Origin of the sequence: Streptomyces sp. NPDC059355 (assembly GCF_042752335.1) — a bacterium.
Lineage (GTDB): Bacteria > Actinomycetota > Actinomycetes > Streptomycetales > Streptomycetaceae > Streptomyces.
Map to the genome: position 1 here is coordinate 113795 of NZ_JBHYXN010000012.1, position 97681 is coordinate 211475.

Here is a 97681-nt window from a genome sequence, read left to right on the forward strand (position 1 = left end):
CCATCTCCACGCCGATGTAGCCGGCGCCGACGACGACCGCCCGGCGGCCCTCGGTACCCTCCGTCCGCTTCAGGGTGTCCATGAGGCGCTGGCCGTCGTCCAGGGTCTGGACGCCGTGCACCCCGTGCGCGCCGATCCCGGGCAGCCGGGGCCGGACGGGCCGGGCGCCCGTGGCCAGGACGAGCTTGTCGTAGCCCGTCCAGGCCTCGGAACCGGAATCCAGATCCCGGGTGCGGACCCGGCCCCCGGGGAGGTCGAGCTCCACCACCTCCGTGCGCATGCGCAGGTCGATGTCCCGGGCGCGGTGCTCCTCGGGCGTACGGGCGATCAGGTCGTCCCGGCCGGGGACCTGGCCGCCGATCCAGTACGGGATCCCGCACGCGGAGTACGAGGTGAAGTGCCCGCGCTCGAAGGCCGTGATCTCCAGCTCCGCCGGGCCCTTGAGCCGCCGGGCCTGTGACGCGGCGGACATTCCCGCCGCGTCACCACCGACCACCACCAGTCGTTCCGTCGCCATCGTCCGCCCCGTTCCGCGCACCGCACCTGCCACCGTCTCGTGGAGAACACGCTACGGGCGGAGGGGGCGTTCAGTCGGAGACCCCCGCCGTTTCCGTCGGGTCGGCGGGCCGGGCCGCCGGTACGGACGGTACGGACGGCACCTTCTTCGGCGTCAGGCCCGCCTTCGGCTTCGCCGGGCGCAGCCGCCGGTAGAGGCGCAGGACCAGCAGGACGACGGCGGCCGTCACCGCGAACGGCAGCACCGCGGCGACCGCCAGGGCCAGGTAGCGCACGATCGTCGTCAAGACGTTCCAACCGCCCTTCAGGGCGGCCGTGAAGGAGGGCTCCTCGTCCTTCTTCTCCGCCGGCTTCGGGGCCGGTTCCGAGACCTCCATCGTGATCGTGCCCATCGAGGTCTGGTCCTTCAGCGCCGTCTGCTGCGCGAGCAGCGACTCCAGGTCCGACTGGCGCTTGCTCAGCTCGCTCTCGAGCATCACCACGTCACCGAGCGCCGTGGCCTTGTCCATCATGTCCCGCACCCGGGCCACGCTCGCCTGCTGCGATCTGACCCGGCTGTCGACGTCCGCGACCTTCTGTGTCACGTCCTGCGCCTCGACCTTGCGGCTGAGCAGCCTGCCGCTGCCCTCCATGGCGCCGAGCACCGCGTCGAAGCGCTCGCCGGGCACGCGCAGGGTCAGCGTGGAGGTCATCCGCCCGTCCTCGCCGCGTTTGGTCGACTCGCTGCCCACGTACCCGCCGGCGCCCTCCGCCGCCGTACGGGCCGCGGCCAGCGCCTTCTGCGCGTCCGCCGCCTCCAGGGCGAGCGTGGCGGTACGGATGACGCTCGGGCGTACGGCGGCCGGCTGCTGCCCGTTCTTGGCCGCGTCGGACCCGGCGGATCCGGCCGCCGCCGGGGGAGCGTCCGCCGCCCCCGGCTTGCCCTGGGCCGCGCCCTCCGGGGCGCGGACCGCGGCCTTGTCGGCCGAGGCCGGGCCCGCCGTGTCCTGGCCGGCCGCGCACCCGGTGAGTGCGAGCGCCCCGGCCAGGGACAGGCCGGCCAGAGCGGCCGCGCCGCGGTGCCGTACAGCGGTGCCTCTGCTGCTGCTGATGGTGCGCATCGGTGGAACCCCCCGAGGATCGGCTGTTGTCGCCGGTGTGACGTACAGGGTCCCGTCGCGGGTTTCGCTCCGGCGGTCCCGGGCCGATCCCGATGCGGTCACGGTCCGGCCTCGGTGATCGTCCGGCGAACGGTCTGAGACGATGTGTCCATGCACGAAGCGGACATGCATACGGACGGCCCTGCCGGCGCCACCGGCGAAGGCGCCCCGGCCCGCCACGCCGTCGTCATCGGCGGCGGCATCGCCGGCCTCGCCGCGGCCCACCGGCTGCTCGCCGACGGCCTGCGCGTCACGCTCCTGGAGGCCGGCCCGCGCCTCGGCGGCAAGCTGCTCGCCGGCGAACTCGCCGGCGCCCCCGTCGACCTCGGCGCCGAATCCGTGCTCGCCCGCCGCCCCGAAGCCCTGGAGCTGGCGCGGGCCGTGGGCCTCGGCGAGGCCCTCCAGCCGCCCGCCACCGCCACCGCCCACCTGTGGACCCGCGGTGCCCTGCGGCCCATGCCGCGGGGCCACGTCATGGGAGTCCCCGGCGACCTGGCACCGCTCGCCGCCTCCGGAGTGCTCTCCGCCGAGGGCCTGGCCCGCATCGAGGCCGAACGGGAACTGCCGCCCGCCGAGATCGGCGAGGACGTCGCCGTCGGCGCGTACGTGGCCGCCCGGCTCGGACACGAGGTCGTCGACCGCCTGGTGGAGCCGCTCCTCGGCGGGGTCTACGCCGGCAACGCCTACCGCATCTCCATGCGCGCCGCCGTCCCGCAGCTCTTCGAGGCCGCCCGTACGCACGCCTCGCTGGGCGAGGGCGTACGCGAACTCCAGCGCCGGGCGGCCGCGCAGCAGCCCCAGCACGCCGGGCGGCCCGTCTTCGCCGGGATCGACGGCGGCATCGGCCGGCTCCCGCAGGCCGTGGCCGAGGCCTGCCGGGCCGCCGGGGCGCGGATCGTCACCGGCGCCCCGGTGCGCGAACTCGTGCGTACGGCCAAAGGATGGAAGGTCGTCACCGGCGACGAGGCCATCGACGCCGACGCCGTGGTCCTGGCCGTCCCGGCCGGTCCCGCCGCCCGGCTGCTGGACGGGCTCGCGCCGGCTGCGGCCGCCGAGCTGCGGACCGTCGAGTACGCCTCCATGGCCCTGGTGACGATGGCCTTCCGGCGCTCCGAGCTGCCCGCCGCGATCACCGAGGGCGATGCCAGCGGCTTCCTCGTACCGCCCGTCGACGGGCGGACCATCAAGGCCTCCACCTTCTCCAGCAACAAGTGGGCCTGGGCCGGCGCCGACCCGGAGCTGTTCCTGCTGCGCACCTCGGTCGGCCGGTTCGGCGACGAGGGCGACCTGGGGCGCGAGGACTCCGAGCTGGTCGACATCTCGCTGCGCGACCTCGGCGAGGCCGTGGGCCTCGCGGCCCGGCCGCTCGCCTCCACCGTGACCCGATGGGACGGCGGGCTGCCGCAGTACCCGGTCGGCCACCTCGCCCGCGTGGACCGTATCCGCGGCGCCGTCGCGGCCCTGCCCGGCCTGGCCGTGTGCGGCGCGCTCTACGAGGGCGTGGGCATCCCGGCGTGCATCGCGAGCGCCGCGAGGGCCGCCGACGTGGTGAAGGCCACGTTTGCCGAGGTTTCCGCGTAAGGCACCCCTGGCACCGACCACTGATCAGCACACGGGACAATGGACACATGACCGCACCAGAGAAGATTCCCAACGCGGGGAAGAAGGCGAAGGACCTCAACGAGGTCATCCGCTACACCCTGTGGTCCGTCTTCAAGCTGAAGGACGTCCTGCCCGAAGACCGCAGCGGCTACGCCGACGAGGTCCAGGAGCTGTTCGACCAGCTGGCCGCCAAGGACATCACCGTCCGCGGCACCTATGACGTCTCCGGCCTGCGCGCCGACGCGGACGTCATGATCTGGTGGCACGCCGAGACCTCGGACGAGCTGCAGACCGCGTACAACCTGTTCCGCCGCACCAGGCTCGGCCGCGCGCTGGAGCCGGTGTGGTCGAACATGGCCCTGCACCGCCCGGCCGAGTTCAACAAGTCGCACATCCCGGCCTTCCTGGCCGACGAGGTCGCGCGCGACTACGTCAGCGTCTACCCCTTCGTGCGCTCGTACGACTGGTACCTGCTGCCCGACGAGGACCGCCGCCGCATGCTCGCGGACCACGGCAAGATGGCCCGCGGCTACCCGGACGTCCGGGCCAACACGGTCGCGTCCTTCTCGCTGGGCGACTACGAGTGGATGCTGGCCTTCGAGGCCGACGAGCTGTACCGCATCGTCGACCTCATGCGTCACCTGCGCGCCTCCGAGGCCCGTATGCACGTCCGTGAAGAAGTGCCCTTCTACACCGGACGCCGCAAGTCCGTCGCCGATCTGGTGGCCGGACTCGCCTGATACCTCCCCTGGGGGGAAGGAACCGGAAGACTGCTCTCTTGACTGGGGAGCGGCCTCCGGTGGATCGGGAGGCTGGTCCGGATGACGGCCTGACCCCCGAAACGACGCAGCCGGAGACCCCGCCCGGAAGTTCAGACGACTGGCGGCAGCAGAGCCCCGGGTACCTTCCCGGGGCCTCTTGCTGCCCGGTCGTCCAGCGACACCGGTGCGGGCTCCGGATGCGGCGCACACGTGACACGCCACCCTGAGGTGTCACCCGTGAGCAAGTACCGCTCCACGTGACGGTCCACGCAGTCATTGCGCCCGCCGACCACTCCGTGGGCCCCCGCCCCCTTCTCCGTGACCAGCGCGGCCTCGGCGCCGAGCCGCCTCTGCAGCTCCAGCGCACCCGGGTACGGGGTGGCCCCGTCCCGCTGCGCCGCGACGATCAGGGTGCGGGGGAGCGGCCCCGGCCGCCCGCCCACCGCCACCGGCTGCTGCCGCTCACCCACCGGCCAGTACGCGCACGGCAGGTTCAGGAAGGCATTGGCCCAGGTCTCGAAGGGCGCCCGCCGGGCCAGTTCCGTGTTGTCGCGGTCCCAGGTCTCCCATTGGACGGGCCAGGCCGCGTCGTTGCACAGCACCGCGGTGTACACCGCCCGCGCGTTCTCGCGCGCGGCCGCCGACTCCGGTTCCTGGCGGGCCTGTTCGACCAGCGGGCCGGGATCGCCGGCCAGGAACGCGCCGAGCGCGGCCGCCCGCTGCGGCCACACGTCGTCGTAGTACGCCGCCTGGAGGAAGGCGGCCTGGAGCTCGCCGGTCCCCACCGTCCCGCCCGCCGGGGTGCGCGCCACCGCCTCCCGTACGCGCTCGTAGCTCGCCTGCACCGCCTCCGGGGTGGCGCCGAGCCGGTACGCGGCGTGGTGGCGGGCGACCCAGGCGCGGAAGTCGTACCAGCGCCGCTCGAACCCCGGTGACTGGTCGAGATTGTTGACGTACCAGATGCGGCGCGGGTCGGGGTCGACCGCGGAGTCGAGGACCATCCGGCGGACGTGGCCGGGGTGGAGGGTGGCGTAGACGGCGCCCAGATAGGTGCCGTACGAGGCGCCGAAGAAGGTCAGCTTCTCCTCGCCGAGCGCGGCGCGCAGCACGTGCAGGTCCCGGACGTTGTCGAGGGTCGTGTAGTACGGCAGGGCCGTGCCGGCCCGCTGCGCGCAGCCGCGGGCGTAGGCCCGGGCGGCGGCGACGCGCTGCCGCTTGTACGCGGCGGAGGGCTCCGCCGGGACCTGCGTCGGGCCCTTCGCCCGGACGGCGGGGTCCTCGCAGGACAGCGGGGCGGAGCGGCCGACTCCGCGCGGGGCGTAGCCGATGAGGTCGTACGCGGCGCCGATGCGCTCCCACTCGGGGAGATCGGCGACGAGCGGGAAGAACATCCCGGAGGCGCCGGGGCCGCCGGGGTTGTAGACGAGCGAGCCCTGGCGCGCCGCCCCGCCGTGCCGGGTCGCGGGGACCCGGCTGACGGTGAGCGGGATCTGCGGCCCGTCGGGCCGCGCGTAGTCGAGCGGCACCCGCAGGGTCGCGCAGCGTACGGGGGAGGGCAGCTCCTCCACCGCGGGGCAGGTCCGGAAGTCCAGCGCTCCGGTCCCCGCGCCGGTCCCGGCCGCCTCCGCGGCGCGGCCCGCCACGAGTTCGGCGCCCGCGTTCGCGGCGGCCGTCCGACGCACCGCCTCCGCGGCGCGGACGGCCGCGTGCGCGGCGGGGCCGGCGGCCGCTCCCGCGGCGTCCGGGCCCGGGTCGGTGGCGTGGGCGTGGGGGGTCGGGATGCACAGGGTGAGGGAGAGGACCGCCACGGCGACTGCGCAGCGGGCGAGCGGAGTCCGCATCATGAGCCGCCTTCATCTCTTCGGATGAAGCGATCAGACGCTCTGGGCGGGGCCCTTGTACAGGACCACCGCCCGGTGTCGGGCGCAATCCCCCCGTTGCCCAGGCCGGCGCCGCCCGTAGGGCCGGATCCGCCGGCACCCGGACCCCGCGCAGCGCCACCGCCGTCAGGCAGTCGCCCTCGCCGCGCTCCCGGTCCAGCGCGGCGGGCAGCCGCTGCCCGGCCGGGGAGGCCCAGACGGAGTACGGGTAGGTCTCGAAGCGGGCGATGGCCAGGCATCCCAGCGTGAGCAGCAGCGGCAGCGCGAACCAGCACAGGATCACCGTCCCGGCGGTCCCGTCCGCCGACACGCACAGCGCCGCCGCCAGCGCGGCCACCAGGGCCGCGGCCCGCCGCAGGCCCCGGACCCCGCCCGCCACCCCGCTGCGGGCGGCGGCCGGCAGCGCCAGGCCCGCCGCGTCGAGCCGGTCCGCAAGGGCCCGCACCGCTTCGTCCCGGGCCGCCGCGCTCCGTACGACGGCCACCGGAGCCTGCCCCCGCGGCCCGAACGCGCCGAGCACGGACCGCTCGTGCGGATCCCGCCCCACCGGGTCGACGACGGTCGCCCAACCGGTGTGGGCCGGCAGCGGCCGGCGCCCGCGCTGCATGGAGAGCAGGGTCAGCTCGGCGACCCGCCGGGGGCCGCCACGGGCGCGGGCACCGAGGCCACGGCGGCGGCTCTCAGCAGGAGGGCGCACGACGCCAGCACCCCTGCCCAGGCGATCAGGAGGAGCAGGACCCGGAACACGGCTGACTCCCACGAGGTGGGGAAGTGCCCGGTCAGGAACTGCTGCTGCCGCAACTCGAACTGCTGCTGGAGCAGCTGGAACTGGAACTGCTGGAGCAACTCGAACTGCTGGAGCAACTGGAACCGCTGGAGCAACTGGAACCGCTGGAACAGCTCGAACCACCGGAGCAACCGGAACCGCCACCGGAGCAACCGGAACCGCTGCTCCCGCAGCTGCTGGAGGAGGAGCCGCCGTCACTGCCCGCGCACCATACGACGGGCAGGACCTCGGCGGAAGACCCGCAGGAGACACCCGAGGACGAGGACGAAGAGGTGGACGACGGCGCACCGTGTCGGGTGCCCCGGGCCTGGGCCGCCGCCAGCCGGGTGCCGCGGACGGCCGGTACCAACTGCGCGCGCAGGTACGGATCCCGCAGCCCCCGCAGCCCGTAGAGGGCCGTCTGCACGTGCGGGGTCTGGTCGTTCATGTAGTGCGTACGGATCTCGCGCAGCGCGGCCCGCCCCGCCGGGGTGAGCCGCTGCCGGGCCCGGGCGGCGAGGACGCATCCCATGACGATCCCGCCCAGCAGCGCCGGGAGCACCTTGAAGACGAACGGCACCTGCGAGCCGGAGCCGGACTCGAGCGCCAGCGCGACGAACGTGAGGGGCAGCGAGGCCACCACCCACACCGCGCACACCACGACCTGGGCCAGCCCCCAGCGCCGCCACCGCCGCCCGGAGCCGGGCGCGGCGAGCAGCCCGCGGGCGGCGAGCGCGTCGCCGGTCTCCTGGACGGCGGGGTCGAGCATGGCGGCGTACCGCACCTGGTAGAGCCAGCCGGACGGCGCCTGCCGCAGGGCCTCGAACACGGCCCGCTCGGCTATGTCGCCGGCTCGCGCCCCGGACCGCAGCGCCACGATGCCGGGACCGCCGACCACGAGTCGGCCGTCCCCGAGCAGCGAGACGAGGGCGCAGTCCGCGACCGCGCCGGGGCCGCCGGCCATGAACGCGGCCTCGGACAGGTCGTGCAGGCGCGGCGCCGGGCGGACCGGGCGCGGCCGCGAGCGCCGTACGCCGAGGAACAGCAGGAGGGTGGAGACGACGACGGCGATCCAGATCGCGACAGCGAGAGCGTTCATGCCGCACGCCCCACGAGCGTCCGGGCCCAGCGCACGATCCGGCGCGGCGGCCGCGCCCCGACCCGGTCCTGCCACCAGGTGGTGAGCCGGCGCCGCGCGGCGGGGTCGGCGGGCAGGTCCCGGATCAGCAGGTGCTCGGCGAAGTCGAGGGCGTCGCGCCGGTATCCGGCGGATATCGGCCGGCTGCGGGCGTACCCGAGGAAGGCCTCGCGGTACGGGTCCTCACCGCCCAGGATCCCGGGCAGCTCGGGCGCCAGCCTGGCGACGACCCCGGCCCGCTTGGCGGCCAGCGCCCGCGCCTGCACCCGTACGCGGCGCCGGTCGAACCCCTCGGGCACGGGCGTCCCGGCGACGAGCGCCGACAGCAGCGCGGCCTGCTCCACCCCGACCCGCACCCGGGCCCGCTCCAGCTCGGCCGCCTCTTCGCCCTCCGGCGCCCGAGGGGCCGGGGCGGAGCTCCGGGGAGAGGGGGCAGGGCGGGCGCGGGCGCACGACGGTCCCGCGGGGCCCACCACCTCCCGGATCGCGGCCAGTTCCCCGGCCAGCTCCGCCTCGGCAGGAAAGTCGTCGTCCCGCTCCAGCAGCACTCCCGTCGGCTCCACCCGCTTGCGCAGCTCCGCCAGGATGTCCAGCACCACCTCCGGGACGGGATGCGCATGCGTGTCGTGCCAGACCCCGCCCCGCTCCACGCCCCCGGCGACGTGCACGTACGCCAGTGCCTCCAGCGGGATCGCGTCGAGCACGGCGAACGGGTCCTCGCCCCGGTTCACCCGGTTCGTGTGCAGGTTGGCGACGTCGATCAGCAGCCGGACCCCCGTCCGCTCCACCAGCTCCGTCAGGAACTGCCCCTCCGTCAGCTCTTCCCCGGGCCACGAGATCAGCGCGGCGATGTTCTCCAGGGCCAGCGGCACCGGCAGCGCGTCCTGCGCGATCCGGACGTTCTCGCACAGCACGTCCAGCGCGTCCTGCGTCCGCCGCACCGGCAGCAGGTGCCCCGCCTCCAGCGCGGGCGAGGAGGTCCGTACGAAGGCGATGTGCTCGGTGACGAGCGGCGCCCCCAGCGCCACCGCCCGCTCCCCGAGCGCGGCCAGCTTCCCGGCGTCGGGCCGGTCGGCGCCGCCGAGGCCCAGCGAGACCCCGTGCGGGACGACGCGCACCCCGCGCTCGCGCAGCCGCAGCAGCGAGGCGGGCAGGTGGCCGGAGCAGATGTTCTCGGCCACCACCTCGACCCAGTCCAGACCCGGCAGCCGCTCCACCGCTTCAGCGATCTCCGGCCGCCAGCCGATGCCCACCCCCAGGTGTGCCATGGTCTTCATGTCCCCTCGCCCCCTCTCATCGGTCCGTCTGCCGATGTGATGGCCCCCACGGAGTCGGGCCAATCGCGGAGAGGGACGTTCAGAGCAACATTTGAGGTTCCAGCGAAGGCCGGCGCCACAGGAGCTTTCTCACCGCGGGTCGCCCATGGAAACGGGTCGGCACGCCGGGTCCCTGATGTGGTGGGCGTAGGCGTTCGGTCGCGCGCCTGATGCCGAGTGCTGCACGACGGTGTGGCCGCCGGCTCGGATGATGCGGTCGCAGCGGCAGCAGATCTGCCCCTCCGCGCTCACGCCGGCTCCCCGGTCTCCGGCGTGCAGCTCGGCGTACACGGCACGATGGGCCAGACCTTCTCGAGGCCACGGACCGTGGCCTCGCCGCCGGGGACAAGACAGGAGTCCACGGCGCCGCAGTCCCGGCAGGCCTCGCCGTGAAGACGGGCGGTGCTCACATCGCCAGGGGATACATACGGTTGGGTGCTCACGAGCGTTCCCATCTGTCGTTTGGCCGATGTGCTCGCGGCCGAGACTCACAGCGACGGCAACCTTGTGGATTCGGACGCTCGACGGCCCGAACGCGGTCCCCGAACAGACGACTTCCTCCAGCCCGTCGGCCAGACGGCCCGCCTCTCCAAGGTGCGCATACGAGGTGGCGGCGTCACCCGCCCGAGCTGCAACGACGGCGGACCGCATGGACAGAGCACCACGGACAGCGGCGGCCTGCCTGGAGCCCGGGCCGGCGGCCGCGTCGAGCGCTTCCTCAAGGGCAGTCTGCCCGGCCCGGCGAGAGTGCGCCGCGAGGAACGTCTCCGCGCGGACGTATGCGGCCGTGGCGATGACATCCGGGTCGCCGGTCTGGCCGGCGGCCCAGCGCATCACGTCGATCAGCCGGGCCGACAAGTCATGCGCGCCGTACTTGTAGCCACGTCGTCGACAGCGCGCGCGGCGTCGGCCACGAGGCGCGCCGCCTCGGCGCGGCCCCGTCCGGCCGCGGCATGCAGGTGTCCGAGGGCGTCAGCCAGAAGCCCGGGTGCCGCTTCGGCGATGTGCCCGTATTGAGCGGCCAGTCTCCAGCGGATTGCTCTGCCCACGGTTTCCCGAAGCTCCGCTGGCCGGCGCGCGGGCGGGTCGAGGGGGACGTCGTAGCCGGCGATGGCGGCAGAGATCCGGGGAAGCGCTGCGTGCACGCGGTGATGGGTGCCGGCGTATGCCGGGTCGAGCCGGGAGGCATCCACGCTCAGGGCCGACGCCAACGCCTCCAGCAGGACCGGCGACGGCTTCCGCGCGCCGCGCTCGATGCTCTTTCACCATGACGAGGGAGACGTACGACTCCCGGGCAAGGTCCTGCTGTGTCATGCGGCGGGCCCGGCGCCGCGCGGCGATGCGCTGTCCGATGTGGTCGGCCATGGGCGCACCGTACCGCCCCCGGAAGTACCCAGAGGCTATTCCCTGAGGATGTCGACGAGGTCGTGCAAGGAGGCGACCGACCAGTCGGCGGCGGCCCGCACGCGAGGGTCGTCGGCCCACCAGAAGCCCCAGGGTCCCCGGCGCAGGTGGGCGGTGCGCAGGCCCGCAGCAGCGGCCGGGTAGATGTCGTTCTGCGGGTGGTCGCCGACGTACAGGGTCTCCTCCGAGGCCGCACCGGATACCCTCAGCACCTGGTCGAAGAACTCGGAGGAGGGCTTGGCCACATCCCACTCTCCGGACGTGGCCACCAAGTCGACGGGCAGCTCCAGAGCCCGCAACAGGTCACCCGCCAACCTGGACTGGTTGCCCGCGACGATGACGCGCGCCCCGGCCGCCCGGAGAGCTGCCAACGCCGGCCGCACGTCCTCGTAGAGGTCTTCCTCTTCGAGCCGCTCCCCTCGCCCTGCAGCGTGCCTCGCCTCGTACTCCGCGGAGATGTCGATGCCCGGGCGCAGGAGCCGCAGAGCATCCGCGTTGTCCCGCCCGTCGACGACCACAGCGCCGACGAGCGCGGACAGCGTGTGTCGGGGCACGCCGAGCCAGTCGGCCCAGGACGCCCAGTAGCGGTCATCGCGTGTCAGGGTCTCGCCCACGTCCAGCACCACGGTACGGATCACTCGGCCAGCCTACGGGCCGGCATGACGGCCATGTGCGGGCGCCGTCGGGCCGGCCGCGTCAGTGGGAGACGCCGCCTGCGAGCCGGGCCCGCAGGGCCGGGTGGTCCGCGACCACCGTCGCCGAGCCGGGCGCGATCTCCGTGAATCCGGCGTCCCGCACCACCGGCAGCCCGCTCGCGCCCAGTTCCGCCCACCGCTCGCGCGGGGCCGTCCGTACGGCGAGCCGGAAACCGGAGTCCTGCCAGGCGGTGCGCTCGGCGCCGGTCAGCTCCCACCACGCCAGCTGCGCCGCGTGCCCGGCCTGGGCCATCGCCTTGCCGGCGGACATCTCCAGCTCCGGGTTGAGCCACAGTACCGCGATCCCGGGCGCGGCCGGAGCGGCCGGCTCCGGGTCGTCCAGGTCGGTCCCCGAGACCTGGAGCTTCGCGAGCTCCTTGGGCCAGCCGTCCAGGGGCACCGGCGGGAAGACCCGTACCTCCGCCATGTCACCGTGCACCGTGACACCGGGCAGAGTCCCGGCCTTGCGCCACTCCGCCCCGCGCGCCCGCCGCACCACCTTCCGGATCCGCGCGTCCTGCCAGTCCCGGACCGCCTCGGCCCACTCGCCCTCGCCGCGCGCCCGCTCGTCCGTCAGCAGGACCAGCACGGCTCGGGCCGCCGTCTCCAGCGCGTCCGTCCGGGCGGGCGGTTCGGCCTTCTCGATCCGCACCACCAGGGGCAGGACGAACTGGGGAGCCTCGTCGCGGGCGGCGTGCTCCTGCCGGAAGGGGCTGTCCGCCCCGACCGCCGGTACCTCTGAAGTGTGGTTCTGGTGCTGGCTGCTCATCCCGCCAAGGATGCCAGGCTCCCCCTTCAGGATGATGCCGCGGGGTGCTCGGGCGGGTGAGGATCGAGCCCATGAAGAGCGACCTTTTTGCATCCGAGAACCTGGCCCGGCCGGCCGCTGCTCCGGGCATGACCCTGCAGAACGCCAAGTCCGTGAAGTACACCGTCAACGGTGAAATGCTGGCCCGCCAGGGCTCGATGGTCGCGTTCCGGGGGAACCTCCAGTTCGAGCGCAAGGGCCAGGGCATAGGCGGCATGCTCAAGCGCGCCGTCACCGGCGAGGGCCTCGCGCTGATGTCCGTACGCGGTCAGGGCGAGGCCTGGTTCGCACACCAGGCCGGACAGTGCTTCATCATCGACTTCGAGCCCGGTGACTCGCTGACCATCAACGGCCGCAACGTGCTCTGCTTCGACCCCACGCTCTCCTACGAGATAAAGATGGTGAAGGGCGCCGGCATGACCGGCGGCGGCCTCTTCAACAGCCTCTTCACCGGCACCGGCAAGCTCGCCGTGGTTTGCGACGGCCACCCGATCATCATCCCGGTCACGGCGCAGAACCCCGTGTACGTGGACACCGACGCGGTGGTCGGCTGGAGCGCCCACCTGGAGACGGGCCTGCACCGCTCCCAGTCGGTCGGCTCGATGATCCGCGGCGGCTCCGGCGAGGCCGTGCAGCTGATGCTGCGCGGCGAGGGCTTCGTCATCGTCCGCCCCAGCGAGGTGACCGAGACCGCGGCGGCCCACTGAAGCTGACGGGCGCTGTTGCCGGCCTGCGGGGCGGGCGCCGGGGCCTGCCTCGTCAGCGCGCGGCGGGGCTGAGTACGCTCGCGGGCATGGACGAAGTGGACGCGCCGGCCGGAGCCGAGTCGTACTGCGCCGCCCCGGCGGCGCCCGCCGGGAAGGTGCCCGGGCCGCCGTACGCGGACTGCGTGGAGTGCGGCGAGCCCACCGAGTACGGGGTCGCGACACCGGGCCGGGTGCTGTGCCCGGTGTGCGAATGGCAGGACGCACAGCGCACCGCCTGCTCCGGCTGAGGCGCGGCCCGGTCTACTTCCCGATGAGTTCGGAGACCTTCACGAAGCGGTAGCCGCGCTTGCGCAGCTCCGGGACGATCTTCCGGACGGCCTCCTCGGTGACGGGGGCGGCGCTGCGCGTGCAGTGCATGACCACCACCGAGCCGGGCTTCACGCCGGTGAGGACCTGCTCGGCCACCGCGTCCGGGTCCTTGGCGAAGGCGTCCCCGCTGACCACGTCCCACTGGACGGCCGTGACCTTGGCCGTGGAGATGGCCCGCAGCGCCTGGTCGTTGTAGCAGCCGCCGGGGAAGCGGAAGTAAGGGACGGTGTTGACCGCGCCGGCCGTGCGGAACGCCGCGAAGGCCCGGTCCACATCGGCCCGGGCGGCGGCCGCGTCGAGCGAGGGGAGCCCGTAGCAGGGCGAGGTGAAGGCGTGGTGGCTGTACGAGTGGTTCGCGATCTCGAAGTTCGGGTCGGTGCCGATGGCCTTGGCCTGGTCCGGGTACTCCTCGGCCCAGCGGCCGGTCATGAAGATCGTCGAGGGCACCTTCAGCGTGCGCAGGCTCGCGATGAGCTGCGGGTTGTCGAAGTGCTCCCCATCCGCGGCGCGGGGCCCCTGGTCGGAGGTCATGTCGGCGTCGAAGGTCAGTGCGACCGTCTTGTCGGTCTGCTGCTTCGCCCGCTCGAAGACCGGGGTCAGGCCGTTCGGACCGGGCGCCAGGGTCGGTGCCTTGGCGGGCGGCGGGGCGGCGGCCGGAGAGGAGCCGGCCGCCTGCGGGGCGCCGGGCGAGGAGGCGGAGGACGGCGCCGTCGAGGTCCCGGGGGTGCCCATACGGGCGGCCTGGTGGCCGGAACCGGAGCCGGACGCGGAGTTGCCGCCGCCTCCGCATCCGGCGAGGGCGGTGCAGAGAGCGGCACCGAGGGCGGCCGCGACCGCCACATTGCGCACAGAAAGGGTCACGGACGCAAAATATATGACCATCTGCCAAGCGGACCGCAGCGGCGCGGGCGCAGGCATACGAATCGCCCGACCGCGTGACGGGCATCAGGTCTCCAGCAGCCGCCTGCGGCTCTCCTCCACGTCGAAACCGGCCGCGGGGTAGCGCGGATCCAGCTCCTCCAGATGCTCCAGCAGCAGCTTGGTGATCGCCCAGTTGCGATACCACTTCCGGTCCGCCGGGACCACGTACCAGGGTGCGGCATCGGTGGAGCAGCGCTGCAGGGCCAGCTCGTACGCGTGCCGGTACTCGGGCCACAGGGCGCGCTCGTCGATGTCGCCCGTATTGAACTTCCAGTGCTTGTCCGGGTTGTCGAGACGCTCCAGCAGCCGCTCGCGCTGCTCCTCGCAGCCGATGTGGAGGAAGACCTTCACCAGGGTGACGCCGTCGTCCGCGAGGGACTGCTCGAACCGGTTGATCTGGGCGTAGCGGCGGTTCAGCTGACTGCGCGACACCAGCTCGCGGACGCGGGCGATGAGGACGTCCTCGTAGTGCGAGCGGTCGAAGATGCCGATCTCGCCCGGCACGGGGAGGGCCTTTCGGATGCGCCAGAGGAAGGGGTGCGCGTGCTCCTCCGGCGTGGGGGCCTTGAAGGACCTGATCCGGCAGCCGGAGGGGTTGAACAGGCCGATCACGTGCTTCACCGTGCCGCCCTTGCCGCTGGTGTCCATGCCCTGGAGGACGAGCAGGACGCGGCGGCGGTCGCCGGCGGTGCTCGCCGCGTACAGCCGTTCCTGGAGGGCGGCGAGCGGCCCGGCCAGCTGCGCGGTGGCGGCGAGGCCGGCGGCCTTGCCGGCCGGACCGCCGGGGGTCGAGGCGGGATCGAAGGCGTCGAGGTCGAGCCGCTCGCCGGCGGGGGCGCGGAGCAGCGGGCGCAGGGGTGTGTCCGGCCGTTCCCGCGCGGGCCGGGACTTCGGGGCCTCGCGGCCCTTGGTCCGCCCGTCCTTCCGCCCGTCCTTCCTGTCCTTCTTGCCGTCCTTGCCGTCCTTGCCGTTCTTCTTGCTCTTGCCGTCCTTCTTGCGCTCCTTGGCCACAGCCACCTACCCCGATCCGGTCGATTCCTCCGATAGTCCATCAGAAGGGGCGCGGTCGCGAGAGCGGGGCCGGCGGGCCGCAGGTCAGTGCCAGGGGCCCGTCACGGCGAAGGTGGTCCCCGGGGTGTAGGCGTTGACGTACATGGTCCGCCCGTCGGGGGCGAAGGTGACCCCGGCGAACTCGCCCCACTCCGGGGCCCCGGGCCGGCCGACGTCGTCGGCGTTGCGGGCCATCGGGTAGACCTCGCCGCCGGGCGTGACGCCGAAGACGTACTGGGCCCCGCCGCCGTCCTCGCACACCATCAGGCCGCCGTCGGGGGCCAGGCAGATGTTGTCGGGGGAGTCCCCGGGCAGCCGGATGTCGGTGGCCGGGCCGAAGAGCACGTCCAGGCGGATGGTGGAGCGCCGCGGGTCGTGGAACCAGACCTGGCCGTGGTGGTCGGCGGGCGCGCCTTCGAGGCGGCGGGCGTAGCTGGAGACGAAGTGGACGCCGCCGTCGCCCCAGTAGCAGCCCTCCAGTTTCTGCGCGTGGGTGATCCCGCCCGGCCCGAAGTCCTGGAAGCGGACGGGGGTCCGTGCCGCCGAGGGGTCCGGTACGGGGACCCACTCGACCGGGAACTCGGCGCCGGTCTCGTCCACGACGGAGAGGTCGGCCAGTCCCGGGACGCGCATGGCGTGGAGGGTGCCTCCGGCGCGCAGGGAGCCGGGGCCGGCGAGGGGCCGTGCGGGCCGGAAGCGGTAGAAGAGCCCGAAGGGCTCGATGAAGGCGTCCTCGGTCTCGTAGACGGTCCCGCGGTACGGGTCGACGGCGACGGCCTCGTGCGCGAAGCGGCCCATGGCGGTGAGCGGGACGGCTCCGGAGCGGTGCGGGTCGGCGGGATCGACCTCGAAGACGTAGCCGTGGTCCTTGGTGTAGCCGGAGGTCCCGGCGCGGTCCTCGGTCTCCTCGCAGCTGAGCCAGGTGTTCCAGGGGGTGCGGCCGCCCGCGCAGTTGACGGCGGTGCCGGCGAGGGCGACGCGCTCGGCGGTGACCGCGCCGCCTGGGTCGAGGTCGAGGAGGGTGCAGCCGCCGAGCGCCTGGGGGTCGTACGTGAGGCCATCGACGGCGGGGACGCGGAGGGCGGCGGTGGTGCGGTTCTCGTGGTTGCGGACGAGGCGGACACGGCCGGAGCCCGCGTCGAAGGCGGCCATGCCGTCGCAGTTGGCCGGCACGGGGCCTTCGCCGGAACGCAGCGGGTCGCCGGCGCGCGAGAGGACGCGGTAGCGGAAGCCGGCGGGGAGGTCGAGGAGCTTGCCGGGGTCGGGGACCAGCGGTCCGTACCCCCGGCGGGGCGGCGCGCCGGCGCGGGAGCTGCCGGCGGAGAGGGAGCCGAGCGCTCCGCTGAACGCGATCCCGGCGAGCAGGGTTCGGCGGCTGACGGACATCGGCGGCTCCCGGGGCGAGGGGATGACGGCCCCGTGTTACCACGCGCCCGCGTCCCCCCGCCCCGGACGCGCCGAGGCCGCCGGACCCTTAGACCAGCTCCGCGCTCAGGGTGATCGTCGTGCCCGTCAGGGCCTGGCTGACCGGGCAGTTCTTCTTGGCGTCCTCGGCCGCGGCGGCGAAGCCCTCCGCGTCCAGTCCGGGGACCTCCGCGCGGACCGTCAGGTGGATGCCCGTGATGCCCTCGCCCGGCTGGAAGGTCACATCGGCCTTGGTCTCCACCCGGGTGGGCGGGGTGCCGGCGCCGTCCAGGCCGTGCGAGAGGGCCATCGAGTAGCAGCTGGAGTGCGCGGCGGCGATCAGCTCTTCCGGGCTGGTCTTGCCGTTCGCGGCCTCGGCGCGCGAGGGCCAGGAGACGTCGAACGAACCCTGACCCGAGGAGTCGAGGGTGACGACACCGGCGCCCTTGAGCAGGTTGCCTTCCCAGTCGGTGTGCGCGGTACGCGTGGTGGCCATGGTGGATCCCTTCGGAAGATGTTGGGAACTGCCGGACCGTCCCGGTGAGGGGTCGGTCCGGCGCCCCCAAACCTACTGGGACACCAGGGGTTTCGCGTCGCGTGCCAGTGCGGTGAGCCTTGAGATGGCCCGGAAGTACTTCTTGCGGTAGCCGCCGTTCAGCATTTCTTCACTGAAGAGCTTGTCGAAGGGGACGCCCGACGCCAGGACCGGTATCTCCCGGTCGTACAGCCGGTCGGCGAGGACCACGAGCCGCAGCGCGGTCGACTGGTCCGGGACTGGGCCGACGCCGGTCAGGCAGACCGCCGCTATGCCGTCCGTGAGGGCGCCGTACCGGCTGGGGTGGACCCGGGCCAGGTGCTCCAGCAGCCCGGGGAAGTCGTCCAGGCTCGCGCCCTCGGTCGCGTACGCGGCCTTCGTCACCTGCTCGTCCGAGAACGGCGCCGGAGCCGCCGGCAGGCCGCGGTGGCGGTAGTCCTGGCCGTCGATGCGCAGCGGGCGGAAGTGCGCCGAGAGCCCCTGGATCTCGCGCAGGAAGTCCGCGGAGGCGAACCGGCCCTCGCCGAGCTTGCCGGGCAGGGTGTTGGACGTGGCGGCCAGCGCCACGCCCTGCTCGACCAGCCGGCTCAGCAGCGAGGAGACGAGGACGGTGTCGCCCGGGTCGTCCAGTTCGAACTCGTCGATGCACAGGAGGCGGTGGCCGCCCAGGGTCTGGACCGTCTGCTGGAAGCCGAGCGCGCCCACCAGGTTCGTCAGCTCCACGAAGGTGCCGAAGGCCTTGAGCGCGGGCTCGGCCGGAGTGGCGTGCCAGAGGGAGGCCAGCAGGTGCGTCTTGCCGACGCCGTAGCCGCCGTCGAGGTAGACCCCGCGCGGGGCGGTCGGGACGGGTGCCTTCTTCGCGAACCAGCGGCGCTTGCCGCCGCCGCTCGCGTGGGACCCGCCCAGCCCGGCGGCGAAGCCGCTGAGCACGGTGACGGCCTCGGACTGACTGGGCTGACCGGGGTCCGGCTCGTAGGTGTCGAAGCGCACCGAGTCGAAACGCGGCGGCGGCACCATCTCGGCCACCAGCCGCTCGGCGGGTACCCGGGGCTCGCGGGCGCACAGGGCCTGCGGGCCGGTCTCGGCCGGGCCGGCTATCGGGGGTCGCCCGTAGGTGGATCCGGAGGTGGAGAGTGATGTTGACACAGCTCTTAACTCTACGGGGCGTGGCACACTGCACCGATGCGACGCCTGTTCCCTGTGACCGATCAGACATCGGCCGACCCGGCCCCGGTTTCCGCGGACCGCGGTGACCGCGGTGACCGCGAGTGGTCGCTGGACGAGCTGGCGGAGGCGTACGCCTACCCCGAGCTCGGCCCGGAGGGCCACTGGCTGCGGGCCAACATGGTCTCCACGCTGGACGGCGCGGCCCAGCACGACGGCCGCTCGCAGCCGATCTCCAGCGAGACCGACATGCGGATCTTCGGCACCCTGCGGGCGCTGGCCGATGTGGTGGTCGTCGGCGCCGAAACGGTTCGCCAGGAGGGGTACCGCCCGGCCCGGGCCCGGGAGGCCTTCGCGGCCCGCCGGGCGGCCGCCGGGCAGGGTCCCGCCCCCGCGATCGCGGTGGTCACGGCCAGTCTGGACCTGGACTTCTCGCTGCCCCTGTTCACCTCCCCCCTCGTGCCGACCCTCGTGGTGACCGGCGCGGCCGCACCCGCCGAACGGGTGGCGGCGGCCGCCGCGGCCGGGGCCGAGGTGGTGCTGGCGGGCGATGGCGCGGGCGCGGATCCGGCCCGCGCGGTACGGGAGCTCGCGGACCGGGGGCTGCGCCGCCAGCTCACCGAGGGCGGGCCCCGGCTGCTGGGGCAGTTCGTGGCCGCCGACGCGCTGGACGAGCTGTGCCTGACGATCTCGCCGATGCTGGCCGCGGGCGGGGCCCAGCGCATCTCCGGAGGGCCTTCGGTGGCGGTGCCGCACCGGCTGGCGCCCGCCTCCGTACTGGAGGAGGCCGGGTTCCTCTACACGAGTTACCGTCGGATCTGAGAAGGGGCGGAATTTGTTGTTCCGCTTAGCTTCCGGTGGGCACATACCTGGGCAGATGTATCCACGCACGCAGGGCCCCGTGTGAGAGCGGGGCAGGATGGTTTCCGCAGGGGTCGGCCGACCGGCCCTGGCCCATGAAGGAGAGGGCGTCCGTGTTCACGAGCGTTTTGATGATCGAGCAGCCGCTGACCAGCGTCGACGTGGACTTCGTCACCAGCCTGCACGGGGACGACCCGGTCTCCTTCCTCGTCCTCATGCAGCCCCGGGGCGACCAGGACCGGCTGCTGCGCGCCATCGACGACGTGGCACTCGGCGAGCTCCCCGAGGCGCTCCGCGAGGCCGACGTACCCGAGGGCCACGCGGCCCGCGGCCCGGCCGAGCAGGCTCTCGTCCTCTCCCTGGAGGCCCTGCGCAAGAAGGGGGCCAAGGCCAGCGGGCAGATCATCGAGGACCACCCGCTCGACAAACTCAAGGCCGTCGTCGAGGAGTCGAACGCCGACGAGGTGATCGTCCTGACCGCCCCGCACTTCGTCGAGGAGTTCTTCCACCGGGACTGGGCATCCCGCGCGCGCCACAAGGTCGGGGTTCCGGTGCTCAAGCTCTTCGCCCACAACGAATAGGCTGGCGTCCGACACACACGCCGGGGCGACGGCGGGACGGCCGTCCGCACCGCCCCCACCCCCGGCGCGACCGACCCGTACCGCTCCGTACCGACCCGCACTCTGGGGAGATCCCGTATGACGCCGCCCGGCCTGCCGAACGCCATGGAACGCCCGCACTTCATCGGCATCGGCGGCGCCGGCATGTCCGGCATCGCGAAGATCCTCGCCCAGCGCGGCGCGCAGGTCGCGGGCAGCGACGCCAAGGACTCCGAGACCGCCGGGGCGCTGCGCGCCCACGGCGCCACGGTCCACATCGGGCACGCGGCCGAGCACCTCGCCTCCGACGCCACCTGCGTCGTCGTCTCCAGCGCGATCCGCGCCGACAACCCGGAGCTGGCGCGCGCCGCCGAGCTCGGCGTCCCCGTCGTGCACCGCTCCGACGCCCTGGCCGGCCTGATGGACGGCCTGCGGCCGATCGCGGTCGCCGGTACGCACGGCAAGACCACCACGACCTCGATGCTGGCGGTGTCCCTGTCGGCCCTGGGCCTGGACCCCTCGTACGCCATCGGCGGGGACCTGGACGCCCCCGGCTCCAACGCCCACCACGGCGAGGGCGACATCTTCGTGGCGGAGGCGGACGAGAGCGACCGCAGCTTCCACAAGTACACCCCGCAGGTCGCGATCATCCTGAACGCGGAGCTCGACCACCACGCGAACTACGCGTCGATGGACGAGATCCACGAGTCCTTCGAGACGTTCGTCGGCAAGATCGTGCCCGGCGGCACCCTGGTCATCGCCCACAGCCAGCAGGGCGCCGCGGAGATCGCCGCCCGGGTCCGCGGCACGGAGGGTCTGTCCGTCGTCACGTACGGCGAGGACGAGGGCGCCGACGTCCGGATCACCAAGATCACCCCGCGCGGTCTGACCAGCGAGGTCACGGTGCTCATCGACGGCCGGATGCTCACCTTCACCGTCTCCGTGCCCGGCCGCCACTACGCGCACAACGCCGTCGCCGCCCTCGCCGCCGGTGTGGCCCTCGGCATCCCGGTGCACAACCTGGCCTCCGCCCTCGGCAAGTACACCGGCGTCAAGCGCCGCCTCCAGCTCAAGGGCGAGGCCTCGGGCGTGCAGGTCATCGACTCCTACGCGCACCACCCGACCGAGATGACCGCCGACCTGGAGGCCATCCGCGGCGCCGCCGGGGACTCCCGGATCCTGGTCGTCTTCCAGCCCCACCTCTTCTCCCGCACCCAGGAGCTGGGCAAGGAGATGGGCCAGGCCCTCGCCCTCGCGGACTCCGCCGTGGTCCTCGACATCTACCCGGCCCGCGAGGACCCCATCCCCGGCATCACCAGCGAGATCATCATCGCGGCCGCCCGCAGCGCAGGCGCCGACGTCACCGCCGAGCACGACAAGGCCGAGGTCGCCGACGTCATCGCGGGAATGGCGAAGCCCGGTGATCTCGTTCTCACGATGGGCGCGGGCGACGTCACGGACCTCGGTCCGGCGATCCTCGCCCGCCTGTCGGACTGAGAACGAGGGAGCGGGAGAGTCATGTCGTACGAGGTCGAGAAGACGGACGAGCAGTGGCAGGCGGAGCTGACGCCGGCCGAGTACCAGGTGCTGCGCCTGGCCGGCACCGAGCCGGCGTTCCGCGGTGAGTACACCGACACCAAGAAGGCCGGCGTCTATTCCTGCCGCGCCTGCGGCTCCGAGCTCTTCCGCTCCACCGAGAAGTTCGAGTCGCACTGCGGCTGGCCGTCCTTCTTCGACCCGAAGGACTCCGACGCCGTCGAGCTCAAGGCGGACGTCTCGCACGGGATGGTCCGCACCGAGGTCCTCTGCGCGAAGTGCGGCTCCCACCTCGGGCACGTGTTCGAGGGTGAGGGGTACCCCACCCCCACCGACCAGCGCTACTGCATCAACTCCATCTCGCTGCGCCTCACGCCCGACGAGGGCTGACGGGGATCACACCGCGAGGCGGTCCACGGCGGGCAGGAACTGGTCGTAGAAGCGGGTCTTGAGGGCCAGGGCCCGCTCCTCCAGCTCCCGGAAGCGATCGGTGGACTCCTCCTGGGCGAGGAGTTCGGTCACCCGCGCGGCCAGACGGTCGGAGTGGGAGCCGGACAGCAGGGACACCGTCGCCAGCGAGTGCGTCTTCGCGTCGTGGACATGGTGCGGGAAGTAGAAACGGGAGCGGTTCCTGCCCTCCTCGGTCAGCAGGGGGGCCATCCGCTCCCACAGCCGCCCGTACTCGACGGAGACCAGCACCTCGCCCCAGAACCGCAGGATCGTCAGCAGCCGCAGGTCGGCGTCGGCGTGGCCGCCCGCGTCCGCGATCAGCTCCAGCGTGTCCGAGATGACCTCCTGCGTGTCTGGCGTGGGCCGGGAGGCGACCAGGGCCGAGCGGGAGATCCCCAGCCGCCGCATGTCGTGCGTCATGTCCTCCCGGTGCGAGGGCGTGTGGCCGTGGCCGTCCGGATACTCCTCCCGCAGGATGACCCGGGCGATCCGCAGCCCCGCCTCGTCGCGCAGCAGGTCGATCGCGAGGTCGTAGGAGGGGGTGAAGGCGAGCGAGACGTAGCGCCGCTGGAGCAGGAGCGCGGCGAAGTCCTCCTCCGGGAGCCCGGTGACGTTCGCCAGGACCGGATGCGCCCGGAACCGCTCGATCAGAGCGTCTTCGAACCCGTCCAGGGCGTGCAGATCGTGCATGGCCGTACCTCTCCGTGGATCACAGGCTGATGCTTGCCACCGACGTGCGCCAGTCGAGGAGGTCCACGTCCTTGCCGATGCTCCACAGCGTGCGCAGCTCCTGCTGGACCTCTTCGCCCATGACGGTGTCCGCGCCGTCGATCTCGATCTGGGTGGAATCGATGGCGAGCTGGCCGTGCAGGAACGAACTGACCAGAAAATGCTGATCGGCCTTGAACACGGCGATCGAGGGCAGGGAGTTGTAGAGCCTCACCTGGAGGCGCGCCCGGCTGCCGGCCGGGAGTTCCGCGTTCAGCTGGGCGAGCCCGGCGAGGCAGTATTCCACGCTGGCGCGCACGTTCACCGCGAGTGCCGGATCCCGCACCGCCCTGAGTGCCTCGTCCCGCAGTCCCGCCACCGGCGACGAGGGGTGCAGGAGCAGGATGCGTACGCGGACCTGCTGGTCGACGAGTGCCTTGTGCATCGCGGCCTTGAGGTGGTGCAGGTTGGGGATCCACGTCTGCAGGATCACCAGCTCGTCCGCGGCGTTGTCGAGGAACCCGTTGAACACGTCTTCGGGGAAGCGGCTGTGCACCGCGACCACGCCGCCGTAGTGCTGCCGCTTGAGGCGCCGGGCGATGGCGTCGATGTCCAGCTTGGACAGGTGCGCCTCGACGTTGGCGTTCAAGGTGTCGATCTTCGTCTGGACGCTGGTGTCCAGGGCCTTGACGTCGTCGTGGACCTCGTCGAGCCGTTTCAGGCGGTCGAGTTCGAGCAACAGGAAGACCGTCACCGTGCTCAGGATGAGCAGCGTGATCTTGGGGAGCGCACCTCCGGGGGCGAGCGCGTCGAGCCATCCGAACAGGTCGGCCAGCAGGACCACCACACCCGACGCGGCCATCAGGCCGAGCGCTATCTGCTCCACCCTCCGCCGGACGTCCGCACTCCTACGGCGCATTGCGTCGCTCATGTTCCCCCGACCCCCGGCCCGAGCCTCCCGCCTGAGCGATGAACGTACACCCGTGGATCGACGGGCAAGGACGACTTTCCGGCCAACGCGTCAGATGAGGCTGTGGCGGACGGCACAGGCCACCGCGTGGGCACGGTTGCGGGCCTGGAGGCGGGACATGAGCTCGTAGATCACGTTCTTGATCGTGTGCTCCGAGCAGGACAGGGTGCGGGCGATCACCGCGTTGCCGTGGCCCTCCGCCATCAGCGTGAGGACCGCGGTCTGGCGGGCCGTGAGCCGGGGGGCGTCCGGCGGGGCCGCCGCGGACCGGGCGGCCGGGGTGCTCGCGCAGGTGGCTCCGGCCGAGCCGGCTCCGGCCGAAGTGGCCGCGCCGAGCAGGCGGATCAGGGCCGGGTAGGGCATCCGGCCGTCACCGGCCTGGCGCAGCAGGCTGAGCCGGTCCGGGGCCGCGGGGATCCGTACGGGCGCGATCTCACGCGTCCCGTAGGTCTCGTAGGTCTCGTACGTTTCGTACGTCTTGCGCGTCAGTTCGGCTACGGCGGCGCTCACAGCAGGCCCACCCTCATCGCGTAGGCGACCGCGTGCGCGCGGTTGCGCAGCCGGAACCGCTGGGTGATGTCGTGGACGACACTGGTCACGGTCCGCGGCGAGTAGCACAGCTGCTTGGCTATCTCGTTCGTCTCGTGGCCGTCGGCGACCAGCCGCAGCACGCTGCGCTCCCGGTCGCTCAGGCCGGCCGCCGCCCACGGGTCCGTGCCCCCGGCGGAGCCGCTGCCCGCCCGGCCGCCCGCACCGGAGCGCTCCAGCAGCCGGTCCAGCAGGTCCGGCGGCAGCGTGCAGTCGCCGCGGGAGGCGGCCAGGACGGCGCGCGAGAGGCGGGTGACGTCCGCCTCGCGGCGGCGCAGCAGACCTCGGGCGCCGGCCGCGATGGCGTGCAGGGCGCCGTCGGGCGCCAACTCGCCGGCCACCAGCACCACATCGGGGCGGGCCGGGGTGTCGCGGACGGTGCGCAGGACGTCGAGCTCGGGCCGGCCGACCTGGTCCACGGTCATGACCACGACCCGCGGGGCCTCGCCGGGGGCGGTCAGCGACACCTCCGGGCAGGCGAACAGGGTGCTCTTGGTTCCGGCTTCCAGCACGGGGTCGAATGCGACGACGTCGACAGGGACGGGTACTCCCACCAGGTCCTCCGATGATCATCCGCCGGCCGGGGTGCCGGACAGGGCGGAAGGGGCACTGCACACAGGCTGCCGGTCGGGGACCGGGTGCGGCATCGGGCGCCGGCCCCCACATTTGCGCAGGGGCGCCCGCACCGGCCCGGATCCTGCGCGGGCAGGCCTCGAAGCCGCCCGCGACCTGCCGGAACCCGTACGCCGCGGCCCCGGCCGGGAGCCCGCGCACCACCCCGTACGCCGCTCCCGCGACCCCCATGGGGGCGCGTCCACGGAATATGGGGGATCGGCCCCCATGTGCGCGCCCCCGCACTCTGCGAGTTTTCTCCTGTGACTGACACCGCCACCACCGCCGAAGAATCCCAGGTCGGCGGCCTGGCCCCCTCCTGGTGGGCCCGGGCCCTGAACCTGCGGGAGCGGCTCGCCGCCCCGGGTGCCCCGGTACCCGCACCGGCCGACGCCCCCCACAGCCGACCGGCATCCTGGTCCCTGGGGGACGCGGACGGCTTCGCGGCCCGGCTGGCGAGCATGGGAACCACCGAGGACGTGGCGTACGCCCTCGCGGCGGAGACCCCCGGCCGGCTGGCCGCCCGTACGGCCGAGCCCGAGTGGGCCCGCTCCATCGAACGGACGGTGGCCGCGGCCCCCGTCGAAGCCACCGCCGCGTTCCCCACGGCGGAAGAGGACGGCGCCGCGGTGTTCCTGCCCGCGCTGCGCCCCCTGATCGACTCCGCCTGGGCCGGGGCGGCCGTACACCTCGACCTCGCCGACGGCGAACTCGCCGCGGTGCGGGCCGCCTTCGAGGAGCGCCTCGGCGACCGGCTGATCCGGCAGTCGGCGCGCACCCTGGTCCGCGAGCTCCACCGGGCCCGTACGGAGGGCCTGTTGGCGGGGGACACCCCGCGGGAGCGGTTCGCCGACTTCCTCGCCCGGCTCGGCACCCGACAGGGCCTGGCCCAGCTGTTCACCCGCTACCCGGTGCTGGCGCGGATGCTCGGCCAGGCCTGCGGCCAGGCGGCCTCGGCCACGGCGGAGCTGTTCGAGCGCTTCACCGCCGACCGGCCGGAGATCGTCGCGGGCCTGCTGCACGGCACCGACCCGGGCGCCCTCGTACGGGTGGACCTCGGCCGGGGCGACGTCCACCAGGGCAACCGGTCCGTGGCCCTGCTGCGCTTCGCCGACGGCGCGACCGTCGTCTACAAGCCCCGGCCGATCGACCAGCACGTGCTGCTGGACCAGGCGGTCGGCTGGGCCAACGCCAAGGTGGCGGGCCTGGGCCTGCGGACCCCGCGCTCGGTGCGCGGCGAGGGCTACGGCTGGCTGGAGTTCATCGAGCACGGCTGGTGCACCTCGCCCACCGAACTGGACCGGTTCTACCGGCGCCAGGGCGCGCTGCTCGCCCTGCTCTACGCGGTCGACGGCGTGGACATGCACTACGAGAACGTCATCGCCTGCGGCGACCAGCCGGTCCTGGTGGATGCCGAGACCCTGCTGCACGCCGGGCTGCCGGCGGCCGTGACCTGTGGTTCCGACCCGGCGGCGGACTCCCTGGCCGCCTCGGTGTACCGCACCTGCCTGCTGCCGAGCCTGCTGATCGGCGAGAACGGCGCCATGGACATCTCGGCCCTCGGCGGCGGGGGCGGCGGCTCGTACCCCAGTGACGGGCTGCGCTGGGAGGCGGCCGGCACGGACGAGATGCGGCTGCTGCGGGCCCCGGTGGCCACGGAGGCCGGGCAGAACCGGCCGGGGCCGCAGGGCAGGACGCCCGGCCACGCCGACCACCGCGCGGCGCTGCTGGAGGGATTCCGGGCAGGGTACGACGCGATCACCGAGCACCGGGCCGAACTGCTCGGCAACGGTGCGGCCGCGGCCGGGGGAGAAGCCGGGGGAGAGGGTGACGGCGGGCTGCTGGCCCGCTGGGCGACCAGCCCGGGGCGCCTGATCGCCCGCTCGACCCGCCTCTACACGACCCTGCTGGACGAGTCCACCCACCCCGACCTGCTGCGCGACGCGCTCACCCGGGACACCGTACTCGCCGTGCTCTGGACGGAATCCGAGCACGACCCGGCCCGGCAGCGGCTGATCGAGGACGAGATCGCCGACCTGTGGTCCGGGGACGTGCCCCTCTTCCACCACCACCCCTCGGACACCGCGCTGCGGACCTCCCGGGGCACGCGCCTCGACGGGGTGCTGCCGGCCCCGAGCCTGCACGCGGCCCGCGCCAAGATCGCCGCCATGGGCGAGGTGGACCGCCACGACCAGGAGTGGATCATCTCGGCGACGCTGGCCGTCACCGGGGCCAACCTCAGCGTCGGCGGCCCCCGTTCGACCCTGGCCGGCCCCGCCGCGCCGGTCGCCGTACCCGAGCCCTCCCGGTTGCTGGCCGCGGCCTGCGGGATCGCCGACGAGATCGCGGCCCGGGCCGTGCACGGCGGCGACCGCGTCAACTGGCTCGGCCTGGAGCAGGTGTCCGGGGACCACTGGGCCGTCCTGCCGATGGGCGGCGGGCTCGCCCAGGGCTACTGCGGGGTCGCGCTCTTCCTGGCCCAGCTCGGCGCCCTGACCGGGGCGGAGCGGTACACCGCGCTGGCCCGGCGGGCCTTACGGCCGCTGCCCGCGCTGCTCGCCACGCTCGCCGCCGACCCCGAGCTGGGGGCGGCGGTGGGACCCGGCGCCCTGCACGGGATCGGCGGCATCGTCTACACGGTGGCCCGGCTGGCCCCGCTGCTCGGCGAGGACCTGGGCGACTGCCTGCCCGACGCGCTCGCCGCCCTGGAACGCGCCGCCCTGGCCGACGCGGGGGAAGGCGCCGGGGAAGGCGCCGAGGGGCCGGCCGATCTGGCCGACGGCCTCGCCGGGGCCCTGGCCGCCGCCGTTGCCGCGCAGCGTACGTACGGGACGGTGGCGCAGGGCGTGGCCCGGCGCCTCGCCGACCGGCTGCTGGTCCGGGCCGAGAAGGGCCTCGCCGAACAGCGCCCCGCGGCCCCCGGCTTCGCCCACGGCGACGCCGGCATCGGCTGGGCCCTGCTGCGCTACGCCGCCGTCCTGGAGGAGGCGGGGGAGCCGGGGGCCGCGTACGCCCGGACCGGCGCGGCCCTGCTGCGCCCGGCGCTGGACGAGGCCCTGCTCCGCCCCGCCGACCTCGACTGGCACGCGGGCCTCGCGGGCACCGCGGTGGCCGCCGCCGACGTACTCGCTGTCGGCGCCCTCGGAGCCGACGCCCTCGGCGGCGGCGAAGGGCAGCGGATCCTCGGGGCGGAACTCGACCGGTGCGCCGCCCTGTTGGGCGCGCCCAACGCCTCGCCCGACCTCAGCCTGCACCGCGGCGCTCTCGGATCCCTGGAACTGCTGGGCGTGCTCGCCGGGCAGGGCCACGACGGGGCCAAGGCCGCCCTCGGCCACCGTGCCGGGGAGATTCTCGGCCGACTCGAGGACCACGGCCACCGCTGCGGCACCCCCGACCACGTACCGTCCCCCGGTTTCCTCACCGGGCTCTCCGGCATCGGATACGCCCTGCTCAGGCTGGGCTTTCCGGCGAGCGTCCCGTCCGTCCTGCTCCTCGAGACCGCATAGCGCACCCCGTACTCCGGCACTTCAGCACTGAGCACCACTCCCCATCAGGCATCGAGAAAGGTACTCACCACCATGCAGAAGCCCCAGGTCATCGCCCAGTCCGTCGCCGCCGACGAGGCCGCCGCCACGGCGGCCGACCAGGCGCGGACCGAGGACCCGGCCGGCGGGATCACCCTGTCGGGACGGAACAAGGCGTGCGCCCGGGCCCGCGCCCTGGCCGGGGTGGTGCTCACCAGCGGCATCGTCATCACCCTGAGCTCGATCGACACGAGCGTCTCGGCCCCGAACGTCACCTGGTAGGGGCGTGTCCGATCTTCTCCGGATCTCTCCCGGATCTTCACCCCGCCTCTGTTCGAAACGGCCAACTTTCGTCGCACAATCGGCCGATCCCATGAACTAGATTGCGGACATGCGTTCCCGTTCGCGGTACATCGTCGGTCGTGACCCGCAACTGCGTGAGATCAAGCAGGCACTGACCGACGCGGGCGAAGGCCGAGGCGGGGTCGTCTTCCTGGTCGGCGAGGCGGGGATCGGGAAATCCAGGCTCGCCGCGGAAGCCGTGGGCATGGCCTTCGGCATGGGCATGCGGGCCCTGCGCGGCCGCAGCAGCACCACCGGCCCCACCGTTCCTTTTCGGCCACTCACCGAAGCGCTGATGTCGCTCTTCCGCAGCGGCGAACCCCTGGACGACCTGCCGCTCGGCCCCTACCGGCCCGCGCTCGGCAGGATCATCCCGGACTGGAGCAGCGACGCCCAGAACAACAGCTCCATGGTCATCCTCGGCGAGGCCGTCCTGCGGCTGCTCATCGCCACCGGCAAGGAGCACGGACAGCTGCTCCTCCTGGAGGACCTGCACGACGCCGACCCCGAGACGCTCGCGGTCGTCGAGTACCTCGTGGACAACCTGGAGTACACGAACGTGGTGCTCCTGGCCACCATCCGTACGGAGCCCTGCGACGCCCTCGACATGGCCGACTCGGCCCGCCGGCGCGGCGTGGGGACCGTACTGGAGCTGGCCCCGCTCACCCGCCCCGAGGTCGGCGCGGTCATCGCCGCCCAGCTGGACACCGAGCCCGAACTCGTCCCGCAGGCGGCCCTGGACCGGCTCTGGGACGACAGCGCCGGCAGCCCCTTCCTCGTCGAGGAACTGCTCCAGAGCATGATCGGCAGCGGCGCCCTCGTCCGCTTCGAGGACGGCTGGCGGGTCGTCGGCGACCTGCGCAGCGACGTGTCCACCGCCCTCGCCCGCGGCATCCTGCGCCGCATCGACCGGCTCGGCCCGCAGGGGCTGACGCTGCTCTCCGCGGCCGCGGTGATCGGCCGCCGCTTCCCGCTGACCGTGCTCCAGCGGATGACCGGCATCGACGACCGCGGGCTGCTCAGCCACCTGCACGCCGGGGTCGCGGCCCAGCTCGTCGTCCCCGACGAACCCGCCCCCGACTGGTACGCGTTCCGCCACTCGCTCACCGCCGAGGCCCTGCACACCCAGCTCACACCGGGCAACCGGGCGCAGATGTCGGGCCGCGCCGCCGACGCCGTGCAGGCGCTCTACCCCGACCTCGAAGGCGACTGGTGCCCCCTGGTCGCGGAGCTGCGCTCGCAGGCCGGCGACGACGCCGAGGCCGGGCGCCTGTTCACCGACGCCGGGCTGCGCGCCCTCGCGGCCGGGGGGATCAGCTCCGCGATCACCCTGCTCAGCCGCGCCGAACGGCTGCTCGCCGCCAGCCAGGACCCCGCCGGGCGCACCGACGCCCTGGAGGCGCTGCTCCCCGCGCTCGCCGAAGCCGGGGACTTCACCCGGGCCTTCGGCTTCGCGGAGAACCTGCACACCCTCGGCGGCAGCGGCCTGAGCGCCACCCGGCTCGCCGCGCTGCACACCCGGCTCGCCAAGGTGGCCCACACCGCGGGCCGCTGGGAGGACGGCAACAGACAGATAGCCCAGGCGAGATCCCTCCTGGGCGCCCACCCCGACGAGCGCACCACCGCCTCGATCGACGTGACCGCCGCCTACCTTGCGCTCGACACCCCCGGCCCGGACCGCACCCAACTGGCCGAGAAGCTGGGCAACTCCGCCCTCCAGGCGGCCCAGCGCCACGGCCTGGCCACCGTCGCCTGCCAGGCCCTGGAACTCCTCGCCACCCTCGCCCGCGAACGGGACTTCGACGAGGCCACCGCCCTGCTGGAGTCGGCCCTGCAGACCGCCGAAAAGCACCAGCTCCCGCTCCAGCGCATGTACGCGCTGACCCGGATCGGCGGCAACTACTGGCTCACCGAGGGCGCCACCGCCCCCCTGCTGGCCGCCCGGAGCGAGGCCCAGCGGCTCGGCTCGGCCAACATCGTCCACACCATCGACGGCATCCTGATCCTGGACGCCGTCCTGCGGGGCGAGTTCACCGCCGCGCAGCAGTCCGCCGAGGAGTGCCTGGCCGTCGTGCAGCGCCTGCGGCTGGCCCCCGCCACCCGGTACGTCCTGATGGCGCGGGCCGCGCTGGCCGCCCACCGGGGCGACCGGCCCGCCATGGAGAGCGCCCTCGCCGCCTTCGCCGAGTGGGACGGGGCCGGCTCCCAGGAGGAACCGCTGACCCGCGGCCTCGCCCGGGCCTTCTGCGCGCTGATGGAGGAGGACCTGCCCGGGGCCGTCGGCGAACTGCGCGCCGTCGCCGACCTGGAGGACACCAACCCCAGTACGTACTACCTCAGCGGGCGGTACGGCATCGGCCTGCTCCTGGACGTGCTGTCGGGGGAGGCCGACCGCGCCGCGTTCGAGGAGATCGCCGCGACCGCGCCCGGCCGCATGCGCTGGAACCGGCAGTTCGTCCTGTTCGCCGGGGCCGTCCTGCTGGGCCGTGAACGCCGCCCCGAGGAGGCCGCCGCCGCCGTGGCCGATGCCCTGCGCGTCGCCGCCCCGTACGCCACCGCCCTCCACCTGGGCCTGCGGCTGATCGCCGACGCGGCGTACGAGGACGGCTGGGGCGAGCCGGTGGCCTGGCTGCGCCAGGCGGAGGAGCACTTCCACCAGAGCGGCGTGGCCGCGGTCGCGGGCGCCTGCCGCGCGGCGCTGCGCCGGATGGGAGCCCCGGGCCGCCAGCGCCGTACGGGATCGAGCACGATCCCCGACGTCCTGCGGGCCCAGGGCGTCACGGTCCGCGAGTACGAGGTCTTCCGCCTCCTCGCGGAGCGGCTCGGCAACAAGGACATCGCCGACCGCCTCTACATCTCCCCGCGTACGGTCGAGAAGCACATCGCGGCCCTCGGGGCCAAGACCGGCCGTGCCAACCGGGCCGCGCTCTGCGAACTCTCGGCCTCCCTGGAGGCCTCGGCGCCCTGAACCACCGGCACCGGCACCGGCACCGGCGCCCGCACCGGTCCGCCCGGTCACCGCATCTCGCGGACCGTGCGCGAGCTCAGGATGCCGATCGCCGTCACCGCCAGGACCGCCGCCGAGACGGCGAACATCGGGGCGGTGCCCGACTGCGCCAGGGCCCCGCAGACGATCAGGGAGAGCGGGGCCACCGCGTAGCCGATCACCATGTCCACCGAGATCACCCGGCTCAGCACCGGGCCGTCGATCGTGCGCTGGATCCAGCTGAGGCCGAAGACCCCCTGGAAGCCCATCCCGAAGCCCATCGCCGCCACCGTCACCAGGGCACCCGCCGTATTGCCGACCAGGCCGAGCAGGCCCGTGCCGATCGCCAGCCAGCCCGCCAGCGCGGCGATCAGCAGGCCGATCCGGGGGCGGCTGCTCACGGCGCCGCCGACCAGGGTGCCCAGCATCGCCCCGCCGGCCAGCGCGCCGTTGAGCAGGCCCAGGGTGGTCGAGCCGCCGTGCAGGTCGACCTTGGCCAGGGTGGCGAAGCCGACGGTGAACGGCCCCGCCTGGCAGAAGGTCACCGCCGCGTCGACGGCCAGGATCGTCCGGATCCGCGGGTCCTCGAAGGCGTACCGCAGCCCGGCGCGGATCCGGGCGCCCAGCGAGACCTCGGCCGGGGGCGGACCGGCGCTCCCGGCCGCGCCTTCCTCCTCGGCGACGGGGCGCGGCATCGGACGGATCCCCGCCACGCACACGCCGCAGAGCGCGAAGCACACCCCGTCGACGAGGAAGGCGATGGGGGCGTTGGAGAAGGCCACCACCATGCCGCCGACCGCCGGGCCGAGCACGGCCGACACCTTGGCGGCGACCCCGAGCAGCGCGTTGGCCGGGGCGAGCTGCTCCTTGTCCACCACCGACGGCAGGATCGAGGCCCGGGCGGGCTGGAAGAACGCGTCGACCGCGCCGAAGGCCGCGGCGGCGCAGCACAGCATCCACAGCGTCAGGGATCCGGCGAGGCCGGCCAGGCCCACCCCGGCCATCAGGGCGGCCCGGGCCCAGCTGGAGAGCTTCATCAGGGTCCGCGAGGACCACTTGTCGCTGAGGGAGCCGCCGACCAGGGTCAGCAGGGCCCGCGGCACGGCCTGGAAGGCGAGGACGTAGCCGAGGGCCAGCGTGGACTGCGTCAGGCCGAGCGTGATCCAGGAGAAGGCGATGTAGCTGAACCCGTCGCCGAGCAGGGACAGGGACTGCCCGAGCCACAGCAGGCGGAACGAGGGCAGCCGGGCGGGGGCGCTCAGCCGGTCCCGCGCGTCCACCAGGGTGGTAGCCATGAGAAGAATCCCCTCCGTAGGGACGTCCGTGGTCAGTAGCGGACGGGCAGGGCCGTCAGCGCGCGGTTGAGGAGGGACGGCTGCCAGGTGTGCTGCCCGTCGAGCAGCTCCAGGCCCGGGTACTCGCGGACGAGTACGTCGACCACCGCGCCCGCGACCAGCCGGGCGAAGGCCGCCCCGATGCAGAAGTGCGCGCCGAAGCCGAAGCCGAGGTGCGAGGCGCTGCCTCGCCGGACGTCGAACACGTCCGGGTCGGGGAAGCGTGCCGGGTCCCGGTTGGCGGCGGCCGTGACCAGGAACAGCCGGTCCTCGGCGCGGACGGAGCGCCCGTCGAGGTCGAAGTCCCGCGCGGCGGTGCGGATCGACATCTTCGACGGGCCGTCGAAGCGCATGGCCTCCTCCACCGCCATCGGCACCAGCGCCGGGTCCTCCCGTACGGCGGCCAGCTGCTCGGGGTGCTCCAGCAGGGCGAGTACGGCGTTGACGATGAGGTTGCTGGTGGTCTCGCCGCCGGCGAAGGCCATCTGGGTCAGCATCCCGACGAACTCCTCCTCGCTGACCGACTTCCCGATCTGGCCGCCCGCCAGCACGGCGCTGATCAGGTCGTCCTTGGGGTCGGCGCGACGCTGCTCCACCAGGTCGGCGAGGTAGTCGTCCAGGTTGACCAGGGACTGCAGCGAGGTGCGGTACTCGCGCTCCTCCTGGGCGGCCCCGAGGACCAGGTCGCCGACCCTGGCGTTCCAGTACCAGAAGGACGGGCCGTGCGCCTGGGGGACGCCCAGCCAGCGGGCGAAGACGAGGGCGGGCAGCGGCCGGGCGATGTCGGCGACGAGGTCCCCGATCCGGCCGGGGACGGCGCGGCGGGTGAGCATGGCGCGGGTGGCGCGCTCGACGAAGGCCCGGTAGCGGCCGATCGAGCGGGCCGCGAACTGCTCCTGGAAGACCTGGCGCAGCCGCCGGTGCTGCGGGGCGTCGTTGAACACCATCCAGCGGGAGAGGATCCCGAAGGCCCGCTCGGCGTCCTCGCGGGCGCCCTCCGGCACCGCGTCCATCAGCGGGCGCACCCGCTCGGCGGAGACGGCGGGGGCGCGCAGGCAGTGCATCAGCTGGGCGTGTCCGGTGACGAGCCAGGCCCGGTGCATGGCGGACCAGTACACGGGGTCGTGGTCGCGCAGGGAGTTGAGGTACCCGTACGGGTCCGCGTTGACGGCGGGGTCGAGGAGGTACCGCTCGGTGAAGGGGGCCGTCGGCGCCGGCGGCGTGATCCGCGGGGCGGCGGGCCCGGCGGCGGGCGGCGCGGTCCGCCCGGTGACCGGGCAGACCAGGGGGGACATGTCCGCGGTGGTGCCCGCGGTGGTGTTCGTGTTCGTGGTCAGGACGGTCATCGGCGTGCCTCCGACTGGATCCGGCCGAGCACAGCAGCGGTCTTGTGCATCAGCCGTTCGGACATCATGGACATGTGGTCGCCTTCGGTGACGTGGACGGTCAGCCCGCCGAGCGCGATCTCGCGCCAGCGTTCGACGTAGGTGCGGAAGTCCACGTCCAGCCCGGGCATCGGTTCGCCGTCGGGCAGTTCCGCGGCCGCGCTGCCCACCAGCAGGTGGACGTGGCCGGGGTAGGGGCGCAGTGCGTAGTCGGACAGGGCGGTCAGCAGCGAGTGCCAGACCTCGATGGGGGCCTGCTCCACCAGGGCCGCCTCGCCGGGGCTCATCCCGGCCCCCAGCAGCAGGGCGGTGAGCTCGGCGACGGCGGCCTCCCGTTCCGGGGAGGTCGGCAGCGTACGGACCCGGTCGCGCATCCGCAGGCCGCGCTCCATGTCCCGGCCGATCGCCGCGAGGCGTTCGCCGGCCGCCGGGTGGGGCAGGTGCGGCTCGATCAGCGTCAGCGGTGCGACGGTGTGACCGGCCTCGTGCAGCTGGGTGGCCATCTCCAGGGCGATGTTGGCGCCCATGGACCAGCCCAGCAGGTCGTGCGGGCCGTGCCCGCCGTGGGCGGCGAGCTCGGCGGCGTAGTTGGCCGCGATCCCGGCGATGGTGGTCGGGTCGACCCCGCCGAGCAGGCCCCGGGCCTGGAAGGCCCGGACCGGCTGACCGGGCGGGAGGGCCCGGGCGAGCGGCACGTACCAGGCCCCGCTGCCGCCGCTGGGGTGCACGCACCACAGCGGGGCGCCGTCGCCCTCGCGCAGCCGGACCTCGGAGGTGACGGCCCTGGCGCCGGGAGAGGTCTCCGCGGCCCCCGCCGCCTGCGCGGCGCGTACGGCGAGCCGGGCGATGGTGGGCAGTTCGAGCAGGTCCCGTACGGAGACGCTCAGCCCGCGGGCGGCCGCCTGCGCGGCGACCCGGACGGTCGAGAGCGAACTGCCGCCGAGGGCGAAGAAGTCGTCGTGGACACCGACCTGCTCGATGCCGAGCACCGTGCGCCACACCTCGGCGAGGACCACCTCGGCCGGCGTACCGGGAGCGACGTAGTCGCCGGCACTGCCCACCCGGTCTGCCGAGGGCAGCGGCAGGGCCTTCTTGTCCACCTTGCCACTGCTGTTGACCGGCATCGCGTCGAGGAAGACGAAGCGGGCGGGCACCATGTACGCGGGCACCTTGGCCCGCAGTGCCTCGCGGAAGGGCTCGACGACGGGCTCCACCCCCGCCTCCGGCACCACGTACGCCACCAGCGCCGGCTCCGGCAGGTCCCGCCGCAGGAGGACCACCGCCTGCTGTACGTCGGGCAGTTCCCGCAGCCCGTGCTCGATCTCGCCGAGCTCGATGCGGAATCCGCGCAGCTTCACCTGGCTGTCGCGGCGGCCGAGCACCTCCACCGCGCCGTCGGGCAGCTGGACGCCGATGTCGCCGGTGCGGCACAGCCGGCCGCCGGGGGCGCCGTACGGGTCGGGGACGAACGCGGCGGCGGTGAGGTCGGGGCGGTTCACATAGCCCCGGCCGATGGCGCGCCCGCCCAGGTAGACCTCGCCCTGCACCCCGACGGGGACGGGCTGGAGCTCCTCGTCGAGGACGTAGACCTGGGTGTTGCGCATCGGCCAGCCGATCGGGGGCCGCTTGCAGTCCGGCTTGAGGAGGGTGGAGACGGACCACACGGTCGTCTCGGTGAGCCCGTAGACGTTGTAGAACCGCCGTCCGCGCGCCCACTTCTGGGCCAGTTCGGCCGGGCAGGCCTCGCCGGCGACCTGGAGCATCCGGATCGCGGGGAAGCGGTCCTCGCCGAGGGCCGCCAGGGCGCTCGGGGCCAGCATCGCGACGGTGATCCCGTACTCCAGCAGGGTGTTCGCGAGGTCGGAGCCCGCCCGCAGTGCCTCCCTGGGCGGTGTGCACAGCTGCGCGCCGTTCGCCAGGGCCCAGGTCAGGTCCATGATCGAGACGTCGAAGCTGAGGGAGGCGAACTGGAGCACCCGGTCGGCGGGGGTCACCGGGAACAGGTCGCGCTGCCCCTCCAGCATGTTGGTCAGGCTGCGGTGCTGGATGGTGACGCCCTTGGGCGTGCCCGTGGAACCGGAGGTGTAGAGGATGTAGGCGGCATTGTCCGCGGTGACGGCGGGCGCCGGCGCCGGGGCCGGCGCCCCGACCGGATCCGCCCAGGTCGCCGGGTCGTCCACGACCAGGGTCGGGCCGTCGAACGGCACCGTCCCCACCAGCGAGGACTGGGTGATCAGCACCGGCATCCCGCTGTCCTCGACGATGAACTTCAGCCGGTCGGCCGGGTGCTGCGACTCCAGCGGCAGGAACGCGCCGCCCGCGCGGAGCACACCGAGCACGGCCCGGACCATCTCCGGACCCCGGTCGAGGCAGATGCCGACCGGGACCTCCGGGCCGACTCCGAGCGCACGCAGCCTGTCGGCCAACCGGTGTACGGAGGCGTCCAGTTCGGCGTAAGTGACCTCCTGCCCGCCCTGCCGGACGGCGACCGCGCCGGGCGTGAGCACCGCGTGCTCCGCCACGCACTCGTGGAACATCAGCGAGGTGTTCGCCAGCTCGGGGCCGCGGCCCCACTCCTCCAGCGCGCGCATCCGCGCCTCGCCGGCCAGCGCCGGCGCCGTGACCGGGGCGTCCGGCCGTGCGGTCATCGCCTTCAGCACCCCGCACATCAGGTCGGCGAGCTGCTCGGCGGTGTCCGGGGCCAGGTAGTCCGGGTCGACGTCGAGGGTGAAGGACTCCACGCTCGCGTTGAGCATCAGCGGGAACGCGGTCCGGGCGATCTCCAGCGAGTCGTCCCAGCTGTCCCCGGACAGCCGGTGGAAGTTGACGTAGTTGAAGAGGGTGTCCGCCAGGCTCGGCTCGCCCGGCCGCAGCTGCGCGAGGCGGGCCAGCGGCACCCTGCGGTGGGGGAGCATCTCCTGCTCGGCGGCGAACGCCGCCTTCAGGTACTCCAGCCAGCTGCCGCGGGGACGCCGGACCCCGAACGGCACCGTGTTGAGGAACAGCCCGCGCATCCGGTCGGCGCCGGGCACCTCGGGCCGGCCGTTGGTGACCAGGCCGACCGAGTGCCCCTCGGCGGAACCGTCGCGCTCGGCGAACAGGCTCATGGTGTGGTGGAACGCGCAGAGCAGGACGGTGCGGCGCGGCACCCCGGCCAGCCGCGCCAGCCGGCCGATCGGCTCGGCGAGGGCGGCGTACGAGCGGCGCGCCTCGTGCACGAACTGCCCGCTGTCGGAGGCCTCCGTACCGCGCCGGGTGAACCGGATCGGGCTCAGGTCCCCGAGGGCCGAGCGCCAGTACTCCAGCCCCTCCTCGCCGACGAGCGCGGCCCGCTCCAGCGCGACGTACTCGGCGTACGGGGGCGCCGGCGGCAGCTGCGGGGTCCGGCCCTGGGCCACGGCCTGCCGGTGCAGGTCCAGCAGGTCGGCTATGAGCGAGGTCAGGCTCCAGCCGTCGAGCACCACGTGGCAGTCGGTGAGCGTGAGCCGCAGCTCCCGGTCGGTGAGGTGGTGCAGGTGGATGCGGACCAGCGGCGGGGCCGCCAGGTCGAAGCGACGGCCGAACTCCGCGTCCACGTAGCCCTGTACGGAGGCCCACTGCTCCGCGTGCGGCAGACCGCGCAGGTCGCTGTAGCCGACCGGGAGCGCGGCGGCGGCGTGCACCAGCTGGAGCGGCTCGGAGAAGGAGACCAGGTCGATGGAGGAGCGCAGGATGCTGTGGCCGCGGACGACCGTGTCCACCGCCGTCCGGAAGGCGGCGAGGTCGAAGCCCTCCGGCACGGTGATCTTGAGGTCGGTGACGTTGTGGTAGGCGCCGCGGCTCGGGTCGGCGAGCATCTCGTGCAGCATGCCGGCCTGGAGCATGGTCAGCGGGTACGCGTCGTCGAGGCCCTGCGGCAGCCGGGCCGCGTCGGCGGCGTCCAGCTGGGAGAAGGGCTCCACGGGGGCGGGGCCGGTGCCTTCGGGCGCATGCGTCGCCAGCGCGGCGAGGTCGCCCAGGGTGCGGGCCCGGAACAGGTCCGGGACGCTCAGGCCCAGTCCGGCGTTGCGGGCCTGCCCGATCACGCGCAGGGCCAGCATCGAGTCGCCGCCCAGGTCGAAGAAGTTCGCCGTACGGCTGATCCGCTCGGCGCCCAGCACGTCCGACCAGATGCGGGCCAGCGCCTCCTCGGCCGGACCGGCCGGCGGGACGTGCCCGGCGGGGGCGGCGGCCCCCTCGACGGACACCGCCACCAGGGACTTGCGGTCCACCTTGCCGTTGGCGGTGATCGGCAGCTTCGGGTGCCGGACGAACAGCGCGGGCACCATGTACTCGGGCAGCGTCAGCCGCAGCCGGTCGCGCAGGTCCGGCGCGTCCAGGGGCCGGCCCTCGGTCAGCACCACGTGGGCGACGAGCCGGGCGCCGCCGTGCGCGTCGGGCCGGGCCACCACCGCGGCGTCCCGTACGCCGGGCAGGGCGCGCAGCGCCGTCTCGATCTCGCCGGGCTCGATGCGGAAGCCGCGGATCTTCACCTGGTGGTCGGCCCGCCCCGCGTACGCCAACTGCCCGTCGGGCAGCACCCGTACGAGATCGCCGGTGCGGTACATGCGGGTCCCGGCCGGCCCGAAGGGGTCGAGGGGGAAGCGCTCGGCGGACAGCTCCGGCCGGTTGCGGTACCCGCGGGCGACGCCGCCGCCGGACACGTACAGCTCGCCCACGGTGCCGTGCGGCACCAGACGGCCGGCCCGGTCCAGGACGTAGCCGTGCTGGCCGGCCAGGGGCCGGCCGATCGGCGAGTACACGGGGGAGACCGTGTCCTCCTCGGTGATCAGCCGGTACGTGACGTGCACGGTGGTCTCGGTGATCCCGTACATGTTCACCAGCGCGGGCCGCCCGCCCCCGGGCGCGGCGAACCAGTCGCGGTAGTCGCGGGCGTCGAAGGCGTCCCCGCCGAAGACCACCGTGCGCAGTGCGAGCGCGCCGAACTCCTCGCCCTGCTGCGCCAGGTGGGCCCGCAGACCCTTGAAGGCGGCCGGGGTCTGGTTGAGCACGGTGACGCGCTCGTCGCGCAGCACGGCGTGGACGGCGGCGGGGTCGCGGACCTCGTCCTCGGTCAGCACCACCACCCGGCCGCCGGAGGTCAGGGGGGCCCACAGCTCCCAGACGGAGAAGTCGAAGGCGGGGGAGTGCAGGAGCGTCCACACGTCGTCGGCGCCGAAGTCGAAGTGGCGGTCGGCGGCGCCGAGCAGCCAGGCCAGGTTGCCGTGGGTGATCTCGACGCCCTTGGGCTGCCCGGTCGATCCCGAGGTGTAGATGACGTACGCGAGCGTCTGCGCTCCGGGGAGCACGGCGCAGTGCAGGTCCTCGGTGTCGTCGGAGGTGTCGTCGGCGGGGTCGTCCAGCGGGATCACGCCCACCGGCAGCCCCTCCACCGCGGCGTGGCCCACGGCGTCGGCGACCACCCACTCCACCCCGGCGTCCTCGACCGTGAACTCCCGCCGGGCCCGCGGGTGGGCCGGGTCCAGCGGCAGGTACGCCGCGCCCGCCCGCCAGACGCCGAGCAGTGCGACGGCCAGGTCGACGGAGCGGCCCAGGCACACGCCGACCAGGGACTCCGCGCCGATGCCCGCCGCCCGCAGCCGCCGGGCCAGGGCCAGCGAGGCCGCGTCGAGTTCGGCGTAGGTCAGGCTGCGGCCGCCGCCGGAGACGGCCACGGCGGCGGGGGCCAGCCGGATCCGCTCGGCCAGGCGCTCCATCGCGAGCCGCGGCGCCGGCTCGGGTGCGGCGCCGGCCGGCGGGCGGTTCGCCGGTCCTTCGGGGCCCAGGAGCGCGGCCCGCTCGCCGGCGGTGAGCAGGTCGGCCATGCCGAGCGGCACGTCCGGGGCCTCGGCGAAGGCCCGCAGCACCGCGACCGTGTGCTCGGCCAGCCGCGCCACCGAAGCCGCGTCGAACAGGTCGGGGCGGTAGACGAACTGGAGCCGGAGGCGGTCCGCGTCCTCGCCGACGTCCAGCGTCAGGTCGAACTTCGCGGTGGTCAGGTCGATGGGGAAGGCCGCGCCCGTCGCCCCGCCGAGGGTGTACGCGCCACCCTGCCGCGCGCCGGCGGAGTGCGAGAACAGCACCTGGAACAGGGGGTTGCGCGACAGGTCCCGCTCGGGGCTCAGCTCGTCGACGACCCGCTCGAACGGCAGGCTCTGGTGGGACAGGGCGCCCAGCACGCTCTCCCGGGTCCGGGCGAGGAGCTGCGCCGAGGTCGGGTCGCCCGACAGATCGGTGCGGATCACCAGGGTGTTCACGAAGAACCCGACCAGCTGCTCGATCTCCGGGCGCTCCCGGTTGGCGACGACGGTGCCGATCGCGATGTCGTCCTGGCCGCTGTGGAAGGCGAGCGCCGCCTGGAAGGCCGCCATCAGCGTCATGTACGAGGTGGTGTCGGACCGGCGGCCGAGCTCGGCCAGGGCCGCCGTCAGCACCGCGGGGAGCTCTACGGTGTGCACGGCGCCGGCGGAGCTGCGGACGGCGGGCCGCGGGTGGTCGGTGGGCAGTTCGAGCGGGGTCAGGCCGGCCAGCGTCGAACGCCAGTAGTCCAGGTCCGCGCTCTCGTCGGCCCCGTGCTGCCAGTGCGCGTAGTCGGTGTAGTCGACCGGCGGCTGGGGGAGCTGCGGGGCCAGGTCCCGGCATCTGGCGCGGTAGCAGGCGCCCAGGTCGCCGGTCAGGATGTCCAGCGACCAGCCGTCCGAGACGATGTGGTGCATGGCCAGGACGAGGACGTGGTCCTCGGCGGCGATCCGCAGCAGGGTGGCCCGGAACGGGGGCGCGGCGGCCAGGTCGAAGGGGCGCAGCGCCACCTCCCGTACGGCCGCGGCGATCGCCTCGGGGCCGCCTTCGCGGACCGCCGGGGGCAGGTCGACCACGTCGAGACCGGCCGCGTCGGCGGCGGGGAGCACGCGCTGGGCGGGCACGCCGTCCTCGTGGGAGAACACCACCCGCAGCTGCTCGTGGCGGGCGACGAGGTCCCCGATCGCCGCGCCCAGCGCGGCGGTGTCCAGGGGGCCGGCGAACCGCCAGGCGGCGGGCATCAGGTACTCGACGCCGCCGGGGTCGAGCTGGTCGAGGAAGTACAGGCGCTGCTGGGCCGCCGACAGGGGGGCCTGCGCGGGGCGCGGGTCGAGGCGGGGGATCCCGGCGGGCGCGGCGGCGGCCTTGCCGCGCAGGCGCATTTCGAGGAGCCGGCGGGCCGCCGGGGAGAGGCCGCCGGGCGTCGTGGAAGAAGTGGGGGAAGCGGGAGCAGTGGTGGAGGGTTCGACCTGTGCAGTGGTCATCGCAAGTGCCGTCCAATCAAGGCTGGGATCGAGGTTCGGACGCGGCGGCGGTCAGAACTCGGAGGTCAGGGACAGGTCGATCTCGTCGTCGCTCATCGAGGCGATCTGGTCGATGAGCTGTCGTTCCACTTCGATGGCGAGCAGTTCGACGGTCGGGTGGTCGAACAGGTCGCGTACCTGGATGGGGCAGTCGAACGCGGTGCGCAGGCGGGACGCGGCCGCCACGGCGCGCAGCGAATGGCCGCCGAGGGAGAAGAAGTCCTCCCGGATCCCGATCTCGGGCAGGCCCAGGACCTCGGCCCAGATCTGGGCCGTCACCACCTCGGTCGGGGTGCGCGGTGCCACGGAAGCGGCCGGAGCGGGCAGCTGCGGATCGGGCAGGGCGGCGGTGTCCACCTTGCCCTGCACGGTCCGGGGCAGGGCGTCGAGCAGGACGAAGGCGGCGGGCACCATGTAGCCGGGCAGCAGGGTCCGGCACCAGGCGGCCAGCGCCTCGGCGTCCGGGCCCCCGTCCTGGCCGGCCGCGTAGCCGACGAGGGCGCGCTCGCCCCGCAGTTCGCGGACCAGGACGGTCGCCGCGTGCACGTCCGGGTGCTGTTCGAGGACGGCCGCGATCTCGGCCGGCTCGATGCGGAAGCCGCGGATCTTGACCTGGTCGTCGGTGCGGCCGAGGAACTCCAGCTCCCCGCAGGGCAGCCGGCGGACCAGGTCGCCGGTGCGGTAGAGCCGGCCGCCGGCAGCGCCGTACGGGTCCGGTACGAACTTCTGCGCGGTGAGGACGGGCTGCCCGAGGTAGCCGCGGGCCAGCTCCGGCCCGCCGATCAGCAGTTCGCCCGGCACGCCCACCGGGACGAGCTGGTCGAGGGCGTCCACGACGTACGCCCGGCGGGAGCCCAGCGGCCGTCCGATCGCCACCCGGCCCTCGACGGGCGCGGTGACGGTGTGGGCGGTGGCCGAGATGACCGATTCGGTCGGGCCGTACGTGTTGACGACGGGCACGTCGGGCAGGTGGGCGAACCAGAGGGCCAGCGGGGCCGAGGGCAGCGCCTCGCCGCCGGTGACCAGCAGCCGCAGGCCCTTGAGGTCCCCGGCGACCGTGTCGAGGCGGGCGACGATCTCCTCCCAGTAGGCGGGGGTGGCCTCCATGACCGTGATGTCCCGGGTGCGGACGGCCTCGGCGAGCTCCTCCACCGACCACACCTCGTCCGGGCGGACCATCACCGAGGCCCCCGCGCCGAGCGCGGGCAGCACCTGCTCCAGCGAGGCGTCGAAGGAGAAGGAGGCGAAGGCGAGGACGCGGTCTTCGGCCGTGATGCCGAACAGCTCGCGGGCCGCGGCGGCGTGCGCGCCCAGCGCGTGGTGCTCGACGCCGACGGCCTTGGGGCGGCCGGTGGAGCCCGAGGTGAAGATGACGTACGCGAGGTCCCCGGGATCGGGGGTGTGGCGCGGCGCGTCCGCGTCGGGCACGACGGTGTCGACGGAGAGGGTCCGCGGCCCGAGCCCGGCGGTCAGCGCGTGGGTCGAGGCATCGCCCAGGACGCTGTGCACGCCCGCCTCGGCGCACATGAACCGCAGCCGGTCCTCGGGCAGCCGGGGATCCAGCGGTACGTAGACCCCGCCGGCCCGCCAGATCGCGGCCATCGCGGCGACCGAGCGGATGCCGCGCCGCAGGCACACGCCGACCGGCGTGCCCCGCCGCACTCCGGCGGCCGCCAGTGCCCGGGCCAGCCCGCCGGTGAGGCCGTCCAGTTCGCCGTACGTCAGGCTCTCGTCCCCGCAGAGCAGGGCGACGGCGTCCGGAGCACCCGAAACGGTGAACGGCGCCGCCACCGGGGCGGCCTCTGCCGCGCCCGCCGTCCGGGCCAGCTCCGCGCGCTCGGCGGCCGACAGCAGCTCCAGCCTCCCGACGGCCTGCTCCGGATCGGCCACCACCGACTCCAGCACCCGGCCCACGTGCCCGGCGAACCGGGTGACCGTCGCGGCGTCGAAGAGATCGCTCGCGTACTCCACGTTCAGCGCGAAACGGTCCGGATAGAGCAGGAAGGTGGCGGTCAGGTCGAACTTGGCCGAACCCCACGGCAGAACGAAGTGCTCCACGTCGAGGCCCTCGACCCGCGGCCCGCCCGCCGCGCTCTCCTGCACGTCGAACATCACCTGGAACAGCGGGTTGCGGGACGGGTCCCGCTCCGGGCGGAGCTGCTCCACCAGCCGCTCGAACGGCACCTCGTGGTGATCGAAGGCCCCGAGCACCGACTCCCGCACCCGGCCCAGGAACTCCGTGAACGAGGGCTCGCCGGACAGGTCCCCGCGCAGCACCACCGTGTTCACCAGCAGCCCCACCAGCCGCTCCAGCTCCATCTGCCCGCGGCCCGCGACGGGGGTGCCCACCGCCACGTCCTGCTGCCCCGACCAGCGGCCCAGCACGATCTGCACCACGGCCAGCAGGACCGTGAACCGGGTCACCCCGTGCCGCCGCGCCAGTTCGCCGAGCGCGGCCTCCAGCTCCTTCGGCAGGTCGATCTCGACCGCGCCGCCCCGGCCCGACCAGCCCGCCGGGCGAGGCCGGTCCGTCGGCAGCTCCAGTACGGGCACGCCGGCCAGGGCCCGCTCCCAGTACGCCAGCTGCCGCTCCAGCACCTCGCCGGCCATCCGGTCGCGCTGCCAGACCGCGAAGTCCCCGTACTGGATGGGGACGGGCGGCAGTTCGGCCGGACGCCCGGCCACGCGGGCGGCGTACGACTCGGCCAGCTCGCCGATGATCACGTCCTTGGACCAGCCGTCGGTCGCCGCGTGGTGGAAGGCGATGACGGCCACGTGGTCCTCGGGGTCCAGCTCCCACACCCCGGCCCGCAGCAGCGGCGGCCCGGCCAGGTCGAAGCGCCGGGTCGCGTACGGGACGGCCACCGCGCGCAGCCGCTCCAGCCGTACCGCCTCGTCGTCGCCTGCCGGGGCCGACTGCCACACCAGCGGTACGCGGACCCCGGCGACCACCCGCTGCGCGGGCCGGCCGTCCACCTCGACCAGGGCGGTGCGCAGCGCCTCGTGCCGGGCCACCACCTCGTTGAGGGCGCCCTGCCAGGCGTCGCGGTCGAGCCCGCCGCGCATCCGCCAGGAGAACCAGAGCACGTACTCGTCGCCGACGTCGGACATGCGGTCCAGGAACCACATCCGCTCCTGCGCGAAGGACAGCGGCAGCGGTCCCGACCGGTCCACCGGGACGACGGTGGCGGCGCCCGCCTGCCGGGCCGCGGCCACCAGCGGGCCGAACTCGCGGATGCGGGGGTTCTCGAACAGGGTGCGCAGCTCGACCTCGCGGCCGAGGCGCTCGGCGATCCGGGACACGGCCATGGTGGCGAGCAGGGAGTGGCCGCCCAGGTCGAAGAACCCGTCGTCGATGCCGACGCGGTCGACGCCCAGCACCTCGGACCAGATGTCGGCGACGACCTGCTCGGTGGCGTCGCGCGGCCCGATGAACTCGGGGCCGCCCGCGGCGGTCCGGTCCCGCTCCGCCCGCTCCCCGTCCGGGCGGGCGGCGGGCAGGGCGGCCCGGTCGAGCTTGCCCGAGGCGTTCACGGGCAGCGCGTCGAGCACCACGAAGTCGGCGGGCACGGCGTAGTGCGGCAGCCGCCCCGCACAGAAGGAGCGCAGCACGGCGGGCTCCACCGGGCCGTCGGGGCCGGCCACCACGTAGCCGGTCAGGCTCTTGCCGCCCTGGGCGTCCGCGCCGACCGCCACCGCGGCGGCCACGACTCCGGGGCACTCGCCCAAAACCGCCTCCACCTCGCCGAGTTCGATGCGGAAGCCGCGGATCTTGACCTGGTCGTCGGTGCGGCCGAGGAACTCCAGCTCCCCGGAAGGCAGCCGGCGGACCAGGTCGCCGGTGCGGTAGAGCCGCCCGCCCTCCCCGCCGTACGGGTCCGGTACGAACTTCTGCGCGGTGAGGGCCGGCTGGCCGAGGTAGCCGCGGGCCAGCTCCGGCCCGCCGATCAGCAGCTCGCCGGGCTCGCCGACCGGCACGAGGTCGTCCTGCGCGTCCACCACGTACACCCGGCGGGAGCCCAGCGGCCGCCCGATCGGCACCCGGCCGGGGTCCCCGGCCCCGCCGATCTCGTGCGTGGTGGCGGTCACGGTGGTCTCGGTCGGGCCGTACGCGTTGAGCACCCGTACGTGCGGGGCCCGTGCCCGCCAGGCGGCCAGCGCCGCGGCCGGGACGGACTCCCCGCCGAGGATCAGCAGGCGCAGCGGCGCGAGGGAGGCGGCGGTGCGGTCGGTGAGCGAGAAGGCCAGCTCGGCCCAGTACGTGGGCGGCAGGTTCAGCACGGTGATCCCGTACCGCTCGACCACCAGGGGGATCTGCGCGGGCAGCCACTGCTCGTCGGGCCGGACCACGAGGGTGGCCCCGCAGCCGAGCGCGGTCAGCAGCTGGTCCAGCGAGGCGTCGAAGGAGAAGGAGGAGAAGGCGAGCACCCGGTCCCGGGCGGTGATCCCGAACTCCTCGCGGGCGGCGGCGACATGCGCGTCGATCGCGCCGTGCTCGATGCCGACGGCCTTCGGGCGGCCGGTGGAGCCCGAGGTGAAGATGACGTACGCGAGGTCCCGCGGGTCGGGGGTGTGGTGCGGGGCGCCCGGCTCGGGCTCCGCGTCCTCCACCCGCAGCACCCGCGGGCCCAGCGCGCCGGCCAGCTCCGCGGTGGCGGCATCGGTGAGGACGCAGGCCAGAGCGGCCTCCTCGGCCATGAACCGCAGCCGCTCCTCGGGGAGCGCCGGATCCAGCGGCACGTAGACCCCGCCGGCCCGCCAGATCGCGGTCATCGAGGCCACGGACCCGATGCCGCGCTTCATGCACACGCCGACCGGGGTGCCCGGGCCGACGCCGGCCGCGCGCAGGGCGGTGGCCAGACCGCCGCCGAGGGCGTCCAGCTCTCGGTAGCGCAGGATCTTCTCCCCGCACACCAGGGCCACCGCGTTCGGCTCGCCCGCCACGCCGAACGGCGCCGGGGCGGGTGCGGGGCGCTCCGAGGCCGCCATCTCGACGAGGCGGGCCCGCTCCTTGCCCGGCAGGGGCTCCAGGCGGCCCGCGAGCTCGGCCACCGGGGTCTGCGGCGCGGCCGTCACCGCGCGCAGCAGTTCCAGGTACCCCTCGGTGAAGCGGACCATCGTGCTCTGGTCGAACAGGGTGGTCGAGTACTGGAGCCGCGCCGCGATGTCCCCGTTGGCGCGCAGGCTCAGGTCGAGGAACACGTCCAGCGGGGTGCCGGTCAGCGGGGTCCGCACCAGACCGACGTCCAGATCGTCCAGGCGGGCCGCCGACGGGACGGTGTTGAGGAGGGTGAAGGAGGCCTGGGCGAGCGGGTGGCGGGACAGATCGCGCTCGGTGACCACCTGGCCGACCACCCGGTCGAACGGCGCCTCGGAGTGCGAGAAGTCCCGCAGGGCCCCCGACCGCACCCGGCCCAGCAGCTCGGCGAAGCTCGGACCGCCGGACAGGTCGGTGCGCAGCACGATCGTGTTCACGAACGGGCCGATGAGGGAGGCCACTTCGGCCCGCCCGCGGTCGGCCAGGGTGGTGCACACGGCGATGTCGGAGCGGCCGGAGTACCGGCCCAGCAGGGCCTGGTACACGGCGAGCAGCAGCATGTAGCGGGTCGCACGCTGCTCGCGGGCCACCCGGTCCACCTCGGCGACCAGCTCGGCCGGCAGCTCGAAGCGGACCACGTCGCCCGAGCCGTCCCAGAACGCCGGCCGCGGCCGGTCGGCGGGCAGCGCGAGCGGGGAGACCCCGGCCAGCCGCTCCCGCCAGTACCCGAGCAGCCGCTCCATCCGCGGTCCGCTCAGCCGCTCGGCCTCGGTCCGGGCGACGTCGGTGTACTGCAGCGGCGGCGCATCCACCGCCTCGCCCCGGTAGCCGGCGTCCAGTTCGCGCAGCAGCACGTCCCAGGACCAGCCGTCCACCGCGATGTGGTGGACCACCAGGAGCAGCACGTGCTCGTCGGACCCGATGCGGGCGAGCGTGGCCCGCAGCGGGTGCTCCTTCGCGAGATCCAGCGGACGTGCCAGCTCACGGTCGAACAGCTCCTCGGTGCTGCCCGCCTCCGTCCGCGCCAGCCGGGTGCGGCCCGCCGGGTCCACCACGGGTACGGGCTCCCCGTCGACGGCCGTGAACCGCGTGCGCAGCACCTCGTGCCGGTCCACGATGCCGGCCAGCGAGCGCTCCAGCGCCGGGACGTCGAGGGCGCCGCGGATGCGCAGGGCCAGCGGGAGCAGGGACTCGGCGGAGCCTCCGGTGAGCTGGTCGAGGAACCACAGCCTCCGCTGCGCGAACGACACTCCGTCACCGTCACGTACGACGTCGCCGGCTTCGCTGCCGTGCCTCGCCGGTCCGCCGTGCGCTGCGACAACCTTCACTGTGGGCCTCCAAGCGGTGTTTTCCCCAACACTGCTGTCCGCGGAGATCCGTCAGTAGGGAAGAAGACGCAGCCGCGTACGCAGCCGCCGGGGGGTAGAACGCGCAACGGCGGCCCCGCACGGCCTGTCGTTCCGCCGTGCGCGCCGCCGGTACGCGTCGCTCCGTATGTGACTGTGCCGCTTCGTACGCCGCTGTGGTCAGCCCTCGTCCACCGCCACGAACCGCAGCTCGGAGGTGTACGCCTCGCCCTGGTCGTCGGTCAGCCAGGCCTGTTCGGGGCTCGGCAGCATCTCGGTGAACACGGCCCGGCCCTCCGGCTCCTTGCGGGCCATCCTGCGGACCGCCTTGGCGAGGATGTTGACGTACACCGGGCTGTCGAAGTCCACGTAGAACGGCCGGGTCTCGGTCGGCAGCACGACGAACACGAACCGCGGCAGCTCACGCCGCTCCCGCCACTGCCGGGCCCGTACGAACCGGCGCGCCTCGTCCTTCTCCTCGGCGAAGTCCATGTCCGGCGGCGGCAGCCGCCAGGTCTCCCGGGCCACCACCAGCCGGTCCACGGTGACCCGGGGGGAGTGGTCCGCCCCGTCCGGCAGGATCTGGAACAGGTCCATCGCCAGGGTGGTCAGCACGTGCGAGAACACGTCCACCGCGGGGAACTCGGACCCGTCGGGCAGCACCACCGCCAGCTCGCCGTCCGCGCGCTCGGTCACCGCCACATCGGCGCTGAGCACCGTACGGGGGCGGCCCGGATCGGCCGTGAAGTCGACGAGGGCGACGTAGTGGTCCTCGGGGCGGACCAGGACCTGCCGGGTCCGCGCGGAGAGCCGGGAGCGGTGCTCCTTGGGCAGCAGCGGCAGCAGTCGCGGACCGGGATGGTCCCGGCCGGTCAGGGCGAGCAGCTCTCCGGCGTCCGGGTGCTGGTGGACGAACAGCGAGGAGCCCAGGGTGTTGGCGGCGACGTGCAGTTCGCCGAGGACGAGCTCGAAGTCGCCGCGGGCCACGGCCTGTTCCCCGGACGCGGCGATCATGATGTCGGGGCTGAGGTACCGGGCGGCGGTCCAGCCCCCGCCCGGGCCGCCGAACTGCTCGGCGACGGGCCCCGCGACGGCCTCCAGCGGCAGCCTGACCCGGCGGGTGCCCGGCGGCGGCGACAGGATGGCGTCCCAGCGCCTGCGGAACTCCGCCTGGAGTTCGGCGGATTCCGTGCGGGCGGCGCCGTGCAGGATCGGCATGCAGGCGAACCAGAACGCGGCCAGGTCGACCGGCCCCTGCCCGGCCAGCCGGCGGTACACCTCCCGCGCCCGGGCCATCACGGCGTCGGCGAGCCGCGCGGTGAGCCAGCCGGCGCTGGTCAGCAGCGGGTCCAGCGGGGCGAGCGCCTCGTGCACGCTCCGCCCGAGGGTGGCGGTCGCCGCCCGCCGGCAGTCGGAGTACACCAGCGCCCGGCAGGGCGCCGTACCGGCAGCCTTCTCGCGTACGGCGGCCGTCTCGGTCAGCGCGACGAACTCGCCCTCCAGCTCCGTCAGCGCGGCCACCAGGGCCTCGGGCCCGTCCGCCTCGCCCACCCGGTCCCGGCCCCGCTCCAGGGCGTCCAGGGCGGCCAGGCCGGGCTCGCGCAGCCCCGCGTCCCCGACCCGGTCCAGCCAGGCCCGCAGATACCGCTCGGGGCGGGCGTCGGCGGGCACCTCCAGCTTCCACACCACCCACCGGCGGGCGACCAGGTCGGCCAGTACGGCGGACACGTCGACGCCCGGCAGCGCGGCGCGGATCTCCCGCGCCGGGCGGACGCCGTCGCAGAGCGCGAGCACCGCGCGCCCCTCCTCGCCGAGCGCCTGGCGCGGCCGTCCCGGCACCGTCACGTCCGTGCCGGACTGGCGGACGAACGGCACGCGCCGGGGCGCCACCCACTCCCGTACCGCCGGATCGCCGTCGATCCGCGCGGCGAGGGCGTCGATGGCCCAGCTGGCGAAGTACACCTGCGATCCGGCGATCAGGCCGGTGCCGGGATCGACCTGCACCCCGTCGGTGGAGAGGTCCCAGCGGCCCCACCCGACCGGGCCGAAGAACCCGATGGTGTCGTTCTTGACGCAGAACCGCTGCCAGTAGTGGGCGACGAGTTCCTCGCGCTGGCGGGGCATGCTGGTCCGGCCCGCGGCGGTCGGCGTCCAGTTCAGGAAGGGCGTGATCCCGGAGGTGAGCACCGGGCGGTTCTGCCAGGCCACCGCCTCCCGGAAGGCGGGCGTCCGGGCGATGTCCTGGAGCGTGTGCGCCACCTCCACCTGGGCGTCGGCGAACAGGGCGGCGAACTCCCCCCACCGCTCACCGGCGAGGCCGGCCGGACCCTCTTCGGGGTCGAACTTGTCGGCGGCCGAGGCCAGCCCGTCCGGGGCCAGCCGCAGCACGCCCCCGGCCGGAAAGCCCGCTCCGCGCAGGGCGTACTGGTCCCACAGCCGCCAGCGGCCGCCGGGTACGTAGGTGTCCGTCATGACCGGCCCCTCATGCCTGGACGAAGTCGGCGTGGACGACGTCGGCGAGGTCCGCCGGCGAGGGGTAGGCGAAGACCAGGGCCACCGGGATCTCCGCCCCGAGCGCCTCCTCGAGCCGTGCGGTGATCCGGAACGCGGTCAGCGAGTCGCCGCCCCACTCGTAGAAGTCGCTCTGCTCGTCGAGGTCGGCGACGCCCAGGGTCTCGCGGTAGACGGAGACGACCAGCTCGGTCAGGGCGGTGGAGCTCAGCTGCGCGGTCAGGTCGGCGGTCTCGTTCGCGGTCATGGTCATGGGTTCTCCTCCGGGAGCGGACGTGCGGGTGGCGTCCGTGGTGTGGGTGGTGCACGTGGCGTGAGTGGTGTGGGTCGTACCGGTGGTTCGGTGGTTCGGTGGTTCAGGCGGTGCAGTGGGTACGGGAAGGGGGACCGGCCGCGGCGGCCGTCATCAGCGCCGTCTTGGTGTTGCCGCCCGAGACGACGGCGACGGCCAGGCCGGTGCCGCGGCCCGCGCGGAGCGCCCCGGCCAGCGCGACCGCGCCGGAGGGCTCGGCCTCGAACCCGCGCCGGCGCAGCAGCGCGGCCGCGTCGAGGATCTGCGCGTCGGACACGGTGATCAGGTCGTCGACCCGGTCCCGGATGATCGGGTACGGCACCGCCCCCGGCTGCTGCCCGCGCAGCCCGTCGGCGACGGTGTCGCCGGGCGCCAGCCGTACGGGGTGCCCCGCGGCCAGGGACCGGGCGTAGCGGGGGGTGCCGGCGGGCTCGACGCCCACCACCCGCACCGGATGCCCGTACGCGGCGAGGCACACCCCGGCGAGCAGCCCGCCCCCGCCGGTCGGCACGTACAGGGTCTCGGCGTCGGGCGCCTCGGCGAGGACCTCCAGGCCGACCGTGCCCTGCCCGGCGACCACCAGCTCGTGGTCGGAGGAGGGTATGAGCACCGCGCCCGTCTCCTCGGCCAGCTCCCGCGCCCGGGCGTCGCGCTCGGCGACCCCGCCCGGCACCCGGACCGTACGCCCGCCGAGGGCCTTGATCACGGCGATCTTCGCGGGATGCGCCCCGCCGGCCAGCACCACGGTCACCTCGGCGCCGAGCGGGGCGGCCAGCCGGGCCAGCGCGATGCCGTGGTTCCCGGAGGAGCCGGTCACGATCCGGCGGGCGCCCAGCGCCAGGACGGCGTTGGCGGCCCCGCGCAGCTTGAACGACCCGCTGTACTGCAGGTGTTCGGCCTTCAGCAGCAGTCTCCGGCCGCCCCGGGGGAGTTCGGGTCCGGCCGGCCCCGCCAGCAGCGGGGTCCTCCGTACGTGGCCCGCGATCCGGGCGGCCGCGGCCTCCACATCGGCCCGCCCGAGCGGGAGGCCCAGGGCGGCCGGTGCGACCGGTGCGGCCGATGTGATGAATGTGGCAGATGTGATGGATGTGGCTGGAGCGGCGGACGCGGCCAGTGCCCTGGGCGTCATGGGCGCGCGCGGCCCGGGCAGCGCGAGGGACGTCCTGGGCGCGCGCGGCGCGCTCGGTGCGGTGGTCATGGCCGGCCTCCGGTCTGCGACAGGGCGCGGCGGTCGGCCTTCCCGCCGCGGGTGGTGGGCAGTTCCGCCAGCCGCGCGAACCGGCGCGGCATCAGATGCGGGGGCAGCGTCGCGCCGAGATGGGCGCGCAGTGCCGCGTCCTTCACCTCCGCCAGCTCCCCGGTGACGTGCGCGACCAGGAACACCCGCCCCTGCGCGTCGGTGTCGGAGGTGACGACCGCCCCCGTGACCCCGGGATGGGCCAGCAGCGCGCCCTCCACCTCGGCCGGGTCCACCCGGTAGCCGCGGATCTTGACCTGGCGGTCGCGGCGCCCCAGGTACTCCAGCCCGTTCGGGCCCCGGGTGGCGAGGTCGCCCGTCCGGTACATCCGCGCACCGGGGGGCCCGAGCGGATCGGGCACGAAGCACTCGGCCGTACGGGCGGGCCGCCCGCGGTAGCCCCGGGCCACCCCCACCCCGCCGATGCAGACCTCCCCGACCGAACCGTCGGGCACCGGCGACAGCCCGGGGTCCAGCAGCCGGACCACGACCCCGTCGATCGGCGTGCCCACGATGTCGGTCAGCACGTCCGGCTCGGCGGGTACGGCGTAGCGGGTCGAGGTCATCGTGCACTCGGTCGGCCCGTACTGGTTGACCAGGGCGCCCGGCACCAGGGCCCGGCCGCCGGCGGTCAGGAACGGCCGCAGCGACTCACCGCTGGACACCACCACCCGTACGCCCGCCAGGAGCCGGTCCGCGTCCGGCTGCCCGGCCAGGAAGGCCAGGAAGGACGGCGTCACGCTCAGCAGCGCGGTCACCGCGTGCTCCCGTACGGCGGCGCCGAACTCCTCGGGCCGCAGCAGCGCCGAACGCGGCACCACGACCAGCCGCCCGCCCGCCAGCAGCGGCGCGAAGGTGTCCCGCAAGGAGGCGTCGTAGCCCAGCGGGGCCACCTGGAGCGCCACCGTGTCCGGGCCGAGGCCGTAGTCGCGGGCGACGAAGCGCACGTACGAGTCCAGTCCGGCGTGTTCGACCAGGACGGCGCTGGGCTCCCCGGTGCTCCCGGAGGTGTGGCTGACGTACGCCAGGGCCCGCCCGCCGGGCGGCCCGCCCGTCCCGGGATCCCCTTCGGCCGTGCTCCCCGGGCGGTCGAGCAGTACGGGGCTCCCCGGGATCGGCAGGTCGAGCCCGCCGGCCAGGGCCGAGGAGGTCAGCAGCATGTCGGCGCCGCCGCTGCGGACCAGCGCCGCCAGCCGGGCCGGCGGCTGCTCCGGGTCGAGGCTCAGGAAGGCCGCCCCGGAGCGGATCACCGCCGCCGGCGCCACCACGGCGTCCACCCCGCGTTCCACGGCCACCGCGCACACCGTCTCGGGCCGGGCGCCCCGGGCCCGCAGCACCGCCGCCAGCGCGTCGATACGGGCGATGAGCTCCCCGTACGTCACCTCCCCGGCCGGGGTGGTCACCGCGACCCGGCCCGGGTCGAGGGCCGCGTGCGCGGCGATGTCGTCGACGAAGGTCCGCATCACGCGCCCCCGTCCGCGGCGGGCTCCGGCGCGGGCCGCGAGAGTTCGGTGACGGTCTGGTCGACGGCGACGAAGCGCAGCTCCGAGGTGAACGTGGCGCCCTCGTCGTCGGTCAGCCAGGCCTGCTCCGGCGTCGGCAGCATCTCGCTGACCTTCAGCTTGGCCCCGGGATCCTTGCGGGCCAGCCGGCGCGCGGCCTTCGCCAGGATGGTCAGATACACCGGACTGTCGAAGTCCACGTAGAACGGGCGGGGCTCGGTGGGCGAGACCACGAACACGAAGCGGGGCAGATCGTGTTCCTGCCTCCAGTGCCGGGCCCGCACGTACCGCTTGGCCTCGGACTTCTCATCGGCGAAGGTGAGTTCGGACGCCGGGAAGGCCCAGGTCTCGCGCGCCACCACCATCTTGCCGATGCTGATGCGCGGGGTGTGGTCGCCCTCCGGGCGCAGTGTGAACCGGTCCATGACGCGCTGGGTCAGGGTGTTGGCGTACACGTCGAGCAGGTCGAACGCCGCCCCGTCGGGCAGCACCGCCATCAGCAGGCCGTCCCGGTCCTCGACCCTGACGTCGGCGCACAGGACGGTGCGCGGGCGGTGCGGGTCGCCGGTGTCGTCGACCAGCGAGACGTAGTAGTCCTGCGGCCGGTCCAGCGAAGGCCTGCTGCGCGTCGACCACTTGAGCGGGAGCTCCTTGGGCAGCATCGGCAGCAGCCGGGGCCCGGGGAAGTCGAGGCTGGTCTCCGCGATCAGCTCCTCGCGGTCGGGGTGCTGATGGACGAAGAGCGAGGCGCCCATGGTGTTGAGCGCGCTGTGCATCTCGCCCAGCACCATCTCGAAGTCCCCGCGGGCGACGGCGTCCGCGCTGTCGGCGAGCAGCAGGACGTCCGGGCTGAAGTAGCGGGCCAGAGACCAGCCCGCGCCGGGCTCGTCGAACTCCTCGCGCACCCGCTCCGCGATGTCCGCCGAGGACACCCGGACCCGGCGCGCCCCCTCGGGCACGGCCAGGATCCGCGCCCATTTCGCACGCAGCTCGGCCTGGACGGCGTCGAGGTCGCGGGTCGCCTCCGGGTACGGGGAGGGCAGGCAGCCCAGCCACATCGCCCCCAGGTCCACCGGGCCGGCCGCGCGCAGCCGCTCGTACACCTCGCGGAGCCGGGGGCGGACCCGCTCGGCGAAGCGGTTCGTCATCCAGCGCGCCGCGGTCAGGCACTGCGCGAGCGGGGTCAGCTCGTCCAGCAGGGCGGTGCCCAGGGTGGCCGTCGCCGCGCGCCGGGCGTCCGAGTACACGAGCCCCCGGCAGGGAGCGGTGCGCTCGCCCTTGGAGCGCTGGGCATCGGTGGCGGTCAGCGCCGCGAAGTCCGCCTCCAGGGCGGCGATCGCCGAGGTCAGCGCCTCGGCGTCGAGCCCGGCCGCCTGCACGGCGTCCCTCCCGCGCTCCAGGACGGCCAGCTTCTCCAGGGCCGGCTCGCGCAGGGCCGGGTCGCCGATCCGCTCCAGCACGGCCCGCAGCTCCCGCTCCGGGTAGGTGCCGGTCGGCACGTCGAGGCGCCAGTGCACCCACCGCTTGGCCAGCAGCCACTGCACGGTCTCGGTCGCCTCCGCCACCGGGATCCCCAGCGCTTCGGCGATCGCGGCCACGGGACTGGTCCCGTCGCACAGGTCCAGTACGGCGCGGGCGCCCTCGCCGATCGGCTGCGGCGGCCGGCCCGGCAGGTGCACGGACAGGCCCTCGGTCCGTACGAAGGACACCCGGCGCGGCGGGATCCACGCCCGCATCGCCGGGTCGGCGTTCAGCGACTTCGCCAGGGCGTCGATGGCCCAGCTGGCGAAGTACACGCGGGAGTCGGCGAGGAACCCGCCACTGCCGGGATCGACCTGCACCCCGTCGGTGGAGAGGTCCCAGCGGCCCCACCCGACCGGGCCGAAGAACCCGATGGTGTCGTTCTTGACGCAGAACCGCTGCCAGTAGTGGGCGACGAGTTCCTCGCGCTGGCGGGGCATGCTGGTCCGGCTCGCGGCAGTCGGCGTCCAGTTCAGGAACGGGGCGATGCCGGTGCGCAGCACGGCCGGGTTCTGCCAGGCCACGGCGGCCCGGAAACGCGGTGAGGCGGCGATCTCCTGGAGCAGCTCGGCGGTGCCGACGGCGCCGGTGTCGAAGGCCCCGGTGAACGCCTCCCAGTCCGGGCCGGCGAGGGCTTCGCCGGGGCCGAACTTGTCGGCGGCCAGGGCGAGTCCGGGCGGGGCCATGCGCAGGACCCCCTCGGCCGGGAAACCCGGACCGCGGAGTGCGAAGTGCTCCCACAACCGCCACCCGCCGGTGGGCAGGTGCACGATCTCTGGGGTGTCCGACATGGCGGAGCTCCTTCCAGCCTGATGGGGTGACGTGGCCGGCGGCGCTGTACCTCTCGGTCGCCACCCTGGCTGCCCCGAACACTGCCGCCGCGCACACCGGCGCCACCAGGGAAGGAGCGGCAGCACCGACCGCCGGTCCTTCTGCGCGTTTGTCCCTATGGCGCCACGCCCCGGCGCTGCACGCTGTGACCCATCACGGAACAGCCGAACAACAAAGGGAGGGCCGGACCAATGACCGAGACCGACGAGAACGGCTACCGGGTCGTGCGCAACGACGAGGAGCAGTACTCCATCTGGCGTGCGGACCGGGAGCTCCCGGCGGGCTGGCAGGCCGAGGGCACGCAGGGCACCCGCCAGGAGTGCCTGGACCACATCGCCGAGGTGTGGACGGACATGCGCCCGCTGAGCCTGCGCCGCCGCATGGCGGCATCCTGAACGGGGCCTCGAACGCCGGTCGGCGTGGCTGAGCCGCGGGGGAACGGAGCCCCGCCGACCGGTGCAGTCCACCACCCCACCACCCCACCACCCACCACCCTCCGCGCCGGCCACGCCCGCGCCGGTCGTGGTCAACGGCGGGACACGGGCCGTGCGTTTCCGTAGGGTGGCGGGGACACGGGGGAGGGGTGCATGGGGGCACGGCAGTTACCCGCGCTGGCGCAGTACCGGACCGATGCGGTGACGCGCCATCTGTGCGCGGGCACGCATCTGGACGAGGACTTCGCGCGGGACGTGGACGTGGAGCTCACGGAGGACCGGCTGCGCGCCACCGGACTCTCCCTCGGCATCGATCTGGTGGCGCTGGCCCGCCACGGGCGGGCCGCGGTCCGGCGGATCGACGCACGGGACATGTGGCTGGCCTGGATCTGCGGCGTCGGGGTGTGGTTCGCCGCGCCCTTGCTGCTGTACGCCGTCGTCAACGGGGCCTGGGAGCTCGCCTGCACGGCCATCGGGCTCGCCGTCCTCGCGTACGCGAGCGCCTGGTGGCTGGTGCACCAGGCCGAGAGCCGGGCCCGCACGGCCGCCCTCACCGTGGAGCACGGCGCGGAGCGCCCCGCCGACCTGGCCCCGGCAGTAGAGCCCGACGTGGAAAAAAGGCTGTTGGAGCAGAAGCGGGCCAACGTGGTCCCGTACACCGCGAGCGCCGAGCGCACCAACCCCTTCGTCGGCAGCGGCTCCAGGCTCAAGGAGGTGGTCTGGCAGCCCATCGACGTCAGCCGACCCGCCGACGACCCGGCCGGCAACGGCGCCAAACTGCCGATCAAGCCCTTCGACGCGGTCGACCTGCACACCTACGTGGCCCGCGAGATGGAGCACATCGCCGGCCTCAAGGGCCTCCAGGTCCGCAACCGGCTCTACGTCATAGGCAATCACGTGCCGTACGTCGGGGCCGAGCTGCTGCCGGACCGGCTCAGCCGTCCGCTCGCCCAGATCCCCAAGCAGCTCGTCCAGGCGGGCCTGATGCAGTCGGGCGCCGGCATGCGCACCTACCTCAGCCTGGTCCGGGCCGGCGAGGGCGGCCGCGCCATCGTCTCCATGCACCTGCGCGCCCGCCTCCACCACCCCAGCCTCACCTGGGAGGTGTCCGCGTACGGAATCCCCCCGCTCCAGGAGCGCTTCGACCGGGTGAACCGGCTGCCGGTGGACGGGTTCGAACGCTGGTGGAGCCTGGTCTCCCACGCCACCGCGGCGGCCGGGCCCGCGCTGCTCGGCGCCGCCGCACGGATCTTCCGCCGCTCCGCGGCCCGGCGCCGGCGCGCCCGCGACCTGGAGAAGCTGCGCCGCGAGATCGACAAGCGGCACCTCCTGCACGACTACGGGGCCGTCGACAGCATCCGCGAACGGGTCGCCGACTGGGACCAGTTGGGCTACACCGAGCGCACCGACTCCCAGGACTTCCTCCAGCGCCTCCAGCAGGGTGTCCTGATAGCGACCGAGCGGTTCCTGAAGGACCACAACGTCGACACCAGCTCCTACGACCAGGCGCAGCAGGTCATCAACACCCACACCTACACCTTCCAGGGCAGCGTGCAGGCCGGTGTCATCGGCGACAACGGCACCGTCAACCACCACGGCGGGCCGGGCGCGTCGCCCGGCGGCCCCCCGGGCGCCCCGGGCCGCGGTGCGCCCTGACCCCACCACCAGCGGAAACAGGAGAGCCCATGGGCACCTTCAACTTCAACGGGGACGTCAACGCCGGCATCATCGGCGACAACGGCACCATCAACATCGGGCAGCAGGACGGCGCCGCCCAGACCCTGCGGCTGGCCGCCGAGCTCGCCCAGTGGCTCCGCGACCAGGGAGCGGCCCCGGGCCGCATCGAGGCGGCGGACGTCCTGCGCGGGGAGCTGGACCGGGCCGCTCAGGAGGGCCGCCCCGCCGAGCCGGGGGTGATCCGCCGCTCCCTGGAGACCATCACCCTCGGCCTCGGAGTCGGCAGCGGCGGACTCGCCCTCGCCCAGGAGATCAGCCGTCTCCTGGGCCATTGAGCACGTAGGAGAGCTACTTCGACCGTACGACGGCCCGCGCGCCGCCGAAGTCCAGCTCAAGGCCCGAGCGCAGCGGCACGGTCTGCCCCGGGTCGATCCGCTGGGTGGAGCCGTCCGCGCGGGTCCCCGTCCACGCCGAGGCCGACCGGTTCGCGAGCCCGAACCGACCGGGCCTCTGCGGGTGTTCGGTCAGCAGCGCCACCAGCGTCCCGTCTCCGTAGTCGTGCCGGGCCGGCTCCGGGGCCAGGTGGTGCGCCTGCACCCGCGAGGAGCGGTGCAGCAGGATGTGGTGCTCGGTGCGCGGCGGGGGCGTGGTCAGCACCAGCCGCGGCGGCAGCACCAGCGCGCTCCCGCAGCTCCAGCAGGAGCCCGGATCGGCCGCCCGGGGCTCGGTCATGTTCTGCTTCCCGCACTGGGCGCACTCCACGACCGCGTCGAGCACGGCCCGCAGGGTGTCCCGCCACTGCGACTCCCGGACCCGGGTCGTCGGATCGTGCAGGCCCGCGGTGAAGTTCTTGGTGAACAGCGCGCGCAGCGAGTCCGGGGCCGCCCCCCAGGTGGCCAGTACGGTCGCCTGCTCTGTCGGGTCGGGGGCGTTGGACCGGTCCTGCGGGTCGAAGACGAACAGCGGCTGCTTCCCGTACAGCTTGCGCTCCGCGGCCTCGTCGAGACAGTGGATCGCCAACTCGCGCCGCCCCTTGAGCGGATGATGGTTCATCAGCAGCATGAACAGCAGTACCGACAGGGAGTGCAGATCGCTCTGCGTGCCGGGGGCGACCCCCGGATCGCCGCGCACCAGCTCCGGCGCCATGAACTCCATGGTCCCCGAGATGCCGGTGCTGTCGCCCTCCACCACCGCGTTGTCGTTGTCGCAGACCAGCACGTCGCCGGTGGCCGGGTCGAAGAAGATGTTGCCCCAGGAGATGTCCCGGTACGCGATCCCGCGCGAGTGCAGGGCCTGGTACGCCTCGACCGTGTACAGGCAGGCCTTCAGCAGGGCCCGCGGCGAAGTGCGCAGCTGCCGCCGGAACAGCATGGGCAGGCCCTTGAACCGGTCCGGGCGGATGTCCATCAGGTATCCGAACCCGCCGCGCGCGTCGGCCACGAAGTCCAGGGGCCACAGGAAGCGGTCGTCCTCGAAGCCGCGGCCCACCAGCTGGCGGACGATGGCCTCCTGCGCGGGGGTCGCGCAGGCCGGGTAGTACCACTTGAGCGCCTGGTACCCGGCGGGGGTCCGCACCCGGTAGACCTCTCCCTGGCCGCCGGCCCCGAGCAGGTCGAACACCTCCACGCCCAGACCGCTGTCGGTCGTCAGCAGGGTCCCGCTGTCGAGCATGCCGCTCATTCGTCTCTCCCGTGAGGGTCGGTCGGTGCTGCCGGGTCGGTGATCGGTGGGGACGGCTGCGCGGCCGGCTCCGGACCTGGACCCGGGGCCAGGGCTGGTTCCGGGTCCACGGCCGGTTCAGGAGCCGCAGCCGGTTCCGGACCCGCGACCGTTTCCGGCGGAGCCGCGACCGGTGCCGGGACCGGCGGATTCCCCTGGTGCCAGGCGGCCACGAGGGTGGTGTCGTCCCCCGAATGCCGGGAGGCCCTGGCCAGCCACTGCGGGAGGACGGCCCGTACGCTGTCCGCGCCCTCCGTCGACAGCCGGTCGTCCAGTCCGGCCATGAACTGCAGGAACCCCCGGTCCGAGGCGAAGCTCTTCGACAGCCCGTCGGTGGAGGCCGCGATCAGCCGGGGCGCCCGCCAGGGGGCCGTCACCGGAGCCCAGTGCGTCCGTACCCGGCGCCACGCCTTCGGGGTGCACAGCGATTCCGTCTCGTCCCCCAGGTCCGCCTCGGCCGGCGCGAGCGGTACGGTCACCTGCCCGGCGTCGTCCACCACCGTCAGCTCGCCGTCGCCGAGCTGCCAGGCCGCGAACACCCGGGGCGTGAGCACCGCGCCGACGAGCGTGCTCCCGTACAGGAGCACCTTGTGCTCCTCCGACAGGCCCGGCTCCTCGTGGGAGCTGGTCCGCGTCCAGTGGCCGAGCACCTTGTCCCGCCAGGCGCTGACCAGTTGCCGGGGGAAGGCGTGCTCGGCGTAGTGCATCAGCCAGGCCAGGCTCGGCGGCCGCTCGTCGCCGCGCGGCCGGGCGAGCGCCCCGAACCGCCGGGCCTCCTCCACGAAGAGGTCCACGGCGAAGCGGGAGCCCAGATGGCTGCGGGCGTGCGCCGCCGAGCCGTGGCCGTCGGCCACCGCCATGATCAGCGGCTCCTCGTCGGTGCCGCGGCCCTGTACCTCGCAGTAGTCCTGGTTGCGGGTCTTGTTCACGCCCTGGACGCTCTCGAGGAGCGTGGCCCACGGCGGCACGGGTGCCGCGCTCGCCGGTACGGCACCCGGCTCGTGCGGAGGCGCCGGCCACGCCGGTGCCGAGGGAGGTGCGGGCGGTGGTTCCGGTGACACGGGCCCGCTCACCACACGTCGTCATCGTCGTCGTCGAGCACCGGCGGGGCGTACGCGTGCTGCTTCGCCAGTGGGTCCGTCGCCCCCGCCACCATCTGCGAGGCCGCCTTCACCGCCGCCGTCGAAGCCCAGCGGATCGCCGCCGCCAGCTGCTTGGGGCTGTTCGCGTCCAGCGGCTGGAGCTCCGGATTGCCGAGGAACTCCTGGAGCACGGTCCGGTCGGCGTCCGCGCCTATGGCGATGGCCACCCGTACGGCCTTGCGCCCCCACGGGGTCGCGTCGACCGCCCGCAGCCCCGTCTTCCAGTCGTCCGTCGGCACCCCGTCGGAGACCAGCGCCAGCACCGGCTTCAGCGCCCGCTGCGGCATCGGCGGGGTGTCCAGCTCCCGGGCCACCATCTGGAGCGCCTCGCCCAGGTTCGTCATGCCGTCCACCTGGACGTCCTGCCAGGTGAAGTTCTCCACCGGCACCGGGTCCTGGTGGTGCCACCGGGCCGTGGTGGAGAACGTCATCGTGCGCAGCAGCAGTTGCGCCGCCGGATTGTCCTGCGCCACCGAGCGCATCTCCGGAACGGCCTCTCTGATCGCGTAGTTGAGCTGGCCGATCTTCTCGCCCTGCATCGAATACGAGCAGTCGAGCAGCCAGATGAAGTGGACGGGCCGGTTCGCCATCGGCCCACCGGGGATGTCACTCACCGCTAATCTCCTTCAACTCCCGAACCATTGCGGTACGTACCGCACGAGCGCCGCCACCCCGGCGGCCATCGTCATCACGACCGCCGCCACGGACAGGATCAGCATGAGCAGCCGCCCCCGTGCGATCTGCGGTGTCACCATGGGCACTTGCTCCTCTCAGTGACCTTAGGGGGTCGCTTGCCCCACGTCACAGGCTTGATCGATCCGGTTCCGGCGGGTCGATCGGGTCAGTCGGCTCGGCGGGGCGCGTACGGCCGCGCGGGCGCGGCAGCCGGGGCTGCCGGGCCGCGGCCGGCAGGCCGCCGAACCGCAGGCCCGTCCGTGACAGCAGCCACAGCACCGGCTCCGCCGCCCGCCGCTGCTCCGGCACCAAGGCGCCCGCCCCGGTGGCGGCGTGGGCGCTGACCGCCCAGTACCGGGCCGCCGCGAAATCGTGGTCCAGGGTACGGACCAGCCCGTCCAGCCCGATCTCGCCCAGCCAGGCGTCGACCGGTCCGTCCGGCCGCGGCAGCGAGCTCAGCCGGTCCAGCACGTCCCGCTTGGTCACCACCACCGCCACCCCCAGGCGCCCCCGCCGCCCGCCGAGACCCTGGAGCTCCCCGGCGAACGCCGCGTACGTGTCCACCGGACCGAGGTCGGCGGGCCTGGCCGCCACCGCCAGCCTCCCCTCGCCCTCGCGCAGGGCGCGCCGTACGCCGGGCGCCGCCAGCACGTCCGCGACCAGCACCACCCCGTCGGCGTGCGCGAGGTACTGCTGCAGCCGCGTGGTGGCCGCGTCGCGCAGCGACTCGCCCATCGGGTCGTACAGGTACAACAGCCGTCGGCGCTTCAGCGGGCCGCGCCCGTGCCCGACGAGCAGCATCAGCGCCCGGGGCTGCCCGCCCTGCGTCTTGAGCGCCCACCCCGAGGTCCCCAGCTGCCGGCTGAGGGTGTTGGCCTCGCGCCGGTCCGCGGTCGAAGCGAACTCGACCGTCAGAGCGGACTCGTGCGACCAGGACCGCAGCCCGTCGAGCATCGCCGCCATCAGCATCGTCTTGCCCGCGGAGGTGCCCCCGATCAGCGGCAGGTGCACCACCCGGGTCGTGCCCACCGCCGCCGGCAGCTCCTGATCGCAGTGCGGACAGCGCAGCGCGAGCCCCCGCCGGCCGGCCAGGGCGGTGGTGGGCAGCGCCCGCCCGCACCGGCAGACGTGCCGCAGCGCCCCGAACCGGCCGGGCCGCAGCTCGCGGTGGGCGGCCCCGCAGCCCGGGCACAGGTGCACGGCCAGCGGGAACGGCCGGTAGCAGCCCGGGTACGGGCACTTCATGCGGATGCCGCGGGCCAGCTTCCACATCCGCTCCGCGCCCCTCCCGCCCAGGACCCCGGCCAGCGCCACGCCCCCGACGAGCGCGAGCTGGGCGGCGAACGCCACCGCGACGCCGAGGAGCAGCGCGGAGGCGAGCAGCGCCGACAGCAGCGCGGCCAGCGCCGTCGCCGGGGCCAGCAGCCGCAGCACGAGCCGCCCGAGGACGTGTTCGGCGCGCTCCCCGGTCGATGCGCCCCGCCCGTTCAGCAGCCGGCGGCGGACGAGTTCGTCGAGCCAGTGGTGGACCAGCAGGTACCACACGGCATGCGCGGCCGTCTGCCCGGCGGCCACCGCGTCGATCCACATCTGCCGTGCCCAGTAGGCGGGTTGCGTCGGCTCGGGGCCGGTGTACGGGGAGATCCGCGGGTCGGGGGCCCCTGGGGTGCGCGGCGAGAAGGCGGTCGCGGCCGCTCCCAGGGCCAGCCCGAGGAAGCGCCACAGCCCGAACCCGAGGCAGATGAGCACCCCGATCGCCACGGTGGCCAACCCGAAGACCTTCGCCACGACCAGGGGGTCCACGCCGCCGGTGGTCACGGCCGCCTCCCGTCGTCGCCGGATCCGCCGGATCCGCCGGGCCCGCCGGCGTCCCCGGGTGCGATGGGTCCGCCGGCGCCCCGCAGCGGCGGATTCCCGGGCGCGCCCTTCACGCCGCGCCGGCCCGAACCGCCGAAGCGGTCCCGCAGCCGCCCGAACGCGCCGGGGCGCTGCCAGCCGCGGAAGTCCTCCGCCCAGCGGCCGCCCAGCCGGGCCAGCGCCTCCTCCACCGCGGCCAGCTGCCCCGCCGGCAGGCCCCGTACGACCGGGCGCAGCACGCCGTCGAGGAGATCGGTGCGGGCCTCCTGCCAGACCGGGCTCGCCTGGGGCTGCGAGGACCAGTCGGCGAAGCGCTCCGCCGCGTACCGGGCGTCGAGCGTGAGCCGGTCAGCGATCCGCGGCTGCCGGGCGGCCCGGCGGTACGCCGCCAGCAGCTCGGCGTCGTTGCTCTCGATCAGGGCCCGCAGCTCGCTCTGGGGCCGGTCCTCGGCGAGCAGCTGCGCGGCCACCGCCGCGTACGCGTGCTCCCGCGCCGTCGGCGACGGGTCCGCCGTGCCCAGGGCCATGGCCTGGCGGACCCAGCCCGGGCCGATCTCCCGGGTCCGCAGGTTCCGGGCCAGCTCCAGCAGCAGCAGCGATGCCCGCAGCGGGGGCGGGAGTTCGGCTGAGCCGTGGCGCAGCAGCTCCACCGCCAGGGCCTCCGCGTCCCGGTCCCCGGCCGGGGCGGACACGGCCGCCCGCGCGAGCGACTCCCAGGTGCCGGCCTCCCGGTGGGCCCGCTCGCCCAGCGCCGACAGGGCCAGCCAGGCCTCGCCCGTGGTGGGCGGCTCCGCGCCCCACACCAGCCGCATCGCCGTCCGCAGCACCAGCGGATCCTCCTCCGGCGAGACGCCGGAGCACTCCACGAGCCGGGTCAGCGCCTTCACCCGGTCCCCGGCAGCCGTCCCGGGCGCTTGCGCGCACATCCGCAGATGCGGCAGCGCCCCGGCCCCGTCCGGCCGCAGCGGGGTGACGGCGAACAGCCGGGCCCCCGCGGCCGGATCGCCCGCCGCGAGCCCGTCTAGCCGGTCGAGCACGAGCTCCCGCAGCCGCGGCAGCTCCGCCAGCGCGGCCCCTGCCGCCTCCCCGTACGCCGACTCCGGATCGGAGATCAGGGCGTGCGCCAACTGCCGTGCCACATCGGGCAGGAGGGCCTCGGTATCGACTCCGAGCTGCGCGGAGACCCGCAACAGGGCGACCCGGTCGGCCGGCCCGCGCGCCGGGTCGGTGAGCGCCGCCCGCAGCTCCGGCTCCAGCTCGGCGGCCAGCCGCAGCCGGGCGGGCTCGCCCAGTAGTCCGGCGGGCGGCGCGGCGCCGCCCGAGCGGACCGCCCCGGCCACCGCCAGCTCCACCAGCGGCTCGCTCACCGCCGGGGGTGCCCAGCCGGCCAGGGCCGACAGCAGCCGCCCGCTCGCGGCGGCCTCCTCGGGCCCCCGGTCCCCGGCCGGACGGGCCAGCGCCCGGGCCAGCGCGTGCAGTTGTACCTCGTCCAGCGCGTCCCGGTGTCCGGCCGCCCAGTCGGCGGCCGCGGCCCGGCCCGCCGAGTCCAGGCCGACCCCGGCGACGAGCGCGAGCGCCGCCAGCGGCCCCGCCTCGTACGGACCGCCCGACGAGGCGCCGGGCGGTCCGGACGGCAGCCGCCGGACGTGCGCGAACAGCTCCTGCCGCTGTGCCTGCCAGATCCGCGCGGCGGTCTGCGCCCACGGATCGGGGGCCGGGGCGGGCGCCGCCGCGCGGGCGGCGTCGTACACCCGGTAGCGCTGCTCCTGTCCGGCGAGGCCCAGCCCGTCCTCCGGCACCACGCCGATGATCTGCTGCCGGGCGAGCTGCGGCCGCCGGGTGTACGTGGTGAAGGTGAGCCACTGCCCTCGCCGGTGCGGCAGCACACTGCAGGCCAGCATGATCCACCAGGCCACGGCCTCGCTGTCCTGCTCCACCAGCACCAGCTGCGGGGCCGCCGGCTCCTCGGCGAGCCGGCGCACATCGGCGAAGAACCCCGCGAGCCAGCGCCCCCTGGCGGCCACGAAGGCCGCCAGCGCCCCGAGGTCCAGCGGACCCGGGGCGGGCACCGACGCGAGCGGCGGTACGGGCGCCCCGGCCGGCGGGGAGTCGGCCGCCCACTGCGGGGAGCCCCAGGCGGTGATCGGCAGCTGCCCGCGGGCAGGCCGGTCCGCGTCGGCGGGCTGCGGCAGATGGATCGCGTGGGCGTGGAAGTTGCCCCAGCGGCCGCTGTAGTCGGCGCCGGTGTAGACGGAGCGGGCCAGCAGCCGGCTGCCGTCGGAGAGCACGTTCAGGCTCAAGGCCTGTGGAAAGGAGCCCAGTTCGTCGGCGCTCGGGCGCGGCGGCGCGTCCCGGGGCGGTTCGTACCCGATCAGCTGCTCGGCCTCGCGCAGCAGCGAGGCGGGCACGCCGGGGCTGACCGCCGTGAACCGGAAGCCCGAGCCGTCCGGACCCGGCGGCGCCGAGGTGTAGTGCAGTTGCGCGAGGTTCACGCCTCTCCTCCCGAACCGTGACGCAGGCCCTCGGCCGCGCTCGCGGTGGCCGCCGTACGACGTCCCGCGCCGGCGCCGGTACCGGTGCGCGGCAGCAGCCCGCCCAGCCCCAGCAGCCACAGCAGCGGGTCCTCGACCCGCAGTGGCTGCGGCCCCGACTTCGGGGCGTCGGCCGGGGCGTGCGCGGGAGGCGGGGAGCCCAGCGCGGAGAGCCCGAACAGCGACAGCTGCGCGAAGTCCCGGTCCAGCTGCCGGAACAGCGCCCCCGAGTCCCAGCCGTCGAGCAGCCCCCGCATCTCCTCGTGCACCGCCAGCCGGTCCTCGTCGTCCACCGCCCCGCCCGCGTGGCCGGCATTGCGCCGCAGCGGGGAGTGCGTCCCCACCAGTGAGAACAGGGAGTCCGTCTTGGTCACCGCCACCGCCACGGGCGTGGTGACCCGGCCGCGCGAGGTGCCCCGCCCGTGGGCCCGCAGCTGCGCCGCGAGGTCCGCCGCGATCTGCTGCGGCGGGGTCTCCACCGTGGGCAGCGGCAGGTCCGCGTCCACCGGCAGCTGGTCCCGTACGGCCCTCATCTGGAGCGGGTCCACCAGGAGGATGATCCCGTCGGCGGCCGCCAGATAGTGCGTGTAGCGGTCCATGGCCTCGGCGCTGCCCAGGTCCTCGCCCGCCGCGTCGAAGAACACCAGCGCGGTGTGCCGGCTGCCGTCCCCGCGCAGCCGGCGGCGCAGCGGCAGGCTCAGCCGGTACAGCAGCGGGTCGTTGAAGCCGAGCGCGGCGGGTCTGGTCGCCTCAGGAAGCCGCAGCCGGTCGTACAGGTCCTCGGCCATCTCCCGGTCCCGGCGCTGGGTTTCGCCGCCCATCGCCGTGATGGAGGCGCCGTACGCCCGGCCCACCCGGTTGCGCAGCTCGTTGATCAGCACCGAGACGTAGGTGCTCTTGCCGGACGCCTTGGGGCCCAGCAGGGCGATGATCCGGGTGTCCTGGTCGGTGTAGTCGCTCGGGAAGTCGCTGTGGCAGCGCAGGCAGACCCGGACGGGGGTGGACACCCCGCAGTGCGGGCAGTCCGAGCGCGTGCCCCCGCCGCTGAGGAGGCGGCCGGCGAGGCCGCGCGGGGCGGTGAAGACCGGTCCGCGCATCTTGAGCGCGGGCGGCACGCTCGGGCCCATGAACTCCGCCCAAGTGTCGTCGAGTTCGGCGGTGCAGGGTTTGCCGCCCCGTACCCCGGTGGCGGACATCTGGCAGCGGAACGGCAACCGGGTGGCGGCCGAGCGGTCGAAGCAGTAGGGGCAGACGACGGAGGTCATGTCAGCGGACCACCAGGGAGGTGAGGGAGGGCTCGTCGAGCCGGACGGAGGCGGCACGGCCGCCGAGCAGGAATCCGCGTACGGCGTACGGGCCGCCGCCGGGAGGGTGGGGGAGGATCTCACGCTCGACGGTCCCCGAGGCCGCGAGCTCGGCGCCGGTCACCCGGCACAACTCGGCGCCGTCGGAGGGCCGGTGGGGCCGGGGGCCGCCACCGCCCGCTCCGGAGACGAGGACGAAGTCGGGCAGCCCGGAGCCGGGGTCCCCGCCGGGGGAGAGCAGGCTCACCCGGAGCACGGCGGGGCCGCGCCGCAGCATCCGCCGGGGCCCGGGCAGGACCCGGTACGCGATGGCCACGTCGGCCGGGAGGCTCGCCTGCCCGGCGTCGCGGGGGGCGGCCGCGACCGCGTGCGCGCTGCGCGGGGCGGCGTACGCGGTGACGCGCGCGGCGCCGGGGCCGACGGGCAGCTCCAGCCCCTCGCGCAGGAACACGGCGCGTACGACGCGGTGTTCGGCGCGGTCGCCGCCGGACTCGGGGGTGACCGCGACCGTGACCCGGCCGGCGCCTTCGGGCCAGTCGAAGCTGACCTTGGCCCGTCCGGCGGAGGTCCGCCGGACCGTGAGCCCCGAGACCGCCTCGGGGGCCTCGACCGCCACGCCGGGCCCGGCCAGCGCCCGCTCGCCGAGGACGGCGACGGCGCTGACGGTGGCCAGCGTGCCGGGCGGCGGCTGCGCGATCCCGGCGGCATCCACCCAGTTCAGCGCGGCAGGCAGCTCGGCGGCCGGCAGCTCGGCCCCCTCGGCGGGAGCCTCCCCCGGCCACTGGACGAACCGTACGTCGCCCCCGTCGCCCCCCGTCCACCGCAGTTCCAGCCCGCCGGCGCCGCGGGCGGTCGCCCTGAGCCCGGCCACCGGTTCGGGCCAGGGATGCACGGTGGCGGCGGCCTCGACCCCGCCGGACGCCACCTCACCCCCGGCCCCCGCGTACCGGCACCGCACCCGCAGGACGTACTCCCCGGGCCCGATCCCCTCGGCCCGTACACCCTCGCGGCCGGTCTCCCGGCCGGACGTTCCGGCGCCCGCGCCCGACGGGGCGGCCGCGCCCGGGGCGCCGAGGTCCGTCGTGCGCCCCTCGGGGTCGGTCAGCGTCACCCGTACCCCGGTCGCGCCGGGCGGGCGGATCCAGGAGGCCGCGATGCGGGAGCGGCCGTCGGTGAGGCGGAGTTCCGTCACCTCGGGGGCCACCAGCAGCGGGGCGCTGATCAGCGGGGTGCCGCCGTCGCCCGGGAGCGCCACGTACCGCACCTCGCGGCCGAGCGGGGCCCGGCCGTCCGTCAGCGGCCCGGAGCCGAGCGGACCCGCGACCTCCGGGAGCGGCGTGGTGACCGGCTCGCGCCGGGTCAGCCGGACCACCCTCCAGGTCCCGTCCGGGTCGGCGCCGGGAGGTCTGCGCAGGGCCACCCCGCCCGGTACCGGGGCGGCCTCCAGCGGCCCGGGATCCCCCTCGGCCGGCCGGTGGGTGCGGACCAGGCCCCGCACCGCGCGCGGGCAGTCCCAGGCGAGGCGGGCCGCCCGCCCGTACGCCGCCGCGGCCTGCGCCCGGTCCTGCCGGTCCTCGTACGCGCGGGCCTCGTCCAGCAGGGCGTCCGCGGCCCGTACCCGCCCGGCCAGCCGGGCCAGCCGGCCCGCCAGCAGCGGATCCCCGGCGGCCGCGGTCCGCGGCAGTACGGCGGCGGTGCGGGCGGCGGCCCGCACCCGCCCGGCCAGCCATGCGTCCTCCAGCCCCTCGGCGGCCGCCCGCCCGGCCGCATCGAGCCGGGGGCTCGCCGCGGCGGCGTGCACCAGGGCCGCCGCCTCGTCGGGGTCGACCCCGAACCCGGCGGCCGTGTCCGCCCGATCCCCCCGGGGATGGTCGTGCAGCAGTCGCACCAGCTGGTACAGCAGGATCCGCCGCAGCGCGGCCGGGTCCCGCTCCTGGATGCCGATCAGCCGGTCCAGTAACGCGCCGGCCCCGTCCTCGGCACCCCCGCGGGGGACCCGCAGCTCGCGCAGCTCCCGCAGCGCCTCGGCGCCCATGTGCCGGCGCCGCCCGGGACCGTCGACCGCGAAGATCCCGTCGAGCACCCGGAACCGCCCCCCGGCCGGCACCAGTAACTCGCCCAAGTGGCTAATACCCAGGGCCTGTTGCTCGGAGAGGAGTTCCCCGTACCGTGCCACGAGCGGAGCGGCCGGCAGGCCGGAAAGCGCGCGGGACCGCCCCAGGGCATGCCCGAACTCGGTCCCCGCCATCTGCTCCGCACCCCCCGTGCAGTGTGTTTGGGAGGTCATTTCAGCAGATGCGCGGAGCGTCCGGGAGGTCTTTCCGTTCTCCAGCTGTACCGCGCGGCGTCACGAACCGATCTCCGTCCGGTCCCCCGGGGCCGCTCTCCTTGGGGCGCCCCTCGACAACCCCCTCACCCGCAGAGGTCGTCACCCCATGGCTGAACTCAATCGCCGCAGGTTCCTGCAGATCGCGGGCGGAACCGCCGCGGCCGCGATGCTGAACGAGAGCATCGCCCGCGCGGCCGCCATCCCGGCCCAGGGCGCCACCGGCACCATCCAGGACATCGAGCACATCGTGGTGCTCATGCAGGAGAACCGGTCCTTCGACCAGTACTTCGGCTCGATGAAGGGCGTACGCGGCTTCGGCGACCCGCGCCCCGTCCTCCAGGACAGCGGAAAGTCCGTCTTCTACCAGTCCAGCGGGACGAAGGACGTCCTGCCCTTCAACCCCCAGGTCACCAACCTGGGCATGCAGTTCGTCGAGGGCCTCAACCACGACTGGGCCGGCGGCCACGCCGCGTACAACAACGGCAAGTACGACAAATGGGTTCCGGCCAAGACGGCCACGACCATGGCGTACATGACGCGGAACGACATCCCGTTCCACTACGCGCTCGCCGACGCCTTCACGGTCTGCGACGCCTACCACTGCTCGTTCATCGGCGCGACCGACCCGAACCGCTACTACATGTGGACGGGTCACACGGGCAACGACGGCACCGGCGGCGGCCCGGTCCTCGGCAACCAGGAGGCCGGCTACGGCTGGAAGACCTACCCGGAGCGCCTGGAGGCGGCCGGGGTCTCCTGGAAGATCTACCAGGACATCGGTGACGGCCTGAACGCCGCCGGCGGCTGGGGCTGGATCAGCGACTCCTTCCGCGGCAACTACGGCGACAACTCGCTGCTGTACTTCAACAGCTACCGCAACGCGGCGCCGGGCAGCGCCCTGTACGAGAAGGCCCGTACGGGCACCAACGCCAAGGCGGGCGAGGGCTACTTCGACAGGCTCCGCGCCGACGTCGTGAACGGCACGCTGCCCCAGGTCTCCTGGATAGCCGCCCCCGAGGCCTTCAGCGAGCACCCGAACTGGCCGGTCAACTTCGGCGCCTGGTACATCTCGCAGGTCCTGGACGCGCTGACCGCCAACCCGGTGGTGTGGGCCAAGACGGCGTTCTTCATCACCTACGACGAGAACGACGGGTTCTTCGACCACGTCGTCCCGCCGTACCCGCCGGCCTCCGCCGCGTGGGGCCTGTCCACGGCCGACGTCACCCGGGACCTGTACGCCGGAGGCGGCGGCTACGCGGCCGGCCCGTACGGCCTCGGCCCGCGCGTCCCGATGATCGTGGTCTCCCCGTGGAGCAAGGGCGGCTACGTCTGCTCCGAGACCTTCGACCACACGTCGGTGATCCGGTTCATGGAGAAGCGCTTCGGCGTGCAGGAGCCCAACATCTCGCCGTGGCGCCGCGCGGTGTGCGGCGACCTGACCTCGGCGTTCGACTTCACGAAGGCCGACGCGACGCCGGCTGCCCTTCCCTCCACGGCCGGCTACGTCCCGCCGGACCACAACGCGCACCCCTCCTACCACCCGGTCCCGCCGACGACGGGCACCCTGCCCAGGCAGGAGGCGGGCGGGAAGCCGACGCGCGCGCTGGGCTACGCCCCCTACGCGGACGGCAAGGCCACCCCCTCCACGGGCCAGTTCACGCTGACCTTCTCCTCCGGCCCCGCCCTCGGCGCGCACTTCCACAGCACCTCGGGCAACCGGACGGACGGCCCGTGGCCCTACACGGTCGAGGCGGGCAAGACCCTCGCGGACACCTGGAGCACCAGCAGCTCCACCGGCAACCAGATCAACCTGACGGTCTGGGGTCCGAACGGGTTCCTGCGCACCTGGAAGGGCCCGGCGAAGAAGACCGGCCCGGAGGTCACGGCCCGCCACGACGCGGCGACCGGCAACCTGAAGCTGACGCTGGCCAACTCCGCCGCGACGGCGGTCGACCTCACCGTGGCCAACGCCTACGGCGGCGCGACCCAGACCCTGCGGGTCGCGGCGGGCGGCACGGCCACCTACACGGCGGACCTGTCCACGACGGGCCGGTGGTACGACGTGAAGGTCACCTCCGGCGCGGACACCACCTTCCTCCGCCGCTTCGCGGGCCACGTGGAAACCGGCACCCCGGGCATCTCGGACCCGGCGATCAAGACCGTCTGACGCGGTCGTCCGGTGTGCGCAGCAGCCGCCGCTCCAGGATCGGGAGGTCCCCTGGGCAGTGGCTGCGGGCATGCCGGAGCAGCAGGTCGCGGGCGGTGTCCGGGACGCGCCGGCGTTTGGGGTGGCGGGTGGTGAACGCCTCGCTCGCGAAGAACCGCACGGCCCCGTCCAGTCCTGCGCGGTCGGTTTCGCGGACGGCCCAGGCGAGTTCGTCCGTGTGCTCGCCTGCGAGCAGCCGCACCGGCGCCTCGACGGCCAAGACCGAGGCCGCGTCGGCCTCATGCGCCCTGCGCGCACCGAGCCAGGAGAACACCAGGGCGGGGGGCGCCCCGGGGCGGCACGGTTCCTCTCCCCGCGCCATGGCGGTGGCGTAGCCGCGCAGCGGCGGGGGCGCCGCCTGCGCCCAACGGGCGCGGTGCCGGGACGGGATCCCCTCCGGGGCGGCGGGGGCGAGGAGGTGCGCCAAGGGCTCCGCGCGGGACAGGGCCACGGTCCGCACGGACTGCCCGCTCGCCTCGTACAGCGTCACGCGGCCGTCGTGGCCGAGGCACATGCAGTCGACGGAACCGCCGGGGCCGGAGTCCTGCGGCCAGACGGCCAGCAGATCCCGGATGTCGCCGGGATCGTGGATCTCGTACTGCGCCGGATGGCAGGGGTCCGGCTGTCCGGCCGTCCGGTCGGTCGTGACGACGGCGCGCACCGCCCGGGATGTCGGCTTCACGGTGTGATCGTAGATCCGATGGGCAGAACGTACGGCGTCCGCCTCCGCCACCCCCGTCACCGAGGGAGAACGCATGGCCATCGCCCACCGCAGGACCGGCACCGGCCCCGTCCGCGTCATCGTGCTGCACGACTGGTTCGGCACCTCCGCCAACTGGGGCTCCGCACTGGACTACCTGGACCCCGAGGGGTTCTCGTACGTCTTCCTCGACTACCGCGGCTACGGCGACCGCAGGGACGTCGCCGGCCGCTACACCGTCCCCGAGATCGCCGACGACGTCCTCGCGCTCGCCGACGAGATCGGCTGGGACACCTTCTCCCTCATGGGCCACTCCATGGGCGGCAAGGCCATGCAGCAGGTCCTGGTCCGGGCCCCGGAGCGGATCGAGAAGCTGATCGGGATCAACCCGGTCCCCGCCGGCCCGTACGAGATGGACGACGCGACCCACGCCCTCTTCCACGGCGCCGCGGGCAGCGCCGAGAACCGGCGGACCATCCTCGACCTCGTCACCGGCCACCGCGCGAGCCGCCACTGGCTGGACCGGATGATCGGGCACTCCTTCGACGTCTCCCGCCCGGAGGCCTTCGCCGCCTACCTCGAGAGCTGGCAGCCGCTGGACCTGTCCGCCGCCGTGAAGGGCAGCACCGTCCCGGTGCTCGTCCTCGTCGGGGAGCACGACCTCGCCCTCACCCCCGAGGTGATGCGGGCCACCTGGCAGGTCTCGTACCCCAACTGCCGCGTCCGCCCCGTGCCCGGCGCCGGGCACTACCCGCCGCACGAGACCCCGGTCGCGTTCGCCGCGGCGGTGGAGGCCTTCCTGCGGGGGTAGCGGGAGTCGGACGCAAAAAACCCCTGGGGTACGAGGAGACCTCGTACCCCAGGGGATCAGGGTGAGTGACGGGACTTGAACCCGCGGCCACCTGGACCACAACCAGGTGCTCTACCAACTGAGCTACACCCACCACGAAGGGCGGCGGACCGCCCGTTCGATGTGCACGCACAGCATAGCTGATCAGGAGGGTGGTCCCGCCACGCGTTATCCGGCCGCGGCGTGTGCGGCGGCCGCCGTCGCGAACGCCTTCACGACGGGGTGAGGGCGGGTCCCGTCCCCCGACAGCTCCGGCTGGAACAGCGTGGCCAGGAAGAACGGGTGTCCCGGCAGCTCCGCGATCCGTACCTGCCCGTCCTCGTCGTGCCCCGACAGCCGCAGCCCGTGCGCGGCGAGCACCGGCAGGTACCGGGGCTCCGGCCCGTAGCCGCAGTGGTAGCGCTCCACGGACCGCTCCGCGCCGAGTACGGACTCGGCGAGCGAGCCCGGCTCGGCCCGTACGAGGCCCTCGTGGCCGATGAGCGAGCAGGCGAGCGGGGAGATCAGCAGCTCCTCGGCCCCCGGGTCGTTCTCGGCGTGCGCGACGCGGGCCAGTCCGCAGACCGAGCGGGCGTACTCCAGCAGCGCGTGCTGGAAGCCGCCGCAGGTGCCCAGGAAGGGAACGCCCTCCTCCCGCGCCATCCGGATCGCCGCGAGCGCCCCCGCCTCGCTCGCGTACGGGCTGCCCGGCAGCACCCACACCGCGTCGAACCGGGCCAGGGACCCGGAGGCGGCCTCGGCACCTGCGTCGCCGGTGGGGATCCAGTGCGCGTCGAGGACGAGCCCGTCGCGGGAGGCGAGGGCTTCGAGGAGGAGCGGGATCCGGGTGTGGGACTTCACGTGGGGGGACCGGTCGCCGACGAGGGCGACGCGTGCGGTGGCGGTGGCGGTGGTCATGCCGATCATCCTGCGGCGCGGAGCGGGTTCGGCGCCAACGATTGTTCCTGCACGTTCGACCAGCAGAACCGATCAGTGCTTCAACGCGGCCTTGGTGGCCACCAGCACCAGTCCGAGGACGAGATTGACGATCCCCTCGGTGGCCAACTGACCGCGGGTGGCACCGGCGCGGGCGGCGCCGAGGCAGGCCCAGACGACCTGCTGGGCCACCGCCACGCCCATGGCGAGCCAGGCCGTCGCCGCGTAGTCCAGCCCGAGGACGCCACTGAGGGCGACGGCGGCCGCGGGCAGGGCGGCGGCCTCGACGATGGGCCACTCGTGCAGGGCGACGCGGCGGATCTCCTGCCGGCTCCAGGGCTCGCCGACCAGCCGCTCCCCGGCCAGCTGGGCGTACACGTGCGTGGCCCAGAACACCAGTCCCGTGACGATCAGGAGAACCACGAGCTGAACCCGTGGATACTCGCCCGCCGTGCCGGCGGTGGCCACCACGGAGGTGGCGAGGAGGGAGCCGTAGACGGCCCCGGCGGAGTCGGTCCGGCGTGCGCGCTGTGGCCTGCTGCGGCCTGCGGGCTGGCCACTGGGGATGCTCACCCCGCCACGATAGGGAGCCCGCACCCCCTCGCCCCCCGGCCACGCCGAAGGAACGCCCGGCCGCGGTCTCCCGGCCCGTCCCGCCGCGGTGGCACGCCGGCGCCATGGACCCGCCTCGAACACGCCGGGCCGCTGCCGCTGCGGCTCGACGCGGCCCGCGCCGACGTGCTGCGGCCGGCCGCCGCGCCGCCCGGGCGGGTCACCGTCGCCGCGTCCCCGCTCGCCGTGGGGCCCCGGCTGCTCGCCGCGGTGCCGGCCGCGGTCGCCGGCGGCGGCTGCGACCTCGGACCGGTCGACGGCCTCGCCGCCCCCGGCGACCCGCTGCGGCTGCCCGGCGTGGCCCCGCTCACCGTCACCGGCGCCGGCGCCGGCGAGGAGGGGCTCGCCGTACTGCTCCCGGCCGGACATCCCCGCGCCGGGCGGGCCTCACCGCGGCCGGACGACCTCGCCGACGCGCGCCGGATCGACGCACCCGGGGTGGCGCCGGCGCCCGCCGCCGTCCGCACCGGCCCCGCCCTGCACCACGACGGCACCGACCTGCCCCCCCGCGCGCCCTGGGCACGGCCTGGTCCCGCTGCCCCGCCGGGGCCGGGGCCGCCGGGGCCGGGGCCGCCGTACCGCTGTCCGGCCCGCGACCGGTGCACCGTACGGAACTCCCCGCCCCCCCCGCACCCCGACCCCGGCCGCCACGGCCCTCGCCGCCCGGCTCACCACCTCCCGGCAACCGCTCGCGCGCGGCCCGGGGCGGCGGGAGGATCGCCCCATGGACTTCGAACGCGAGCTCGACCGCGAACCCGATCCCTTCACGCACGCCGACTACGCGGCCCGGATGGCCGCCGCCGCGCAGAGCGCCGCCGACGCGGGCCTCGCGGGCCTGCTCATCGCCCCCGGGCCCGACCTCGCGCACCTCACCGGCTACCGGCCGGTAGACACCGAGCGGCTGACCCTGCTCGTGCTCGCCGCCGGGCAGGAGCCCGTACTGGTCGTGCCCGCCCTGGAGGCCCCCGACGCGGCCAAGGCCCCCGGGGCGCCCGCGCTGACCCTGCGCGACTGGGCCGACGGGAAGAACCCGTACGGGGTCGCCGGGCCGCTCCTCGACGCCGGCGGCCGGTTCGGGGTCAGCGACAACACCTGGGCCCTGCATCTGCTGGGCCTCCAGAGGGAGTTGCCGGACACCTCGTACGCCCCGCTCACCGACGTCCTGCCCATGCTCCGCGCGGTCAAGGACGAGCGGGAGCTGGAGCGGCTCGCAGCGGCCGCCGCGGCCGCCGACGCCGCGTACGCGCAGATCCTCGGAGTCCCGTTCGCCGGCCGCCGGGAGACCGACATCGCCGCCGACCTGGCCGCCCTGCTGCTCGAACACGGCCATTCCCAGGTGGACTTCACGGTCGTCGGCTCCGGTCCCAACGGGGCCGACCCGCATCACGAGGCCGACGAGCGGACCATCGAGCGCGGCGACATGGTGGTCCTCGACTTCGGCGGGCTCAAGCACGGCTACGGCTCCGACATCTCCCGCACCGTGCACGTCGGCGAGCCGGGCGCCGAGGAGCAGCGCGTACACGACATCGTCCGCGAGGCCCAGCGGGCCGCCTCCGCGGCCGTCCGCCCGGGCATCGCCTGCCAGGACGTGGACCGGGCGGCCCGCGCCGTGATCACCGAGTTCGGCTACGGCGACCGGTTCATCCACCGCACGGGCCACGGCATCGGCGTGACCACCCACGAGCCCCCGTACATGGTCGAGGGCGAGGAACGGCCCCTGGTCCCCGGGATGTGCTTCTCCGTGGAGCCGGGCATCTACCTGCCCGGCCGCTTCGGGGTGCGCATCGAGGACATCGTGACGGTCACCGAGGACGGCGGCCGCAGCCTCAACAACGCCCCGCGCGAGCTGGCCGTCGTGGAGTGAGCGCCTGATCCGTCACGACTCCCCGGCGACGTTCCGGCAGGCGGGCGTGGCGCCGCTGCCAGGCACCGGACCCCCAGGTCGGCGCGCAGCCGTTCCATCGCCGGTTCCACCACGGAGGCGGGCAGCGAGGCGAAGGTCGAGCCGGCCGCCCGTACGGCGGGGTCGAGGTAGGACTCGGGCCGGCGCCGGTGGGCGGTCCGCAGCCCGTCCGTGAAGTCGTGCGGGATCGGGAAGGGCAGGACGGTGTGCGCGCCCAGCGCCTCGACGACCTCGGCCGGCGGCGTGAACCTGGATGCGTCCGACTCCCGGATCTCCGGCAGGCAATCCTCCACCAACCACAGCTCGGGCCGGTGCCCGGGATCCCAGGTGAAGACGGCCTGGCGGCGCGAGACCCGGCGCAGCTCGCCGAGCCCGCGGTGCGGATCGGGCCAGTGGTGCACGGTCAGCACCGCCGGCCGTGTGCGTTCCTCTTCCCGTGTCTGTTCCCTGGGGAGAGTCACGGCCCCAGCAGCACCGCCGACTCCGCGGGGACGTGTACGCGGCCGTCCGGTCCCGGGTGCTCGACCGGGTCCCAGGCCGCCAGGACCCGGACCCCGTTGCGGCCCAGGGCGATCGTCACCGGCTCGGGGGACAGGTTCACCGCCACCCGGACGTCGCCCCGCCGGAAGGTCACCCAGCGGCGCTCCTCGTCGTACGCCACGCGCACCGCCCCCAAATCCGGATCGCGCAGGTCGGGGTGGGTGCGCCGGAGGGTGATCAGGGTCCGGTACCAGGCCAGCAGCCGGTCGTGCGGAGCGCCTTCCGGCTCCGCCCAGTCCAGGCAGGAGCGGTCCCGGGTGGCCGGGTCCTGCGGGTCCGGGATCTCCTCGGCCTTCCAGCCGTGCGCCGCGAACTCCCGGCGCCGGCCGCTGCGTACGGCCTCGGCGAGCTCCGGATCCGGATGGTCGGTGAAGTACTGCCACGGCGTGCCCGCGGCCCACTCCTCACCCATGAACAGCATCGGTACGAACGGCCCGGTCAGCGCCAGCGCCGCGCCGCACGCCAGCAGCCCGGGGGAGAGCGAGGCCGCGAGCCGGTCGCCGAGGGCCCGGTTGCCGACCTGGTCGTGGGTCTGCGTGTAGCCGAGGAAGCGGTGCGCGGAGGTCCGGCGCCGGTCCACCGGTCGGCCGTGGCTGCGGCCCCGGAACGAGGACCAGGTCCCGTCGTGGAAGAACGCCCGGGTCATGGTCTTGGCCAGGGCGGCGAGCGGCGCGTCCGCGAAATCGGCGTAGTACGCCTGGGACTCGCCGGTGAGCGCACAGTGCAGGGCGTGGTGGAAGTCGTCGTTCCACTGCGCGTGCAGGCCCAGCCCCCCGGCCCCGCGCGCGGTCGTGGTGCGCGGATCGCACCGGTCGGACTCGGCGATCAGGAACAGCGGGCGGCCCGTCTCGGCGGCCAGCTCGTCCACGGCCGCCGACAGCTCCTCCAGGAAGGTCAGCGCCCGCCCGTCGGCGAGCGCGTGCACGGCGTCCAGCCGCAGCCCGTCGATCCGGTAGTCCCGCAGCCAGGCGAGGGCGCTGCCCAGCAGGTACGCGCGCACCTCGTCGGAGCCGGCCGCGTCCAGGTTGACCGCCGCGCCCCACGGGGTGTGGTGGGTGTCCGTGAAGTACGGGCCGAAGGCCGGGAGGTGGTTGCCGGAGGGGCCCAGGTGGTTGTGGACCACGTCCAGCACCACCCCGAGCCCGGCCGCGTGGGCCGCGTCCACGAACCGGGCCAGCCCGGCCGGGCCGCCGTACGGCTCGTGCACCGCCCACGGCGCGACCCCGTCGTACCCCCAGCCGTGCCGGCCGGGGAAGGGGCAGACCGGCATCAGCTCCACGTGCGTGACCCCGAGCGCGGTCAGGTGACCGAGGCGGGCGGCGGCCGCGTCGAAGGTGCCCTCGGGGGTGAAGGTGCCGATGTGCAGCTCGTACAGGACCGCGTCCTGCAGCCGGGTCCCGGGCGCCGGAGCCCGCGGGGCGAGCGGCTCGAAATCCACCACCGCCGAGAGGCCGTCGGGCCCGTCCGGCAGCCGCCGCCCGCGCGGGTCCGGCCGTACGGACTCCTCCCCGGGCGCCACGCCCAGCAGGAATCCGTACCGGTCCCCGTCGGCGGCCGCGGCCTCGGCGGTCCACCACCCGGCCCGGTCCGGATCGCGTGCCATTTCGTACGTCGCCTCGCGGAGCCGCAGCGCGACCCGGTCTGTCAGCGGTGCCCACACCTCGAACTGCACGGACGGTTCCCCTCGTCTGCGGCGGTACCCGGAACGTGTGCCGGGACCATCATCGCGCGGACGGCCGGAGGAGTTCTGGACACTCCGGCCCTGACGGGCCGACAATCACCCTGTGACGTCGAGTTTCGAGTTCCCCGCCTTCCCGGTACCGCGCCTGTCCGACGCGGAGCGCGACCGGGCGCTGGAGCAGCTCCGCGAGGGTGCGGCCCTCGGGAAGCTGTCCCACGACACGTTCCTGCGCCGCATGGAACTCGCCCTCGTCGCCCGCCGTTCCGAGGACCTCGCGGTCCTCACCGCCGACCTCGGCAGCCGCGGGGGCGGCGAAGGCCCGTGGACCCGTCGCGTCTTCGCCTGGGTGGGCCGGGCCTCGGCCGTGTCCGCCGGGGTCCGGCGGGCCTGGAACGCCGAGCGGCTGCCCAAGCTGCAGCTCCCGCACCCGAGTGCGCGGTCCCTGAGGATCGGCCGCGACCCCGGGAACGGGCTGCGGCTCACCGACGAGACGGTCTCCCGGGTGCACGCCGAGCTCGGGATGCGCGACGGGGTGTGGGTGCTCACGGACCTCGGCTCCTCCAACGGCACCACGGTCAACGGCCGCCGCGTGACCGGCTCGGTGGCGGTCCGCGACGGGGACCAGATCGGCTTCGGGCGGATGAACTTCCGGCTCTCATCGAGCTAGGGGGCGCCTTTCGGATCACGGGCCCGAAGATGGTGCCCATGGAAGCCGAAGAACCCAGGGAACACCGGCCCGTCGTGCGCGCCGCGCGCCCCGCGGACCTGCCCCGCCTCGTCGAGCTCGTCCACGAGCACGTCGCGTACGAGAAGTCCGCGCCCCGGCCCCCGGACCTCGCCGGCCGGCTCGGGCCGCAGTTGTTCACGGCCGGCTCCCGGCTGCGGGTGCTGCTGGCCGAGGCCCCGGACGGATCGGTCGCCGGATACGCCGCCTGCTCCGCCGAGTTCGCCTTCTGGGACGCCCGCCACTACCTCCACATGGACTGCCTCTACCTCGCCGAGGAGGCCCGCGGACACGGCCTCGGCGCCGCCCTGGTGGAGGGGGTGGCGGACCTCGCCCGCGAGCTCGGCCTCGAACAGGTCCAATGGCAGACCCCGGACTGGAACGGGGGCGCGATCCGCTTCTACGACCGGCTCGGGGCCGCCGGCGCGCCCAAGCGCCGCTACACCCTGGCCGTGCCGCCGCGGCCCGGGAAGGCAGCGGCGGAGGCTACGCATTGACCGTCCCGTCGGGTCCGGCGGCCCCGTCCAGGCCCTCCGCGAGGAGGCGCTCGTACGCCGCCAGGGCCGTACGGGTCTGGTGCTCGACCTGCGCGGCCACCGGGATCGGGCGCGCCCGGAACCGGGAGGAGAACTCCTCGCACCAGCCGGTGACGAGCCGGTCCAGCCCCGGGGCCGCCGGGTGACCCTGGGCGCGGAGCACCCGCAGCAGCATGGCGGCGGCGCGCAGCGACAGCCGCCGCCCGAAGGCGTCGATGCTGCCGATGGAGGCCGCCGTGGCCTCGGCGGGGGCCCCGGCACCGGTCCACTCCACGGTGATCCGGGGGATCAGCGCGAGCGTCCAGTCGACGGCGCGCAGCAGGGCGGCCGCACCGGCGTCGGCACCGGCGTCCGCGCCCGGCTCCGGCGCCGCCGGCACCCGGTCCCGTACGCGGGCCACCAGCGCGGCGTCGGCGGTGAGCCGCCCCGCCAGGATCCGCAGGGCGCCGCGCGGGTCGGGGTGCGGGGCGGGGTCGTCCACCAGGTCCGAGGCCCACATGGGGACTTCCACGATGGCCGTGGTGCCGGCGTACCGGTGGGCGTGGTACCAGGTGCTGAGCCGGGGGTCCTCCGGGTGGAACGCCCCGCCCGGTTCGGCCCCGGGCTGCGGCATCACGAAGATCCCGGGCCCCGGGGAGGGCCAGCCGGCCGCGTCCGAGGCCCCGGTCTCCACCGGGATCCGCAGCTCGGCGGCCGATTTGGCGAACGGTTCCGCCAGGCCCGGTATGTCCCGGGTGAGCTGGACCCAGGAGCCGCCGAGGTCGGTCCCGTGCAGGGAGACCTGCAGGACGGGGCGCAGCTCGTCGATGAGCGCGGTCAGGGCCCGGGTCTCGGGCGGCAGCCGGTCCGGGGGCAGTAGAGACGGCGCCCACTCGGGCTGCTCCGGGCCGGGGGGACGGAAGAAGTTCCGGTGGTAGTCGAGCAGGGAGTGGGGGCGGGGCGTGCGGTGCAGGGCCGCCCCGTCGGGATCGGCGCAGAGCAGGAAGTGCCAGCCGCGGCCGGCGCGGAACGCCGGGTCGTGCAGGACGCGCCGGGCGAGGGCGAGCGCGGTGGCCCCGCCGACGGGCTCGTTGGCGTGGGCCCCGGCGACGACGAGCACGCCCGCGCCCCGCGGGCGGCCGCTCGGCCCGACGGAGAGCAGCCACAGGGGCCGGCCCGCCCGGGAGGTGCCGGCCTGGCGGAGCCGGACCGGGCCGGGGTGCTCGTCGGCCAGCGCGCGGGCGGCCAGGGCAAGTTCGGATGGTGTGGGGTAGCGGATGTCACGGAGGAGGGTCACGTCTCATGCAATGCCCGCCGTGCACGCCCCCTACTGCTCAGCGCGCCCCACACTTCCCGGAAACCCCTGGCCAACGCCTTGCCGAGGCGGCCTCCCGCGTGATCCCGAAGGCCCGCCTCAGCCGCCCCCGTCCTCGCGCAGCAGGAGGGCGACCGGCCGTGCCGAGAGCAGCTCCGCGAGCCGGACCTCGCCCTCGTAGGCCTGCGGGGTCCCCCGGTCCAGCAGCGCCGTCCACCGCCCCGGCGGAAGGGGCAGGACGGTGTTACGCCAGCCCCCGGCTCCGGCGAGCCGGTGCGAGAGCCGGGTGGCCGCCGCGACGAGCCCGGCCGGGCGGGCGAAGGCCAGGCAGTGCTCCGCGGCCGCGCCCCGGGCCGTCAGCGGGGCGTACCCGGTGAACAGCCCGGGCCGGTTCCGCCGCAGCCGCAGCAGCGCGGCCGTCAGTGCCAGCTTCTCCTCCGCCTGCCCGCGGGGCGGAGCCCCCGCGTCCAGCCGGGCCAGGGCCTCGTGCGGGAACAGGGCCGGGCGCCGGTTGTCCGGGTCCACCAGGGCCCGGTACTCCGTCTCGGCACCCTGGTACACCTCCGGGACACCGGGCATCGCCAGGTGCAGCAGCGCCATGCCGAGCAGGTTCGCCCGGGCCGCCTCGGTCAGGGCGGCGGGCAGCTCCGGGTCGTCCGGCGCGTGGCCCGCGACGGTGGCCTCGTACGCCGGGTCCTGGTCGGTCCAGCTCGTGTGCAGGGCGGCCTCGCGGACGGCCTTGAGGAGCGCTTCCCGCAGGCGCTCGGCGCGCTCGGGAGCCTCCCCGAGGCCGAGCGAGGTCTGGCGGGCCACCCAGGCCAGTTGGGGATCGGGTCCTGAGGGACGGCCCATCGCCTCGGGGGCCTGGGAGAGGGCGGAGATCCGGGCCCGGACGTCCGCGCTGCGCTTGGTGTCGTGCGTGGACAGCACCGTCCCGGAGCCGGGCCAGTCCCGGTCGAGCTCGGCGCAGTACGCGTGGAACTCGGCGGGCGGGAGCGCCGGCTGCCCCGGATCCCCGCCGACCTCCGTGGCCGACAGCAGCGGGGCGTGCCGGTAGAAGGCGCGGTCCTCCAGCGACTTGGCCCGCAGCGCCGCCGAGGTCTGGGCGAAGCGGGCCGCGAAGGCCGGATCGCCCAGTACGAGGTCCCGTACGCCGGCCACCGCGCCCGGACCGGCCGGCGCGGCGGCCGCCGCCAGGGCCTGCCGGTCGAGCTCCGGCTGCCCGGGGTAGGGCCGGTAGACCGGATACGCGATCAGCAACTCACGTACACCCGAGGCGCGTTCCGGTCCGGCCGCCCGCTCCAGCGCCGCCAGCTCGGCCGCCAGGTCGCAGGTCAGAACCTCCCGCGCGCAGGCCCGGGCCGTCTGCTCCCAGTCCGCGCTGCCCGTGAACTCCACGTACAGGCGGGCCAGTTCCTCGGCCCCGGCCGGGTCGGTAAACACCCCGTCCACGCGGCGCAGGGCGTCGTACCCGGTGGTCCCCGCCACCGGCCAGCCGGGCGGCAGCCGTTCGTGGCGGGCCAGGATCTTCTCCACCACCACCCAGCAGCCCCCGCCCACGGCCGCCCGCAGCTTCCGCAGGTACCCCTCCGGGTCCGCCAGCCCGTCCACGTGGTCGATCCTCAGCCCCTCGGCCACCCCCTCGCGCACCAGCTCCAGCACCTTCGCGTGCGTGGCCGCGAACACCTCCGGGTCCTCCACCCGGACCCCGATGAGCTCCGAAATGGTGAAGAACCGGCGGTAGTTGAGCTGGGTCCGAGCCTCTCGCCACCAGGCGGGCCGGTACCACTGCGCGGCCAGCAGCTCGGCCGGCGCCAGCCCGGCGGTCCCCTCCCGCAGCGGGAACTCCAGCTCCCCGTGGCGCAGCACGCCGCGGTCCCGGTCGGGCGTGAACGCGTCCGGCTCGGGCGGCCCCGGGAGCACCGGCAGCAGCACCTGGCCGCCGCCCGCTTCCCAGTCGATGTCGAACCACCGTGCGTACGGGGAGTCCGGCCCCTCCCGCAGCACCTCCCACAGGGGCCCGTTCAGCCGCAGCGGGGACGGCACCGCCATGTGGTTCGGGACGATGTCCAGCACCAGGCCGAGCCCGTGTCCCCGGGCGGCCGCGGCCAGCGCCCGCAGCCCGGGCTCGCCGCCGAGCTCGGCCCGCACCCGGGTGTGGTCGGTGACGTCGTACCCGTGCGCCGAGCCGGGGACCGCCTCCAGCACCGGCGAGAGGTGCAGGTGGGACACCCCGAGCGAGGCGAGGTACGGCACGGCCGCCTCGGCCGCGGCGAAGGGGAACTCCGGTCGCAGTTGGAGGCGGTAGGTCGACGTCGGAACGGACGGGGAGAGCGCGGTGCGGGGGTACGGCTGGCTCACTTCTACCTCCTTGCGTGGCAACCCGTGGTGCTGTGGCCCGTGCTTGTGTGCGTGTCCTGACCCGCCCCGGCGTCCCCGTCGTGGGGGCGGCTTCCGTGAAGCGGGCGTTCACGTACCGGTTCCATCCGGCCCGTGCGCAGGCGGCGCAGCTGTTGCGGACGTTCGGATGTGTGCGGAAGCCGAAGCGGAGGTCCCGCGCCTCGGCCGGGTACACCCGCAGCGCCTTCCGCTGCTCCGCAGGCCGGCTCCCCCTGGCGAAGATGGCGCAATCGCTGGACACCGTCTGGTCCCGCCCGCTCCCACGGGGCGTGGAACCCGCCGGGGTCACGGTGTCCCGCGACGGAGCCGGGCGCCGGCACGTGTCGATCCTGTGCGAGGACACTCCCGCCCCGATGTCCGCCACAACGACCGCGGTGGGCATCGACGCCGGGCTGACGCCCTTGGCGACCGTCTCCACCGGCGAGAAGGCGGAGAATCCGCGGCGCGAGTGCCCGGACCGGGAACGACCGGCCCGCGCCCAGCGCGCGGCGTGGTACGGCCGTGAACTGATCACCGTCGACCGGTGGTTCCCCAGTACGCGCCTGTGCTCCGCCTGCGGTGCGCTCGCCGGGGCGATGCTCCTCGGTGTCCGCGAGGGGACGTGCGAAGCCTGCGGGACGGTCCACGACGGTGATGGCAACGCTGCTGTGAACCTTCTGACCGCCGGGCTGGCGGCCGCTGCCTGTGGAGCGGATGCAAGACCCCATCGGGAGTCCTTCTCTCGTTCGGGGCGGTCCGTGGTGAACAGGAAGACCCACCCGCGAGGGTGGGAATCCCCTCCTTGCGGGGAGGAGGGAAGCCAAGAGAACGTACGTACCCACCTTTGGCCTTCCCGGATTCCGTGTCATGACCCAATGCGCCCGATCGGATGCATCGAGTTAGCGTTGATCAAGTGGCCGGAACCGTCAACACCTATCGAAGAGTCATCGCCCTGACCGGGCCCCTCCTCCCGCTCCTCTCCTTCCTCGCGCGACTGCCCGTCGCGATGTCCCAGTTCGGGAGTGTGCTGCTGGTCGCCGAGACCAGCGGCTCGCTCGCCACCGCAGGCATCGTCGGCGGCACCCTCTCCGCCGGGCAGGTGGTCTGCGGGCCCGTCCTGGGCCGGTTCGCCGACCGGTACGGACAGCGGCCCGTGGTGCTCGCCGCCGCCGCCGTCAACGCGGTCGCCACGGGCGCCCTGGTCGCGGGGGCCCTCGGCGGCCTCGCGACCGCCCCGCTCGCCGCGGTCGGCGCCGTCACCGGGGCCTCCGTACCGCTCATCGGGCCGCTCGCCCGGACCCGCTCCGTGGCCCTCGCCCACCGGGCCAAGGCCGACGAGGGCGTCGTGGGAGCCGTCCACTCGCTCGAAGGCACCCTGGACGAGGTCTCCTTCGTCTTCGGGCCGGCCCTCGTCGGACTCGCCGCGCTCGTCGCGCACCCCGCGATCGCCCTCGGCGGGGCCGCCGCCCTCGTCGCCGTCTTCGGCTCCGCCTTCGCCCTGCACCCGACCGCCGCCGTCACGGCAGGGGCGGGCCCGAAGGCCGGCCGCGGTGGCGAGGCCGGAGCGGAGGCCGGAGCGGAGCCCGGAGCGGAGGCCGCCACCCGCCGCCCCGCCCGCCACCCGCGCGTCGTGTACGCCGTACGGGGCTCCCTGCTCCTCCAGGGCGCCATGTTCGGCGCCTGCCAGGCCGGAATAGCCGCCCTTACCGCTCGTCTGGGCGTCCCCGGCCAGGCGGGCATCGTGTACGCCGCGATGGGCGTCGTCAGCGCCGCCGTGGGCCTCGCGCTCGGCGCGCTGCCCGCCCGGATCGGGCTGCGGGTGCGCTGGCGGGCGGCCACCGCCGCCGCGCTGGCCCTCTCCGTACCGCTGCTCTTCACCGACGCCCTGTGGCCGCTGTACGCGGCCGTCACGGTGCTCGGGGCCGCCTACGCGCCGCATCTGATCACCGCCTTCGCGCTCACCGAGCGGGTCGTGGAGCCGGCCAGGCTCGCCGAGTCCATGGCCTTCGCCGCCAGCTCGCTCGTCGCCGGGCAGGCCGCGGCGCTCGCCGCCTCCGGACGGCTCGCCGAGTGGTACGGGCCCGCCGGGGCCTTCGCGGTCGCCGTCGGGGCGGCCGCGCTGTCCCTCGTCCTCGCCCTCGTGACCCGGGTGCCGGCCGCCCGGGTGCACCCCGCCGCGCCGAAGGTGTTCATCCCGGCGCAGCAGACCGCCTCCCCGGAGGGGGCCGCGTCCGGCTCCCCCTACGCCGGGCGCTGAAGCACCACCAGGCACCGCCCCGCCAGGGCCACCCGGTCCCCGGCCGCGAACTGCGGTCCGGTACCGGGTGGCGGTACGTCCGGGCGCGCCGTGTCCACGACGAGCCGCCACTGCGCGCCGTGCCCGGCCGGGATCGTGAACTCCTGGGGATCGGCTCCCGCGTTGAACATCAGCAGGAACGAGTCGTCGGTGATCCGCTCCCCGCGCGAGCCCGGCTCGGAGATGGCCTCCCCGTTGAGGAAAACCGTCAGCGAGCGCGCGTGCTGCGCCTGCCAGTCGCGGGCCCGCATCGGCTCCCCGTGCGGGGTGAACCAGGCGATGTCGGAGAGCTCGTCATCGGTCCCCTCCACCGGCCGGCCGTGGAAGAACCGGCGCCGCCGGAACACCGGGTGGTCGCGCCGCAGCCACACCATCCGCCGGGTGAACTCCAGCAGGACGGGCGCCGGTTTGCCCGGCTCCGGCCATTTCACCCACGACAGTTCGTTGTCCTGGCAGTACGCGTTGTTGTTGCCGCCCTGCGTGCGGGCGAACTCGTCGCCGTGGCTGAGCATCGGCACGCCCTGCGAAAGCATCAGCGTGGCCGTGAAGTTGCGCATCTGGCGCTCGCGCAGCTCCAGGACCTCCGGTTCCTCCGTGGGCCCCTCCACGCCGCAGTTCCAGGACCGGTTGTGGGTCTCCCCGTCCCGGTTCCCCTCGCGGTTGGCCTCGTTGTGCTTCTCGTCGTACGAGACGAGGTCGTGCAGGGTGAAACCGTCGTGGCAGGTGGTGAAGTTGATCGAGGCCAGCGGGCGGCGGCCGTCGTCCTGGTAGAGGTCCGAGGATCCGGTCAGCCGGCCCGCGAACTCCGCGAGGGTGCGCGGCTGCCCGCGCCACAAGTCCCGTACGGTGTCCCGGTACTTGCCGTTCCACTCGGTCCACAGCGGCGGGAAGTTCCCCACCTGGTAGCCGCCCTCGCCCAGGTCCCAGGGCTCCGCGATCAGCTTCACCTGGCTCACCACCGGATCCTGCTGGACCAGGTCGAAGAACGAGGAGAGCCGGTCCACCTCGTGGAACTGCCGGGCGAGGGTGGCGGCCAGGTCGAAGCGGAATCCGTCCACGTGCATCTCGGTGACCCAGTAGCGCAGCGAGTCCATGATCAGCTGGAGCACGTGCGGGGAGCGCATCAGCAGCGAGTTCCCCGTCCCCGTGGTGTCCATGTAGTGCCGGGGGTCGTCCGTGAGGCGGTAGTACGAGGCGTTGTCGAGCCCGCGGAAGGACAGCGTCGGGCCCAGGTGGTTGCCCTCGGCGGTGTGGTTGTAGACCACGTCGAGGATGACCTCGATCCCCGCCTCGTGCAGGGCCCGCACCGCCGATTTGAACTCCAGCACCTGCTGGCCGCGGTCACCGGAGGCGTAGCCGTTGTGCGGGGCGAAGAAGCCGATCGTGTTGTAGCCCCAGTAGTTGCTGAGCCCGTCGTCGACCAGCCGGTGGTCGTTGACGTACTGGTGCACGGGCATCAGCTCCAGCGCCGTCACCCCCAGCTTGGTGAGGTGCCCGATCACCGCCGGATGGGCGAGGGCCCCGTACGTGCCGCGCAGCTCGTCGGGCAGGTCGGGGTGACGCATGGTCAGCCCCTTGACGTGCGCCTCGTACAGCACGGTGTGGTGGTACTCGTGGCGCGGCGGGCGGTCGTTGGCCCAGTCGAAGTACGGATTCACCACGACCGAACTCATCGTGCGCGGCGCCGAGTCGAGGTCGTTGCGCGAATCGGGCCGGCCGAAGTGGTAGCCGTACACCTGCTCACCCCAGTCGACGCTCCCGGCGATGGCCCGCGCGTACGGGTCCAGCAGCAGCTTGGCGGCGTTGCAGCGCTGCCCCCGCTCGGGCTCGTACGGGCCGTGCACGCGGAACCCGTAGCGCTGCCCGGGCATCACTCCGGGCAGGTAGGCGTGGCGTACGAAGGCGTCGGTCTCGCGCAGTTCGACCGCCGTCTCCGATCCGTCGTCGTGCAGGAGGCACAGCTCGATGCGTCGGGCGGCCTCGGAGTAGACCGCGAAATTGGTGCCGGCGCCGTCGTACGTGGCGCCGAGCGGATACGCCTGTCCCGGCCAGACCTGCATGGATTCGGCTCTTCCCCTCGTTCCCCCGGCTGGCGGGCTGATGTCTCGGTGCCGATCCGGCGTGGACCGCGTCTGTTCCAGATCTTCCCCGAAAGTGGGGCCGCACGCGGGGACTTGGGATGCTCCTACCGGGTGACCCGGAGAGCTGATAGGCGGGTCAGCGGACTATGCGGGCATCCGATAATGGGTCAACAGGCCACCCGCGTGCGGCCCGTCGGACCGCATCGGGCTGCACCGGGCGCCGAGCTCGGAGTACCCTTCCGTGATCACTGGAGACGGGCGTCCAGACGCAGAAGGCGGTGCACGGGTGAGCTCGGGAGGTCTGGAGCTGCCCCCTGGTGACAGCGGTCACGAGGGCGGCCCGGCGGACGCCCCAGGAGGTGCACCCGATGGTGCGCCCGGCGGGGTGTCCGGCGGCATGCCGACGGGGGTGCCGGCCGGGGCGGTGTCGCTGGCCCCGACGGCGGCCGGGAGTGTGCGGGCCGGGGCCGAGCTGGACTGGGGCGCGGACGCGTGGAGCGAGGTCCGCACCCGCGCGCAGCGGGCCGGCCGCGCGTACATCTGGCTGAATCTGATCGAGCAGCGGCTGCGCGCCGTCGTCGGCGCCGTGCTGCGGCCGATCTACGAGCCCGTGCACGGCGGGGACGACTGGGTGGTCGCGGCCGCCGGGCCCGCCGGGCAGGAGTGGGTGCAGCGGGCCGTCGCGGTCCGCGAGGTCAGCCGGCGCAAGGGCTACCTGCTCGACCCCGCCGACGACAACGTGCTGAGCTTCCTGACGCTCCCACAGCTGCGGGAGCTCATGGTCCAGCACTGGCCGTGCTTCGAGCCGTACTTCGACGACCGGCGGGAGATCGAGCTCGCGCTCGACGAGCTGGAGGTCACCCGGAACGTGGTCTCCCGCAACCGGGCCCTGTCGCGTGCCGTGCTGGAGCAGGCCGAGCGGGCCTCCGCGCGGCTGCTGGAGGTGCTGGGCGGCGGCGCGGGCTCCCCGGGGGCGGACCGGCTGCCGATCGACGCCGTCGAGGACCTCGTGGGCGACCGGTACGCGGACGTCATCTCGGTCCACCCGGACCGGGTGCGGCTGCAGCGGCAGCTCCCGGCGGAGGACCTGTTCGGGGGTGCGCGGCGGCTCGACGCCATCGGCATAGGGCTCAACCTGCTGGTGCAGAACTTCTCGGGGCGAAGACTCGTGCGCCTGACGGAGTCCGGCTGCCGGGTCCGGCTGCTGTTCCTGAACCCGGCCAGCAGCGCCGTGAAGCGGCGCGAGCGGGAGCTCGGCCTGCGCAAGGGCGAGCTGAGCCGCTCGGTGGAGATGAACATCCTGCACGTGCGCCGGGTGCGGGCGGGGCTGCGGGATCCCTCGCGGTTCGAGATCCACGTGTTCGACGAGACGCCCCGCTTCACCGCGTACCTGGTGGAGGGGGAGACCTCGGGCATCGCGGTGGTGCAGTCGTACCTGCGCCGGGCGCGCGGCATGGAGGCGCCGGTGCTGGTCCTGCGGGGCGGCGGCACCCGCGGTCCGGCGCGGGACGCGGAGCAAGGGCTGTTCCCGACGTACCGCGAGGAATTCGAGTCGATCTGGGAGGACTCCCGCCCGGTGTCCTGACTGTCAGTGCCCCGTGGCAGGGTGAAAGCCACAGACCGAAGGTGCACGGGGAGTGCGGGGGAGGGGCGCGGCATGGGGGACTGGCACGGCGGTGTGCTGATCGGATTCGACCTGGAGACGACCGGCACGGAGCCGGGGGAGTCGCGGATCGTGACGGCGGCGGTGGTGGAGGTACGGGCGGGCGAGGTGCGCGAGCGGCGCGGCTGGCTCGCGGATCCCGGTATACCGATCCCCGAGGAGGCCTCGGCGATCCACGGGATCAGCACGGAGCGGGCGGTGGCGGAAGGCCGCCCGGTGCGGGAGGTCGCGGACGAGGTGGCCCAGGCGCTGGTGGAGCACTGGCGCCGGGGCGCGGTCGTCGTCGCGTACAACGCGGCCTTCGACCTGTCCCTGCTGACGGCCGAGCTCGCCCGGCACGGGCTGCCCTCGCTGGCCGACCGGCTGGGCGGGGCCGAGACCGGGCCGGTGGTGGACCCGCTGACCATCGACCGGGCCGTGGACCGCTACCGCCGCGGCAAGCGGACGCTGGAGGCGGTGTGCGGGGTGTACGGGGTCACCCTGGACTCCGCGCACGACGCGGGCGCCGACGCGCTGGCCGCGGTGCAGGTGGCCCGCGCGATAGCCGCCCGCCACCCGGAGGTGGCGGCGCTCACCCCGGCCGCCCTGCACGCCCGCCAGGGCACCTGGCACGAGCGCTGGGCCCGCGACTTCCAGTCCTACCTGCGCCGCCAGGGCACCCCGGACGCGGTGATCGACCCCAACTGGCCGCTGCGCACGGCCCTCCCGGCGACGGCCTGACGGCTCAGGCCGGCCACTCCTCGCGGTAGACGATGTGCAGGTCGCGGTCGGCGGGACGGCAGTCCACGCTGCGGCAGTAGTGCCTGCCCCCGTGGTTGAACACCTGGCCGGGGCCCGTGCGGGCGAGACCGGCGAACTCCCCGGCGGCCTCCCGGAACGTCCGGGCGCTGCCGGTCATGAACAGCGTCTCGCTGTGGACGTCCTGGCGGAACCGGTCCCGGTTCTCCCGGTGGTACCGGCCGGATGCGTACGGCTCCGCGTCGGGACCGGGGCAGGGCAGGTCCACGGTACGGGGGCGGCCGGGTCCGAGCCGGCCGCGCAGCTCCTTCCACCGGGACGGGGCGAACTGCAGGGAGTGGTGCAGCAGGACGAGGTCGAGCGGGCGCCGGGCGCCGGTGTCCTGCGGTTCGCCCGCCGACGCGGCGTTGGCCCGCAGCGGCAGGTGGACCAGCGACCTGGGCGAGGTGGCCGCGAGGGCCCACAGCCCCGCGGTGATCCGCGCGGCTTCCTGGTCGAACCAGCCGTTCACGTGCCAGGGGTCGTCGACGAGCAGCGCGCGGACCGGGGTCCGGGCCGGGCGGATGACCTTGAACTCCGCCGCGCCCAGGCGGGCGGTGTGGATCGTGGTGTGCAGTTTCATGTGCCGTCCTTGGTACGGCATCCCCAGGGGGGTGTCCGCAAAGTCCCGCCTGCCCCGGGCGCGCGGCGCTGCTTCGCGGGCACCCCCTAGAAGGCGTGCCAGCGGGTTTCCGGGTCGTCGTCGCGCAGGGAGGTGACGCGGCGGCGGAATTCGGTCAGGGCCTTCGGGTTGGTCGGGGCGTGCTGGGCCACCCAGGCGCAGCTGGCCGTTTCGCGTGCGCCGCGGAGCACCGCGCAGCCCTCCCAGTCGCGTACGTCCCAGCCGTACGCCGTCACGAAGGCCTCGTACGACTGCGCCGGGAGGCCGTACCGGTCCCGGGAGAGGGCCATCACCACCAGGTCGTGCTCGCGCAGGTCGGCCGAGACGGTCTCCAGGTCCACCAGGACCGGCCCGTCCGGGCCCACGTGGACGTTGCGGGGCAGGGCGTCGCCGTGGATCGGGCCCGGCGGCAGATGCGGGGTGAGCGCGGCCACCTCGTCGGCGTAGGCGTCGCGCCGGGCCCGCAGGTAGGCGGCGTCGGCCGGGTCGACGGACTCCCCGGCCAGCCGGAGCCAGCGCTCGACCCCGTCCAGCAGGTCCCGCGCGGGCAGTGCGACCGGCGCCGCCGGGAGGGCGTGGATCCGCCGCAGCAGCACCGCCAGGTCCTCGGGGCCGGCCGGGCGGACCGGGTCCGGGAGGCGGTGCCACACCGTCACCGGATGCCCCGCCACCAGCCGGGCCTCCGGCTCGGCCGCGCGGACCGCCGGGATCCCGGCCTGTTCGAGCCAGCCCGCCACCGCGAGTTCCCGCCCGGCCCGCTCCAGCAGCGCCGCCTCCCGGCCGACCTTCACCACCAGCCCGCCCACCGCGAACACCGCGTTCTCGCCGAGCGCCAGCAGTGTGGCCGGACCGGCCGGACCGGCCGGGCCCGTCAGGCCCGCCGCCGTCAGTACGTCCCTGGCCTGCGCTTCGTCCATGCCGTCGTTCCGAGCCTCTCTCCGGATCCCGATCTTCGTGAATCCGCCCAGTTTCGCACCCCGGTCCGTGCGTGGCCGGAAAATCGCATTGCACGAGACGTATCGTCTCGTTAGCCTCGATGCATGACCTCAGCCATCCCGGCCAAGCCGGCGCACATCGCCATGTTCTCCATCGCCGCCCACGGGCACGTGAACCCGAGCATCGAAGTGATCCGGGAGCTCGTCGCCCGCGGCCATCGGGTCAGCTACGCCATCCCGGCCTCCTTCGCCGGGAAGATCGCGGAGACCGGTGCCGCTCCGGTGATCTGGAACTCCACCCTCCCCACCGGCGACGAGCCCGAGGCCTGGGGCACCGAGCTCATCGACAACATCGAGCCGTTCCTGAACGACGCCATCCAGGCACTGCCGCAGCTCGCCGCCGCCTTCGAGGGCGACGAGCCCGACCTCGTCCTCCACGACATCACCTCCTACCCGGCGCGCGTACTCGCCCACCGCTGGGGCGTCCCCGCCGTCTCCCTCTCCCCGAACCTGGTCGCCTGGACCGGATACGAGGAGGAGGTCGGCGAGCCGATGACGGCCCCGCTGCGCGCCACCGAGCGCGGACGGGCGTACTACGCCCGCTTCCGCGCCTGGCTCGACGAGAACGGCATCGAAGAGGACAGTGACCCCTTCGTCGGCCGGCCGCGCCGCAGCCTCGTGCTCATCCCGCGCGCCCTCCAGCCGCACGCCGACCGCGTCGACGAGACCGTCCACACCTTCGTCGGCGCCTGCCAGGGCGACCGCAGCGCCGCCCAGGGCACCTGGGAGCGCCCGGAAGCGGCCGCCGGGAAGAAGGTGCTGCTCGTCTCCCTCGGCTCCACCTTCACCAGGCAGCCCGCCTTCTACCGCGCCTGCGCCGAGGCCTTCGGCGACCTCCCCGACTGGCACGTCGTCCTCCAGATCGGCAAGTCCACCGACGAGGCCGAACTCGGCGCCGTCCCCGCCAACGTGGAGGTCCACCGCTGGGTCCCCCAGCTGGGCATCCTGCGCCAGGCCGACGCCTTCATCACCCACGCGGGCGCCGGCGGCAGCCAGGAAGGCCTCGCCACCGCCACCCCGATGGTCGCCGTCCCGCAGGCCTCCGACCAGTTCGGCAACGCCGACATGCTCCAGGGACTCGGCGTAGCCCGCCACGTCCCCATGGAGGAGGCCGACGCCCGCACCCTGCGGGAGGCCGTCCTCGCACTCGTCGCGGACCCCGAGGTCGCCGCCCGCGCCGAGGCGATCCGCGCGCAGATGGCCGCCGAGGGCGGTACGCGACAGGCCGCCGACCTCATCGAGGCCGCACTGCCCGCACTGCCCGCATTGTCGGTGCGTCGCCCTATCGTTCGGTCATGACCACGAAGAAGTACGCCGCCCTGCTGCGCGGAATCAATGTCGGCGGGGCCAAGAAGGTCCCGATGGCCGAGCTGCGCGAGGTCCTGGCAGGGCTCGGCCTCACCGAGGTCCAGACGTACCTGCAGAGCGGCAACGCCGTCTTCGCGAGCCCGGAGAAGGACCCGGCAGCCCTGGCCCGCGAGCTGGAGCGGGCCATCGAGGCCCGCTTCGGCTTCGCGGTGGCCTGCCTGGTGGCCGACGGGGAGTACCTGCGGGCCGTCGCCGAGACCTGCCCCTTCCCGGCCGCCGAGCTGGAGGGCCGGCAGCTGCACGCCACCTTCCTCTCCGCACAGCCCGCCGAGGAACGGTTCGCCTCGATCGACGGGCCCTCGTACCTCCCGGAGGAGTACCGGATCGGAGACCGGGTGGTCTACCTCTACGCCCCGGACGGCCTGGGCCGCTCCAAGCTGGGCGAGGCGCTCCACAAGCCCGCCGTGTTCAAGGGCATCGACGCGACGACCCGCAACTGGAACACCGTCGCCAAACTCGTCGAGCTCACGGCCGGCTGACGGCCGCGACGGCGCCGGGCTACCGGCCGAGCGCGTCCAGTACGGACATCTCCCGCGGCGTCAGCCGGATGGTCGCCGCGTCCAGGTTCTCGGCCAGGTGGGCCGGGGACCCGGTCCCGGGCGTGGGGCACAGCACCGGCGACCGGTGCAGCAGCCAGGCCAGCGCGATCTGCCCCGGCCCCGCCCGGTGCTCGGAGGCCACGGCGGTCACCGCCGCCGCGCTCTCGCGCGTCAGGGCGCCGCTGCCCAGCGGGTAGTACGGGAGGAACGCGATCCCGCGCGCCTCGCACAGCGCGAGCACCTCAGCCGAGGAGCGGTCCATCAGGTTGTACGGGTTCTGCACGGAAGCCACCGGGACCACCTCCAGTGCCTGCCGCAGCTGTTCGGCGGTCACCGTGTCCAGGCCGATGTGCCGGATCTTGCCCTCCGCCCGCAACGCGGCCAGCGCGCCCAGCTGTTCCGCCACCGGGACCGCCGGATCGAAGCGGTGCAGCTGGTAGAGGCCGATGCTCTCCACCCGCAGTCGCCGCAGGCTCGCCTCGCACATCGCCCGCAGCTGCTCGGGCCGCCCCGCGGCGTGCCACCGGTCGGGGCCGGTGCGCACCACCCCGCCCTTCGTGGCGACGACCAGCTGCTCCCCGTACGGGTGCAGGGCCTCGGCGATCAGCTGCTCGGCCAGGTCGGGGCCGTAGTTGTCGGCGGTGTCGATGAGCGTGACACCGCGCTCGACGGCGGTGAGCAGCAGCGCCCGGGCCTCGGCGCGACTGCCGCGCGGGCCCCAGTAGCCGGGGCCGACCAGGCCGCCCGTGCCGAGACCGAGCCGCCGTACGGGGAGCTCTCCGCCGAGAAGGAACACGTCGTCCACCATGCCCCCGACGGTAACGCAGGGCGCCGGATGTGCCAGGCTCCGGAGCATGCGTTACATCATCATCGGCGCCGGGGCGATCGGCGCGACCATCGGCGGACGGCTGGCGGAGGCGGGTGCCGAGGCCGTCCTCGTCGCGCGCGGCGCGCACGCGGAGGCCCTCACGGCGGACGGGCTGCGGCTCACCACGGCGGACGGGGCCCGGGTGCACCGGATCCCCGTGGTCACGGGCCCGGCGGAACTCGGTGAACTGCGCCCCGAAGACGTCCTGTTGCTCACGGTGAAGACCCAGGACGCGATCGCCGCGCTCGACGCGTGGGGCGACGCGGAAGTGGCGGGCGGCGGTACGGCGGCCCAGCGGCTGCCGGTGCTGTGCGCCCAGAACGGGGTGGAGAGCGAACGGCTGGCGCTGCGCCGCTTCGCCCGCGTGTACGGGGTCTGCGTCTGGCTGCCCGCCACCTTCCTGGAGCCGGGCGTGGTCTCCGCGCTGTGCGCGCCGCTGACGGGCATCCTGCACATCGGGCTCGCGGCCGGGGGAGCGGACGCACGGGCCCGGCGGATCGCCGCCGACCTGGAGAAGTCCGGCTTCGAGGCGCCGGTCGTCGAGGACGTGATGCGCTGGAAGTACGCGAAGCTGCTGGGGAACCTGGGCAACGCCGTCCAGGCGACGACGGGCCCGGAGCCGCACCCGGCGAAGGCCGCCCTGCTGCTGCGCGCGCAGCGGGAGGGGCGGGCGGCGCTCGGGGCGGCGGGGATCTCGTACGCCTCCGAAGCGGAACAGGCGGCGGCCCGTGACGGCAAGGTCGGCCAGCCTCCGGGCGTACGCGGCGGCTCCTCCTGGCAGTCCCTGCACCGGGGCACCGGCTCCATCGAGGCGGACTACCTCAACGGCGAGATCTCCCTGCTGGGCCGCCTCCACGGGGTCCCGACCCCGGTGAACGACACCCTCCGCCACGCGGCGAACATCTTCGCCCGCGAGGGCCTGCCGCCGGGCGCGATGTCGATCGAGGACCTGACGGCCCTGGCCGACGAGGCGGCGGCCAGGGCCTAGGGAGTGTCGTCGAAGTGGCGAGGCGGCCGCCCGAGAGGCCAGGCCCCGCCGGCCGGACGGGACTTCGACGACACGACCTGGCGGTGCGTCAGAATGTGCGGTCGCTGCGCCAGGTCGCCTGGCTGGACGGGTTGTTCAGGTCGACAGTGAGGCCCGAGAGCCGGCGGTCCTGGCCGAGGGAGCCGGTGTAGCGGCCCTTGGGTCCGTGGTTCCACTGGACGACGAAGTAGATGTCGTTCCCGGTGACGGAGCCCTCCTGCACGGTCCCCACGGTGTTTCCGGACGACGTGGATCCGAAGAGGTTCCCGCTGCCGTCCTGCCTCAGGTCCACCCGCACGGTGGCGTTGCTCTGGTAGATGGTCCAGACCCCAGTGGCATTGAACGCCGCCACGCGGGCCTGCCGCACGGCACTCGGCGCGTTCGCGGGCGCGGCGCTCGCGGGGGCGGTGAGACCCGCCCCCGCGGCGGACAGGATCAGGGCGGCGGCGGACGTGGTGAGGAGCTTGCGCGTGCGGCGTGACATGGACATCTGCCCTCCAGGGGCGGCCAGGACGATCGATCCCGTTGTGTGATGCACGGAATCTCGCGGCTGGACTACCCATGATCCGCTGGCCCGAGCCCTTGGTTCACCCGAACGGGAATCAGACGGGGCCCGGCATCAGGCCGCGGAGAGGAGGGGCACGCTGCGCGGCGCCGTGTCGTAGCGGCGCAGGAGCAGGCGGGCCAGCTCGGGGGCCGCGCCGAGGACACCGGACACCAGGTCCGCCCCGGCGGCCTCCGCGCCCGCGGCGATACGGTCCGGCAGGCGCCCGGGGGCGATGACGTACGGGGCCACCGCCACCCGGCGGACGCCCTCGGCGCGCAGGGCCCGTACGGCGTCCTCCGTACGGGGCAGGCGGGCGGAGGCGAACGCAGGCCGCACGGCGCACCAACCGGTGTGCCGCCACTCCCGCGCGATTTCAGCGATCACTGCGATCGCCTCCGGGTCGGAGGAACCGGCGGACGCGAGCACCACTGCGGTGGTGGCGCGGTCCGCCGGGGTGAGGCCCGCTTCCGCGAGGCGGCGCTCCAAGGCGCCGACCAGCAGCGGGGACGGGCCGAGGACGTCCGCGATCCGGACCGAGAAGTCCGGCAGCCGGGACGTGGCCTCGGCCAGCACCGCGGGTATGTCGGACTTCGCGTGGAACGCCCGGGTCAGGAGCAGCGGGAGGGCCACGACCTCCCGTACGCCGGACCGGTACAGGGCGGAGGTCACCTGCGCCACCGTCGGGGTGTCGAAGTCCAGGAAGGCCGTCTCCACCCGCAGCCCCGGCCGCAGCGCCCGCACCCGCCGGGTGAGGGCGTGCACGGTCGCCGCGTGCCGCGGGTCGCGGCTGCCGTGGGCGATGACCAGCAGCACGGGAGCGGAGGCGGGGCCGGCGCCGGGGGCGCGGAACACGGAACGCACGGCGCGCCTCAGCTCTTGACCAGGAGGCCGCGGGTGCGCAGGACCCGGCGTTCGACGGGGCTGAAGATGAGGAGGTCGATGGCGATGCCGACGACGAGGATGAGGGTGATGGCGAGGAATACGCCGGGGAGGTCGATGTTGTTGCGGCCGTTTTCGAGGAGTTGGCCGAGTCCCAGGCCGAGGTCGGGGGAGCTGGCGATGATTTCGGCGGCCATGAGGGAGCGCCAGGAGAAGGCCCAGCCTTGTTTGAGGCCGGCGAGGTAGCCGGGGAGGGCGGCGGGCATGACGATGTGTCGGGCGCCTTGGAGGCCGGTGGCTCCCAGGGTGCGGCCGGCGCGCAG

The 97681-nt window shown here is 74.5% G+C and carries 72 protein-coding genes, 1 tRNA gene and 3 pseudogenes (1 of these 76 only partly in view); 26 read left to right on the top strand and 50 right to left on the bottom strand.

Translation table 11 applies throughout. From position 1 onward, the window contains the following. Both ACFXGI_RS14565 and ACFXGI_RS14570 read right to left on the bottom strand, forming a co-directional pair. Positions 1 to 517: the start of an FAD-dependent oxidoreductase gene (locus ACFXGI_RS14565; protein WP_384705903.1), read on the bottom strand. 872 nt of this gene lie to the left of the window's left edge; the window shows 517 of its 1389 coding nt (coding positions 1-517); its start codon is at positions 515 to 517; its stop codon lies beyond the left edge, outside the window. Between the two features lie 70 nt (positions 518 to 587). Continuing rightward, the gene (locus ACFXGI_RS14570) at positions 588 to 1616 is read right to left on the bottom strand and encodes a DUF4349 domain-containing protein (RefSeq protein ID WP_384705904.1); all 1029 of its coding nucleotides are present in this window, start codon (positions 1614 to 1616) and stop codon (positions 588 to 590) included. A 165-nt stretch (positions 1617 to 1781) separates the two neighbouring features. On the opposite strand from ACFXGI_RS14570, the gene hemG reads away from it, so the two are divergent. Together hemG and hemQ are read left to right on the top strand one after the other, a co-directional pair. Beyond that, the gene (hemG, locus tag ACFXGI_RS14575) at positions 1782 to 3236 is read left to right on the top strand and encodes a protoporphyrinogen oxidase (protein WP_384705979.1); all 1455 of its coding nucleotides are present in this window, start codon (positions 1782 to 1784) and stop codon (positions 3234 to 3236) included. Between the two features lie 47 nt (positions 3237 to 3283). Continuing rightward, positions 3284 to 3997: a hydrogen peroxide-dependent heme synthase gene (gene hemQ / locus ACFXGI_RS14580; RefSeq protein ID WP_030863203.1), complete on the top strand. Its 714-nt coding sequence runs from the start codon at positions 3284 to 3286 to the stop codon at positions 3995 to 3997. 131 nt (positions 3998 to 4128) lie between these two features. Here the strand turns inward: hemQ and ACFXGI_RS14585 are convergent, their stop codons facing one another. From ACFXGI_RS14585 to ACFXGI_RS14615, 7 genes and pseudogenes are all read right to left on the bottom strand, one after another. Continuing rightward, complete coding sequence (locus ACFXGI_RS14585) at positions 4129 to 5859, bottom strand: alpha/beta fold hydrolase (RefSeq protein WP_384705981.1); 1731 nt, start codon at positions 5857 to 5859, stop codon at positions 4129 to 4131. Between the two features lie 196 nt (positions 5860 to 6055). Then, a pseudogene (locus ACFXGI_RS14590) lies at positions 6056 to 6505 on the bottom strand (TIGR04222 domain-containing membrane protein); the annotation flags it as partial. Positions 6506 to 6516: 11 nt separating this feature from the next. Continuing rightward, positions 6517 to 6744, bottom strand: a complete 228-nt coding sequence (locus tag ACFXGI_RS14595; RefSeq protein WP_384705905.1) for a hypothetical protein — start codon at positions 6742 to 6744, stop codon at positions 6517 to 6519. Beyond that, positions 6678 to 7763 carry a TIGR04222 domain-containing membrane protein gene (locus ACFXGI_RS14600; protein ID WP_384705906.1) on the bottom strand — a complete coding sequence of 362 codons (1086 nt, stop codon included), beginning with the start codon at positions 7761 to 7763 and terminating at the stop codon, positions 6678 to 6680. Before ACFXGI_RS14600 ends, ACFXGI_RS14595 begins: the two co-directional genes overlap by 67 nt. Further along, positions 7760 to 9079, bottom strand: a complete 1320-nt coding sequence (locus tag ACFXGI_RS14605) for a DUF692 domain-containing protein (protein WP_384705907.1) — start codon at positions 9077 to 9079, stop codon at positions 7760 to 7762. Before ACFXGI_RS14605 ends, ACFXGI_RS14600 begins: the two co-directional genes overlap by 4 nt. 1439 nt (positions 9080 to 10518) lie before the next feature. Then, complete coding sequence (locus ACFXGI_RS14610; protein ID WP_384705908.1) at positions 10519 to 11160, bottom strand: HAD family hydrolase; 642 nt, start codon at positions 11158 to 11160, stop codon at positions 10519 to 10521. A 58-nt stretch (positions 11161 to 11218) separates the two neighbouring features. Further along, positions 11219 to 11986: an aminoacyl-tRNA hydrolase gene (locus ACFXGI_RS14615; protein ID WP_384705909.1), complete on the bottom strand. Its 768-nt coding sequence runs from the start codon at positions 11984 to 11986 to the stop codon at positions 11219 to 11221. Between the two features lie 71 nt (positions 11987 to 12057). Between ACFXGI_RS14615 and ACFXGI_RS14620 the strand changes: the two genes are divergently transcribed. Together ACFXGI_RS14620 and ACFXGI_RS14625 are read left to right on the top strand one after the other, a co-directional pair. Further along, complete coding sequence (locus ACFXGI_RS14620) at positions 12058 to 12732, top strand: AIM24 family protein (protein WP_384705910.1); 675 nt, start codon at positions 12058 to 12060, stop codon at positions 12730 to 12732. An 86-nt stretch (positions 12733 to 12818) separates the two neighbouring features. Continuing rightward, positions 12819 to 13019: a hypothetical protein gene (locus tag ACFXGI_RS14625; protein WP_384705911.1), complete on the top strand. Its 201-nt coding sequence runs from the start codon at positions 12819 to 12821 to the stop codon at positions 13017 to 13019. 13 nt (positions 13020 to 13032) lie between these two features. Here the strand turns inward: ACFXGI_RS14625 and ACFXGI_RS14630 are convergent, their stop codons facing one another. The 5 genes from ACFXGI_RS14630 to zapE all read right to left on the bottom strand — a co-directional run bounded on the left by ACFXGI_RS14630 (position 13033) and on the right by zapE (position 18157). Beyond that, positions 13033 to 13962 carry a polysaccharide deacetylase family protein gene (locus ACFXGI_RS14630; protein WP_384705912.1) on the bottom strand — a complete coding sequence of 310 codons (930 nt, stop codon included), beginning with the start codon at positions 13960 to 13962 and terminating at the stop codon, positions 13033 to 13035. An 84-nt stretch (positions 13963 to 14046) separates the two neighbouring features. After that, entirely contained in the window at positions 14047 to 14877 is an 831-nt protein-coding gene (locus ACFXGI_RS14635; protein ID WP_384705983.1) for a PPK2 family polyphosphate kinase, read from the bottom strand. Positions 14878 to 15117: 240 nt separating this feature from the next. Further along, positions 15118 to 16458: an alkaline phosphatase PhoX gene (locus tag ACFXGI_RS14640; RefSeq protein WP_384705913.1), complete on the bottom strand. Its 1341-nt coding sequence runs from the start codon at positions 16456 to 16458 to the stop codon at positions 15118 to 15120. A gap of 88 nt (positions 16459 to 16546) precedes the next feature. After that, positions 16547 to 16972, bottom strand: a complete 426-nt coding sequence (locus ACFXGI_RS14645; RefSeq protein ID WP_384705914.1) for an OsmC family protein — start codon at positions 16970 to 16972, stop codon at positions 16547 to 16549. Between the two features lie 72 nt (positions 16973 to 17044). Beyond that, positions 17045 to 18157, bottom strand: coding sequence for a cell division protein ZapE (gene zapE / locus ACFXGI_RS14650; RefSeq protein ID WP_384705915.1), 1113 nt, complete (start codon positions 18155 to 18157; stop codon positions 17045 to 17047). A gap of 36 nt (positions 18158 to 18193) precedes the next feature. Between zapE and ACFXGI_RS14655 the strand changes: the two genes are divergently transcribed. The 4 genes from ACFXGI_RS14655 to msrB all read left to right on the top strand — a co-directional run bounded on the left by ACFXGI_RS14655 (position 18194) and on the right by msrB (position 21561). Further along, complete coding sequence (locus ACFXGI_RS14655; RefSeq protein ID WP_384705916.1) at positions 18194 to 18997, top strand: pyrimidine reductase family protein; 804 nt, start codon at positions 18194 to 18196, stop codon at positions 18995 to 18997. A gap of 152 nt (positions 18998 to 19149) precedes the next feature. Further along, positions 19150 to 19617, top strand: coding sequence for an indole-3-glycerol phosphate synthase (locus tag ACFXGI_RS14660; protein WP_229335978.1), 468 nt, complete (start codon positions 19150 to 19152; stop codon positions 19615 to 19617). A 117-nt stretch (positions 19618 to 19734) separates the two neighbouring features. Further along, positions 19735 to 21132: a UDP-N-acetylmuramate--L-alanine ligase gene (murC, locus tag ACFXGI_RS14665; protein ID WP_384705917.1), complete on the top strand. Its 1398-nt coding sequence runs from the start codon at positions 19735 to 19737 to the stop codon at positions 21130 to 21132. A gap of 21 nt (positions 21133 to 21153) precedes the next feature. Then, positions 21154 to 21561 (top strand): peptide-methionine (R)-S-oxide reductase MsrB, encoded by a 408-nt coding sequence (gene msrB / locus ACFXGI_RS14670; protein ID WP_384705918.1) that lies wholly within the window; start codon positions 21154 to 21156, stop codon positions 21559 to 21561. A 6-nt stretch (positions 21562 to 21567) separates the two neighbouring features. Here msrB and ACFXGI_RS14675 read toward each other — a convergent pair whose 3' ends face one another. The 4 genes from ACFXGI_RS14675 to ACFXGI_RS14690 form a co-directional block, all read right to left on the bottom strand. Continuing rightward, positions 21568 to 22311 (bottom strand): hypothetical protein, encoded by a 744-nt coding sequence (locus tag ACFXGI_RS14675; RefSeq protein ID WP_384705919.1) that lies wholly within the window; start codon positions 22309 to 22311, stop codon positions 21568 to 21570. A gap of 19 nt (positions 22312 to 22330) precedes the next feature. Continuing rightward, complete coding sequence (locus tag ACFXGI_RS14680) at positions 22331 to 23260, bottom strand: hypothetical protein (RefSeq protein WP_384705920.1); 930 nt, start codon at positions 23258 to 23260, stop codon at positions 22331 to 22333. A 90-nt stretch (positions 23261 to 23350) separates the two neighbouring features. Continuing rightward, positions 23351 to 23809: a response regulator transcription factor gene (locus tag ACFXGI_RS14685; RefSeq protein ID WP_384705921.1), complete on the bottom strand. Its 459-nt coding sequence runs from the start codon at positions 23807 to 23809 to the stop codon at positions 23351 to 23353. Continuing rightward, the gene (locus ACFXGI_RS14690; RefSeq protein ID WP_384705922.1) at positions 23806 to 24441 is read right to left on the bottom strand and encodes a LuxR C-terminal-related transcriptional regulator; all 636 of its coding nucleotides are present in this window, start codon (positions 24439 to 24441) and stop codon (positions 23806 to 23808) included. Before ACFXGI_RS14690 ends, ACFXGI_RS14685 begins: the two co-directional genes overlap by 4 nt. A 321-nt stretch (positions 24442 to 24762) precedes the next feature. Here ACFXGI_RS14690 and ACFXGI_RS14695 point away from each other — a divergent pair, with 321 nt between their 5' ends. The 3 genes from ACFXGI_RS14695 to ACFXGI_RS14705 all read left to right on the top strand — a co-directional run bounded on the left by ACFXGI_RS14695 (position 24763) and on the right by ACFXGI_RS14705 (position 31333). Beyond that, on the top strand, positions 24763 to 28005 hold the full coding sequence (locus ACFXGI_RS14695) for a type 2 lanthipeptide synthetase LanM family protein (RefSeq protein WP_384705923.1): 3243 nt from the start codon (positions 24763 to 24765) through the stop codon (positions 28003 to 28005). A 72-nt stretch (positions 28006 to 28077) separates the two neighbouring features. Next, on the top strand, positions 28078 to 28305 hold the full coding sequence (locus ACFXGI_RS14700; protein ID WP_030863262.1) for a hypothetical protein: 228 nt from the start codon (positions 28078 to 28080) through the stop codon (positions 28303 to 28305). A 109-nt stretch (positions 28306 to 28414) separates the two neighbouring features. Beyond that, entirely contained in the window at positions 28415 to 31333 is a 2919-nt protein-coding gene (locus ACFXGI_RS14705; protein WP_384705924.1) for a helix-turn-helix transcriptional regulator, read from the top strand. A gap of 47 nt (positions 31334 to 31380) precedes the next feature. On the opposite strand, the gene ACFXGI_RS14710 is transcribed toward ACFXGI_RS14705, so the two are convergent. The 9 genes from ACFXGI_RS14710 to ACFXGI_RS14750 all read right to left on the bottom strand — a co-directional run bounded on the left by ACFXGI_RS14710 (position 31381) and on the right by ACFXGI_RS14750 (position 55648). Then, a complete protein-coding gene (locus tag ACFXGI_RS14710; protein WP_384705925.1) occupies positions 31381 to 32646 on the bottom strand; it encodes an MFS transporter in 1266 nt (421 codons plus the stop codon). A 32-nt stretch (positions 32647 to 32678) separates the two neighbouring features. Then, positions 32679 to 34031, bottom strand: a complete 1353-nt coding sequence (locus ACFXGI_RS14715; RefSeq protein WP_384705926.1) for a cytochrome P450 — start codon at positions 34029 to 34031, stop codon at positions 32679 to 32681. After that, complete coding sequence (locus tag ACFXGI_RS14720; protein ID WP_384705927.1) at positions 34028 to 41371, bottom strand: amino acid adenylation domain-containing protein; 7344 nt, start codon at positions 41369 to 41371, stop codon at positions 34028 to 34030. The genes ACFXGI_RS14715 and ACFXGI_RS14720 overlap by 4 nt, the downstream gene beginning before the upstream one ends. A 51-nt stretch (positions 41372 to 41422) precedes the next feature. Continuing rightward, the gene (locus tag ACFXGI_RS14725) at positions 41423 to 47776 is read right to left on the bottom strand and encodes an amino acid adenylation domain-containing protein (RefSeq protein WP_384705928.1); all 6354 of its coding nucleotides are present in this window, start codon (positions 47774 to 47776) and stop codon (positions 41423 to 41425) included. Positions 47777 to 47974: 198 nt separating this feature from the next. Beyond that, positions 47975 to 50266, bottom strand: a complete 2292-nt coding sequence (locus ACFXGI_RS14730; protein WP_384705929.1) for a lantibiotic dehydratase — start codon at positions 50264 to 50266, stop codon at positions 47975 to 47977. 10 nt (positions 50267 to 50276) lie between these two features. Then, positions 50277 to 50558 carry an acyl carrier protein gene (locus ACFXGI_RS14735; protein ID WP_384705930.1) on the bottom strand — a complete coding sequence of 94 codons (282 nt, stop codon included), beginning with the start codon at positions 50556 to 50558 and terminating at the stop codon, positions 50277 to 50279. A 103-nt stretch (positions 50559 to 50661) separates the two neighbouring features. Further along, positions 50662 to 51795: a threonine/serine dehydratase gene (locus ACFXGI_RS14740; protein ID WP_384705931.1), complete on the bottom strand. Its 1134-nt coding sequence runs from the start codon at positions 51793 to 51795 to the stop codon at positions 50662 to 50664. Continuing rightward, on the bottom strand, positions 51792 to 53297 hold the full coding sequence (locus tag ACFXGI_RS14745) for an amino acid adenylation domain-containing protein (protein WP_384705932.1): 1506 nt from the start codon (positions 53295 to 53297) through the stop codon (positions 51792 to 51794). The genes ACFXGI_RS14740 and ACFXGI_RS14745 overlap by 4 nt, the downstream gene beginning before the upstream one ends. Further along, positions 53297 to 55648, bottom strand: coding sequence for a lantibiotic dehydratase (locus tag ACFXGI_RS14750; protein ID WP_384705933.1), 2352 nt, complete (start codon positions 55646 to 55648; stop codon positions 53297 to 53299). The genes ACFXGI_RS14745 and ACFXGI_RS14750 overlap by 1 nt, the downstream gene beginning before the upstream one ends. A gap of 231 nt (positions 55649 to 55879) precedes the next feature. Here ACFXGI_RS14750 and ACFXGI_RS14755 point away from each other — a divergent pair, with 231 nt between their 5' ends. The 3 genes from ACFXGI_RS14755 to ACFXGI_RS14765 all read left to right on the top strand — a co-directional run bounded on the left by ACFXGI_RS14755 (position 55880) and on the right by ACFXGI_RS14765 (position 58134). Then, on the top strand, positions 55880 to 56083 hold the full coding sequence (locus ACFXGI_RS14755) for an MbtH family protein (RefSeq protein ID WP_384705934.1): 204 nt from the start codon (positions 55880 to 55882) through the stop codon (positions 56081 to 56083). A gap of 192 nt (positions 56084 to 56275) precedes the next feature. After that, positions 56276 to 57778, top strand: coding sequence for a hypothetical protein (locus ACFXGI_RS14760; protein WP_384705935.1), 1503 nt, complete (start codon positions 56276 to 56278; stop codon positions 57776 to 57778). A 29-nt stretch (positions 57779 to 57807) separates the two neighbouring features. Next, positions 57808 to 58134, top strand: coding sequence for a hypothetical protein (locus tag ACFXGI_RS14765; protein ID WP_384705936.1), 327 nt, complete (start codon positions 57808 to 57810; stop codon positions 58132 to 58134). Between the two features lie 13 nt (positions 58135 to 58147). On the opposite strand, the gene ACFXGI_RS14770 is transcribed toward ACFXGI_RS14765, so the two are convergent. The 8 genes from ACFXGI_RS14770 to ACFXGI_RS14805 all read right to left on the bottom strand — a co-directional run bounded on the left by ACFXGI_RS14770 (position 58148) and on the right by ACFXGI_RS14805 (position 69275). Further along, entirely contained in the window at positions 58148 to 59479 is a 1332-nt protein-coding gene (locus ACFXGI_RS14770; RefSeq protein WP_384705937.1) for a protein kinase, read from the bottom strand. Further along, positions 59476 to 60447 (bottom strand): PP2C family serine/threonine-protein phosphatase, encoded by a 972-nt coding sequence (locus ACFXGI_RS14775; RefSeq protein ID WP_384705938.1) that lies wholly within the window; start codon positions 60445 to 60447, stop codon positions 59476 to 59478. The genes ACFXGI_RS14770 and ACFXGI_RS14775 overlap by 4 nt, the downstream gene beginning before the upstream one ends. A gap of 140 nt (positions 60448 to 60587) precedes the next feature. Then, on the bottom strand, positions 60588 to 61250 hold the full coding sequence (locus ACFXGI_RS14780) for a VWA domain-containing protein (protein WP_384705985.1): 663 nt from the start codon (positions 61248 to 61250) through the stop codon (positions 60588 to 60590). Between the two features lie 36 nt (positions 61251 to 61286). Further along, positions 61287 to 61415, bottom strand: a complete 129-nt coding sequence (locus ACFXGI_RS14785) for a hypothetical protein (RefSeq protein WP_384705939.1) — start codon at positions 61413 to 61415, stop codon at positions 61287 to 61289. Between the two features lie 46 nt (positions 61416 to 61461). Then, the gene (locus tag ACFXGI_RS14790; protein ID WP_384705940.1) at positions 61462 to 63153 is read right to left on the bottom strand and encodes a hypothetical protein; all 1692 of its coding nucleotides are present in this window, start codon (positions 63151 to 63153) and stop codon (positions 61462 to 61464) included. Further along, positions 63150 to 65684, bottom strand: a complete 2535-nt coding sequence (locus ACFXGI_RS14795) for a GTPase-associated protein 1-related protein (protein ID WP_384705941.1) — start codon at positions 65682 to 65684, stop codon at positions 63150 to 63152. The genes ACFXGI_RS14790 and ACFXGI_RS14795 overlap by 4 nt, the downstream gene beginning before the upstream one ends. Beyond that, positions 65681 to 66988 (bottom strand): hypothetical protein, encoded by a 1308-nt coding sequence (locus tag ACFXGI_RS14800; RefSeq protein WP_384705942.1) that lies wholly within the window; start codon positions 66986 to 66988, stop codon positions 65681 to 65683. Before ACFXGI_RS14800 ends, ACFXGI_RS14795 begins: the two co-directional genes overlap by 4 nt. A gap of 1 nt (position 66989) precedes the next feature. After that, on the bottom strand, positions 66990 to 69275 hold the full coding sequence (locus ACFXGI_RS14805) for a hypothetical protein (RefSeq protein ID WP_384705943.1): 2286 nt from the start codon (positions 69273 to 69275) through the stop codon (positions 66990 to 66992). A gap of 187 nt (positions 69276 to 69462) precedes the next feature. Here ACFXGI_RS14805 and ACFXGI_RS14810 point away from each other — a divergent pair, with 187 nt between their 5' ends. Then, positions 69463 to 71523: a phosphocholine-specific phospholipase C gene (locus ACFXGI_RS14810; protein WP_384705944.1), complete on the top strand. Its 2061-nt coding sequence runs from the start codon at positions 69463 to 69465 to the stop codon at positions 71521 to 71523. Here ACFXGI_RS14810 and ACFXGI_RS14815 read toward each other — a convergent pair. Next, positions 71510 to 72244, bottom strand: coding sequence for a hypothetical protein (locus ACFXGI_RS14815; RefSeq protein ID WP_384705945.1), 735 nt, complete (start codon positions 72242 to 72244; stop codon positions 71510 to 71512). The genes ACFXGI_RS14810 and ACFXGI_RS14815 overlap by 14 nt on opposite strands. A gap of 73 nt (positions 72245 to 72317) precedes the next feature. Here ACFXGI_RS14815 and ACFXGI_RS14820 point away from each other — a divergent pair, with 73 nt between their 5' ends. Then, on the top strand, positions 72318 to 73073 hold the full coding sequence (locus tag ACFXGI_RS14820; protein ID WP_384705946.1) for an alpha/beta fold hydrolase: 756 nt from the start codon (positions 72318 to 72320) through the stop codon (positions 73071 to 73073). A 60-nt stretch (positions 73074 to 73133) separates the two neighbouring features. On the opposite strand, the gene ACFXGI_RS14825 is transcribed toward ACFXGI_RS14820, so the two are convergent. From ACFXGI_RS14825 to ACFXGI_RS14835, 3 genes are all read right to left on the bottom strand, one after another. Then, positions 73134 to 73206: transfer RNA gene (locus tag ACFXGI_RS14825), tRNA-His, on the bottom strand. A gap of 74 nt (positions 73207 to 73280) precedes the next feature. Beyond that, positions 73281 to 74009, bottom strand: a complete 729-nt coding sequence (locus tag ACFXGI_RS14830) for a hypothetical protein (protein ID WP_384705947.1) — start codon at positions 74007 to 74009, stop codon at positions 73281 to 73283. A gap of 72 nt (positions 74010 to 74081) precedes the next feature. Continuing rightward, positions 74082 to 74600, bottom strand: a complete 519-nt coding sequence (locus ACFXGI_RS14835) for a hypothetical protein (protein ID WP_384705948.1) — start codon at positions 74598 to 74600, stop codon at positions 74082 to 74084. 763 nt (positions 74601 to 75363) lie between these two features. Between ACFXGI_RS14835 and ACFXGI_RS14840 the strand changes: the two genes are divergently transcribed. Beyond that, on the top strand, positions 75364 to 76503 hold the full coding sequence (locus ACFXGI_RS14840) for a M24 family metallopeptidase (protein ID WP_384705949.1): 1140 nt from the start codon (positions 75364 to 75366) through the stop codon (positions 76501 to 76503). Here the strand turns inward: ACFXGI_RS14840 and ACFXGI_RS14845 are convergent. Next, positions 76395 to 77003, bottom strand: coding sequence for a hypothetical protein (locus tag ACFXGI_RS14845; RefSeq protein WP_384705950.1), 609 nt, complete (start codon positions 77001 to 77003; stop codon positions 76395 to 76397). The genes ACFXGI_RS14840 and ACFXGI_RS14845 overlap by 109 nt on opposite strands. Further along, on the bottom strand, positions 77000 to 78754 hold the full coding sequence (gene treZ, locus ACFXGI_RS14850) for a malto-oligosyltrehalose trehalohydrolase (protein WP_384705951.1): 1755 nt from the start codon (positions 78752 to 78754) through the stop codon (positions 77000 to 77002). Before treZ ends, ACFXGI_RS14845 begins: the two co-directional genes overlap by 4 nt. Positions 78755 to 78866: 112 nt before the next feature. Between treZ and ACFXGI_RS14855 the strand changes: the two genes are divergently transcribed. Together ACFXGI_RS14855 and ACFXGI_RS14860 are read left to right on the top strand one after the other, a co-directional pair. After that, complete coding sequence (locus ACFXGI_RS14855) at positions 78867 to 79430, top strand: DUF1707 and FHA domain-containing protein (RefSeq protein WP_384705952.1); 564 nt, start codon at positions 78867 to 78869, stop codon at positions 79428 to 79430. A 38-nt stretch (positions 79431 to 79468) separates the two neighbouring features. Then, positions 79469 to 79984, top strand: coding sequence for a GNAT family N-acetyltransferase (locus ACFXGI_RS14860; RefSeq protein WP_384705953.1), 516 nt, complete (start codon positions 79469 to 79471; stop codon positions 79982 to 79984). Here ACFXGI_RS14860 and ACFXGI_RS14865 read toward each other — a convergent pair. Both ACFXGI_RS14865 and treY read right to left on the bottom strand, forming a co-directional pair. Beyond that, positions 79974 to 81299 carry a M14 family zinc carboxypeptidase gene (locus ACFXGI_RS14865; protein ID WP_384705954.1) on the bottom strand — a complete coding sequence of 442 codons (1326 nt, stop codon included), beginning with the start codon at positions 81297 to 81299 and terminating at the stop codon, positions 79974 to 79976. The two genes, ACFXGI_RS14860 and ACFXGI_RS14865, sit on opposite strands and share 11 nt — an antisense overlap. A gap of 117 nt (positions 81300 to 81416) precedes the next feature. Next, a complete protein-coding gene (gene treY, locus ACFXGI_RS14870; protein WP_384705955.1) occupies positions 81417 to 83678 on the bottom strand; it encodes a malto-oligosyltrehalose synthase in 2262 nt (753 codons plus the stop codon). Positions 83679 to 83773: 95 nt separating this feature from the next. Between treY and ACFXGI_RS14875 the strand changes: the two are divergent. Together ACFXGI_RS14875 and ACFXGI_RS14880 are read left to right on the top strand one after the other, a co-directional pair. Further along, positions 83774 to 84501, top strand: a pseudogene (locus tag ACFXGI_RS14875) (zinc ribbon domain-containing protein); the annotation flags it as partial. 108 nt (positions 84502 to 84609) lie between these two features. After that, on the top strand, positions 84610 to 85953 hold the full coding sequence (locus tag ACFXGI_RS14880; RefSeq protein WP_384705956.1) for an MFS transporter: 1344 nt from the start codon (positions 84610 to 84612) through the stop codon (positions 85951 to 85953). Here the strand turns inward: ACFXGI_RS14880 and glgX are convergent. After that, complete coding sequence (gene glgX, locus ACFXGI_RS14885) at positions 85938 to 88052, bottom strand: glycogen debranching protein GlgX (RefSeq protein ID WP_384705957.1); 2115 nt, start codon at positions 88050 to 88052, stop codon at positions 85938 to 85940. The two genes, ACFXGI_RS14880 and glgX, sit on opposite strands and share 16 nt — an antisense overlap. A gap of 307 nt (positions 88053 to 88359) precedes the next feature. Here glgX and ACFXGI_RS14890 point away from each other — a divergent pair, with 307 nt between their 5' ends. Together ACFXGI_RS14890 and ACFXGI_RS14895 are read left to right on the top strand one after the other, a co-directional pair. Further along, positions 88360 to 89658 carry an SAV2148 family HEPN domain-containing protein gene (locus ACFXGI_RS14890; RefSeq protein WP_384705959.1) on the top strand — a complete coding sequence of 433 codons (1299 nt, stop codon included), beginning with the start codon at positions 88360 to 88362 and terminating at the stop codon, positions 89656 to 89658. Between the two features lie 72 nt (positions 89659 to 89730). After that, positions 89731 to 90456 carry a 3'-5' exonuclease gene (locus ACFXGI_RS14895; protein WP_327134037.1) on the top strand — a complete coding sequence of 242 codons (726 nt, stop codon included), beginning with the start codon at positions 89731 to 89733 and terminating at the stop codon, positions 90454 to 90456. Between the two features lie 4 nt (positions 90457 to 90460). Here the strand turns inward: ACFXGI_RS14895 and ACFXGI_RS14900 are convergent, their stop codons facing one another. Both ACFXGI_RS14900 and ACFXGI_RS14905 read right to left on the bottom strand, forming a co-directional pair. After that, complete coding sequence (locus ACFXGI_RS14900; RefSeq protein ID WP_384705961.1) at positions 90461 to 91096, bottom strand: hypothetical protein; 636 nt, start codon at positions 91094 to 91096, stop codon at positions 90461 to 90463. 86 nt (positions 91097 to 91182) lie between these two features. Continuing rightward, positions 91183 to 92052 (bottom strand): phosphotransferase enzyme family protein, encoded by an 870-nt coding sequence (locus ACFXGI_RS14905; protein WP_384705963.1) that lies wholly within the window; start codon positions 92050 to 92052, stop codon positions 91183 to 91185. Positions 92053 to 92134: 82 nt separating this feature from the next. Here ACFXGI_RS14905 and mgt point away from each other — a divergent pair. Together mgt and ACFXGI_RS14915 are read left to right on the top strand one after the other, a co-directional pair. Further along, positions 92135 to 93429 (top strand): annotated as a pseudogene (gene mgt / locus ACFXGI_RS14910) (macrolide-inactivating glycosyltransferase). Beyond that, positions 93426 to 93977 (top strand): DUF1697 domain-containing protein, encoded by a 552-nt coding sequence (locus tag ACFXGI_RS14915; RefSeq protein WP_384705965.1) that lies wholly within the window; start codon positions 93426 to 93428, stop codon positions 93975 to 93977. The pseudogene mgt and the gene ACFXGI_RS14915 overlap by 4 nt, the downstream one beginning before the upstream one ends. Before the next feature lie 19 nt (positions 93978 to 93996). Here the strand turns inward: ACFXGI_RS14915 and ACFXGI_RS14920 are convergent, their stop codons facing one another. Further along, positions 93997 to 94845, bottom strand: a complete 849-nt coding sequence (locus ACFXGI_RS14920; RefSeq protein ID WP_384705967.1) for an aldo/keto reductase — start codon at positions 94843 to 94845, stop codon at positions 93997 to 93999. Between the two features lie 46 nt (positions 94846 to 94891). On the opposite strand from ACFXGI_RS14920, the gene ACFXGI_RS14925 reads away from it, so the two are divergent. Next, positions 94892 to 95893: a ketopantoate reductase family protein gene (locus ACFXGI_RS14925; protein WP_384705969.1), complete on the top strand. Its 1002-nt coding sequence runs from the start codon at positions 94892 to 94894 to the stop codon at positions 95891 to 95893. An 88-nt stretch (positions 95894 to 95981) separates the two neighbouring features. On the opposite strand, the gene ACFXGI_RS14930 is transcribed toward ACFXGI_RS14925, so the two are convergent. From ACFXGI_RS14930 to ACFXGI_RS14940, 3 genes are all read right to left on the bottom strand, one after another. Then, positions 95982 to 96416, bottom strand: coding sequence for a hypothetical protein (locus tag ACFXGI_RS14930; RefSeq protein WP_384705971.1), 435 nt, complete (start codon positions 96414 to 96416; stop codon positions 95982 to 95984). 135 nt (positions 96417 to 96551) lie between these two features. Next, positions 96552 to 97331, bottom strand: a complete 780-nt coding sequence (locus tag ACFXGI_RS14935; RefSeq protein WP_384705987.1) for a sirohydrochlorin chelatase — start codon at positions 97329 to 97331, stop codon at positions 96552 to 96554. Positions 97332 to 97348: 17 nt separating this feature from the next. Continuing rightward, positions 97349 to 97681: ABC transporter permease (locus ACFXGI_RS14940; protein WP_384705973.1), on the bottom strand; the 333-nt coding region annotated here is incomplete at its 5' end.

Bases quoted from the DNA above. Each gene is read 5' to 3' on its own strand.
- ACFXGI_RS14570 (WP_384705904.1), bottom strand. From the start codon at position 1,616: ATGCGCACCATCAGCAGCAGCAGAGGCACCGCTGTACGGCACCGCGGC.
- hemG (WP_384705979.1), top strand. From the start codon at position 1,782: ATGCATACGGACGGCCCTGCCGGCGCCACCGGCGAAGGCGCCCCGGCC.
- hemQ (WP_030863203.1), top strand. From the start codon at position 3,284: ATGACCGCACCAGAGAAGATTCCCAACGCGGGGAAGAAGGCGAAGGAC.
- ACFXGI_RS14585 (WP_384705981.1), bottom strand. From the start codon at position 5,859: ATGCGGACTCCGCTCGCCCGCTGCGCAGTCGCCGTGGCGGTCCTCTCC.
- ACFXGI_RS14600 (WP_384705906.1), bottom strand. From the start codon at position 7,763: ATGAACGCTCTCGCTGTCGCGATCTGGATCGCCGTCGTCGTCTCCACC.
- ACFXGI_RS14605 (WP_384705907.1), bottom strand. From the start codon at position 9,079: ATGAAGACCATGGCACACCTGGGGGTGGGCATCGGCTGGCGGCCGGAG.
- ACFXGI_RS14615 (WP_384705909.1), bottom strand. From the start codon at position 11,986: ATGAGCAGCCAGCACCAGAACCACACTTCAGAGGTACCGGCGGTCGGG.
- ACFXGI_RS14620 (WP_384705910.1), top strand. From the start codon at position 12,058: ATGAAGAGCGACCTTTTTGCATCCGAGAACCTGGCCCGGCCGGCCGCT.
- ACFXGI_RS14625 (WP_384705911.1), top strand. From the start codon at position 12,819: ATGGACGAAGTGGACGCGCCGGCCGGAGCCGAGTCGTACTGCGCCGCC.
- ACFXGI_RS14640 (WP_384705913.1), bottom strand. From the start codon at position 16,458: ATGTCCGTCAGCCGCCGAACCCTGCTCGCCGGGATCGCGTTCAGCGGA.
- ACFXGI_RS14645 (WP_384705914.1), bottom strand. From the start codon at position 16,972: ATGGCCACCACGCGTACCGCGCACACCGACTGGGAAGGCAACCTGCTC.
- ACFXGI_RS14655 (WP_384705916.1), top strand. From the start codon at position 18,194: ATGCGACGCCTGTTCCCTGTGACCGATCAGACATCGGCCGACCCGGCC.
- murC (WP_384705917.1), top strand. From the start codon at position 19,735: ATGACGCCGCCCGGCCTGCCGAACGCCATGGAACGCCCGCACTTCATC.
- msrB (WP_384705918.1), top strand. From the start codon at position 21,154: ATGTCGTACGAGGTCGAGAAGACGGACGAGCAGTGGCAGGCGGAGCTG.
- ACFXGI_RS14675 (WP_384705919.1), bottom strand. From the start codon at position 22,311: ATGCACGATCTGCACGCCCTGGACGGGTTCGAAGACGCTCTGATCGAG.
- ACFXGI_RS14680 (WP_384705920.1), bottom strand. From the start codon at position 23,260: ATGAGCGACGCAATGCGCCGTAGGAGTGCGGACGTCCGGCGGAGGGTG.
- ACFXGI_RS14700 (WP_030863262.1), top strand. From the start codon at position 28,078: ATGCAGAAGCCCCAGGTCATCGCCCAGTCCGTCGCCGCCGACGAGGCC.
- ACFXGI_RS14705 (WP_384705924.1), top strand. From the start codon at position 28,415: ATGCGTTCCCGTTCGCGGTACATCGTCGGTCGTGACCCGCAACTGCGT.
- ACFXGI_RS14710 (WP_384705925.1), bottom strand. From the start codon at position 32,646: ATGGCTACCACCCTGGTGGACGCGCGGGACCGGCTGAGCGCCCCCGCC.
- ACFXGI_RS14715 (WP_384705926.1), bottom strand. From the start codon at position 34,031: ATGACCGTCCTGACCACGAACACGAACACCACCGCGGGCACCACCGCG.
- ACFXGI_RS14720 (WP_384705927.1), bottom strand. From the start codon at position 41,371: ATGACCACTGCACAGGTCGAACCCTCCACCACTGCTCCCGCTTCCCCC.
- ACFXGI_RS14730 (WP_384705929.1), bottom strand. From the start codon at position 50,266: ATGACGGACACCTACGTACCCGGCGGCCGCTGGCGGCTGTGGGACCAG.
- ACFXGI_RS14735 (WP_384705930.1), bottom strand. From the start codon at position 50,558: ATGACCATGACCGCGAACGAGACCGCCGACCTGACCGCGCAGCTGAGC.
- ACFXGI_RS14740 (WP_384705931.1), bottom strand. From the start codon at position 51,795: ATGACCACCGCACCGAGCGCGCCGCGCGCGCCCAGGACGTCCCTCGCG.
- ACFXGI_RS14745 (WP_384705932.1), bottom strand. From the start codon at position 53,297: ATGCGGACCTTCGTCGACGACATCGCCGCGCACGCGGCCCTCGACCCG.
- ACFXGI_RS14750 (WP_384705933.1), bottom strand. From the start codon at position 55,648: ATGTCGGACACCCCAGAGATCGTGCACCTGCCCACCGGCGGGTGGCGG.
- ACFXGI_RS14755 (WP_384705934.1), top strand. From the start codon at position 55,880: ATGACCGAGACCGACGAGAACGGCTACCGGGTCGTGCGCAACGACGAG.
- ACFXGI_RS14760 (WP_384705935.1), top strand. From the start codon at position 56,276: ATGGGGGCACGGCAGTTACCCGCGCTGGCGCAGTACCGGACCGATGCG.
- ACFXGI_RS14765 (WP_384705936.1), top strand. From the start codon at position 57,808: ATGGGCACCTTCAACTTCAACGGGGACGTCAACGCCGGCATCATCGGC.
- ACFXGI_RS14770 (WP_384705937.1), bottom strand. From the start codon at position 59,479: ATGAGCGGCATGCTCGACAGCGGGACCCTGCTGACGACCGACAGCGGT.
- ACFXGI_RS14780 (WP_384705985.1), bottom strand. From the start codon at position 61,250: ATGGCGAACCGGCCCGTCCACTTCATCTGGCTGCTCGACTGCTCGTAT.
- ACFXGI_RS14785 (WP_384705939.1), bottom strand. From the start codon at position 61,415: ATGGTGACACCGCAGATCGCACGGGGGCGGCTGCTCATGCTGATCCTG.
- ACFXGI_RS14800 (WP_384705942.1), bottom strand. From the start codon at position 66,988: ATGACCTCCGTCGTCTGCCCCTACTGCTTCGACCGCTCGGCCGCCACC.
- ACFXGI_RS14805 (WP_384705943.1), bottom strand. From the start codon at position 69,275: ATGGCGGGGACCGAGTTCGGGCATGCCCTGGGGCGGTCCCGCGCGCTT.
- ACFXGI_RS14810 (WP_384705944.1), top strand. From the start codon at position 69,463: ATGGCTGAACTCAATCGCCGCAGGTTCCTGCAGATCGCGGGCGGAACC.
- ACFXGI_RS14820 (WP_384705946.1), top strand. From the start codon at position 72,318: ATGGCCATCGCCCACCGCAGGACCGGCACCGGCCCCGTCCGCGTCATC.
- ACFXGI_RS14830 (WP_384705947.1), bottom strand. From the start codon at position 74,009: ATGACCACCGCCACCGCCACCGCACGCGTCGCCCTCGTCGGCGACCGG.
- ACFXGI_RS14840 (WP_384705949.1), top strand. From the start codon at position 75,364: ATGGACTTCGAACGCGAGCTCGACCGCGAACCCGATCCCTTCACGCAC.
- ACFXGI_RS14860 (WP_384705953.1), top strand. From the start codon at position 79,469: ATGGAAGCCGAAGAACCCAGGGAACACCGGCCCGTCGTGCGCGCCGCG.
- glgX (WP_384705957.1), bottom strand. From the start codon at position 88,052: ATGCAGGTCTGGCCGGGACAGGCGTATCCGCTCGGCGCCACGTACGAC.
- ACFXGI_RS14895 (WP_327134037.1), top strand. From the start codon at position 89,731: ATGGGGGACTGGCACGGCGGTGTGCTGATCGGATTCGACCTGGAGACG.
- ACFXGI_RS14900 (WP_384705961.1), bottom strand. From the start codon at position 91,096: ATGAAACTGCACACCACGATCCACACCGCCCGCCTGGGCGCGGCGGAG.
- ACFXGI_RS14905 (WP_384705963.1), bottom strand. From the start codon at position 92,052: ATGGACGAAGCGCAGGCCAGGGACGTACTGACGGCGGCGGGCCTGACG.
- ACFXGI_RS14915 (WP_384705965.1), top strand. From the start codon at position 93,426: ATGACCACGAAGAAGTACGCCGCCCTGCTGCGCGGAATCAATGTCGGC.
- ACFXGI_RS14920 (WP_384705967.1), bottom strand. From the start codon at position 94,845: ATGGTGGACGACGTGTTCCTTCTCGGCGGAGAGCTCCCCGTACGGCGG.
- ACFXGI_RS14925 (WP_384705969.1), top strand. From the start codon at position 94,892: ATGCGTTACATCATCATCGGCGCCGGGGCGATCGGCGCGACCATCGGC.
- ACFXGI_RS14930 (WP_384705971.1), bottom strand. From the start codon at position 96,416: ATGTCACGCCGCACGCGCAAGCTCCTCACCACGTCCGCCGCCGCCCTG.